General features: G+C 68.1%; 67 protein-coding genes (1 of these 67 running past the window's edge). 42 read left to right on the plus strand and 25 right to left on the minus strand.

Annotated elements, in window-relative coordinates:
* Positions 1-369, minus strand: the 5' portion of a protein-coding gene (locus AC5QAB_RS16120) for a DUF480 domain-containing protein (RefSeq protein WP_197561590.1). 282 nt of this gene lie to the left of the window's left edge; the window shows 369 of its 651 coding nt (coding positions 1-369); the start codon lies at positions 367-369; its stop codon lies beyond the left edge, outside the window.
* A gap of 101 nt (positions 370-470) precedes the next feature.
* Here AC5QAB_RS16120 and AC5QAB_RS16125 point away from each other — a divergent pair, with 101 nt between their 5' ends.
* From AC5QAB_RS16125 to plsB, 5 genes are all read left to right on the plus strand, one after another.
* Entirely contained in the window at positions 471-1394 is a 924-nt protein-coding gene (locus tag AC5QAB_RS16125) for a 5'-nucleotidase, lipoprotein e(P4) family (protein WP_197561591.1), read from the plus strand.
* Complete coding sequence (gene pyrF / locus AC5QAB_RS16130) at positions 1391-2116, plus strand: orotidine-5'-phosphate decarboxylase (protein ID WP_032962374.1); 726 nt, start codon at positions 1391-1393, stop codon at positions 2114-2116. The genes AC5QAB_RS16125 and pyrF overlap by 4 nt, the downstream gene beginning before the upstream one ends.
* A 212-nt stretch (positions 2117-2328) precedes the next feature.
* On the plus strand, positions 2329-3156 hold the full coding sequence (locus tag AC5QAB_RS16135; protein WP_495233494.1) for a S1 family peptidase: 828 nt from the start codon (positions 2329-2331) through the stop codon (positions 3154-3156).
* Between the two features lie 316 nt (positions 3157-3472).
* Positions 3473-4426 carry a hypothetical protein gene (locus AC5QAB_RS16140; protein WP_014645453.1) on the plus strand — a complete coding sequence of 318 codons (954 nt, stop codon included), beginning with the start codon at positions 3473-3475 and terminating at the stop codon, positions 4424-4426.
* Positions 4426-7062: a glycerol-3-phosphate 1-O-acyltransferase PlsB gene (gene plsB / locus AC5QAB_RS16145; RefSeq protein ID WP_032962379.1), complete on the plus strand. Its 2637-nt coding sequence runs from the start codon at positions 4426-4428 to the stop codon at positions 7060-7062. Before AC5QAB_RS16140 ends, plsB begins: the two co-directional genes overlap by 1 nt.
* Before the next feature lie 88 nt (positions 7063-7150).
* Here the strand turns inward: plsB and AC5QAB_RS16150 are convergent, their stop codons facing one another.
* Positions 7151-7354 (minus strand): YdcH family protein, encoded by a 204-nt coding sequence (locus AC5QAB_RS16150; RefSeq protein WP_032962381.1) that lies wholly within the window; start codon positions 7352-7354, stop codon positions 7151-7153.
* A gap of 91 nt (positions 7355-7445) precedes the next feature.
* Here AC5QAB_RS16150 and ttcA point away from each other — a divergent pair, with 91 nt between their 5' ends.
* From ttcA to AC5QAB_RS16165, 3 genes are read left to right on the plus strand one after another with little or no spacing between them, the layout of a single operon-like run.
* Positions 7446-8366, plus strand: coding sequence for a tRNA 2-thiocytidine(32) synthetase TtcA (gene ttcA / locus AC5QAB_RS16155; protein ID WP_197561592.1), 921 nt, complete (start codon positions 7446-7448; stop codon positions 8364-8366).
* Between the two features lie 36 nt (positions 8367-8402).
* Complete coding sequence (locus tag AC5QAB_RS16160; protein WP_005411825.1) at positions 8403-9308, plus strand: recombination-associated protein RdgC; 906 nt, start codon at positions 8403-8405, stop codon at positions 9306-9308.
* 59 nt (positions 9309-9367) lie between these two features.
* Entirely contained in the window at positions 9368-10147 is a 780-nt protein-coding gene (locus AC5QAB_RS16165) for a M48 family metallopeptidase (RefSeq protein ID WP_032962385.1), read from the plus strand.
* 325 nt (positions 10148-10472) lie between these two features.
* Here AC5QAB_RS16165 and AC5QAB_RS16170 read toward each other — a convergent pair whose 3' ends face one another.
* Entirely contained in the window at positions 10473-11339 is an 867-nt protein-coding gene (locus AC5QAB_RS16170; protein ID WP_032962387.1) for a methylglyoxal synthase, read from the minus strand.
* Between the two features lie 166 nt (positions 11340-11505).
* Between AC5QAB_RS16170 and AC5QAB_RS16175 the strand changes: the two genes are divergently transcribed.
* The gene (locus tag AC5QAB_RS16175; RefSeq protein ID WP_197561593.1) at positions 11506-13914 is read left to right on the plus strand and encodes an ATP-binding protein; all 2409 of its coding nucleotides are present in this window, start codon (positions 11506-11508) and stop codon (positions 13912-13914) included.
* Here the strand turns inward: AC5QAB_RS16175 and AC5QAB_RS16180 are convergent.
* From AC5QAB_RS16180 to AC5QAB_RS16190, 3 genes are all read right to left on the minus strand, one after another.
* On the minus strand, positions 13900-15345 hold the full coding sequence (locus AC5QAB_RS16180; RefSeq protein WP_032962391.1) for an FAD-dependent oxidoreductase: 1446 nt from the start codon (positions 15343-15345) through the stop codon (positions 13900-13902). The genes AC5QAB_RS16175 and AC5QAB_RS16180 overlap by 15 nt on opposite strands.
* Positions 15346-15406: 61 nt before the next feature.
* Positions 15407-19861 carry a glutamate synthase large subunit gene (gene gltB, locus AC5QAB_RS16185; protein ID WP_197561594.1) on the minus strand — a complete coding sequence of 1485 codons (4455 nt, stop codon included), beginning with the start codon at positions 19859-19861 and terminating at the stop codon, positions 15407-15409.
* A gap of 174 nt (positions 19862-20035) precedes the next feature.
* On the minus strand, positions 20036-20425 hold the full coding sequence (locus tag AC5QAB_RS16190) for an I78 family peptidase inhibitor (protein ID WP_014035471.1): 390 nt from the start codon (positions 20423-20425) through the stop codon (positions 20036-20038).
* Between the two features lie 111 nt (positions 20426-20536).
* Here AC5QAB_RS16190 and AC5QAB_RS16195 point away from each other — a divergent pair, with 111 nt between their 5' ends.
* Positions 20537-21595, plus strand: a complete 1059-nt coding sequence (locus AC5QAB_RS16195) for a DNA topoisomerase IB (protein WP_014645460.1) — start codon at positions 20537-20539, stop codon at positions 21593-21595.
* Here AC5QAB_RS16195 and AC5QAB_RS16200 read toward each other — a convergent pair.
* On the minus strand, positions 21583-21891 hold the full coding sequence (locus AC5QAB_RS16200) for a hypothetical protein (RefSeq protein WP_014645461.1): 309 nt from the start codon (positions 21889-21891) through the stop codon (positions 21583-21585). The two genes, AC5QAB_RS16195 and AC5QAB_RS16200, sit on opposite strands and share 13 nt — an antisense overlap.
* Before the next feature lie 219 nt (positions 21892-22110).
* Between AC5QAB_RS16200 and AC5QAB_RS16205 the strand changes: the two genes are divergently transcribed.
* The 3 genes from AC5QAB_RS16205 to AC5QAB_RS16215 all read left to right on the plus strand — a co-directional run bounded on the left by AC5QAB_RS16205 (position 22111) and on the right by AC5QAB_RS16215 (position 25563).
* A complete protein-coding gene (locus AC5QAB_RS16205) occupies positions 22111-23217 on the plus strand; it encodes an SDR family oxidoreductase (RefSeq protein WP_197561595.1) in 1107 nt (368 codons plus the stop codon).
* 114 nt (positions 23218-23331) lie between these two features.
* Positions 23332-24747: an XVIPCD domain-containing protein gene (locus AC5QAB_RS16210; RefSeq protein WP_197561596.1), complete on the plus strand. Its 1416-nt coding sequence runs from the start codon at positions 23332-23334 to the stop codon at positions 24745-24747.
* A gap of 3 nt (positions 24748-24750) precedes the next feature.
* Complete coding sequence (locus AC5QAB_RS16215) at positions 24751-25563, plus strand: hypothetical protein (protein WP_197561597.1); 813 nt, start codon at positions 24751-24753, stop codon at positions 25561-25563.
* Here AC5QAB_RS16215 and AC5QAB_RS16220 read toward each other — a convergent pair.
* Positions 25498-26625 carry a serine hydrolase domain-containing protein gene (locus AC5QAB_RS16220; protein WP_100450930.1) on the minus strand — a complete coding sequence of 376 codons (1128 nt, stop codon included), beginning with the start codon at positions 26623-26625 and terminating at the stop codon, positions 25498-25500. The two genes, AC5QAB_RS16215 and AC5QAB_RS16220, sit on opposite strands and share 66 nt — an antisense overlap.
* A gap of 191 nt (positions 26626-26816) precedes the next feature.
* Here AC5QAB_RS16220 and AC5QAB_RS16225 point away from each other — a divergent pair, with 191 nt between their 5' ends.
* Complete coding sequence (locus AC5QAB_RS16225) at positions 26817-27203, plus strand: BlaI/MecI/CopY family transcriptional regulator (RefSeq protein WP_014645465.1); 387 nt, start codon at positions 26817-26819, stop codon at positions 27201-27203.
* A gap of 3 nt (positions 27204-27206) precedes the next feature.
* Positions 27207-29207, plus strand: coding sequence for a M56 family metallopeptidase (locus AC5QAB_RS16230; RefSeq protein ID WP_495233495.1), 2001 nt, complete (start codon positions 27207-27209; stop codon positions 29205-29207).
* Positions 29208-29273: 66 nt separating this feature from the next.
* On the opposite strand, the gene AC5QAB_RS16235 is transcribed toward AC5QAB_RS16230, so the two are convergent.
* From AC5QAB_RS16235 to AC5QAB_RS16245, 3 genes are all read right to left on the minus strand, one after another.
* Positions 29274-29600, minus strand: coding sequence for an I78 family peptidase inhibitor (locus tag AC5QAB_RS16235; RefSeq protein WP_197561635.1), 327 nt, complete (start codon positions 29598-29600; stop codon positions 29274-29276).
* A 78-nt stretch (positions 29601-29678) separates the two neighbouring features.
* Complete coding sequence (locus tag AC5QAB_RS16240) at positions 29679-30701, minus strand: ribonuclease H-like domain-containing protein (RefSeq protein ID WP_049404226.1); 1023 nt, start codon at positions 30699-30701, stop codon at positions 29679-29681.
* Complete coding sequence (locus AC5QAB_RS16245; RefSeq protein WP_197561636.1) at positions 30698-33187, minus strand: DEAD/DEAH box helicase; 2490 nt, start codon at positions 33185-33187, stop codon at positions 30698-30700. Before AC5QAB_RS16245 ends, AC5QAB_RS16240 begins: the two co-directional genes overlap by 4 nt.
* A gap of 212 nt (positions 33188-33399) precedes the next feature.
* On the opposite strand from AC5QAB_RS16245, the gene AC5QAB_RS16250 reads away from it, so the two are divergent.
* Positions 33400-33918 (plus strand): hypothetical protein, encoded by a 519-nt coding sequence (locus AC5QAB_RS16250; RefSeq protein WP_032957598.1) that lies wholly within the window; start codon positions 33400-33402, stop codon positions 33916-33918.
* A gap of 40 nt (positions 33919-33958) precedes the next feature.
* Entirely contained in the window at positions 33959-34633 is a 675-nt protein-coding gene (locus AC5QAB_RS16255; RefSeq protein ID WP_197561637.1) for a hypothetical protein, read from the plus strand.
* A gap of 59 nt (positions 34634-34692) precedes the next feature.
* Here the strand turns inward: AC5QAB_RS16255 and AC5QAB_RS16260 are convergent, their stop codons facing one another.
* The 9 genes from AC5QAB_RS16260 to AC5QAB_RS16300 are packed head-to-tail and all read right to left on the minus strand — an operon-like array spanning position 34693 to position 47044.
* A complete protein-coding gene (locus AC5QAB_RS16260) occupies positions 34693-36501 on the minus strand; it encodes a hypothetical protein (protein WP_197561638.1) in 1809 nt (602 codons plus the stop codon).
* On the minus strand, positions 36498-38666 hold the full coding sequence (locus AC5QAB_RS16265) for a hypothetical protein (protein ID WP_495233496.1): 2169 nt from the start codon (positions 38664-38666) through the stop codon (positions 36498-36500). The genes AC5QAB_RS16260 and AC5QAB_RS16265 overlap by 4 nt, the downstream gene beginning before the upstream one ends.
* Positions 38663-39784 (minus strand): BatA domain-containing protein, encoded by a 1122-nt coding sequence (locus AC5QAB_RS16270; RefSeq protein WP_495233497.1) that lies wholly within the window; start codon positions 39782-39784, stop codon positions 38663-38665. Before AC5QAB_RS16270 ends, AC5QAB_RS16265 begins: the two co-directional genes overlap by 4 nt.
* Positions 39781-40677, minus strand: a complete 897-nt coding sequence (locus AC5QAB_RS16275) for a DUF58 domain-containing protein (protein WP_095378451.1) — start codon at positions 40675-40677, stop codon at positions 39781-39783. Before AC5QAB_RS16275 ends, AC5QAB_RS16270 begins: the two co-directional genes overlap by 4 nt.
* 7 nt (positions 40678-40684) lie before the next feature.
* Entirely contained in the window at positions 40685-41668 is a 984-nt protein-coding gene (locus AC5QAB_RS16280) for an AAA family ATPase (RefSeq protein ID WP_495233498.1), read from the minus strand.
* Between the two features lie 16 nt (positions 41669-41684).
* Positions 41685-42392 carry a DUF4159 domain-containing protein gene (locus AC5QAB_RS16285; RefSeq protein ID WP_032957605.1) on the minus strand — a complete coding sequence of 236 codons (708 nt, stop codon included), beginning with the start codon at positions 42390-42392 and terminating at the stop codon, positions 41685-41687.
* Positions 42392-43726 (minus strand): TldD/PmbA family protein, encoded by a 1335-nt coding sequence (locus AC5QAB_RS16290; RefSeq protein ID WP_014645476.1) that lies wholly within the window; start codon positions 43724-43726, stop codon positions 42392-42394. The genes AC5QAB_RS16285 and AC5QAB_RS16290 overlap by 1 nt, the downstream gene beginning before the upstream one ends.
* Positions 43727-43747: 21 nt before the next feature.
* Entirely contained in the window at positions 43748-45382 is a 1635-nt protein-coding gene (locus AC5QAB_RS16295; RefSeq protein ID WP_014645477.1) for a TldD/PmbA family protein, read from the minus strand.
* Positions 45383-45412: 30 nt separating this feature from the next.
* The gene (locus AC5QAB_RS16300; RefSeq protein ID WP_032957606.1) at positions 45413-47044 is read right to left on the minus strand and encodes a TldD/PmbA family protein; all 1632 of its coding nucleotides are present in this window, start codon (positions 47042-47044) and stop codon (positions 45413-45415) included.
* A 772-nt stretch (positions 47045-47816) separates the two neighbouring features.
* On the opposite strand from AC5QAB_RS16300, the gene AC5QAB_RS16305 reads away from it, so the two are divergent.
* Entirely contained in the window at positions 47817-48431 is a 615-nt protein-coding gene (locus AC5QAB_RS16305) for a DUF938 domain-containing protein (RefSeq protein ID WP_014645479.1), read from the plus strand.
* Between the two features lie 73 nt (positions 48432-48504).
* Here the strand turns inward: AC5QAB_RS16305 and AC5QAB_RS16310 are convergent, their stop codons facing one another.
* Entirely contained in the window at positions 48505-52191 is a 3687-nt protein-coding gene (locus AC5QAB_RS16310) for an indolepyruvate ferredoxin oxidoreductase family protein (RefSeq protein ID WP_197562172.1), read from the minus strand.
* A gap of 169 nt (positions 52192-52360) precedes the next feature.
* On the opposite strand from AC5QAB_RS16310, the gene AC5QAB_RS16315 reads away from it, so the two are divergent.
* The gene (locus tag AC5QAB_RS16315; protein ID WP_080281912.1) at positions 52361-52996 is read left to right on the plus strand and encodes a tetratricopeptide repeat protein; all 636 of its coding nucleotides are present in this window, start codon (positions 52361-52363) and stop codon (positions 52994-52996) included.
* Positions 52997-53468: 472 nt separating this feature from the next.
* On the opposite strand, the gene AC5QAB_RS16320 is transcribed toward AC5QAB_RS16315, so the two are convergent.
* Positions 53469-54953, minus strand: a complete 1485-nt coding sequence (locus AC5QAB_RS16320; protein WP_014645482.1) for an AAA family ATPase — start codon at positions 54951-54953, stop codon at positions 53469-53471.
* A gap of 123 nt (positions 54954-55076) precedes the next feature.
* On the opposite strand from AC5QAB_RS16320, the gene AC5QAB_RS16325 reads away from it, so the two are divergent.
* From AC5QAB_RS16325 to AC5QAB_RS16365, 9 genes are all read left to right on the plus strand, one after another.
* Positions 55077-55706, plus strand: a complete 630-nt coding sequence (locus tag AC5QAB_RS16325) for a nucleotide-binding protein (protein ID WP_010487235.1) — start codon at positions 55077-55079, stop codon at positions 55704-55706.
* 49 nt (positions 55707-55755) lie between these two features.
* Complete coding sequence (locus AC5QAB_RS16330; protein ID WP_014035499.1) at positions 55756-56232, plus strand: SixA phosphatase family protein; 477 nt, start codon at positions 55756-55758, stop codon at positions 56230-56232.
* A 4-nt stretch (positions 56233-56236) separates the two neighbouring features.
* The gene (locus AC5QAB_RS16335) at positions 56237-56854 is read left to right on the plus strand and encodes a YceI family protein (RefSeq protein WP_014645483.1); all 618 of its coding nucleotides are present in this window, start codon (positions 56237-56239) and stop codon (positions 56852-56854) included.
* Positions 56851-58908, plus strand: a complete 2058-nt coding sequence (locus tag AC5QAB_RS16340) for a phospholipase D family protein (protein ID WP_197556768.1) — start codon at positions 56851-56853, stop codon at positions 58906-58908. The genes AC5QAB_RS16335 and AC5QAB_RS16340 overlap by 4 nt, the downstream gene beginning before the upstream one ends.
* A 10-nt stretch (positions 58909-58918) precedes the next feature.
* The gene (locus AC5QAB_RS16345) at positions 58919-59353 is read left to right on the plus strand and encodes a hotdog fold thioesterase (protein WP_014035502.1); all 435 of its coding nucleotides are present in this window, start codon (positions 58919-58921) and stop codon (positions 59351-59353) included.
* A 118-nt stretch (positions 59354-59471) separates the two neighbouring features.
* Positions 59472-60263, plus strand: a complete 792-nt coding sequence (locus AC5QAB_RS16350) for a lysophospholipid acyltransferase family protein (protein ID WP_032961622.1) — start codon at positions 59472-59474, stop codon at positions 60261-60263.
* A 52-nt stretch (positions 60264-60315) separates the two neighbouring features.
* A complete protein-coding gene (locus tag AC5QAB_RS16355; RefSeq protein WP_049408361.1) occupies positions 60316-61305 on the plus strand; it encodes a YheT family hydrolase in 990 nt (329 codons plus the stop codon).
* 56 nt (positions 61306-61361) lie between these two features.
* Complete coding sequence (locus tag AC5QAB_RS16360) at positions 61362-63431, plus strand: tetratricopeptide repeat protein (RefSeq protein WP_032961627.1); 2070 nt, start codon at positions 61362-61364, stop codon at positions 63429-63431.
* 10 nt (positions 63432-63441) lie between these two features.
* Positions 63442-64053, plus strand: coding sequence for a YbhB/YbcL family Raf kinase inhibitor-like protein (locus AC5QAB_RS16365; protein WP_032961630.1), 612 nt, complete (start codon positions 63442-63444; stop codon positions 64051-64053).
* 101 nt (positions 64054-64154) lie between these two features.
* Here the strand turns inward: AC5QAB_RS16365 and AC5QAB_RS16370 are convergent, their stop codons facing one another.
* From AC5QAB_RS16370 to AC5QAB_RS16380, 3 genes are all read right to left on the minus strand, one after another.
* Positions 64155-64688, minus strand: a complete 534-nt coding sequence (locus tag AC5QAB_RS16370) for an NADPH-dependent FMN reductase (RefSeq protein WP_495233499.1) — start codon at positions 64686-64688, stop codon at positions 64155-64157.
* A gap of 79 nt (positions 64689-64767) precedes the next feature.
* Positions 64768-65595: an META and DUF4377 domain-containing protein gene (locus tag AC5QAB_RS16375; protein WP_049420290.1), complete on the minus strand. Its 828-nt coding sequence runs from the start codon at positions 65593-65595 to the stop codon at positions 64768-64770.
* A 73-nt stretch (positions 65596-65668) separates the two neighbouring features.
* A complete protein-coding gene (locus AC5QAB_RS16380) occupies positions 65669-66463 on the minus strand; it encodes an undecaprenyl-diphosphate phosphatase (protein ID WP_014645490.1) in 795 nt (264 codons plus the stop codon).
* Between the two features lie 222 nt (positions 66464-66685).
* On the opposite strand from AC5QAB_RS16380, the gene glnA reads away from it, so the two are divergent.
* From glnA to AC5QAB_RS16450, 14 genes are all read left to right on the plus strand, one after another.
* Positions 66686-68095: a type I glutamate--ammonia ligase gene (gene glnA, locus AC5QAB_RS16385; RefSeq protein ID WP_014645491.1), complete on the plus strand. Its 1410-nt coding sequence runs from the start codon at positions 66686-66688 to the stop codon at positions 68093-68095.
* Between the two features lie 321 nt (positions 68096-68416).
* Positions 68417-68755 carry a P-II family nitrogen regulator gene (locus AC5QAB_RS16390; protein WP_004134334.1) on the plus strand — a complete coding sequence of 113 codons (339 nt, stop codon included), beginning with the start codon at positions 68417-68419 and terminating at the stop codon, positions 68753-68755.
* A 22-nt stretch (positions 68756-68777) separates the two neighbouring features.
* Positions 68778-70208 (plus strand): ammonium transporter, encoded by a 1431-nt coding sequence (amt, locus tag AC5QAB_RS16395; protein WP_053495709.1) that lies wholly within the window; start codon positions 68778-68780, stop codon positions 70206-70208.
* Positions 70209-70470: 262 nt separating this feature from the next.
* The gene (locus AC5QAB_RS16400; RefSeq protein ID WP_146257712.1) at positions 70471-70977 is read left to right on the plus strand and encodes a hypothetical protein; all 507 of its coding nucleotides are present in this window, start codon (positions 70471-70473) and stop codon (positions 70975-70977) included.
* 563 nt (positions 70978-71540) lie between these two features.
* Positions 71541-71918 carry a VENN motif pre-toxin domain-containing protein gene (locus tag AC5QAB_RS16405; protein WP_032959340.1) on the plus strand — a complete coding sequence of 126 codons (378 nt, stop codon included), beginning with the start codon at positions 71541-71543 and terminating at the stop codon, positions 71916-71918.
* Positions 71915-72403, plus strand: coding sequence for a hypothetical protein (locus AC5QAB_RS16410; protein ID WP_197561620.1), 489 nt, complete (start codon positions 71915-71917; stop codon positions 72401-72403). The genes AC5QAB_RS16405 and AC5QAB_RS16410 overlap by 4 nt, the downstream gene beginning before the upstream one ends.
* A gap of 407 nt (positions 72404-72810) precedes the next feature.
* On the plus strand, positions 72811-73557 hold the full coding sequence (locus AC5QAB_RS16415; RefSeq protein ID WP_032959392.1) for an N-acetylmuramoyl-L-alanine amidase: 747 nt from the start codon (positions 72811-72813) through the stop codon (positions 73555-73557).
* A gap of 67 nt (positions 73558-73624) precedes the next feature.
* The gene (mltA, locus tag AC5QAB_RS16420; RefSeq protein WP_164109089.1) at positions 73625-74791 is read left to right on the plus strand and encodes a murein transglycosylase A; all 1167 of its coding nucleotides are present in this window, start codon (positions 73625-73627) and stop codon (positions 74789-74791) included.
* A gap of 108 nt (positions 74792-74899) precedes the next feature.
* The gene (locus AC5QAB_RS16425) at positions 74900-75214 is read left to right on the plus strand and encodes a hypothetical protein (protein ID WP_005411860.1); all 315 of its coding nucleotides are present in this window, start codon (positions 74900-74902) and stop codon (positions 75212-75214) included.
* A gap of 104 nt (positions 75215-75318) precedes the next feature.
* Positions 75319-77364 carry a TonB-dependent receptor gene (locus AC5QAB_RS16430; RefSeq protein WP_495233500.1) on the plus strand — a complete coding sequence of 682 codons (2046 nt, stop codon included), beginning with the start codon at positions 75319-75321 and terminating at the stop codon, positions 77362-77364.
* 115 nt (positions 77365-77479) lie between these two features.
* Positions 77480-78541 (plus strand): two-component system sensor histidine kinase NtrB, encoded by a 1062-nt coding sequence (locus AC5QAB_RS16435; RefSeq protein ID WP_032959394.1) that lies wholly within the window; start codon positions 77480-77482, stop codon positions 78539-78541.
* Positions 78534-79982 carry a nitrogen regulation protein NR(I) gene (ntrC, locus tag AC5QAB_RS16440; RefSeq protein ID WP_197561622.1) on the plus strand — a complete coding sequence of 483 codons (1449 nt, stop codon included), beginning with the start codon at positions 78534-78536 and terminating at the stop codon, positions 79980-79982. The genes AC5QAB_RS16435 and ntrC overlap by 8 nt, the downstream gene beginning before the upstream one ends.
* Before the next feature lie 93 nt (positions 79983-80075).
* Positions 80076-80645: a superoxide dismutase family protein gene (locus AC5QAB_RS16445; protein WP_032959349.1), complete on the plus strand. Its 570-nt coding sequence runs from the start codon at positions 80076-80078 to the stop codon at positions 80643-80645.
* A gap of 32 nt (positions 80646-80677) precedes the next feature.
* On the plus strand, positions 80678-81304 hold the full coding sequence (locus AC5QAB_RS16450) for a superoxide dismutase family protein (RefSeq protein ID WP_032959350.1): 627 nt from the start codon (positions 80678-80680) through the stop codon (positions 81302-81304).
* The last annotated feature ends 420 nt before the right edge of the window (positions 81305-81724 follow it).

The raw sequence follows: 81724 nt of genomic DNA on the forward strand, positions 1-81724 counted from the left end.
GCTGCGCGTGATCAGTTCGCCCAGGGTCTGCGGCCCACGCAGCAGCAGCAGCGCCAGCAGCACGGTCTGCTGCCGGGTCAGGTCCAGCGCGGCCTGCAGGCGGTGTTCGTAGCGATCGGCGCGCGAGGAGAAGTGCTGGCGGGCCAGGCCCAACGCCTCCAGCTGGCGCAGCGCGTGCTGCACGCTGCCAGCGTCCACGTTCATCACCGGCTCGCGCGCGGTCTTCTGGTTGGCCGCCGATTGGGCGGCGTTGACCGTCAGCGGGTAGGTGTCCGGGGTGGTCGCCTCCTTCTCCACCAGGCAGCCCAGCAGGCGGGCCTGCACGGCGTCGAGCAGGGGGACGTCAGGGGTCTGGGCGGAATCGGTCATGGCGGCCTCCGGAAGGGCAACGGGTCAACCGCCAAGCATAGCCGTCCCGGGGCCGGCTTTGCCGGTAAAATGCGCCGGTATATCTGATTGCCGGTGAATCCATGCGTCGTCCCGTTTCCCTGTCCCTGATCCTGCTCGCCACTGCGGCGTGGGGCCTGTCCGCCTGCAAGCGCGTGGAGGCGCCCGCCGCCGAAGCCGCGGCCCCGCAGGCGCCCGCTGCCGCCGCCAAGGCCGACGGCGCGCTCGATGCCACCGCCAACGACAACCTCAACGCAGTGCTGTGGATGCAGCGCGCGCAGGAGTACAGGGCGATCACCGAGCAGACCTACCGCGCCGCCGCCGACCACCTGGATGCGGCGTTGAAGGAAGCCCACTGGGATGCGCTGGTGCCGGAAGAGCGCGGCAACGACGCCAAGGGCCTGAAGCCGGCCGTGGTGCTGGACGTGGACGAGACCGTGCTGGACAACTCGCCCTACCAGGCGCGCCTGGTGCGCGACGGCAAGGAATACGACGAACTGACCTGGGACCAGTGGGTAGCCGAAAAGAAGGCCAAGGCGATCCCGGGCGTGGTCGACTTCGCCAAGGCCGCCAATGCCAAGGGCGTGACCCTGCTCTACATCTCCAACCGCGCCGTGCACCTGAAGGACGCGACCCTGGCCAACCTGCGCGAGCAGGGCCTGCCGGTGGCCGACGACAGCGTGTTCCTTGGCCTGGGCACGGTGGTGCCGGGCTGCGAGCAGGCCGGCAGCGAGAAGAACTGCCGCCGCCGCCTGGCAGGGCAGAAGTACCGCGTGCTGATGCAGTTCGGCGACCAGCTGGGTGACTTCGTCGAAGTGACCGCCAACACCAACGACGGCCGTGACGCGCTGCTGCAGCAGTACCACGACTGGTTCGGCGAGCGCTGGTGGATGCTGCCGAACCCGACCTACGGCGGCTTCGAGCCGGCGCAGTTCAACAACGACTACAGCCAGTCGCGCCAGGCCCGCCACGACGCCAAGCGCGCCGCCCTGGACTACGCCCCGTGAGCCGCGCACCGCTGCCGTTGCGCGCCGATGAGCGCCTGATCTTCGCGCTGGACGTGCCTGATCGCGTGCAGGCACTGGACTGGGTCGATCGCCTTGGTGACAGCGTGGCGTTCTACAAGATCGGCATGGAACTGCTCGCCTCCGGCGAGTACTTCCAGGTGCTGGACGAGCTGGCCCGCCGCGACAAGCGCGTGTTCGTCGACCTGAAGTTCTTCGACATCCCGGCGACCGCTGCAGCGGTGATCAAGCGCCTGTCGCAGTGGCCGGTCAGCTACGCCACCATCCATGGCTGGCACCCGGCGATGATGGAGGCCTGCGCGGCCGCCAACAGCAGCGACATGCGCCTGCTGGCGGTGACCGTGCTGACCTCGATGGGGCGCGCCGATCTGGCGCAGATGGGCGTCGACCGCGAGCCGGTGGACGTGGTGGTCGAACGCGCGTTGGCCGCCCAGGCAGCGGGCGTCGATGGCGTGATCGCCTCGGGCCAGGAGGCTGCACCGATCCGCGCCGCGACCGGTAGCGGGTTCTCGATCGTCTGTCCGGGCATCCGTCCCGGTGGTCCGGTCGGCGATGACCAGAAGCGCACCGTTGGCGTGGCCCAGGCCTTCGCCGATGGCGCCGACGCCATCGTGGTCGGACGCCCGATCCGCCTGGCGGCTGATCCGCAGGCCGCTGCGCGGGCAATCCAGCAGGAAATCGCGTCGGCTCTGGCTGCACGCTGAGCCCACCGCTGACGCCGGTCACGCCGGCACCACGAACGCCATTCCGATCCATGCGGGATGGCGTTCGCAATTGTTGGCCTGCGACTGTCGCAGGCAGCGCATTGCACCGAAACTGTGCGCGCGTTCGCGCTGCAGGCTTCATCCCTGCTCCCCAATCGATGCACCGGCACGGACCGCGGCCGCGCCGGTTCCAACCATTGATAGAGGAGTACATGGATATGTATCGCAGCACCTCTTTGTTCATCGGCCTGTTGTTGGCCGCGTCCGCCGTACCCGCCTTCGCTGCGCCACAGGTGCGCGAAGCACCGCGCATCATCGGCGGTGAAGCAGCGCCGGCTGGGGAGTACCCGTTCATGGTCAGCATCCAGGGCATCTTCGACGGCGATTCGGATCATGACCGCCACTTCTGCGGGGGCACCCTCATCTCGCCCTCGTGGGTGCTGACCGCCGCGCACTGCATGCAGGGGGAAGCGCCGGGCGGCATCGCCATCGTCGGCAACGCGGCGGCCCTGTCCACCGAAGCCTCGCCCCGCGCCTCCAACGTCAAGGCGATCCACGTCCATCCGGCATTCAACAGCGGCAACTCGCTGGAGCACGACGTGGCCCTGATCCAGCTCAACGCCCCCCTGGACGGTGCACAGCCGGTGGCGCTGCGGCTGCGGCCCGACGCCAGTTATCTCAAGCCGGGTCGCGAATTCACCGTGATCGGCTGGGGCGACACCGACATCGGCGATGGCCGGGTCTACCCGACCCAGCTGCAGACCGTGCAGGTGCCGTTCGTGGCATTCGATGAATGCCAGCAGGCTTACGGCGGGGAACTGTCGCGCGGCAAGGTGATCTGCGCCGGCCGCGAGGGCATCGACAGCTGCCAGGGGGACTCCGGCGGGCCGCTGCTGCTGCGCCTGCGAGAGGGCTGGACCCAGTTCGGCATCGTCAGCTGGGGCGAGGGCTGCGCGCTGGCCGGCTATCCGGGGATTTATGCCCGAATCGCCGAAAAACACGCCGTAGATTTCATTGAATCCGTCTGGCAGCACGATTGATTCAATAAAATCAAATGCATACATGGCATTACGTGAAGTGTTGCCTTAACTTGAAGGGCAGCGTAGGATCGCCGCCATCCGGTCCTCGGACCGGACATGTGCCACAACACTGTCCTCCGGCCCCGTGCCGGTTTGAAGAGCCTGTGATCCCCGTTATCCGGGCTCTTTTTTTATCCCGCTGGTGGTTCTGGGGTCAGATCCCTTCTGCCTGCCGGCAGAAGGGATCTGACCCCCTTGGTTGGAAACGTGACCGCACGGCTTGCCGCTGTCACGTCGCAGGCCGCAAGATGCGGGCCGGTCCGGGGAGTCCGAGTGCATGAGCGTGGCGGTGCGAGGAAGGTCTGCGCGTGGATGGGGGTTGGCGGCCATGCTGCTGCTGGCCGTGGCGGCATGCCGCGAGTCTGTGAACGATCCGGCCAGGCCGGCGGCCGAGCCGGTGGCTGCGGTGCAGGCGATGGCGTTGCGCCTGGCCGAAGATGATCTGGTCGGCTACGCAAAGCTGTCGGTACCGCCAGGCCAGTATCAGCGGCTGCAGCAGGCCTGGGCGGAGGGACACAGCCAGTGGCCGCTGACCGAGCTGCCGCTGGGGGACCAGCTGCTGCCGATGCTGGCCGCGCTGCGCAAGCCCGATGCCAGCACCGAACTGCAGCGCAGCTTCGACCGCCAGCTGGCCGGCCAGGCCAGCGCCGTGCGCCAGGCCGCGCAGTCGATGGGCAATTTCGGGGTGCAGTACCTGCGCCATCAGAAGGGCTACACGCCCGGCCAGCAGGCCCATTACATCGCCCTGGTCGAAACCCTTGCTGTCTGGGCGCAGGGCGCGCCGATCAGTGACCGCGCCCGTGCACGCAGCACCATCGCCGCGCTGGTCGGCGCGGCCGGCAAGGTCGGCTTCGATGACGAGGCTGGCCTGCAGGCGGCTGGCATGGAGGGCAGCCTGCAGCAGCTGGCGCCGTTCATCCACACCCTCAAGGCGGTGCTTGGCAGCTACGGGCTGGGCGTGGATGACGCGCTTCGCAGCGTACGGGGCGAGCTGCTCTCGGTGGAAGGCGACAATGCGCTGGTACGCCTGCACTACGACCTGGCCGGCCGCGAGATGAGCCTGCAGCTGCCACTGAGCCGGCGCGAGGGCCACTGGTACCTGACCCGTACCCTGGCCGACACCGACGCGCTGCTGCGCAAGGCCGACGCGGCCCGCGCGGCTGCGTCGCCGGCAGCCGCTGAAGCCCCCGCCGAAGGTGGGGAAGCGGCAACGCCGCCGCCTAAGCCATAATGGCGCCGATGTCGAAACAGAACCCGCTGCCGTTCCCCGGCGAAGAATCCCAGTCGACGCCCGCCGATACGGTGCCGGCGTCCCCCTCGACCGGTACCGGCCCGAACCCGGTACCGCCGCCCGCGCACGCGCGTCCGGCCGGCCGCCGCCCGCTGTGGGCTCGCCTGCTCGGCCGCCTGGTCGAGCCGTGGCTGTCGCTGAAGATCGAACCGGAAGACCCGGGCCAGTACAACGATGGCCGCCCGGTCATGTACGTGCTGGAAGACTACGGCCTGTCCAACGCGCTGATCCTGGACAAGGCCTGCCGCCAGGCCGGCCTGCCGTCGCCGCTGGTGCCGCTGGCCGGTGACCCGACCGGCCGCAAGCGCGCCTACCTGGCGCTGTCGCGGCGCAGCTCCAGCAACTCGCTGATTCCCGAGCAGCGCGGCGCCAAGACCCACTCCGACTCGCTGGCCAAGGTCCTGCAGGCGCACCGCGTGCGCGATGACCTGGACGTGCACCTGGTGCCGGTGTCGATCTTCGTCGGCCGCGCCCCGGACAAGCAGAGCGGTTGGTTCGCGGTGCTGTTCTCGGAAAACTGGGCACTGGTCGGCCGCTTCCGTCGCCTGCTGGCGGTGCTGCTCAACGGCCGCAGCACCATCGTCCGCTTCGCCCCGCCGATCTCCCTGCGCAACACCGTGGATGAAGGCCTGGAGCCGGAGCGCACGGTGCGCAAGCTGCAGCGCGTGCTGCGTACGCACTTCCGACGCATCCGTGAATCGGTGATCGGCCCCGACCTGTCGACCCGGCGCCTGCTGGTGGATCAGGTGCTGGCCGCCGAGCCGGTACGCGAAGCGATCGCCGCACAGGCCAAGCGCGACAACTCAAAGCCGGCCGATGCCTGGAAGAAGGCACACGCCTACGCCTGGGAAATCGCTGCGGACTATTCCAGCCCGGTAGTGCGCTCGGCCAGCTTCATGCTCAGCCACGTGTGGAACCGCATCTATGCGGGCGTGCTGGTGCACCACCTGGACAAGTTCAAGGCCGCCGCGCCGGGGCACGAAGTGGTCTACGTGCCCAGCCACCGCAGCCACATGGACTACCTGCTGCTGTCCTACCTGCTGTACGACCGTGGCATCGTGCCGCCGCACATCGTGGCCGGCATCAACCTGAACCTGCCGGTGGTCGGCACCCTGCTGCGCAAGGGCGGTGCATTCTTCATCCGCCGCTCGATCCGTGGCAACGCGCTGTACTCGGCGGTGCTCAGCGAATACGTCGCGCAGCTGGTGGCCGGCGGCTACTCGCTGGAGTACTTCGTCGAAGGCGGCCGCTCGCGTACCGGCCGGCTGCTGCAGCCCAAGGGCGGCATGATCTCGATGACGCTGCGCGCGTTCCTGCGCCAGCCGCGCAAGCCGGTGCTGTTCCAGCCGATCTACATCGGCTACGAGAAGCTGATGGAAGGCGGCAGCTACCTGGACGAACTGTCCGGCCGGCCGAAGGAAAAGGAATCGATCTGGTCGCTGCTGTGGGGCATCCCCAAGGTGCTCAAGCAGAACTATGGCCAGGTGGTGGTGAACTTCGGCGAGCCGATCGCGCTGAACGACGTGCTGGCCGAGAAGGCGCCGGAGTGGAAGGGCGAGGCGGTGTCCGAGGACGAAAAGCCGGCCTGGCTGTCGACCACGGTGGACACGCTGGCCGAACGCATCCAGGTGCGCATCAATGGCGCCGCCGACGTCAACCCGATCAACCTGCTGGCGCTGGCCCTGCTGTCCACGCCGAAGCACGCGATGGGCGAGGCCGACCTGATCGCGCAGATCGAACTGTGCAAGACCCTGCTGGTCGAGATGCCGTACTCGGACCGGGTGACGGTGACGCCGCACTCGCCGGAGCGGATCATCGCCCACGCCGAGGAAATCAACGTCCTCACCCGCATCAAGCACCCGCTGGGCGATGTGCTCAGCGTCAGCGGCGACACCGCAGTGCTGCTGAGCTACTTCCGCAACAACGTGGTGCACCTGTTCACCGCCTCGTCGTGGGTGGCCTGCTGCTTCCAGAACAACCGCCGCATGAGCCGCACCGGCCTGGTCCAGCTGGGCCGTACGGTGTACCCGTTCCTCCAGGCCGAGCTGTTCCTGCCGTGGAGCGAGGACGAGTTCGCCCAGCGCATCGACCGGACCATCGATGTGTTCGTGCGCGAGGGCCTGCTGCAGAACGTCAACGATGACGACGGCGGCATCCTGGCGCGCAACACCGGGCAGACCGACGAGGTGTTCCGCCTGCGCGCGATCGGCCATTCGCTGCAGCAGGCGTTCGAGCGCTATTACATTGCCATCTCGGTGCTGGTGAAGAACGGCCCCGGCGTGCTCGGCGCTGCCGAGCTGGAAAGCCTGTGCCAGCAGGCCGCGCAGCGGCTGAGCCTGCTCTATGCGCCGGCCGCGCCGGAGTTCTTCGACAAGTCCCTGTTCCGTGGCTTCATCCAGAAGCTGCGCGAACTGCGCCTGGTGTGGCCGGACGAGAACAGCAAGCTGCTGTTCGACGAGCGCCTGGATGCCTGGGCCAAGGATGCCAAGTTCATCCTGGGCCGTGAGCTGCGCCACACCATCGAACGGGTCAGCCCGGAAGCGGCCCGCCCGGACGAGCCTGCGCCGCAGGATTGAAGGCAGCGCCGGGTCCTGCGGTGGGTGTGGACCTTGGTCCACACCTCCCAGCCGTGCCAACCAAGGTTGGCACCCACCAGGACGGTCTTTAGGCCGGCTCGTCGGGAATCTGCAGGCTTTCCAGCCTGGCGATGCAGTCCTTCAGCTGCAGCTTGCGCCGCTTCAGGCGCTTGGACTCCAGCTCGTCCTCGCCGTTGGCGGCCATGCGGGTGATCTGTTCATCCAGCAGGCGGTGCTCGGCGCGCAGGGCGACGAGGCGCTCGACGATCTCGGCGGGGCTGTAGGTGTCCACAGCCTCCGAGCATACACAGCGATGATGACCGCCGGGAGAGGGGAATCCCGATCCCCGGCCGGGGCGGCTCCGAGCCGTTAGAATGGAACCCATGAGTGCCGTGATTTCCCTTCCCGATCCCCCACCGCGCGCCGCCCGCGATCCGCGCGTGGCCGAGCGCGAGCAGCACAAGCTGGCCAAGCGCCTGCGCCGCCAGGTCGGCGAGGCGATTGCCGACTTCGGCATGATCGAGGCCGGCGACAAGGTCATGGTGTGCCTGTCCGGCGGCAAGGACAGCTACACCCTGCTGGACGTGCTGCTGCAGCTGCAGAAGAAGGCGCCAGTGCCGTTCGAGCTGGTGGCGGTGAACCTGGACCAGAAGCAGCCGGACTTCCCCGAGCACGTGCTGCCGGAATACCTGGCAGGCCTGGGCGTGCCGTACCACATCATCGAGCAGGACACCTATTCGGTGGTCAGCCGGGTCATCCCGGAAGGCAAGACCATGTGTTCGCTGTGCTCGCGCCTGCGTCGTGGCGCGCTGTACAACTACGCCGAGATCCACGGCTTCACCAAGATCGCGCTGGGCCACCACCGCGACGACATGGTGGCCACGTTCTTCATGAACCTGTTCCACCACGCCAAGCTGTCGGGCATGCCGCCGAAGCTGCGCAGCGACGACGGCAGGCACGTGGTGATCCGGCCGCTGGCCTACGTGCGCGAGAGTGACATCGTCGAGTACGCGCAGGCACGCCGGTTCCCGATCATTCCCTGCAACCTGTGCGGCAGCCAGGAGAACCTGCAGCGCCGCCAGGTCGGCCTGATGCTGAAGCAATGGGAAAAGGACCACCCGGGCCGCATCGAGCAGATCGCGCGCGCCATGGGTGAAGTCCGGCCCTCGCAGCTGGCCGACACCACCCTGTTCGACTTCATGGCGCTAGGCCGTCGCGACGACGCGCCGCTGCCCGACGCCCATGCCTGGCTGGCCGGCTCCCCGGCCGACGCCGACGCAGATCCCGAGACGCCCACCGTTTAAGGTCGGGCGCCCTTCCTCTTCGCCATCCGGAATTCCATGTTCTTTCGCAACCTGACGTTCTTCCGTTTCCCGACCACCACCGATTTTTCCGAAGTCGACACCCTGCTGCCGCACGCCCTGCTGAAGCCGGTCGGTGCGCTGGAAATGAATTCGCGCGGCTTCATCTCGCCGTTCGGCCGCGAGGAGAAGGAACTGCTCTCCCACCGCATCGCCGAACACCTGTGGCTGACCGTGGGCGGCGAGGACAAGATCCTGCCGGCGGCGGTGGTCAACGACCTGCTCGAGCGCAAGCTGGAGGAGATCGAGGAGAAGGAAGGCCGCCGCCCGGGTGGCCGCGAGCGCAAGCGGATGAAGGACGACCTGCTGCATGAACTGCTGCCGCGCGCCTTCGTGAAGTCCTCGCGCAATGATGCCTTCATCGACCTGCAGCACGGCTACGTGGCGGTGGATACCTCCAGCCGCAAGACCGGCGAGTACTTCATGTCCGACATCCGCGGCCTGCTCGGCAGCTTCCCGGCGATGCCGCTGAACGCCGAAGTCGCACCGCGTTCGATCCTGACCGGCTGGATCGCCGGCGAGCCGCTGCCGACCGGGCTGAGCCTGGGCGAAGAGTGCGAGATGAAGGATCCGGTGGAAGGCGGCGCCGTGGTCAAGTGCCAGCACCAGGAACTGCGCTGCGACGAGATCGACAAGCATCTGGACGCCGGCAAGCAGGTGACCAAGCTGGCGCTGATCTTCGAGGACAACCTGTCCTTCGTGATCGGCGACGACTTGATCGTGCGCAAGCTGAAGTTCCTCGACGGCGCACTGGACCAGCTGGAGCATGCCGACGAAGACGGCCGCCGCGCCGAGTTCGACGCCCGCTTCGCCCTGCAGAGCGCCGAGATCCGCCGCCTGTTCCTGTTGCTGGAAGAAGCGTTCAAGCTCAGCAAGGCTGACTGAACAGGCACCCTGTGGGCCGCCGGTCATCCGGCGGCCCGAAGCAGCGCTATGCTGGGCGCATGAGCCGTCTGCTGCGCCGCCTGATCAGCCCGACCCCGCCCGCTACCGTGCAGCGCGACACCGTTCGCCTGCGCCTGGAGGATGCCGAGATCGAGGTGCTGCGCGTGCGCGATCCGCGCGCGCGCCGGATCAAGCTGAGCGTGGACGAGCGCGGCGCACGGTTGACGCTGCCGCCGCGGGCCAGCCTGGTGATGGGCGAGCGATTCCTGGAACAGCACCGCGACTGGTTGGCGCTGCAGCTGCGCCAGTACCAGAGCCAGGGCCTGCCCGCCCCGTTGCAGCCGGGCGAGGACGGCGTGCTGCCACTGCGCGGCGACCTGTTGCCGCTGCGCTGGCAGGAAGGCCGCTATGCGCGGCTGGAGATCGACGAACACGGCGCCTGCGTGCAGTGGCCGACCCGTGCCGGCGATGCCACCCTGCGCCGCCTGCTGCGCGAGTTCTACGAAGCACAGACCCGCGCCGATGTCGGCCGCTGGCTGCCGAAGTACCTGCCCACCCTGCCACGTGCACCCAGCCGCCTGCGGCTGAAGGTGATGTCTTCGCAGTGGGGCTCGCTGGCGCCGGACGGCAGCATGGCACTGGACCTGGCCCTGGTGCTCGGTCGTCCGGAAGCGTTCGAGTACGTGCTGGTGCATGAACTCTGCCACCTGATCCAGCCGAATCATTCGCCCGCGTTCTGGCATGAAGTCGAACAACGTTTCCCCGCGTGGCGCGAGCAGCGCGACTACTTCCAGCTGGAAGGGCGCAGGCTGAAGGCGATGCTTCGCCAGCTGCTGTAGAGCTGAGCCGATGCTCGGCTGACGCGCGTGGCGCGGATATCCAGCCCTCGCGATCGACAGCAGCCGAGCATGGCTCGGCTCTACAAAAGCGCGCGCAGCGCGCGACCCGCTCCTGCTCTTCCTTCTTTCTTCCGTGATGGGCACACAGGAAACTGTCCGTGGCCGGGCGGGGTGGGTTGCGCAGGGGCGTGAGCCGCATGGATGCGGCGACCGAGCTTACAAGGACGTACTTGCAGCGACCCCTGCGCAATCCACCCCGCCCGGCAGAGCACGGCTTCTGATTTGAACGACCCACCACGAGGGGCTCAGCCGTTGGCCGAAACCCTCACCCCGCCCGCAACGCCGCCGCTGCCGCCCAGCGTGCCGCCACCCGCGGCGCCGTGATGCACACCGCCTGGTCGGTCACCGTCGTCACCGCGCGCTCCAGCAGCTGGATATCGGCCTCGTGCTGGCGTGCCACATGCGGGTCCTCGAAGAAGATCGCGCGCTGGCAGCGCCCCTCCAGCACGCGGTCGGCAATCTGTGCATCGCCGCCCATCGGGCCACTCTGGTAACGCGTCACCCACGGCGTATCGCTGGGCCAACCCCGGCTCCAGGCCAGCTCGTTCAAGCGCTGCCCGGTGGTGCCCGTCGCAACGCGTTGGCCAAACCGGGCCAGCACATCGAAGTACTCGTCAGCGAAGGCCAGCATCGCCGGCTTCATCGCATCATGCGCGATCAGCGCCAGCGTCTGCCCCTGGAAGGCATGCAGGTCGTCGGCACCGGTGTCGGCAGCCAGCCCGGCGTGGATGCGCTCCACCTCGATCCAGTCGCGTGCAGTGGCCACGGTTGAAATGAACGGCTTGCCGTGGATCACGCACTGCCGCTTGAGCGCGGTTGCTTCCGGAAACACCGAGGACGGATCGACCGGGTCGATCAGGTAGATCGCACCGTCCAGTGTCCGCTCCGGCCCCATGCCGACCACTTCGGCCACCAGCTTCATCAGGCCTCCCTCGCGCCCGTAGGGATACCGGTGCAGGCCGCCGTAGCCGGCCAGGAATCCCTGCCGTTCGATCGCATCGTGGGTGCGCCCGACCGCGTGCAGTGACACCCCCAGTTCGCGCAGGCCTGCCTCGCTGGCACGCAGCCAGCGGAACAGCGCCGCGCGCGCATCGTGGTGATGGAGACGGTTGGCAGCCAGGCCGATACGCATCGAGCGCTCCGTAGGACGGGTAGAAGCGGCAGTGTATGTCGGCATTCGCCGATGCGGATGCTTTTCCAATTTTTCTCATTGTCGCGGAAGCCTGCCTCGCTAGCGTGGCTGGCAGCGGTACCGCTGCGCGGCCGTGGTTCCTGCCCGCGAAATGAGGACGTCTACCGTGAATGTCGCCGGCCGCCGCGCCGTCGCCGCCGTCATGGCATCGCTGTTGCTGCCCGGCATCGCCGCTGCATCCGGTTGTACGGGCCCCCTGCAGGTGGCATGGCGCTCCGACCGGCCGCCCCTGTCATACAGCCAGCAGGGCGAGGTTGCGGGACTGGCCGCGGATTACCTGCCGCTGCTGGGCATGCAGGCGGCGCAGCATGCGAAGCCGTTGCCTGCGACGGTACTTACCGAGGGAGCACTGCCGGCCGGCACCCAGGTGCTGCTGGGCTGGCCGCGCGCACAGCTGCCGACAGGCTGGGTGGCCAGCAGGGCCTACCTGGAGGTGCCGCAGGTGATCGTGCGGCGCGAGGGCGCCGCTGCGGTGCTGGGGCTGGAGGGCCTGCGTGGCCGCAGCGTGGCCAGCCCGGACCGGCTGCCGCTGGAGCCATTGCTGGCCGAGCAGGCCCCGGGGGCGCAGCTGCTGGCCCCTGCGCCGCTGGACCACGCGCTGTCACTGCTGCGTGCCGGGCTGGTCGACGCCGTGGTCGCCAATCTCGCTGAACTGGAGGCCGCGCTCCGCGCGGAGCCAGGTGATGCTGTGGTGATCGCGGCACCCGCGGGCTTCGGCGATGCACTGGTACTCGCGGCCGTGCCGGCCTGTGCCGAGGTGGTCGCTGCTTTCGACCAGCGGCTCCTGCAGGAGAGCGATGCACATCGCGCGTCGAGCCGCAGCGCCTGGCTGCCGGACCGGCCACGCGCGCGGCTCACCGGTTCGGCGCTGCGCTGGCTGGTGCCGGCGTCGCTGATCCTGCTCGCGCTCGTGCTGCTGCATGCCTTCGGCTACTGGCGCGTGCATCGCGAGAGCGTGCGTCGCCGCGTGCTGGAGCAGCGGTTGCACGACGTCACCGCGAACCTGCCGGCGGTGGTCTACCAGGCCCGCCGTTCGGCAACCGGCCACTACAGCCTGGCGCAGATCGCCGGTGACGTGCAGGCGTTGTTCGGCGTAAGCGTGGAGACTGCGCGGATCGACCATCTGCAACTGCTGGCCGCGATGCATGCCGACGACCGCAGCCGGGTGATGGCGTGCATCGAAGCGGCCGCGCTGGTGCGCGGTCCCATCGACGTTACGTTCCGCACCCGGTCGGCGCAGGGCTGGCGCTGGGTCCGCTCACAGGGACGACCGCTGCAGTGCGATGACAGCAGCGTGGAGTGGAGCGGCTACTGGTTGGATGTCAGTGAAGCACAGGCGCGTGCAGTAGCGCTGGCCGAGGCGCGCCGCGCGGCCGAGCAGGCGGCGCTGGCCAAGAGCCATTTCCTGGCGACCATGAGCCACCAGATCCGCACGCCGATGAGTACCCTGCTGGGCATGCTGGAGCGATTGGCTGCCAGTGACCTGGATGCGGGCCAGCGGCAGGTGCTGACCACCGTGGGTGATGCCGCGCAGATGCTGCGGCAGATCCTGGACGATGTGCTGCACAGCCAGCGCCTGCAGCCAGCGCCACTGCAGCTGCGGCCGACCGATCTTGCGGCGCTGGTGCGCGCGGTGCAGCAGCTGTTGATGCCCGTCGCGGCCAGCCGCGGCCTGCACCTGCACAGCGAGATCGACCCCATGCTGCAGCAGTGGTCGCTGGCCGATGGGCTGCGCCTGCGCCAGGTCCTGTTCAACCTGGCCGGTAATGCACTCAAGTTCACTCTGCAGGGAAGCGTGGTGCTGCAGGCCCATGTGCTGCAGCAGCGCGATGGCGGGCAGCGGTTGCGCCTGCAGGTGACCGATACGGGCGTGGGCATCAGCATGGAGCGGCAACAGGCGGTATTCGCTGCCTACGAGCAGGCCGAGACCTCGACCACGCGCCGCTTTGGTGGCAGTGGGCTGGGCCTGTCGATCTGCCGCGAGCTGGCGGCATCGATGGGGGGCCAGCTGCACCTGCGCAGCGCGCCGGGCAAGGGAACCACCGTATGGCTGGAACTGGTGCTGGCGGCCTGTGCGGCACCGACGGTGGTACCGGTGCTCACGACGGCCGTGCAACGGCCGCTGCCGCCGGCGCGGGCACTGGTTGTTGAAGACCATCCGACCAACCTGCAGTTGCTGGTACAGCGCCTGCGCGAGCTGGGGCTGCAGGTACACGCCTGCGACGACGGCCAGCAGGCATGGGAGGCCTGGCAGGCGCAGCCCTTTGATCTGGTCATCACCGACTGCCATATGCCGCACATGGACGGCTTCGCGCTGGCACGGGCGATCCGTGGCGATACCTGCACCATCCGTGCGCAGGTGCCGATCGTCGCGCTGACTGCCAGTGTGCTGGAACGCACACGCGAGGCCTGCCGTGATGCGGGCATCGACCATTTCCTGGCCAAGCCGGTGGCGCCGTGCGAACTGCGCGCGCTGCTGGAGGAGCTGCTGTTGCCGGACTCAGTGCGCCAGTAGGCGGACGATGCTGGCAGCGGCGTCGCGGCCTTCGGCCACGGCGGTCACCACCAGGTCTGCACCGCGTACCGCGTCGCCACCGGCGAACAGGCGTGGATGCGCGGTCTGGAACGGCAGGCGGTCCTTGCCCCCGGCGACGATGCGGCCGTTGGGCTGGCCTTCCACCCCCAGGTCCGCCAGCCACGCCGGCACGCTCGGCGAGAAGCCGAAGGCGATGATCACCACGTCCGCTTCCAGCAGGGATTCACTGCCTTCGATCGGCACGGCGTTCTGGCGGCCATTGGCATCGGGTTCGCCCAGCCGGGTTTCGACCACGGTCACGCCGATCACTTCATCGTCGGCGCCGGCTTCGATCGACAGCGGTTGGCGGTTGAACAGGAAGCGCACGCCCTCTTCGCGCGCATTGGCCACTTCGCGAGCGCTGCCGGGCATGTTGGCTTCGTCGCGCCGGTAGGCGCAGGTGACCTTGGCCGCGCCGAGGCGCACCGCGCTGCGCACGCAGTCCATGCCGGTATCGCCACCACCGAGCACCACCACCCGCTTGCCGTTGAGGTCGGGCAGGGCGATGGTGTCTTCCCAGCCGGCAATCGGCCGGCCCTTCGGGTCATCGCCGCCGACGATGCGGCTGTTCTGCACCAGGAACGGCAGCGCCGGCAGCACGCCCTTCAGGTCCTGGCCGTCGAGGCCACCATCGGTGTAGCGGTAGGCGCCGGTACCGATGAACACCGCATCGTGGGTGTCCAGCAGCTGCTGCACGCTGAGGTCGCGGCCGATCTCCACGCCGAGGCGGAACTGCACGCCCATGCCCTCCAGCACGTCGCGGCGCCGGTGGATCACGTCCTTGTCCAGCTTGAAGCTGGGAATGCCGAACTGCAGCAGGCCGCCGATCTGCTCGTAGCGGTCATAGACCACCGCGGCAATGCCGGCGCGGGCCAAGCGGTCGGCGCAGGCCAGGCCCGCGGGACCGGCCCCGATCACCGCCACGCTGCGGCCGGTCGGCTGCACCGCGCCCAGGTCAGGGCGCCAGCCGCTGGCCAGCGCGGTATCGACGATGTACTTCTCCACCGCACCGATGGTGACCGCACCGAACTCTTCCAGCGTGCAGCTGCCCTCGCATAGGCGATCCTGCGGGCAGACCCGGCCGCACACCTCCGGCAGCGGGTTGGTGCTGTGGCACAGCGTGGCGGCTTCGTGGATGCGGTTCTCCTGCACCAGCTGCAGCCACTGCGGAATGGCGTTGTGCACCGGGCACTTCCAGCTGCAGTACGGGTTGCCGCAGTCCAGGCAGCGGCCCGCCTGGTACTGGGCGTCCTCCTTGCCGAATTTTCCGTACAGCTCGCCCCAGTCGCCGGACGTGCGCAGTTCCACCGGGATGCGCTGCGGCATGGTGCGGGGCAGGTCGAGGAACTGGAAGGCGTGCTTGCGGCTCATGGCGGGCTCTGGAATGCGAGGGGGAACGTTGCCGGCCAGCGGCCGGCACTACCGGAAAACATCACGCGGCGCGTCGCAGGGTTTCGGTCAGCGACTCGATGCTGGCGGCCTTGGGTTTGACCAGCCAGAACTTGCCGATGTAATCGCGGAACTCGTCCAGGATCTGCTGTGCCCAGATGCTGCCGGTCAGCTCGCGATGGCGGCCGATCAGGCGGTGCAGGTGCTGGCGGTAGTTCTCGAAGCCTTCGGCGGACACGCGATGGATGTCGATCAGCTCGTGGTTGTAGCGGTCGACGAAATCACGGTCCACGTCCAGTACGTAGGCCAGGCCGCCGGTGAAGCCGGCGCCGAAGTTCAGCCCGACCTTGCCCAGCACCAGCACCACGCCATCGGTCATGTACTCGCAGCAGTGGTCACCGGCACCTTCGACCACGGCCAGTGCGCCGGAATTGCGCACCGCGAAGCGCTCGCCGGCGCGGCCGGCAGCGAACAGCTCACCGCCGGTGGCACCGTACAGGCAGGTGTTGCCGATGATGGCGGTGCTGCGTGCCTCGAAGCGCGCGCCACGCGGCGGCCGCACCACCAGCCGGCCGCCAGCCATGCCCTTGCCGACGTAATCGTTGGCTTCGCCTTCCACCTCCAGGTGCAGGCCACCGACATTGAAGGCGCCGAAGCTCTGCCCGGCGCTGCCACGGAAGCGCAGTTCCAGCGGTGCCTCGGCCATGCCCTGGTTGCCGTGCGCGCGTGCCACCGCACCCGCCAGGCGGGTACCGATGCTGCGGTCGGTGTTGTGGATCAGGAAGCGATGCTCGCCGCCGCGCTTGTGCTGGATCGACGGCGCCAGCAGGCCATCCATCTGCGTGGCCAGGCTGTCCGGCGATTCGTACAGGCGCTGCGCGGCGCAGTGGCTGCCCTCGTAGCGGCTGTCGGCCAGCAGGCGCGACAGGTCCACGCGCACGCCGTCGCGCGGCGCGGATTCGATCTGGCGCAGCAGGTCGGTACGGCCGACGATCTCTTCCAGCGAACGCGCGCCCAGGTAGGACAGCCAGCCGCGCACTTCCTCGGCCAGCAGCCGGAAGAAGTTCTCCACGCGCTCGGGCTGCCCGGTGAAGTGGTTCTCGCGCAGGCGCTCGTCCTGGGTGGCCACGCCGGTGGCACAGTTGTTGAGGTGACAGATGCGCAGGTACTTGCAGCCCAGCACGATCATCGGCGCGGTGCCGAAGCCGAAGCTGTCGGCGCCCAGCAATGCGGCCTTGACCACGTCCAGCCCGGTCTTCAGGCCGCCATCGGTCTGCAGCAGGGTACGGCCGCGCAGGTCGTTGGCGAGCAGCGCCTGGTGCGCCTCGGCCACGCCCAGCTCCCACGGCACGCCGGCATAGCGGATCGAGCTGACCGGCGATGCACCGGTGCCGCCATCATGGCCGGAGATGGTGATCAGATCCGCACCGGCCTTGACCACGCCCGCCGCAATCGTTCCGACGCCGGCATGGCTGACCAGCTTCACCGACACCAGCGCGGTCGGGTTGACCTGCTTGAGGTCGTAGATCAGCTGCGCCAGGTCCTCGATCGAATAGATGTCGTGATGCGGCGGCGGCGAAATCAGACCGATGCCCGGGCGCGCATAGCGCAGCCGCGCGATCAGTTCGTTGACCTTGTGCCCGGGCAGCTGGCCACCCTCGCCGGGCTTGGCACCCTGCGCGACCTTGATCTGCAGCACCTCGGCATTGACCAGGTACTCGGCGGTCACGCCGAAGCGCCCGGAGGCCACCTGCTTGATCTTGCTGCGCCTGGCGGTGCCATAGCGTGCGGGGTCTTCACCGCCTTCGCCGGAATTGCTGCGGCCACCCAGGCGATTCATCGCAATCGCCAGCGCTTCATGCGCTTCCGGTGACAGGGCGCCGAGGCTGATCGCCGCGGTATCGAAGCGCGGGAACAGTTCGCTGGCCGGGGCCACCTCATCGAGCGGTGCGGGCGTGGCGGCAGGGACCAGTTCCAGCAGGTCACGCAGTGCCGAGGGCGGGCGCGCATGCACCGCATCGCAGTACTGCTGCCAGGCACGCGGATCGCCGCTGCGCGCCGCGCGCTGCAGGGTGGTGACCACGTCCGGGTTGTACATGTGGTACTCGCCGCCGTGCACGTACTTCAGCAGGCCGCCGACATCCACGTCCTGCTGCGCGTCCCACGCCTGCGCGCACAGCTCGCGCGCGTCGGCATCCAGGCGCGCGAAACCCGCGCCACCGATGCGCGAGGCGGTATCCGGGAAGCACAGATCGACGACCTCCGGTTCCAGGCCGATGATCTCGAACAGCTGCGCGCCGCGGTAGCTGGCCACGGTACAGATGCCCATCTTCGAGATGATCTTCGACAGCCCCTTGTAGACGCCCTTGCGGTAGCGGCGGCCGATCTGCGACTGCTCACCGCCCTTGCTGAGCTTGAGGATGCCGCGGCGGCCCAGGTCGAACAGGGTCTGGTAGGCCAGGTACGGATACACCGCCGTGGCGCCGAAGCCGAGCAGGCAGGCCATGTGATGCGGATCGCGCGCGGTGCCGGTCTCGACGATGAGATTCACGTCGCAGCGCAGGCCCAGCCGCGAGAGGTGGTGGTGGATGGCGCTGGTGGCCAGCAGCGCATGCACCATCGGCCGCCCGGCCACCGGGTAGCGGTCGGACAGCAGCAGCATCACCATGCCGTCGCGCGCGGCCTGTTCGGCCTCGGCGCAGATGCGCTCGATGCCGGCACGCAGGCCCTCGTCTTCGCTGTAGGACAGGTCGAGCAGGCGGTTGGCCTGCACGTACTGCTCCATCTTCAGCAGCTGGCGCAGCTTGCGCTGGCTGAGCACCGGCGAATTGAGGATGACGTGGTTCACCGTCTCCGGACCGGCATGGAAGATGTTGGTCTCCTTGCCGAGCTGGGTGGACAGGGACATCGCGCAGTCTTCGCGCAGCGGATCGATCGGCGGGTTGGTGACCTGCGCGAAGGCCTGGCGGAAATAGTCGTACAGCGGGCGGCTGCGCTGGCTCAGCACCGCCATCGGCGTGTCGTCGCCCATCGAGCCGGTGGCTTCCTGCTCGGTCTCGGCCAGCGGCCGCAGTACCTGCTCCACTTCCTCGCTGCTGAGCTGGTACAGCTTGTGGTAGCTGCGCAGGGTGGCTTCGTCGAACGGCTCTTCCACCAGCGACGGGTCGATCAGTTCGGTCTGCAGGTAGGTCACGCCCTGCTGCAGCCACTGCTTGTAGGGCGCGCGGCCGCGGTTGATGCGGTCGACCGCATCGGAGTCGAGCAGGTCGCCGCGCTTGAGGTCGATCGCGATCATTTCGCCGGGGCCGAGCTTGCCCTTGCGCACCACCCGCTCGGTGGGCACTTCCCACACGCCCGCTTCAGAGGCAACCAGGAAGTGGCGGTCGGCGGTCAGCATCCAGCGTGCCGGGCGCAGGCCGTTGCGGTCGAGGGTGCAGACGGCGTAGCGGCTGTCGCAGGCAACGATGCCGGCCGGGCCATCCCACGGCTCGCTGTTCAGGCCGTGGAACTCGTAGAACGCGGCCAGGTCCGGGTCCTTGAACTCCAGCGACTGGGTGGCCGGCGGCACCAGGATGCGCAGCGCCTGGATCAGCTCCATGCCACCGGCGACCATCAGTTCCAGCATGTTGTCCAGGCTCTGCGAGTCCGAGCCGTGCATGGAGATCACCGGGTCGAATTCGGCGATGTCGAAGCGCGGCGTCTTCCACACCTTGCTGCGCGCCTGGGCCCAGCGGCGGTTGCCTTCGATGGTGTTGATCTCGCCATTGTGGGCGAGCATCCGGAACGGGTGGGCAAGCGGCCAGCGCGGCAGCGTGTTGGTCGAGAAGCGCTGGTGGAACACGATCGCGCTGGAGGCCAGTTCGCGCCGCTGCAGGTCGGGATAGAAGCGGCTGAGCTTGTCCGGCAGCACCATGCCCTTGTAGCTGATCGCATCGGGGGTGAGGGTGGTGACGTAGAAATCAGCGTGATCGCGCAGCTGCTGCTCGCTGCGGCGACGGGCCAGGAACAGCGCCAGCGCGAAGCCGGCATCGTCCTGGCCGACACCGGCATCGACGAACACCTGTTCGATGCGCGGCAGGGTATCGCGCGCCAGCTGGCCGCAGACGCTGTCATCGGTGGGTACCTCGCGCCAGCCGGCGACCTTGCAGCCGACCGCTTCCACCTGCGCCTGCAGCTGGGTACGGCAGGCGTCGGCGGCCTCGCTGTCGTGCGGCAGGAACACCAGGCCGGCAGCGAAGCGCGCGGCGGTGGTGATGCCGGCTTCGCTGGCCAGCAGTTTCAGGAATGCATTGGGGCGGCGCAGCAGCAGGCCACAGCCATCGCCGGTCAGGCCATCGGCGGCGACGCCGCCACGGTGGGTCATGCGCGAAAGCGCGGCGATGGCGGTATCAACCAACAGGCGCGAAGGTTGATCGTCGAGCTGGGCGACCATGCCAAATCCACAGGCATCGCGCTCGGAGCGCGGGTCGTAAAGCCCTTGGCGGTTGCGGGGGGCCATCTCTACCTCGATGCGTATAGGGTTGGCGGCGACACTCGTCCCCGCTCATTCCCTGGAGCGCATCGTGAGGCCACCGGATGCCTCGACTAGATCACAGGTTGCTGCAGCGCCGCAATACACGGTTGCAGGTGCAACAGAACGCGCCGGCAACCCCGTGCCGGCGCGGGGTCGCCCTCAGCCGCAGCGCACGCCGCTGACCAGGCCCTTGTCGTCCACTTCGATGTTCAGGCGGTCGCCGAGGAATTCCATCGTGGCCACGTCGTTGGGCTTCATGACGCGCAGCTGGTGGGCACCGGCATCTTCCTGCGCCTGCTTGCCCAGCGCGTCGGCGTAGGCCTGGCCGACCAGGCTCTGCACCTGGCTGGCATCGCAGGTGCCGACCGGCGGTGCCTCGGTGGCCTTGCCGGCTTCGTCGGCCGGTGCCTTGGCGGCTTCGGCAGCCTGCTGGGCATGGGCCGTGGCCGAATCCTGTTCATCCAGCGCCGGTGCCTGGCAGGCGGTCAGGGCCAGCACGGCCGGCAGCAGCAGGGCGGAGAGCGAACGGGCGCGAATCGGGAACGACATCATGACTCCGGAAGGGATTGTGAAAGCCCGAGCATAGCGGCGAACCGATCCTCACGTGTTTGTCTTGTGTTATCGACAGGATCGCGGCAGCGCGGCAGCGACACTGCACGCATGCCGACACCCTCTACCCCCGAACGACAGGCCGCGCGCGCTGCGGGCCTGCGCTATGTCGATGACACCCAGCCGGGCATCAGCCGGCGCCGCGCCGGCAAGGGCTTCAGCTACCGCGATGCCGATGGCCATGCGGTGCGCGATGCCGCCACCCTGCAGCGCATCCGCGCGCTGGCGATTCCACCGGCCTATACCGCCGTATGGATCTGCGCCCACGCCAATGGCCATCTGCAGGCCACCGGCCGCGATGCCCGCGGGCGCAAGCAGTACCGCTACCACGCTGATTGGGCCGCAGTGCGCGACGCCGGCAAGTTCGACCGGGTGATCGCCTTTGGTGAAGCACTACCCGCGCTGCGGCGCCGGCTCAGCCGCGATCTCAAGCACAGCGGCTTCCCCCGCGAGAAGGTGCTGGCGGTCGTGGTCGCGCTGCTGGCCGACACCCTGGTGCGGGTAGGCAATGAGTCCTATGCCAAGGAAAACAGATCCTTTGGCCTGACCACGCTGCGCAACCGGCACCTCGACCTGCTGCGCGGCGGGCGCGTACGGATGCGCTTCCGCGGCAAATCCGGGCAGCTGCACGAAGTGACGGTAGGTGACCGCCGGCTGGGCACGCTGGTGCGCGGCGTGCAGCAGTTGCCGGGCCAGGCGTTGTTCCAGTATCGCGACGACGACGGTGCCATCCAGCCGGTCGACTCCGGTGCGGTCAACGATTACCTGCGCGAGGTGATGGGCGAGGAATTCACCGCCAAGGATTTCCGCACCTGGGGCGGCACCCTGGCCGCGGTGCAAGCGTTCGCGGCCACCGAGTTGCCCGAACCGGCCAGCCAGCGTGCGCTGGCCAAGGTACAGCGTGAGGTGGTGTGCAAGGTGGCGACCCAGTTGGGCAATACGCCTGCGGTGTGCCGCAAGGCCTACATCGACCCCTGCGTGTTCGCCGGCTGGGAGCGCGGTGAACTGGCGGAACTGGCCGGCCTGCGTGGGCCGCGCCAGTGGGAGCAGGCCACCCTGCGCGTGCTGCGCAGGGCGCGCCGGCTCAGCCGCAGACGTCAGCCGCAATAGATCGCGGTGATGTTGTTGGTGCGGCCCTTCTCGATGGTCAGGCGGTCACCGCCTTCGTGTGCCGGCGGCACGCGCGGGCCGTCATGGCGCAGCACCTGCACGTGCAGGCTGTCGCTGTCCACGCGCGCGCGCTCGACGGTTGCGGCGGAGGCGGCCAAGCCGAGCGCACCACGCACCCTGTCGCTGTGGCACTGGCCGGAAATCACGCCGTCGATCGGCTGCACCTGGGCCACCGGCGTGCTGCTGCAGGCGGCGAGGGCGAGACAGACGGCGGCGGTGGCGATGGCATGCTTCATGGAAGGGTTCCTTGGTGTGGTTGCGTGCAGCGTGCGACGGCGCACGTGGTGGCGGAATGAACACCGTGCACATCGTGGATACGGTGCGCTCACCCCCGCCAACAGCCTGGGTGGAGACACTGCAGTCGCGGCGGATGCCGCCCCCGGTACTGCGGCGCATGCGCCCGGTAGTGCCGGCCGCTGGCCGGCAATCCCATTCCCGCCCCCGAGGAGACCTGCATGGCCACCACCCGAAAGACCCCCGCCCGCCGCAAAGCCTCACCCAAGGTGCGCAAGGGCAGCACCGCGACCCAGACCGCTGCCGACTCCGCTCGCCCGCGGGTGGTGAAGACCGCAACCCGCAAGGCGGCGGCCGGTGATCCCCGCGCCGCCCGCGTTGCCGCCCGGCAGCGGCGCCTGCAGGACCAGGAAAAGGCCAAGGACGCCCGCGCAGCCAAGAAGGCCACGAAAAAGACCGCGACCCAGGCCGGCGCACGCCGCCAGCCGGAGGCCATGCCGGCCCAGCAGCTGGCAAAGCCGGGGCACGAACACGAACTGGAGCTGGCACCGCGCTTCCTCGCGCCGGACTACACCGGCAGCGGCAAGCTGCAGGGCATGCGCGCGATCGTCACTGGCGGTGATTCCGGCATCGGCCGTGCTGTGGCCGTGCTGTTCGCACGCGAAGGCGCCGATGTGGCGGTCCTGCACCTGGACGAGGCCGAAGATGCCGACATCACCCGCCAGCACGTGGAGCGCGAAGGTGGCCGCTGTGTGGTGATCGCCGGTGACGTGCGCGACCCGCGCTTCTGCAACAAGGCGGTCAAGCAGGTGGCCAAGGCCTTCGGTGGCATCGACATCCTGGTCAACAACGCCGCGTTCCAGCTGCACTGCGAGCGGCTGGAGGATCTGGAAGACGCGCACCTGCAGGAGACGCTGCAGACCAACATCGGCGGCTACATCCAGATGGCGCGTGCGGTACTGCCGCATCTGGGCGAGGGGGCCAGCATCATCAACACCGGCTCGGAAACCGGACTCTTCGGCAGCAAGGCGCTGATCGACTACTCGGCCACCAAGGGCGCGATCCATGCGTTCACCAAGGCCCTGGCCAGCCAGCTGCTGCCGCGCGGCATCCGGGTCAACTGCGTGGCGCCGGGGCCGGTATGGACGCCGCTGAACCCGGCCGACAAGCAGGCCGGGGATGTCGCCGAGTTCGGAAAGGACAGCGACATGGGCCGGCCTGCACAGCCTGAAGAGCTGTCACCGGCGTATGTGTTCCTGGCCTCGCCGGTCTGTGCAAGCTACATCAGCGGGGCGATCCTGCCGGTGATGGGTGGGCCGCGCGGCTGAGTCGTGTCGGTTCCCGCCTGGATCCGGCGGCAGCGAAGGTGTGCGGCCTGTCAAAGGCCCCACACCGTGCGATTGGTAGGCTGATCCTGTACCGACCATGTTCAAGGACCGACCATGCCCGAAATGGATATCAATGCCGCAGCCAACGAGGTCGTCGCCCTGCTGCGGCGGAACGATGCGCGTGCTGCCGCCACCCGCCTCCAGGCCCTGCACGACGGACAGAGCGCAGTGGTGCAGGAATCGCTGGATCGCTATATCTCGGCGCGTGCGGCCGCCGAGCTTGAGGGCTTGCGCCGGAACGGGGGCGTGGCCGCAGCGGATGCAGCTACGGTGAATCCGATGCTGGATCGCTTGGGCGAGGCGACGCGCCCGCCGCGGATGCCCGATGCTGCCGAGACAGCGGGATTGAGCCAGGCCCAGCAGTACGACGTTTATGGCAGCATCGTGGCCCAGCGCGGCAACATCGCAGCGAACGATGCAATGGCAACCCAGGACCGCGTGGTGCTGGGGTTGCGCGATGAGAACCGCACCACCGAGGCGCGCGGACGTGGGGTCTACGATGACCGCATCGTGGTGCTGTGGAAGGATGCGCAGGGCCGCGGCCACGTGCGCGAGTTCAACCAGGCCACGACCGAGCCGACCGCCCAGTACGACGGACATGCCAAGACCGCGCCGCGCAGCCCGGGCTTTGGCAATGTGGCGCCGCGTACCAAGACCGAGGGTGAGGACGTCAACGGCGACCGGGTCAAGGATCTGGGGCGCCTGGGCGAGGGCACCATCGAGATGCGCGCCACCACCCGTCCGCGCAATGGCCATCCCGATGAGTTCGCACTGCGTCCTTCGCAGGACGCGATCACTGCGGGCGCCGGACGGGTGGAGCGCGACAGCAATGGCGATGGCTGGTTCGATGCGCGTGATACCCAGGGCGTGCAGGACCTCAACGACACCTTCAAGATCCATCGTGGCAGCCATTCCAACACCGATTCGGCCGGTTGCCAGACCATCGGTGGCGGCGAGTATGACGACTTCGTGTCGACGGTGCGCGGCACGCCTGGGCAGAACCGCTGGCAGTACGTGCTGACCTCGGTTGCACCCGGCCAGACGCGCGAATTGGGGCAGGACGTGCCGCTCGCGGCCAACGATGACCCCCGTCAACCGCAGCATCGCGATCATGCCCTGCAGCAGCAGATCAGTACGCGCCTGCAGGCCCTGGGCGGACGCTACGCCGAGCATGCCGAGGACTACAGCCTGGTGATGCTGCGCGAAGCGAAGGCCGCGGGCATCACCCGGGTCGACCAGATCTTGGCCAGCAATCCCAGCGCCGGCCGTGCGGCTGGCGAGACACTGTTCCTGGTGCAGGGCAGCCCGGGCGATCCTGCGGCGCTGCGCGCAGGGGTCAATGCGGCGGAGGTGCGCGAGACCGCGGTGGAATCCAGCCTGCGCCAGCTGCAGCAGCAATCGCGCGAACAGGCTGCACCTGCGCCCGCGCCGGCACAGCAGCAGGACGCGCCGGCGATGGGAGGGCGTTGATCGATGATCCGATCGCAGTTGACGCCGAGCGTTCCATTGATGCTGCTGCTGGCCTGCAGTGCCTGCGCGCCCGCTGGAGAGCGCGTCGCGCCGGTGGCGCCCACTGCCAGCTCGGCCGCGAAACCGGAGGCCCTGCCTGCGCAGACCCTTCCCACGGATCGTGGACTGCCCGCATTGCCGAAGGCTTCCGGCAGCGGCCATCCCGGCGGCCGCTACGCTACGCTGCCCGAACCTGCCAGGCAGGTGCTGGCGCAGTTGAAGTGCAACGTGGAGAGCGCCAGCAAGGTGCAGGTGCTCTCCATTCCCGCGCAGGATGGCCAGCAGGATTTGATGGTTACTGATCGCAGCGGGCCGCGTTTCCGCTATTGGATGCGGTCGTTCTCCGGCAGTGGCGGTACCACCGCCTATCTGGTGCAGCTGCAGGGCTGCCCGGCAACCACCACGGGCATGCGCGCCTACATCGCACAGGGAGCCGCACCGCTGCAGGATGTCACCGCATCCATCCTGGCGCAGGCCGGATTGCCCGATGCGGCGACCATGACGGCCTACCAGGAAAAGGGCGCGGGCGATCTGTTCGCCTTCATCGGCGTGCTGGACAAAGTGCCAGTGCTGCGCTGGGTGGCCGAAGCCGACCCCGAACAGCCACTGGCCGCCGATGCACGCAGCTTCGACCATGGCAATGCCATCCACGGCGGTTTCCTGCACTGGAACCAGGATCACTTCGAAGTGGCCAGGGCCGTTCCCGCCGCGCTATGGCCCTGCGATGACAGCCCGTTGCTGCCGTGCAAGGCCGACCCGTTCGTGACGGGGCGTTGAGGCATCGCGCACATAGAAGTCGGCAATGCGCGGAATGAACTGCTGCGGATTGGCACCGACAAGATTGGTCAGCACCACGACCGCCACGCCGCGCTCGGGATAGACCACGAAGGCCGAGCGCGCACCGCCGATACCGGCCACCTGAAGGTCGGGCGATGCGCGCAGTACCGCCCAGCCACCCGCCCACGGGCCGGCGCGGCCATCAGCGAGGCGCTCTGCGCTCCACATCCGCCGCAGTGCCGTCTCCGGCAGCAAACGGCCTTCGGTCAGTGCGACCAGCCAGCGCGCGGTGTCGTCGGCGGTGGTGAGGATGCCGCCACCGGCCCAGAGCGAAGGCGGTATGTCGTAGAACCAGTGCGACAGGCGGGACGGTGCATCCACAGCATCGGTGGCACGCGGGGCCAGGCTGTACATCGTCGCCGCATCCGGAATCAGGTCGTAGCTGTCGCCGAAGGTGGTGCGGGCCATGCGCGCGCTGCTGAACTGGCGTGTGGCCAGGAAACGTTCGTAGGACATACCGGATTGCTGCGCGATGATCCGTGCCAGCAGGACATAGTTGGTCTGGTTGTAGGCGAAGCGCTGCCCGGGCGCCGCTTCCAGCGGCCGAGCTGTCACCGCCGTCCACGCCTGTGCTTCGGAGCCACCGCCCAGCAGTCCGTTCGCATCAAGGATGTCCGGAAGGCCTGAGGCATGCGCCAGCAACTGGTGTACGCGCACGTCTCTCCACGCTGGCGGAAGATCATCCAGGTAACGCGAGGCCGGCGCGTCCAGATCCAGTCGTCCCTCCTGCGCCAGCTGCGCAGCCGCCACGCCGGTGAATGCCTTGGTGGCCGAGTTGAGCGGGAAGCGGGTGTCGCGCGAGGCACGCACACCGTTCTCGACATTGGCCAGACCGTAGGCCTCGGACAGCACGATCTGCCCGTCCTTGACCACCGCGACCTGCAATCCGGGGATGCGCTGCTCCAGCATGATCTGGCGGATCAGGCGGCGGGTCTGGTCGTTGGCCTGGTCCTGGTCCTGGCTGGCAGCAACGGCGGCGAAGGGCAATGCACTGATGAGCATGAGCAGGGCACGGAGCATTGGGCGGGACATGTGGAATTCCAGCGGGGCGTTGCGGATCGGATGCAGCGGGCGGGTCAAAGGTTTAGGCGCTCGGTGGTGCCTACCGTTCGTCGGCCCATGACTTCCGGGGGGTTGACTACAGTTGTCGTCACGCAGACAGTGGCGACACGTGTAGTTAAGGGAGTGGTGTCATGCGTGGCAAGACGATCGGGGACCAGGAGCTGGCCCTGCTGCAGTACATCGATGAACATGCGCCGGCCACCGTCGGCGAGGTCGCCAGTGGCTACGGGGAGGCCCGTGGGCTGGCCCGCTCCACCGTGCTGACGATGATGGAGCGACTGCGGGCGAAGGGGTATCTTCAGCGCCAGCAGCAGGACGGTGTCTACCGCTACCAGGCCACGCGTGGCCCGCAGAGCGTGCTGCAGGGCGCGGTGGCGCAGTTCGTCGACAATACCCTGCAGGGCTCGGTGTCGCCGTTCGTGGCCTACCTGTCGCAGCGCCAGCAGGTCAGCGACAACGAGCTGGCCGAACTGGAAGCGCTGGTTGCCCAACTCCAATCGCGCCGCCACGAGGGCTGAGCCATGGACACCACGATGCTGATCCCGATGTTGGAACGGCTGGGCTGGACCAGCCTGCAGACCGTGCTGCTGGTGGCCCTGGTGTATGGCGTATGCCGCGCGCTGCCGTCGCTGTCGGCGGCGACCCGCTGCCGCCTGTGGTGGCTGGTCTCGCTGCAGGCTGTGCTCGGCCTGTTCTGGAGCCAGCCGTTGCAGCTGGCCTGGTTGCCGGCGCCGCAGGCGGTGGCGATGAGCGCGACCGATGTGGCCGCCGACATGGTCTACCCGCTGGCCCCGGAGGCCTCGGCACAGCTGTTGGCCGCAATGCCGATGCCCGCCGCGGATGTGCCGGCGGTGGCATGGTGGGCCGTCGCACTGGCCACGCTGTGGATGTCCGGCGTGCTGCTGATGGCCCTGCGTACCTTCGGTGAGTGGCGTCGCTGTCGCGCGCTGCTGGCAGCGGCCTATCCCTGCGAGGACGAGGCGCTGGTGCAGGCCCTGCAGCTGGCCTCCGATGCGCACGGCGTGCGTCCTGCGCCGCGGTTGTGGATGAGCACGCAGGTGGACGCACCGCAGCTGGTCGGACCGTTCCGCCCGGTGCTGCTGCTGCCGGCGGGCGACAACGCCCTGCAGGGCGACGCGCTGGACCTGGCTCTGACCCACGAACTGCAGCACCTGCAGCGGCGTGACCTGCAATGGGGCCTGCTGCCTGCACTGGCCCAGCACCTGTTCTTCTTCCACCCGCTGCTGCGCCTGTCGGTGCGTGAATATGCACAGGCGCGCGAGGAAGCGGTGGATGCAGCGGTGGTTGGCCAGCACGGTGCCAGCCGCCAGGCCTATGGCCGTCTGCTGCTGCAGCTGGGCGTGGCACCGCAGCCGCATCTGGGCGTGGCCAGTGCCGCACCGGATACCACCAGCCTCAAGCGCCGCCTGCTCTCGCTGCAGTCGCGCCGGTCCTGCCCGCGCATCCTGGCGATGGCGTTGACTGCGGTGGTGCTGGTGGTGGGCGTGGCGCCGATGCGGCTGGTCGCAGCGCCGGTGCCGCCGGCACCGCCCGCGCCTCCTGCGGCGCCGAAGGTCGTGCCGCCGCCGCCGCCGAAGGCTCCGAAAGCGCCGCCCGCACCGCCTTCGTCCGCGCGCGTTCCGGCCGTGCCGGTGGCGCCCGCGCCGCCCGCCGAGCCGGCTGATGTCGAGGCGTTGTCAGGTCCGGACGATGCGGATGTGGCGGTCGACGTGGATCCGGATGTCGATGTCGATACCGGCATGCACAGTGAACACACGACCTCCCGCACCACTTCCATCACCACCTACGGCCGCCTGGACCTGGGCAAATCGCCGCCGGAGGCCTTCGTGCTGGTAGATGGCGATTCGACCTTCGCCAACGGCGGCATGGACGACGTGACGGTGGCCCGCAGACAGCTCGGCAAGGGCCCGGCGCTGTGGTTCCGCAAGGGCGACAAGCGCTACGTGGTGCGAGACCCGATGATGATCCAGAGCCTGCAGCGTGCCTACAGCGGCGCGGCGGATCTGGGCCGCCAGCAGAGCGAGCTGGGCCGCCAACAGAGTGCGCTGGGTCGCCAGCAGGGCGAACTCGGCAGGCAGATGGGCGAGATGGGCCGCCTGCAGGGCGAGGAGGCGCGCCGCATGGCACTGGCCGCTGCCGAGGCTGCGCGCAGCGCGATGGCCGCGCATGACATCAACCGCGAAGCGGCGGCAGAAGCGGCAAAGGCGGCGCGGGGCGCGACCAACGATGCGGCCATTGCACGTGAGGCTGCACGTGAGGCTGCTGCAGAGACACGTCGTGCGATGCAGGAAGTGGACAACGAAACCGCGCGGGCCACCCACACCCGCGGCATGCAGCGACTGGCCAGCCAGCAGTCTGAACTGGCCAGCCGCCAGGCGGCGCTGGGCAGCCGGCAGGCTGCGTTGGGTGAGCGTCAGGCACGCGTGCATGAGCAGGCGTCGCGGCAGGCGCAGCAGGTGATCGCGCGCGCACTGGCCAGCGGCAAGGCCGAGCGACTCTGACTGGTAGTGCCGGCCGCTGGCCGGCAATGTGGGGTGCCGGCCAGTGGCCGGCACCCACTGGGTTGATCAACCGCAGCTGGCGCGCTCGATCCGGTTCTGCGCGTCCACCTGCACCGTCACGCGGTCCTGGCGGAAGTCCATGGTGACCGCCATGCCCGGCTTGACCACGCGCGCGTTGCGGGCGCCGCTGTCGGCGACCAGTTTCTTGATGGTGGCCTCGTCGGCGGTCTTGCCGGTGAAGGCTTCCAGCGCTTCCGGCCTGCATTCGTGGGCGGCATCGGCCACCGGTGCCGGTGCCGGTGCCGGTGCGGCATCGTGGGTGGTGCTGCTGCCGGCGTGGCTGCAGGCGGCCAGCGGCAGGATGGCGAGCAGGGCAAGCGGATTGAGGCGCATCGTCGGGCTCCAGGCGTGGATGGTGGCGGCAGTGTCACCGCTGCCACCGTCAGGGCATGTCAACGCGGCCCTGGGCCATTACTGCCCGACCAGCGCCAGTGTTTCGCGCTCGCGCTGCTCCTCGCGCACCAGTCGCTGCAGCAGCAGGGCCAGGGTGACCACGTCCTGATGGTTGTGGTCGGCCACCCGACGCAGGTTCACCGCATCGCCGCCGCGCAGGAAACGCAGCCATGCGCCCGGGGCTTCGGAGCCAGGCAGGTCATCCTCGCGCACCACGCGCAGCAGCTGGCGCTCAATGGTGGACAGCTTGCAGTTCTCCCACGTGCCGCGATAGCGGCGGCGGGTCGGGTAGAGCAGGTCGACGTGATCCAGCGCGCTGATCGGGCAACGCTGGCGGGCCAGCCGGTAGCGCGTCTTCAGCAGCGGCGCATCGTAGCTGCGCCCGTTGTAGCTGCAGAACACGGTGGACGGCTGCAGCCAGCGGGCGAAGGTGGCCAGCATCGCGTCCTCGGCGGCCATCGTCGACATCAGCAACTGGCGGATGCGCAGGCCTTCGCCACGCTGCGGGCACACGTGCCAGTCGGCGGCGCCGATCATGAAGGCGCGGGTGCCAGTGCCGCCGGCCAGGCCGGTGGTCTCGGTATCGAAGAACAGCAGGTCGCGCGCGGCGACGTGCTCGTGCTCGCGCCTGGCGAAAGCCAGGGAAAGCGGTTCTGCGGGAATCGGTTGCGGCTGCAGCGACTCGATCAGGAACAGTCCCGGCGCGATTTCCTCGCCGGGGAGCTGGCGATCCTGGGCACTGGCGCGTGCCGGTGCGGCTCCACCACGCGAGCGCAGGCCGAGCAGGCGGTGCAGGCTGCCCACTTCCGGTCGACGCAACGGTGCGGCGGCCGTCACAGGCGCGGCAGCGCCGGTCGGCTTGTGGCGGATTTCCTGTTCGACCCAGGCGAACACCGAGCGCTCTGCCGGTGGCTGCTGTGCATCGTTGGCGGCTACCGGGGCCGGCGCCGGGGGGGGCGGCTCGGGTGCCACCGGCGTGACTGCTTTCGGGTCGCCGGCCTGCTTCCGCAGCAGGCGCAGCTTGTCCAGGCTCAGGCTCACGGTGCCAGCAGCTCCATCGGCTCGCGCGTGGTCACCACCATGTCGCGCACGTGCTGGCAGGCTTCTGCGTCGAACAGGTCGAGCACGCGCAGCGCCAGCGCGCGCGGCGAGGTTTCATCTTCCTCCTGTGCAGCCAGCACCGGGCCGACACAGGCCGGGCAACCGGCCTTGCAGTCGCAACGCTGCACCAGTTCGCGCGCGCGCTGCACCAGCTCGGCCTGGCGCTGCCACAGCGGCTCGCTCAGGCCAACGCCGCCAGGAAAGTTGTCGTACAGATAAACGGTCGGCACGAACTCCTGCAGCAGCTCCACCGCGCCAGGGTCGCCTTCGCTGCCGCGCAGCTGGCCACGGCCGCTCTGGTCGGCGATCGCGAACCAGGCACCATCGCCGTTGCCGACTGACTTCTGCAGATCGCGCGCATCGGCCATCACCGCCACGGTGGCGACGATGTGCAGGGCATACGCGGCGCCAAGGAAGCCATCCAGCGCATCCTGCTTGCTGGCGAACGCGCGCAGCAGCAGCGCCTGCGGCAGCTGCCACCACACCGCAGTGGTGTGCAGTTCCTGGTCGGGCAGGTTCACCGGCCCATAGCCGATGTTCTCGTGGGTGTAATAGCGGATCTTCTTGTAGCCGGCCACGCGACGCACCACGTGCACTTCGCCATGGTGCGAATCGCCACGGCCGGCCACGCCACCGTCGAAACGGTCCAGCACCTTGAGCTTGGTGAAGTCGATGCTGTCGGTGTAGTAATCCACATGCGTGCGGGTGACATAGGCCTTGCGGCCGTCCCAGTCCAGCGTCTCCACCTGGTAGGGCGTGGACTGCACCATGTGGATGGCGCCTTCGTACAGGGTGAGTGCGGCGGCGGAATAATCGACCTCGGCGATGATCTGCTGGCGGCCGTCGCTGCGGTCGACCACCACGAAGTTGCCGTCGGCCACCGCGCGCAGGCTCACCGCGTTGGCCGGATAGCTGTCGGCGATCCATTCCCAGCGCTCGCCTTCGCGGTGGATGACTTCGGTTTCGGCCAGCGCTTCCAGGAACACTTCCGGATCGATCGGGCCGAAGCCATCGCCAACCCGGAACGGCAGTTCGAAGGCTGCGCAGCGGATGTGGTCGAACAGGATCAGCGGCTGGTCAGGTGCAATGCGTGCATGTTCGGGCGAGGCCTCGGCGAAGAAGTCCGGATGCCGCACCACGTACTGGTCCAGCGGCTGCGAGCTGGCCACCATCACCCCCAGCGCGGGCTGCTGGCGGCGACCGGCGCGGCCGAAGCGCTGCCAGGTGGCGGCCACGCTGCCGGGATAGCCATTGAGAATGACCACGTCCAGGCTGCCGATATCCACGCCCAGTTCCAGCGCCGACGTGCTGACGATGCCGTCGATGTTGCCAGCGCGCATCGCACGCTCGGTCTCGCGACGCTCGGTGGGCAGGTAGCCGCCACGGTAGGCGCGGATGCGCGGCGGCTTGCGCGGGTCGTGGTCGAAGATGTCCTTCAGGTACTTGGTCAGCACTTCGACCATCAACCGGGTCTGCGCGAACACCAGGGTCTTCAGCCCGGACTTGATCGCGATGCGCGCGATGCGGTTGCTCTGCGAGCGTGCCGAGGCGCGCAGGCCCAGGTCCGGATTGATCACCGGCGGGTTCCACAGCAGTACCTGTTTCGGTCCGCTGGGCGCACCGGATTCGGTGATCGCGGTGACCGGTGCCTCGATCAACGCCTCGGCATGCGCCTGCGGATTGCCGATGGTGGCCGAGCACAGGATGAACTGCGGTTGCACGCCGTAGAACGCGCAGATGCGCTTGAGCCGGCGCAGCACGTTGGTGACGTGGCTGCCGAACACGCCGCGGTAGGTGTGTACTTCGTCGATGACGATGTAGCGCAGGTTCTCGAAGAACTGCGCCCACTTGGTGTGATGCGGCAGGATCGCCTGGTGCAGCATGTCCGGGTTGGACACCACGATGTCGCCATGCAGGCGGATCGCCTGGCGCGCATCACCCGGGGTATCGCCATCGAAGGTGAAGGCCTTGACGCCCAGATCGCCGGCACGGTTGAGTTCCAGCAGCTCGGCCACCTGGTCCTGTGCCAGCGCCTTGGTCGGGAACAGGTACAGCGCCTTGGCCTTGTCCTGCATCGCCGCGCTGACCACGGGCAGGGTGTAGCACAGCGACTTGCCGCTGGCGGTGGGGGTGACGATGGCCACGTGCTCACCACGCTGGCTGGCCTCCCAGGCCTCGGCCTGGTGGCTGTAGAGCTGCTCGATGCCGCGTGCCTTCAGGGCCGCGGCCAGGGCCGACGGTACCGCATCGGGAATGGGGGCATAGCGGCCCTCGCGGCCGGGAATGGCAAAGCTGCCGGTGATGCGGTCCTGGTAGCGGCGCTGCAGGCGCGCGCTGAGCAGGGCGCCGTCACGGGCGGGCAGGCCATCGCGGGTGGCGAGCTTCTGCTCGGCATCGGCGGTGCGCTTGGCGAGTTCGTAAGCCATGGAAAGTGGAGCCGGGACGGATTGCGAGGGGTCACATGGCACCACATCCACGTCTCAGGATGTGAGACATCGCACACGGAGGGCGTGAACCGTTCAGTGCTCGCGTCCCGTGGCGCCGCCGCATCTCCCCTTGCTGAACAGCTGCCAGTGCAGCAACGAAATCTGAAGCCGGCATCCGTATCCTTGGGCGCTGGACGCAACCAACAGGGCGGATGGCTGTGGCACGACGTGGAACGCAGGGAGCACTCCTGGCCGGCATGCTGCTGGCCGGCATCGCGCAGGCGCAGCAGGCCGCGCCGGTATCGGTGCCCGATCCTGCACCCGTTCCCCCTGCTGATGCCCCGGCAGCAGCCACCGCGCCGATCTCCACCGCCCTGCCGCAGGACAACGTCACCACCCTCGGCGAGGTGCGTGCACTCAAGCCCGACGACGAGCCGCTGGACCTGTACCGCTTCAAGAACCCGGTGAAGTTCGGCGACAACCGCTTCAGCCGCGACTGGAGCGAGCCACCGTCACCGGAGCAGGTCAGCATGGGCGGCGGCTACATCATGATGGGCGTGGTCAAGGGCGTGCTGGCGGCGGGCCGGGGCCTGAACAAGCTCACCGGTGGCCCCGACCAGATCCAGTCCGCCATCGCCCGGCCACCGCCTGAGCTCAGTGCCGAACAGCGGCAGCGTGCGCTGCGGTTCTCCCAGCAGCAGGATGCCGGTGATGCACCGCCGGTGAAGTAGGCCGGTATATCCTGCCGGTTCCTCAACCGATAGCGCTGCCATGTTCCTGCGTTCGTTCTGCCTGCTGGCTGCATTGCTGCCCGCGTCCGCCTTTGCTGCCGGCATCGCCGGTGATGGCGCGTGCCGCAATGGCGCGTTCCCCTCCGAACAGAGCCGGTTCGCGCTGGCGCGGGTGGTCGACGCACCGCGCCTGTATCTGCTCGGCGACATGGACGGGTGCCCCGCCAAGGGCGAACCGGCCTGCCGCCAGCGCAGCTATGTGGTCAACGGCGATACGGTGGTGACCGGTCGCGACCTTGGCCGCTACCGCTGTGCGTTCTTCCCGAACAAGGTGGGCGGCAGCGCCGGCTGGGTGGACCGCAGCAAGCTGCAGCCGTTGCCGGTGGCCGTGCCAACGCTGCAGGACTGGGTGGGCCACTGGAAAGACGGCGACAACGGCCTGCGCATCACCGTGCAGGGTGGACAACTGCATGTGGATGGCGACGCCTACTGGCCTTCTGCCAACCCCACGGCGGAACAGCGCCCGTATGGCCCGAACATGGGCCAGGTGGAAGCGCGCGCGACGCCGCGTGGTGCTGATGTCGAGTTCGTCGAGGACACGTGCCGGGTGCGCGTGCACTCGCTGGGCGAGGTGCTGATCGTGGCCGACAACAGCGAATGCGGTGGCATGAACGTGCGCTTCAACGGCGTGTACCGGCGCGCGGGGAAACGCTGAAGGACGCATGACGGAGGGGGTCAGAGCCCTGTCGTGGGCGAAAGGGATCCGACCCCGGGTCAGCGCCGCCGCTCCAGCCACCACAGCAGCGAAGCGCACACCGTGAACGCCAGCCACCAGGGCCAGCGCGAGCCCGGCACGGGCTGCATCACCGACGCGTTCGCCGACGTGCTGGAGGCCAACGCCTGCGTGGTCGCATCGATCATCGCCTGCCGATGCAGTGCAGGTGCATCCTTCGGGTCGAACACATAGCGCCAGACCGTCGTGTCGCCGTGCTGCAGGCGCTGCCAACCCGCCTCGCGCGGCCACCAGCCGGCGCAGCGCAGGGTCGATGTTGCGCCGTCAACGATCAGGGGCACGCTGTCTCCGCGTGCGTTGAAGACCTGCAGTGGCGCCTGCACGCCGCACAGCGCCTGCCGTTCGCCCGCCCAGCCGAGCGTCTGCGGCGACCACAGCGCATCACTGCTGTCCTGCGCGCGCGCCAGCGTGGCGACTACGCTGCTCCAGAGTTCACCGTGGCGATCATCGCGCCCGGCCAGCACCCAGCGCCAGCTGTCGGTGATCGGCAGCAGGCCGATGCGACCCTTGCCGACCGCGCGCCAGCCGCCGACGGCCTTGCCCGTCCCATCCCGCAGCAGGGCGTTGCTGCCTGGCGCCTGCAGTGCGAGTGCTTCCAGCGCGGGCAGGGGCGCATTGTGCGAGCTGCGGTCAGCGTCCTCGCCGTAGCCGGTTGGCAGCGTTCCGGCGGCGAGCGGGCCGCGTCGTGCGGCGAGGACCGCGCTGTCGCCATCGCCGGGAAGTTCGAGGGCGTGGCTGCCGCCATCGCCCTGCACCGGCAGGCCCAGATCCTGCAGGCGCTGGCGCGCGCCGGCTGCAGGTGCGCCTGCACTGCGCAACAGAACGCCAAGGCCGTCGCGCAACGCCTGCCGCACGGCAGCCAGCTGGCCGGCACTCAATGCGGCCAGGCTGCGCTCGTCCAGCAGCAACAGATCGCTGCGCGCGAGTGACGCTGCATCCAGCGCGACCGCGCCATCCCCCACGCTGACACCTGCCCCGGTATCGGCCTGTACCTGCACGCGGATGCCGGTATCGGCGGCCCAGCGGCGCAGGTACTTCAGCTCCGGGCCCGGCGCACTGGCACGCACCAGCATGCGCAGCGGTGCCGCCGGCAGGGTCTGCTGCGGTACCGGCGTGCTGTCCACCACATGACCGCCGGCATCGAGCAGGCGCAGCTGGAACACGCTGCGGCCCTCGGCGCGGGCGATGCCGCTGAGCTGCACGTGACCGTCCTCGGCAACGTCCACGCGATCGACCACGCTGTCGGCGGGATCAAGCAGTTCCGCCTTGGCCTTGGCGACGCCGCGCGCCTGTGCATGCACGTCGAAGCGTGCGCCGGGCGCGGCGTCGGCGGGTGGCTGCAGCGCGATCCACCCGCGCATCGGAGCTACCGGCTGCCAGCGCACGTCGCGTGGCAGTACCGCGTCGCGGTCACGCGCGACCAGGCCGGCACCGACCAGCGTCAGCGTGGAAGCCGGATGCTGGCGCAGCGCCGTGGCCAGGTCCGGCACGCGCTGGCCCCCGGGCACATCGGCAGCCTCCGGCAACAGCAGCCGCGGGCCTGCGCTGGCCGGCAGCGCGCCGGCCTTGTCGGCATCGATTCCCAGCACGACCAGGCCGACCGCGGGTTGCTGGCCGGTGGGCGGGACCAGGCAGAAGTACAGCAGCGTGGCAGCGATCAGCTGCAGCGCAATCACGATCCACTGGCGGCCACGACGCGCGGCATTGCCACGCAGCTGGCGCACGCTGGCGATGACCACGATCAGGGCGAGTGCCAGCGCAATCCACAGGTTCACAGCGGAGGCGTTCATGGCTGTGCCTCGAGCGCATCAAGGTACCGCTGCCCCATCGCATCGGCGGCACTGCGCCGCATCGCCTGCGGCAATGGACGCTGCAGCGCCCGCCACAGCTGCGCGCGCAGGCGCTGGCGGCAGTCGCGGCAACCGGGTTCGATGCGCAGCTGCTCGATGGCGGCAGCCAGATCGAGTGCGTCGGGCAGGTAGGCGGCATTGCGCTGCTGCCAGCTGGCGAGTGCGTCGAGGTCGGGCACGCTGGTGTCATCGCCGAGGCGCTGCCACGCTTCGACGATGGCCGGGTCGGGCGGCGTGCGTGCGGCCAGCGGCAGTTCACGGCTGGCCAGCCCAGCGCGATCGCCGCCCAGCCGACGGCCTTCATCGATCGGCGGCAGCTCCGGCCCCACCCGCGCCAGATAGATGCGTTCGGCCTGCTGCACCTGCTTGATGAACCCCAGTGCCTTGTAGGCGAACGGCAGTGCCTGCTCCGGACGGCCCTGGCGCAGCTCGCCTTCGGCCGACCACATCTGGTCCAGCGCGGCCTTCAGCGTGGCGCGGGTCTGTGGGTCGAGCAGGGTCGCGGCCTCGGCATGGTCGTGGGTGTGGCCGTACTCCGACAGCACATCGGTGGCGCTGCCGAACACCGGTGGCGCATCGGCATTGGACGCCTTGTCGCCGTGGTCGTGGCCATGCGCGTCGTGCGCACCGGCCTCGGCGCCATGGTCGTGATCGTGTTCGTCGTCGTGGCTGTCTGCGGTCGGCGCATCGCTGGTGGGCAGGTCGCTGGTCGGCGGTGGCTTCGGTGCACCTTCGCTTTCTTCGCCCAGGAACTGGCCATAGCGCAGGCGCAGGATGCGCTGGTCGACACCGATCGCATCGCTGCGTTTCACGAAGTCCTCGGCGGCGAGGCTGCGTCGCTGCCGGATCAGCGCTTCGGCATCGATGATGATCTGCCGCTGGCTGCGGAAATAGGCCGGCAGGGTCTTCTTGATGCGGCCTTCCAGTTCGGCACCGAGTGCAACCTCGGCGCTGGGCAGGCGCAGGATCACGCTGCTGCTGCGCCCGGTCTGCGGTGTTGGCGCGTGGTTGTCGCGCACTTCCAGCTGGGCGATGACATCGTTGCCCGGTTGCGCGCCCAGCGCAGCCAGATCCAGCGTGTGGGCGAAACGCCGCGCGGTGGCTTCGCCGCTGCCGGCAAGCGTGACGCTGCGTTTCACGAAGGTGATGTTCTCACCGCTGCCCTGGGTGACGGTGACCGACAGCGTTGCCTGCGCGGCTACGCCGTAGTCGTCGGTGGCCTCGAAGCGCAACGACCACTGGCGTTGCCCGGGCGTGCCCAGCACCAGGCTGGCGGCCGGCTCCAGCACGCGTACGCCGGGCGCGCGGTCGGCGACCACGTCCAGACGATGCAGGTCGGTTCCGGCCAACGCCGGCTCGCTCACCACGCGGTACAGCACCGGCGTGCGCGCCACATCCTGTGCCTGCCACTGGCCATCGTGTTCGTTCAGCGGCAACCGGCGACCATCGTGGAACTGCAGCCATGCCTTGTCCGGTGCGCGATCAAAGCGCAACGACCACGACAGCCGGCTGTCGGCGGCGACCTTGGCATCCAGTGCGTTCTGGGTGAGCGTGGCCTGGCCGGTATAGGCCGGCGCGTCGATGCGCATGCGGGTGGACTGCAGGTGCAGTGGGCCCGCGGCAGCCGTGCTGCCAGGCGCCGACGCACGGGCCGGCGCGGAGCCGGGGCTGGAACGTGGCCAGCCGAATGCCAGCGCAACGATGGCCAGGCCTGCGATCCAGCACAGCGCCAATGCTCCACGCGGCCAGCGCGGACGCAGTTCCGGCATCGCGCGTTCCAGCGTGGCCAGCACATGCGCGCGCTGGCGCTGCTGCAGCGGATTGAGGGTAAGCGCATCGGCAAACAGCAGGTCGGCACTGTCCTCACTGGCGCCGCTGCCATCGAGCTGGCGCTGCAACCACTGCTGGTCCAGCTGGCGGGAGCGTGCCGTGGCGAGCGCTGCGCAGGCAAGCAGGCCGATGGTGCCGACCACGCAGGCGATATCGAAGCCCGCTAGGCGCAGCGCCAGCACCATTGAGGCCAGCGCCCACGGCAGGCCCAGCAGCAGGGTGACGAACGCACGGCGGCGGCGCGCGTGCTGCCAGGCGAGCTGCAGGGTGTTCATGCGGGCCCCCTGCGTCGATGACTGCTGGCCATCCAGCGTTCCAGCGCGAACAGCAGCACGATGGCCAGCAGCAACCACGGGGTGAGCTTGCGCAGCGGCGGCGTTGCCGCAGGCAGTGCTGCCTGGCGGGGGGCCTGGTCCTGGGCATCGCCGAGGCGTGGCAGCGGAGGCGGCTGCAGAGCCAGCAGCAGCGCGCGTGGCAACTGTGGATCGCGCAGCGCAGCGTTGCCTGAGGCATCCCAGTCGCCGGGCAGAGACAGCAGGACACCGTGGCCGATGCGTTGCTGCCACAGCAGCGGGGAGCCCTCGGTGTTGCGCAGCAGGATGCTGGCCTCGGCGGCAGGCTTGCCGGCAGTCACTACACGTCCGCCGTCCTGCAGCCACGCCTGCCAGTTCGCCGGCAGTGCGCCAGTGCGGCTCCACACGCCGATCTCGCCGCGTTCGGGCAGCGCATCCGCCACCAGAGGCGCGAGCGGCGCCTGCCTGCCCCACGCGCGCTGCAGTGCATTCAACCAGTGCTGGACGGCGGCCGAAGCATCGCTGTGCACGCGCAGGCGCGGCAACGTTGCGGCACTCGGTCGCTCACTCACCGGTATCGGCTGCGGGCGCCACTGCACCTCGCGCGACAGCTGCAGGCGTGCGCCGTCCACGCCGGGCAGGGGATCGGGAACGTGCACGGTCAATGCGGTGCCCGCAGGCAGCTGTGCGTCCAGTTCGCGCAGCAGGCTGGGCAGGGAAGCCGTGGACGCGGGTGGCACTTGATCAATGGCCGGGAAGCCGGGCGCCAGCCAATGCCGGTTGCCCGCTTCGGCGGTGCCGCGTAGTGCGGTCGCGTCCAGCCCTGGGGCTACGACCGTCCACGCAGTGGGGGCTGGCGCAGGCCCGGTCAATGCAGGTCGTGCCAGCAGCAAGGCCAACGCGGCCAGCAACAGCAGGCGCACCAGCAGCAACGGCCAGTCATCGAAGCGGATGCGCTGGCGCGGCCGGATCTGTGCACGCAGCCAGCGCAGCGCGGCGAAATCCAGCGGTGTGTACGGATGGCGGCGGGCGAGGTGGATCAGCAGCGGCAGCAACCCTGCAGCGAGCGCGGCCAGGCCCAACGGGAACAGCAGGGTCATGCGCCGCCCCTGCGGCCAAACAGTGACTGCAGTGGTTGGTCCAGCGGCTGGTCGAGCCAGCCAGCGGCACTGGCGATGCCGCTGGCCTGCAGGCGCGACTGCAATGCGTTGCGTGCGTCAGCGAAGCGTTGCAGGTAGTCGGTGCGGATCGCCGCGCCATCGCCCAGCAGTTCCTCGCCGGTCTCCGGATCGCGGAAGCGATGGCCTGCGTCGAACGGGAAGTCCCGCTCGTCGGCGGTGAGGATCTGCAGCAGTGCCACTTCGCGGCGTGCGCTGGCCAGTTGTTCCAGCAGCACAATGCCGGCCTCGTCAAAACCGTCGCCGATCGCCAGCAGCAGGTCGCCCGGGCGCACGCGCTCCCACAGCGGGCGCAGGCGATCGGCCACAGGCCAGCCGCCACGCGCCTGCAGCGCATGCAGTTGCAGGTGCACGCGATCACGCTGGCGTGCGCCGTTCGCTGCGGGCACCAACTGCAGTCCATCGCCATTGATCGCCAGCAGGCCGAAACGGTCGCCCTGCTGCAGGGCCAGTTCCACCACGCAGGCGGCCACACCGCGCATGTGGTCCAGGCGGGTGCGCTGCGGTGCCGCGCGATCGGTCTGGCCGGCCGAGGCGGTGGCATCAAGCAGCAGCCAGACCGTGATCGGGCTTTCGCGTTCGGATTCGCGCACGAAGAAGCGGTCCGAGCGTGCATACAGCTTCCAGTCGATCTGGCGCAGCTCATCGCCTGGTTCGTAGGCACGGTACTGGGCGAATTCGAGGCCGGCACCGCGGCTGCGGCTGGCGTGCTGGCCGATGCCACTGGCGCCGCTGGCCAGGCGTGGCCGCACGCGGAGCGTGCGCAGGCGCGCACGCAGTTCCGGTGGCAAGGTCAGCGGGGTACCGGCGTTCACGGGTGGCTCAACCCGGGAACGGCACGGCCTGCAGCAGGGCGGCGACCACTTCGTCGGCACGCTTCTGCTCGGCCTCGGCGGCGAACGACAGCAGCAGGCGATGGCGCATCACCGGCGCGGCCAGTGCCTGCACATCCTCGCGGGTGGCGGCAAAGCGGCCCTGCAGCAATGCGCGCGCTTTTGCCGCCAGCACCAGCGACTGTCCGGCGCGCGGGCCCGCGCCCCACTTCACCCACTGGTTGATCGCGGCGGGTGCGCCTTCGCCTGGGCGGCTGGCGCGCACCAGGCGGGTGATCCAGGCCAGCACATCCGGGCTGACATGCACCTGGCGTACGGCGGCCTGCAGCGCGATCACCGCCTCTGCATCCATCACCTTCGGCACCGCGTCGGTGGCGCCGCCGGTGGTCTGTTCCAGGATCTGCCGCTCCTCGTCCTCGCTGGGGTAATCCACCAGAACGTGCAGCAGGAAGCGGTCCAGCTGCGCTTCCGGCAGTGGGTAAGTGCCCGCCTGCTCGATCGGGTTCTGTGTGGCCAGCACGAAGAACGGCGCCGGCAGTGCGTAGGTGGTGCCGGCGTAGCTGACCGTGCGTTCCTGCATCGCTTCCAGCAGTGCGGCCTGGGTCTTGGGCGGGGTGCGGTTGAGTTCGTCTGCCAACAGCAGGTGGGTGAAGATCGGGCCCTGCTGGAAACGGAAATGGCGATGGCCGGTGCCGTGGTCTTCCTCCAGCAGCTCGGTGCCGAGGATGTCGCTGGGCATCAGGTCGGGGGTGAACTGCACGCGCCGGAACTGCAGTTCCAGCGCCTGCCCGAGCGAGCGCACCAGCAGGGTCTTGCCGAGCCCGGGCGCGCCTTCCAGCAGGCAGTGGCCGCCGGCCAGCAGGCCGATCAGCAGCTGCTCGACCACGGTGTGCTGGCCCACCACGGCGCGTGCAAGCGCGGCGCGCAGCGCATCCAGGCGTGGCAACAGGGAATCGAGGTCGGGGGAAGTCATGGGCGTGCCGGTCCTATCAATTGTTCAACGCGTACATCACGATGTTGACGCCGAAGCGGGTGTTGTCTTCGGCCAGGAAACGCTTGTTGCGCCAGTCGTAGTCCCACTCGCAGCCGTAGTCCTTGTTGCTGTAGAGCAGCCCCAGGCGGCCATCGATCTCGATGCCCTTCAGGTAGTCGTGCACCAGGTCGTCGCCCCAGCCGTTGAGTTCGAAGCTGGTGGCCGGCGGGCCATCGGGGAAACGGAAGAAGCTGCGGTACAGCGGGTGGCTGTTGGGCAGCTTCTGCAGTGCCCTGGGACCAAACAGGCGGCCCATCTGTGCCTCGAACGAGGTGGCGAACAGCCCATCGATATCGTGGTTGCAGTCGTCGACGAAGACGAAGCCACCATTGCGCACATAGCGCACGAAGTTCTGCCGCTCGGCGGCATTGAACTCCACCAGCGTGTGGCCGGCCAGGTAGCAGAACGGCGCTTCCAGCATGCGCGGGTCGGCCAGTGCCACCACGTGCTCCTGCGGGTCCACGCGCAGCGAGGTGTAGTCGATCAGCGAGGTGATCAGGTTGGACGGCATGCGCGCGTCCACGTCCCAGTCACCGGAGTCGTACTGCAGGCGGGTGAACCAGAAGTCGTAGCGCGAACTGCGCGGGCCTGCCTGTGCCCAGGCCGGCAGCGCCGCCGCCGAAGCGGCAGCGGCCAACCAGCGCAGGCAGGCCCGGCGATCCATCAGACGGCGTCGGACAGCGAGGTGAAGGTGAAATCGCGCAGCTTCATCGGCGGGATCATCATCACGTAGCTGGACTCATCACCGGCCACACGCACCGGCTTGCCCAGCTCTTCGATGTTGTTGAGCATGATCACCGGCGACTCGTTGAAGCGGAAGTTCTTCACCGGGTGCTTGATCTGGCCGTTCTCGATGTAGAAGGTGCCGTCGCGGGTGAGGCCGGTCAGCAGCACCGTCTGCGGATCGACCATGCGGATGTACCAGGTACGCGTGACCAGGATGCCCTTCTGGGTGCCACGCACCAGCTCGGCGGTGCTTTTGTCGCCACCGCTCATCAGCAGGTTGCCCGGCGAGGCCTTGGCGGTCTTGCCCTGCTTCTGCGCCCAGAAGCGCGAGTAGTCCAGGTTGGCGATCTTGCCGTTCTCGATGATGGCCATGCGCTCGCGCGGCAGGCCTTCGTTGTCCCACGGCAGCACCGGTGCGTCCGGATGCCACGGATCGGCGATCATGGTCACGCGCGGGTCGTAGACCTGCTCGCCCAGCTTGTTGCCACCACCCTTCTTCGACAGGAAGCTGCGGCCTTCATCGGCCGAGCGCGCACTGAAGAAGTTCATCATGAAGCTGATCAGGCCTGCCGCTGCGGCCGGCTCCAGGATCACCGTGTACTTGCCCGGTTCCAGCGCCTTGGCTTCGGCCGACTCGGTGGCCTTGCGCATGGCGATGCGGATGTCCTGGTCGGCCTTGAAGTCGGCCGCATCCTTCAGGTTGCGGCCGACCCAGCCAGAGCCGCGGCCATCTTCAGTGCGCACAGTGCAGGTGTAATCGAAGTTGGTGGTGCGCTGGTAGGCGAAGTTGCCGTTGCTGTTGGCGGTGGCCTGGAAGCCCTGGCCATCCTCGAGGAAGCCGGCGGCGATCAGGCCGTGACCACGGCACGGGGCGATCGAATCGGCGGCGACCTTGGCACGGAACGCCGGATCGATGGCAGCAGTGGATTCGCTGAAGGTGGGGCTGGCGCGGTAGCTCTGCTTGCCGATGGCCGGCATGAACTCCGGATTCTCCGGGGCCAGGCGGGCCAGGTCTTCGGCACGGCGCACCACGCGTTCCAGCGCGGCATCGTCGAACTCGTTGATCGAGGCGGTGCCGACGCGCTTGCCGAAGGCGACGGTGACTGCCAGTTCGGTGTTGTCGACGATGCCACTGGTGGAGACATTGTTCAGCGCGAAGCGGATGTTGCCGCTGATCGCGCCGGCCAGCACGGCGGTGCACTCGTCGGCCTTGGACAGGGCGATGACCTTGTCGAGGATGGCCTTGGCCTGGGCTTCGGTGAAGATACTCATGGTGTAAGGGCTCCTGACCGGTCAGCCGAGGCTGCGTGCGGTGTTGATGACGTTGATGCCGTTGAAGCGCGCGGTGGACGAGCCGTGCGAGACCGCCGAGACCTGTCCCGGCTGGCCCTTGCCGTCGAAGAACGAACCGCCCAGGCGGTAGTCGCGTTCGTCGGCCACGGCGGTGCAGGCGTTCCAGAACTCCGGCGTGCGGATCTGGTAAGCCACGTCTTCCAGCATGCGGGTGATCTGGCCGTTCTTGATCTCGTAGAACAGCTGGCCGCCGAACTGCGCGTTGTAGCGCTGCTGGTCGATCGAGAACGAGCCATCACCGATGATGTAGATGCCGTTCTCCACGTCCTTGATCAGGTCCGGCACGCTCAGCGGCGTCTTGCCCGGTGCCATCGACACGTTGGCCATGCGCTGGAACTGCACGCTGGACCACGAGTCGGCATAGCAGCAGCCGTCGGACTCGGTCTTGCCGAGGATGTGGGCCTGGTCGCGGATGGTCTGGTAGTCCACCAGCTTGCCGTTGCTGATCAGGTCCCAGCGCTTGCACTTCACGCCTTCATCGTCGTATGCCACCGCGCCGAGGCTGCCGGGCTGGGTCTTGTCGGCGAAGATGTTGACCAGCTCGCTGCCGTACTGGAAATGCTGTTCGCGCTTGTCCAGGGTGGCGAAGCTGGTGCCGGCGTAGTTGGCTTCGTAGCCGAGCACGCGGTCCAGTTCCAGCGGGTGGCCGATCGACTCGTGGATGGTCAGCCAGGTATGCGACGGATCGAGCACCAGATCGTACTTGCCCGGCTTCACCGACGGGGCCTTCAGCTTTTCCTGCGCCTGCCGGGCGGCGGCGATGGCGTCTTCCTTCATGTCGTAGGAAGAACTGTAGTTGACCACGCCATTCGGACTGACCACCTTGCCGGCGGCGGCGCCGTCCAGGTACTCGTAGCCCAGGCCCATCGGCGAGGACAGGCCCGAACGGGTGCGGAACTTGCCGCTGCTCTTGTCGATGGCGGTGACCGTCATCGGCGCCCAGATGCGGTGCACGTCCTGGTCGATATAGGAACCATCGGTGGAAGCAAAGTACTTCTGCTCGTTGACCAGGAACAGCATCGAGTTGACGAAGCTGGCACCAGCGCCCATTGCGGCAGCGTTGACGTCCAGCAGCAGGCCGACCTTGTCCTTGATCGGCACCTCCATCGCATTCTTGCGGATCGGCGTGCGCCAGCTCACTTCACCCACGCCCGGCGCCTTGGCCAGCTGCACCGGTGCGGTCTGCACGCCGGCATTGGCCTTGGCGATGGCCGCCGCCTGCTGCGCGGCCCTGGCCACGTCGGCGGTACCCAGTGCGTTGGTGGCGGCGAAGCCCCAGGCGCCGTTGACGATCACGCGGATGCCCACGCCGGTGGACTCGGTGTTCACCACGTTCTGCACCTTGTCCTCGCGGGTGATCACGAACTGCCGCAGGTAGCGGCCGATGCGCACGTCGCAGTAGGTGGCACCGGCGCTGCGCGCCGCCTGCAGCGCCGCGTCGGCCAGGCGCTTCTTCAATGCCGGGTCGAGGCTGGACTGCAGCTGCTCGGCGGCGATCACCTTGCCGAAGAAGGAGGGCACGATCAGCCCGCCCGCGGTAAGCCCGGTCAGGGCCAGGAAGTCACGTCTTTGCAAGGCTGCTCTCCATGTCGAAGGATGGGTGGCTCAAGCGCCGAGACTGCGCGCGGTGTTGATGATGTTGATGCCGTTGAAGCGGGTGGTGGACGAACCGTGCGAGACCGCCGAGACCTGGCCGGGCTGGCCCTTGCCGTCGAAGAACGAACCGCCCAGGCGGAAATCGCGTTCATCGCAGATGGCCGTGCAGGCATTCCAGAATTCCGGCGTGCGGATCTGGTAGGCCGCATCCTCGACCATGCCGGCGATCTTTCCGTCCTTGATCTGGTAGTACAGCTGGCCACCGAACTGCGCGTTGTAGCGCTGCTGGTCGATCGAGTACGACCCCCGGCCGTGGATGTAGATACCGTTCTCCACGTCCTTGATCATGTCCTCGACGCTGAGCGGCTGCTTGCCCGGCGCCAGCGAGACATTGGCCATGCGCTGGAACTGCACGCTGGACCAGGAATCGGCGTAGCTGCAGCCATGCGATGCATCGCGGCCGAGGATATGGGCTTCATCGCGGGTGGCCTGGTAATCGACCAGGATGCCGTCGCGCACCAGGTCCCAGCGCTGGGTCTTGACGCCCTCGTCGTCGTAGCCGACCGCACCGAGGCTGCCCGGCTGGGTCTTGTCGGCGAAGAAGGTGACGATGTCGCTGCCCCAGCGGAAACCCGCATCGCGCTTGTCCAGCGTGGCGAAGCTGGTGCCGGCGTAGTTGGCTTCGTAGCCGAGCACGCGGTCCAGCTCCAGCGGGTGGCCGACGTTTTCGTGGATGGTCAGGAACAGGTTGGACGGGTCCAGCACCAGGTCGTACTTGCCGGGCTTCACCGACGGCGCCTTCAGTTTCTCGCGCGCGTGGCGGGCGGCCGCAATGGCGTCCTCGACCGGGTCGTAGGAATCGCGGTAAGCGGTGATGCCACCGGGCAGGTGCACCTTGCCGCGCGCATCGCCATCGAGGAACTCATAGCCCATGCCCATCGGCGAGGACAGGCCGGCGCGGGTGCGGAACCTGCCGCTGGCCTTGTCGATGGCGGTGGCGGTGAACGGCAGCCAGATGCGATGGATGTCCTGGTCGATGAACGAGCCATCGCTGGAGGCGAAGTACTTCTGTTCGTTGACCAGGAACAGGGTGGAATTGATGTAGTCGGCGCCCGCATCCAGCGCGGCGGCATTGAGGGCCAGCAGCAGTTCGACCTTGTCCTGGATCGGCACCGCCATCGCGTTCCTGCGGACCGGGGTCTGCCAGCGCACCTCCCCGACCGGCGGCGTCGGCGCCAGCTGCACCGGCCGGGTCTGGATGCTGGCGTTGGCGCGGGCGATCGCGGCGGCCTGCTCCACCGCCGCGCGGACCGCGGCCTCGGTCTGCTGGTGGGTGGCGGCGAAGCCCCAGGCCCCGTTGACGATCACCCGCACGCCCACGCCGGACGATTCGCGGTTGGTCACATTGCCGACCTGATGCTCGCGGGTGATGACCGACTGGTTGAGGTAGCGGCCGATGCGCACATCGCAGTAGCTGGCCTTGGCCGTGCGTGCGGTGGCCAGCGCCACGTCCGCCAGGCGCCTGCGCTGGAGGGTGTCGACCGGGGCGAGCAGTTGCTCGGCGGCGATGGCACGGGAATGCGGCAGCAGCAGGCCCGCCAGGCCCAGACCGGAAAAAGCCAGGAACTCACGTCGTTGCACAGCGTTTCTCTCTCTCGATTGCGTGCGGCCGGCAACGGGCCGAGCCGATCACGTCAACCACTCGACTTTCGCCAGCGCGGGGCATCCGGGCAAGTGACTGCAGTCATGGTTGGGGGTGTTACGGCAGGGCTTGCAGCCCTGCACCTGCTCAGAGCCACAGCAACAGCCACAGCAACAGCGGGCTTGCTGAGGGATGGCGGGGCGGTGTGGGTGGGCAGGACACGCCGTAAACCCCCCTCCGGGGTCCGGCCCAGCCGCTGGCGGCTGTGCGTTCGGGCGCTTGCGAAGCAGTGCTTCGCAAGCAAAGCGCCCTCACCCATGGGGGCTCGATGGCGCCATCCATGGCGCCAACGGTCCTGCCCACCCACACCGCCCCGCCTTCGACAGATTCCGGCGGCTGTTGGTAGGTGTCGACCTTGGTCGACACATCTGTCAGATATCGAATGAAATTCGGGGTCAGATCCGTTTTCCTGCGGAAAACGGATCTGACCCCAAGAGTGTTTCCGACAGATCGCGGCCAACTGTCGAAGGCGGGGCGGGTCCGGTGGCAGGGGCGTGAGCGCCATGGATGGCGCGACCGAGCCTCCATGGACGGATTTACGGCGTCCCCTGCCACCGGATCCCCCCCGCCATCCCTCAGGAAGCCCGCTGTTGCTGTTGCTTTGGCTTTGGCTGTTGCCGTTGCTGTGGCTTGAAGCAGGTGCAGGGCGCAGCCCTGCTCGGAACACCCCCCTCGTGCACAATGGGCCGACCCCGCCTGGACACCGTCCTGATGTCGAGCAAGCCGTATTCAGAAGCCTGCGAGCGCAACCGCGAACCGATCGCCGCCGCACTCGACCCGTGGATGGGCGACCGCCATCGGGTGCTGGAAATCGGCAGCGGCACCGGCCAGCACGCGGCCTTCTTCGCCGAGCGTTGGCCCTGGCTGCGCTGGCAGCCCAGCGACCATCCGGACCATCTGCCCGGCATCGAGGCCTGGCGCGCGGAAGCGGCGCTTCTGAACCTGCTGCCGCCGGTGGCGCTGCAGGTGGAACTGCCACCGGCGCCTGGGCTCAGCCTGCCACAGAGCAGCACGTTCGACGCCGCGTTCAGCGCCAACACGCTGCACATCATGAGTTGGGCGCACGTGCAGGCGTTGTTCGCCGCGCTGCCATCGGTGCTGCGTCGCGGCGCGCTGCTGGCGGCGTACGGCCCGTTCAACTACGGCGGCCGCTACAGCAGCGACAGCAACGCGCAGTTCGATGCCTGGCTGAAGGCGCGCGACCCTCGCAGCGGCATCCGCGATAGCGAAGCGGTGCAGGCGCTGGCCGCCGACCACGGATTCACCCGCCTGGGGGATGTGGCGATGCCGGCCAACAACCGCCTGCTGCTGTGGCGGTTGGGGTAAACCATCGGTAGTGCCGGCCGCTGGCCGGCAACCGATTGCCGGGATGAATGCCGGCCAGCGGCCGGCACTCCCTTCAGGCCACCTGCACGATATGCAGCGCCTTCGGATTGCGCCACTGCGCCAGCAGGGCCGCTTCGCGCGCCTTGGCCTGCTCGAAATGCGCTTCCTTGACGTGGCCGAAGCCGCGGATGTGCTCGGGGATGCTGGCAATCTCCACCGCCAGGGCCAGGCGGTCGTCATCCAGGCCGTCCAGCAATACCTGCACGGTGGCCTCGTAATCGCCGATCAGCTTGCGCTCCATGCGGCGTTCCGCGGTGCGCCCGAATACGTCGAAGCGGCCGCCACGCAGGAACTTCAGCCTGGCCAGCAGGCCGAAGGCCTTGAACATCCACGGGCCGTATTCCTTCTTCAGCAACCGGCCCTGCTCATCCTTCCTGGCGAACAGCGGCGGCGCCAGGTGGAAGCGCAGCTGGTAATCGCCCTCGAACTGCTGCTGCAGGCGGCGCTGGAAGTCGCCACTGGTGTACAGGCGGGCCACTTCGTACTCGTCCTTGTAGGCCATCAGCTTGAACAGGTAGCGGGCCACGGTCTCGGTCAGCGCAGTGGAGCCGCCGATGCGGTCGGCTTCGGCGGTGCGCACGCGCTCGACCAGGCGGCGGTAGCGGTTGGCGTAGGCAGTGTCCTGGTACTCGACCAGGAACGCGGCGCGGCGCTCGATCATTTCATCCAGCGAGCGCGACAGGCGGGCGTCATCCAGCGGCAGGAACGCCACGTCGCCACCGTGCGAGGGCAGGCCGCGCAGTTCGCGTTCGTCGCCGGTGTTGCGCGGTGCCGCAGTGGCACCCCATTCATTGCCCTCCCACTCGCCTGGCGGCAGCGGATGCAGCGGGCCCGGGGTGGATTCGGCATCGGTGTGGCGGTTGCGCACCAGGCCGGCCGCCTGCTGCACGGCCTGCGGATCGACCACGGCCAGGCGGCCCCAGGCGAACGCCTGCTGGTTCATCGCCACGGCCGCGCCATTGAGCTCGATGGCGCGCATCAGTGAGTCGAACGACAGCGGCACCAGGCCCTGCTGCCAGGCGTAGCCGAGGATGAACAGGTTGGCGGCGATGGCATCGCCCAGCAGCGCGGTGGCCAGCTGGGTGGCATCGAGCAGCAGTGGTTCCTGGCCGCCCAGTGCCACGCGCACGCCGGCAATGATGTCGGCGGCGGGGAACTGCATGTCCGGGCGCGTGGTGAAGGTGCCCGGCATCGCTTCGTAGGTGTTCAGCACCACCTGCGAACGGCCGGCACGCACCTTCGAAAGCGCCCAGTAATCGTTGACCACCACCATGTCGCAGCCCAGCACCAGGTCGGCCTCACCGGCGGCGATACGCACGGCGTGGATGTCTTCAGGGCGACGGGCAATGCGGATATGCGTGGTCACCGCGCCGCCCTTCTGCGCCAGGCCGGTCTGGTCGAGCACGGTCGCGCCCTTGCCTTCCAGGTGGCCGGCCATGCCCAGCAGCGCGCCGATGGTCACCACGCCGGTACCGCCGACGCCGGTGATCAGGATGTTCCAGGGCTGTTCCAGGCTGTCGCGAAGGGTCGGTGCCGGCAGGTTGTCCAGCAGCGTGGACGCATCGCGCTTGCTGCCCTTGCGCGGCTGGCCACCGTGCACGGTGACGAAGCTCGGGCAGAAGCCGTTCACGCAGGAATAGTCCTTGTTGCAGTTGGACTGGTCGATCTCGCGCTTGCGCCCGAACTCGGTTTCCTTAGGCAGCACCGACACGCAGAAGCTCTTCTTGCCGCAGTCGCCGCAGCCTTCGCAGACCAGCGAATTGATCAGCACCCGCTTCTGCGGGTCTTCCAGCTTGCCGCGCTTGCGGCGGCGGCGCTTCTCGGTGGCGCAGGTCTGTTCGTAGATCAGGATCGAAACACCCTTCACTTCGCGCAGGCGCTTCTGCACTTCGTCCAGCTCGCTGCGGTCATGGAACTCGACGTCGCTGGGGAAGTGCTCGCGCTGGCCGGTCCACTTGCCGATGTTGTCCGACAGCACCACGATGGTGTGGATGCCTTCGGCGCGCATCTGCTTTGCGATGTCCGGCACGCTCAGCGGACCGTCCACCGGCTGGCCGCCGGTCATCGCCACCGCATCGTTGTAGAGGATCTTGTAGGTGATGTTGACGCCGGCAGCGACCGCCTGGCGGATCGCCAGCGAACCGCTGTGGAAGTAGGTGCCGTCGCCGAGGTTCTGGAACACGTGCGGGGTATCGGTGAACGGCGCCTGCCCGGCCCAGGTCACGCCTTCGCCGCCCATGTGGGTGAAGGTGTCGGTGCTGCGGTCCATCCAGGTCACCATGTAATGGCAACCGATGCCGGCCAGCGCACGCGAGCCTTCCGGCACGTTGGTGGACGTGTTGTGCGGGCAGCCGGAGCAGTAGTGCGGCACGCGCGGAAAACTGGCGCGCGGCAACGCAAGTTCGGCTTCCTTCTCCTGCATCCACTGCAGGCGCTGCTCGATCGATGCGTTGTTGAAGAACTTCTGGATGCGGCGACCGATCACGCCGGCGATGGTGGCCGGGGTCAGTTCACCGGTGGACGGCAGGATCCACTCACCGCTCTCGTCGTACTTGCCGACGATGGACGGGCGCTGGCCCCAGCTGGCCGGCCAGTTGAAGAACTGTTCCTTCATCTGGCGCTCGATGAAGGCACGCTTCTCCTCCACCACGATGATGTCTTCCAGGCCCTGCGCGAAGCGCGCGATGCCCTGCGGCTCCAGCGGCCAGGTCATGCCGACCTTGTACACGCGGATGCCGATGTCGGCGCAGGCGGCTTCGTCCAGGCCCAGGTATTCCAGCGCCTGCAGCACGTCCAGGTAGCTCTTGCCGGTGGTGACGATGCCCAGCCGCGCCCGCGGCGCATCCATCACCACCTTGTCGATGCCATTGGCGCGGGCGAACGCCTGTGCAGCCTTCACCGCATAGCGGTGCAGGCGCATTTCCTGGTCCAGCGGCGGGTCCGGCCAGCGGATGTTGAGGCCGCCGGTCGGCATCTCGAAGTCTTCCGGCAGCACGATGCGGCGCGCCATCGGATCGACCTCGACCGAGGCCGACGATTCCACCGTCTCGGCGATCGTCTTGAAGCCGACCCAGCGGCCGGTGTAGCGGCTCATCGCCCAGCCCAGCAGGCCCATGTCCAGGATGTCCTGCACGCCGGCCGGATTCAGCACCGGCATCATCGCGCTGACGAACTCGTCCTCGCTGCCATGCGGCAGGGTTGAACTGCGGCAGGCGTGATCATCGGCGGCCAGCGCCAGCACGCCGCCATGGCGCGAGGTGCCGGCGGCATTGGCGTGCTTGAACACGTCGCCGCAGCGGTCCACGCCTGGGCCCTTGCCGTACCACATGCCGAACACGCCCTGCACGTTGGCGCCGGGGAACAGGTTGGTCTGCTGGGTGCCCCACACCATGGTGGCGCCCAGGTCCTCGTTCAGGCCGGGGGTGAACTTCACCTTGGCCGCGTCCAGGTGCTTGCGCGCGCGCCACAGCTCCAGGTCAAAGCCGCCCAGCGGGCTGCCACGGTAGCCACTGACGAAACCGGCGCTGTCGATGCCTTCGTGCGCGTCGCGCAGCCGCTGCATCAACGGCAGTTTCACCAGCGCCTGCACGCCACTCAGGTAGATCCGCCCCTCGTTGCGGGTGTACTTGTGGTCGAGCGTGTAGTCACGGTCGATCAGGTCGGCGGAAGAGGGCGAAGTGAGTTGCGCGGTACTGGTCATGGCTGGCCCGGTCAGGATCGGCTGGCACCGGCCGCGTGCAGGCACGCGGCGGGAAAGGCGCGAATTGTAGCAGCGAGGCCCGACCGGCCCGGCACTCGCGCCGGCGGCCATGCTGGGGTTAGGATCGGGGAGAGAGAGGGAGGCTGCGGTTGCGGCCTGGGGAGAAGGGATGTCAGTTGCAGCAAAGATCCTGGGCAGCATGTTGCTGGTCTCGGGAACGGCCCCCGTGTGGGCCGCGCCGGCGGTGCCGGCACCACAGGAGTTCTACTTCGACAGCGATGCGGCCGCCGTGCCGATGGTCGTGGTCCAGTCCGACGGGGATGCGCTGGTGGCGCAGCTGCTCAAACAGCGCGAGCGCGGCCGGCGTACCGTGGAGGCCACCGTGCAGCTGGCGTCGGTGGCCATTGCGCAGGGCCGCACCGAGCTGGGTGAACAGCTGTATCGCGAAGCACTGAAGGATGCGCCGGTGCAGGGCAGCCTGGGCCGTAGCGTGCGCTGGAATTACGGCTGGGACCTGCTGCGTCAGGGCCAGCCCGAAGCCGCCCTGGAGCAATGGCAGGCTGCTGCCGGTGGTTCGCTGAGCAAGCCGGGCTGGCTGCCACCCACCTATGCGCTGGCGCTGTGGCGGGCCGGGCGGAAGCAGGAGGCGGTGCAGTGGTATGCCGCAGCGGTGCGTACCGAGCCGACGCAATGGAGCGACAGCAGCCGCTTTGCGCAGTTGTTGCCGTTGTGGCGTGACGACGAGCGCGCCTCGCTGGCGGAAGTGCAGCAGGCCTGGGCGGCCGCGCCGCCGGCCTGGCCCTGAGGGAAGGGGGGGCCGGGTTGCACCCGGCACCCGCAGAGGCAACGGCTGGAGCAACTGCAGCAGCCGAAGCAACAGCGGGCTTCCTGCGGGATGGCGGGGCACTGTGGGTTTGCGGGGCCGCCGTAAACCCATCCATGGGGGCTTGGTCGCCGCATCCATGCGGCTCACACCCCGCAAACCCACAGTGCCCCGCCTTCGACAGGTTCCGGCGGCTGTTGGTAGGTGTCGACCTTGGTCGACACGGTAGGTCCACGCCATGCGTGGATGAGATCTGCCAGGGATAGAAATCGAACTGGGGTCAGATCCGTTTTCCTCTGGAAAACGGATCTGACCCCAGGGCCTCAAGAGCAGCCAGCCAACCGCTTTTGCTTTTGCTTCTGCTCTTTTTCTTTCTTCCACGTGGCTGATCGCCAACCGCAGCTGTTGCTTTCAGCAACCAGCCACGAGGGGCTGCGCCGTTCGCCGGAACCCCTCAATCGTCCGCGGAAACCGTCCGCCCCGACGCCCATGCCCGCAATGCCTCTACCTGCTCGGCCATCAGCACCGACAGCGGCCGCGTCGCACGGATCTCGTTCATCAGCAGCTCGGTATCCAACGGCCGGCCTTCGGCGTGCGCCGCATACAGCCCGGCCACGATCGCCTGCTCGATCTCGGCGCCGGAGAAGCCATTGGCCGCGGCCGCCAGTGCCGGCAGCGCGAAGTCGTCGCCGTTGAGCTGGCGTCGCCCCAGGTGCAGCCGCAGCAGCTCCACACGCACCTCAGGCGTGGGCAGGTCGACGAAGAAGATCTCGTCAAAGCGGCCCTTGCGCAGCAGTTCGGCCGGCAACTCGTGTACCTGGTTGGCGGTGGCGACGATGAAGACCGGCGCCTTGCGTTCGGCCATCCAGGTCAGCAGGTAGCCGAGCACGCGGCGCGATACGCCACCGTCCTCGCCACCGCTGGCCAGGCCCTTCTCGATCTCGTCCATCCACAACACGCAGGGCGCCAGCTGCTCGGCCGAGGCCAGCGCCTGGCGCAGGTTGGCCTCGGTCTCGCCGTGGTACTTGTTGTACAGCGCGCCCACGTCCAGGCGCAGCAGCGGTACGCCGAAGCCGGCGGCGGTGGCCTTGGCCAGCATCGATTTGCCGCAGCCCTGCACGCCCAGCAGCAACATGCCGCGCGGCGGATCCAGGCCGGCCGGTGCCGAGCCGGCGATGAAGGCCACCCGGCGCTGGCTGATCCAGCGCTTGAGCCGGTTGGCACCGGCCACGTCGCCGAAGCGCGCGCTGTCATGCTCGAAGAACAGGTGGCCGCTGCGGTTGAGCAGCTCGAACTTCAGCCGTGCCAGCTGCGGCAGGTCGTCGTCGCGCAGCGCGCCATCGGCGTAGATCAGCTGGCGGGCGATGCGGCGGGCATCGACCAGGCTCAGGCCCTGCAGGTTCTTCAGGATCTTCTTCACCGCCTCGCTGTCGACCTCGACACGGCGGCCGCCGTGTTCGCGCGCATAGGCGTCGGCCTCCTCGCGCAGCATCTTCAGCAGGGCGTTGGCATCGGGCAGGCGCGGGTTGAAGCGCACCGCCAGGGCCTCCAGCTCGGCCGGCAGCTCGACCTTGGCGCCAATCAGCACCAGCACATGCGGCTCGCTATGGCGGCGCTGGATCAGGTCGCGCAGCGCGCGCTGGTGGCTGGCATACCCCAGGTAGGGGTGGAAATCGAGCAGCAGGTAGACACCCCGCTGATCGGCCTGGCGGATCATCTGCAGGGCGGCGCTGGCATCGGGCGGGCCGACCGGCGGGTCCTCGCGGTCCAGGTCGATGCGACGCAGGCCCTCGGTGATGGACCAGCGGTGCAGGGCCCGCCACACGTGCATCAGCGTCTGCCGGAACAGCTCGACGATGCGGGCCTCATCCTGGGTCTCGATCACGATCAGGGGGGTATTGGCGCGGATCAGTGCGCTCAGGTCCTGCAGTTCGCTCATGCCGGTTCGATCCTTCGGGGGCGCCACGATAGCAAAGGCGATGGCCACTGGTTCAGCACGGTGCTACCTCCCGTCACCACCGCCGGTGTACGCTCGGGGCACGTACCCGGAAGCGAGGCTGGCATGAAGACGATCCTGGTGGCCGGTTCCAAGGGCGGGGTGGGCAAGACCACCGTCGCCACCCACCTGGCCGCGTACGCGGCATTGCAGGGCAAGGCCACGGTGATCGCCGATGCCGACCCGCAGGGCTCCAGCACCCGCTGGGCACAACGGCGTGCAGGGCTGGAAAGCGCGGTGCTCCCCATCGATGTGTATCGGAAGAAGCAGTGGGCGCAGAAGCTGCCCGACGGTACCGATACCGTCATCATCGATGCACCGGCCGGTGCGCTGGCCGACGATATCCCCCATTTCCTGGACGCGGCCGACGCCGTGGTGGTGCCGGTGCTGCCCTCGGCGCTGGATATCGAAGCCATCGTCGGCTTCCTCAACAGCTTGGCCCAGAACCCGCGCGTGCACAGCCGCAAGCTGCCGGTGGGGCTGGTCCTCAACCGCACCAAGCCCTGGACCCAGACCTCGCAGCAGGCGCTGCAGATGCTGGGCGAGTGGCCGTACCCGGTGGTCGCGCAGCTGCGTGACAGCCAGAGTTATGTGGTCATGACCGGCCTGGGCCGCAGCCTGTTCGACTATCGCTCCGCCCAGGTGCGCGAACACCAGGCCGACTGGGAACCGCTGCTGTCCTGGCTCAAGCTTTGATGCCTGCCTCACTTCTCCTGCTGCATCCTCTTCTCCATGGAAACCTGCGATGCGTGAACTGATCCTGCTGCGCCATGCCCATGCCGAACCCGCCGTTTCCGGCCAGGCCGACCTCGACCGGCCGCTGTCGCCGGTGGGGCTCGCCGAGGCCGAAGCCGCCGGCAAGTGGTTGAAGGAAAACAACCTGCTGCCCGACTGCGTGCTGTGCTCGCCGTCGCGACGTACCCGCGAGACCCTGGAAGCGGTGATGACGGCCATCGGCTATGTCGAAAAGCGCCTGGAAGACCGGATCTACGAAGCCACCCCGGGCACCCTGGCGGCGCTGGTGGACGAGCGTCGTGACCTGGACCGGGTGCTGATCGTCGGCCACAACCCGGGCCTGGAGCAGCTGGTGGCCCTGATGACCGACGGCACCAGCAGTGACTATCGCGGCATGCCGCCGGGCGGCGTGGCCGTGCTTGGCTTCCCGCGCGAGGCCTCGATCGAACCCGGCGTGGCCAGCCTGAACGCGTTCTGGTGGCCGTGATCCGATGAGCCTGGCGCGGCGCAGCCGCTTCCTGCTGCCCGCGTTGCTGGCGCTCGGCCCGGCCTGGGCCGCGGCGCCCCCACCGACCCCGTTGCCGCCCGTGTCCGCCGAGGCGCCACGGGTATTGCGCCTGGATACCCAGCGCTCGCGGATCGGCTTCGAGGTGCGCACCCGCTTCGGCCAGCGCATCGAAGGCGTGTTCCCGCACTTCGAGGGGCGTATCGAGATCCTGTCCGACGGCCGTCACCAGGTGCACCTGAAGATGTTCACCCGCTCGGTGGAGATCCCCGGCAAGGCGCGCTATACCGGCTGGATGCGCGGCGAGGAGTTCTTCGATGCCGGGCGCCATCCGGTGGTCGAGTTCGACTCGCTGCCCTACTGGCCGGAGACCGTGGAGCAGGGCGGCGCCATCAACGGCCGGCTGACCCTGCGCGGCATCAGCCACCCCGAGTCATTGCAGGTCGAGAAGGCGGAGTGCGCCCGACCCGGCTATGATTGCGACGTCGTCAGCCGCGGTACCGTGCAGCGAGGCCGGTACGGAATGGACAGCTGGCAGCTAGCCTTGAGTGACCGAGTGACCTTCGTATTGCGTGCGCGCCTGAGCGAGGCGCCGAAACCGTGAACCTCCTGCTGCGCGTCCTGGCGCTGGCAACCGTGTTGCTGGGCAGCGGTTGTGCATCGCTCTCGCATGCCGAGCGTGACCGTGCCGAAGCGATTGCCGTGCAGGCGCGCTCGACCGACGTCGACTGCCAGCGCGCCGACCGCTGCGCGCAGGACTCGCCGTTGCGTGCGCTGGCGGGCCGGGCGTTCACCGAATCCACCCCGGAACAGCCACGCCACTACGCCACCCTGCTCGACGAGGGCGAGGGCGCCCTGGTCGCGCGCCTGAACCTGCTGCGCAGCGCCACCCGCAGCATCGACCTGCAGACCTACATCTTCGACAAGGACGACAGTGCCCGGCTGGTCATCGACGAGCTGCTGGCCGCGTCGCGGCGCGGGGTGAAGGTGCGGGTGCTGATCGACCAGCTCTCGGCGATCTCCGACCTGCAGATCCTCGGCGCCCTGTCCGGCGCGCACCAGAACTTCCAGCTGCGGGTCTACAACCCTACCTTCGGCAAGGCCCGGCTGAACTACTTCGACTATGCCGGCAGCGTGCTGTGCTGCTTCCGCCGCTTCAACCAGCGTATGCACAACAAGCTGCTGGTGATCGACGATGCGATCGGCGTGGTTGGCGGCCGCAACTATCAGGACGACTATTACGACTGGGACCGCGAGTACAACTTCCGCGACCGCGACGTGCTGATCGCCGGCCCGGAGGCGCGGGCGATGGCGGCCAACTTCGATGCCTTCTGGCGCGCCAGGCGCAGCGTGCCGGCCGAGCGCCTGAACGATGTCGGCCGCACCCTGCTGCGCGAGGGCGTGCCGACCCTGCCGCCGGCCAGCTTCCGCCGCCCCGAGCGGGTGGAGCGGGTCAGTGCCGAAGCCAATGACATGGACTTCGTCAGCCGTTCCTTCGTCGATACCGCGTTGCCGGTGGCCTCGGTGCGCTATGTCGCCGACCTGCCGCGCAAGCACCGGCGCGAGAAGGCCGATGCGCCGCTGGCCGGGCAGCACGTGACCGAGCCGCAGCTGGATGCGCTGATCGCCGGCGCGCAGAAGGAAGTGATCCTGCAGACACCGTACCTGGTGCTGTCCAAACCGGCGCAGAAGCTGTTCCGCGAGCTGCGCAAGCGACCGCAGCCGCCGCGCGTGGTGGTGTCCAGCAACAGCCTGGCGGCGACCGACAACCCGATCGTCTATGCGCTGTCGTACAAGTACAAGCGGCGCAACATGCGCGAACTGGGCTTCAACATCTTCGAATACAAGCCGTTCCCGCTGGATGCACCGGTCGATTACCGCAACCTGCTGCCCGACCCGATCGCCGCGCCGGAAGGCGACGACGACGGCGGGCGCAACCCGCTGATCGGCGGCAGTGCTGCCGGCAGCAATGCCGGCGACCGTCGCGATCGCGATGAGCACCCGGCACCCGCCGGCAAGCAGGGGCCGGTGAACCATCCGCGCACCGGCAGTGCCTACCAGAACGCGCGCGAGCGCCGCCGTGCGGCCGGCAGCGAGGTCGAGACCCGCCTGCTGCGCACCGAGACCCGGCCCTCGTTCCTGGGCAGCAAGGCGGTCAACAAGCCGTTGCCGGTCACCCGCAAGGGCGCGCGCATGGGCCTGCATGCCAAGTCGCTGGTGGTCGATCGCCGCATCGGCGTGGTCGGCACCCACAACTTCGATCCGCGCAGCGAGAACTACAACACCGAAGGCGCGGTGATCATTGACGACCCGGCCTTCGCCGAGCAGCTGGCCGAGAGCATCCTGCGCGACACCCACCCGCAGAACTCGTGGACGGTGGCGCCGCGGGCCAAGCCGCCGGTGCTGTCCGGGCTCAACTACAGCGTCGGCAAGGCCTCCGAAGCACTGCCGATCCTCGACTTCTGGCCGTGGCGCTATGCCACCGACTACGAGTTCAAGCCCGGCCCGGACTGCCCGCAGCCGTTGCCCCGGCAGGACCCGGGCTTCCACCGCTGCTATGTCGCCGTGGGTGATTTCCCCGAGGTCAATGTCGGCCCGAAGTGGCTGCTGGTACGCATGCTGACCGCATTCGGCGCCGGCCTCGTTCCCATCCTCTGAAGGTGCCCGCATGACCCAGGTGTTCCGCGAAGCCGTTTCCCTCGAGCAGCTCAACACGCTCAGCCGCAACACCGCGATCGCGTCGCTGGGCATCGTCTTCAGCGCGGCCGGTGACGACTGGCTGCAGGCCACCATGCCGGTGGACGAGCGCACCCGCCAGCCCTACGGCATCCTGCATGGCGGCGCGTCGGTGGTGCTGGCCGAGACCCTGGGCAGCAGCGCCGGCAACCTGTGCGTGGATACGGCCAAGCAGATCTGCGTGGGGCTGGAAATCAACGCCAACCACGTGCGTGCGGTGCGTTCGGGCACGGTCACCGGCACCGCCCGCGCGCTGCACGTGGGCCGCAGCACCCAGCTGTGGGAGATCCGCATCGAGGACGAGCAGGGCCGGTTGGTGTGCATCTCGCGGCTGACCCTGGCGGTGGTGGCGGCCGGCCACGGCTGAGCCCCGGACGGGCGGTGACGGCAGCGGAACCCAGCGTTCCCTGCCGATTGCCCCGGTCGATGGGTGTTATGGCCTAAATCGGCTGGCAGCGATGACGGCCCTCCGGTATCGTGCGCGGATGACTTCCCCCACTCCGGCCCCCCGCGGCGGCGTGGCGCGTGTGTGCCGTTACCTGTACCGCGTACCGCTGCTGTTGGTCCACATCATCGTGTTCCTGCCGCTCATCCTGATCGGCATGCTTCGGCCGTGGGGCGAACTGCGCGTGGGCGAGGCGACCCTGGGGGCCAAAGTGGTCAACTGGTGGCAGGGGGGGCTGATGTGGATCTTCGGCTTCCGCCTGGTGCAGATCGGCAGGCCGCTGCCCGGCGCCGTGCTGTTCGTCGCCAACCACGTCAGCTGGGTCGACATCTGCATCCTGCACAGCCAGCGCATGATGGGCTTCGTCGCCAAGCGCGAGATCGCCAGCTGGCCGCTGGTCGGGTGGCTGGCCGCGCGCGGGCAGACCATCTTCCACCAGCGCGGCAACACCGAATCGCTCGGTGGCGTGATGCAGGTGATGGCCGATCGCCTGCGCGAAGGCAAGGCAGTGGGCGTGTTCCCCGAAGGGCGTACCCGCGGTGGCCACGAAGTGGGCCCGTTCCATGCCCGCATCTTCCAGGCGGCGGTTGAGACCGGCGTGCCGGTGCAGCCGGTGGCTCTGGTGTACGGGCTCAAGGGCGACGCGCAGACCATTGTCGCGTTCGGCCCCGGCGAGAGTTTCTTCGCCAATTTCCTGCGCCTGCTCGGTGAGCCGGCGCGGCGTGCGGAAGTGCATTTCCTGGCACCGATCGGTGCGCAGGACCTGGAAGGCCGTCGGCGCATCGCGGAGACGTCGCGCGCGCGCATCGTGGCGGCCATGAGCACGCAGTGAGGGTGCGGTGGCCCTGATCCCGCCACCCGTCCTGGACGCCGGCACGCCGACGCTGCACGCGGCTGACTACCAGCCACCGCGCTGGCTGCGCAATCCGCACCTGCAGTCGATGCTCAGCTCCAGCCGCATGCGCCTGCAGCGCGGCCTGCTGCTGCTGGCCGCGACCGGCGCGATCAGCGAAGAACTGATCCTCGACGGCGGCGACGGCGTGCGCCTGCAGGGCTGGCACAGCCATGTCGAAGGTCGCGAACCCAAGGGCATGGCCCTGCTGCTGCACGGCTGGGAAGGCAGTGCCGAATCCAGCTACATGCGCATGGCGGCCGCGCGCATGCTCGAACAGGGCTTCGACGTGGTGCGGCTGAATTTCCGCGACCACGGCAATACCCATCACCTCAACCCCGGCATCTTCCACTCCAACCTGATCGACGAAGTGGTGCATGCCGCAGGCGATATCGCCCAGCGCTGGCCGCAGCTGCCGCTGGTGGCCGCCGGCTACTCGCTGGGCGGCAACTTCGTGCTGCGCCTGGCCCTGCGTGCGCCGGCGGCCGGCGTGCCGCTGCTGCGCGTCGCCTCGGTATGCCCGGTGCTGGACCCGGCGCTGACCATGGAGAGCATCGAGAACGGCCCGGCAATGTACGACTGGTACTTCCGCCGCAAGTGGGCCGGTTCGTTGCGGCGCAAGCGCGACCTGTTCCCCGAACTGAGCGACTGCGACGACCGCGTGCTGAAGCTGGACATCCGCGCGTTGACCGCCTGGCTGGTCGAGCGCCACACCAGTTTCGGCTCGTTGCAGGCCTATTTCGACGGCTACTCGATTGCCGGCGACCGCCTGTCCTCGCTGCAGGTGCCGGCCGACATCCTGATGGCGCAGGATGACCCGGTGATCCCGTACGCGACCTTCAGCGACTGGCAGCTGCCGCGCCAGGCGCACCTGGAAACCGCCTGCTGGGGCGGCCACTGTGGCTTCCTGGAAAACTGGCGCGGTGACGGCTTCTCCGAGCGCTGGGTGGCGCAGCGCCTGCAGCGCGTGCTGCAAGGCTGAACCGGCACGGGCGCGCAGGCCGCTACAATGCGGGTTTGCCCTTGAACCGGACCGCCATGCAAGACCAGATCATCCAAGCGTTGCGCCAGAACGAGGCCGACCAGGCCGTGCAGCTGGCCCAGGCGTGGACCCGTGATGAACCCGGCCAGGCCGAGGCCCACCGCTGGCTGGCGCTTGCGCTGCAGCAGCAGGGCAAGGCCGAGGACGCGATGGAGGCCCTGCAGCAGGCGCTGCAGCTGGCCCCGGACAATGCCCAGCTGCACCTGCAGCACGCCGGCCTGCTGCTGGCCCTGCGCCAGTTCGACGGCGCTGGCGAAGCACTGACGCGCACCACCGGGCTGGACCCGAACGCCTTCGCTGCCTACCTGATGCAGGCCCACCTGGCGATCGGCCGCAACGATTTCGATGAAGCGCAGCGCCTGTCCACCCTGGCCTCGCGTGTCGAACCGGACCACCCGGAACTGCTGACCATCGACGGCATGATCGCGCTGCGCCGCGATGATGCCGATCGGGCGCTGACGCTGCTGTCGGCTGCCAACCAGGCCCAGCCCAACGACATTCGCGTGCTCTACGCACTGGGCTTCGCCTACCTGGGCAAGAACATGCTGGCCTTCGCCGAGCAGGCGTTCCGCCGCGTGCTGGAACTGAACCCGACCATCGCCTCGCTGCATGGCCTGGTGGTGCAGCTGGCCATGCGCCAGGGCAACCTGGACGCTGCCGCCGAAGCGATGCAGATCGCGCTGCAGCAGCAGGGCCTGGATACGCCCTCGATGCGCCGCCTGGCCGGCGAACTGGCACTGCGCAGCGGCCAGCCGCTGCAGGCGCTGGAGCACCTGCTGCCGTTGCTGGAATCGCTGCCTGACGACCGCGACGTACTGCAGTTGCTGCTGATGTCCTGGCAGCGCCTGGGCCGCGAAGACGAGGCCCGCGCACGCCTGGATGCCGCCCTGGAGCAGCACCCGCAGCTGCACGACCTGTGGCTGGCACGCCTGGCGGTGGAAGAGGTCGGCAGTGCCACCGCCGCCGCCACGGTCGAGCGCTGGATGGACGCGATGCCGGGCCACCTGCCGGCGCTGGAAGCGCGCCTGCGCCTGCACGACATGGTGGGCGAACACGCCCAGGCCGAAGCGATCGCCGAGCGCATCGTCAACCTCGAACCGGGCCGCGTCAGCGGCGAAACCCGCCTGGTCGAAGGCCTGCTGCAGCGCGATCCGGCCGCCGCGGTCGCCCGCGTGCAGGCGCTGATCGACATGGCACCGGAAGGCCACCGCGCCGACCTGCGCACCTGGCTGGGTGAGATCCAGGATCGCGCCGGGCAGCACGAAGACGCGCTGCAGACCTGGCTGGCACTGCAGGCCGACCAGGCACCGCAGCGCCTGCCGCTGCCGCCGCAGGCCAAGGCGCCGCCGAGCTGGCCGGACAAGGGCGAGATCGACGGTGATGCCACTTCCGCGCCGATCTTCCTGTGGGGCGCGCCGGGTTCGGGCGTGGAGCGCGTGGCGACCGGCCTGGCCGCCGCCAGCCCGGTGCTGCGCAGCGACCGCTATACCTCCAACGCACCCGACGACGCGTTCCAGAACTACCACACGCTGCAGGACCTTGCCTCGGGCGTGCTGACCCCGGAGCGGCTGGTGCAGCGCTGGCGCGAACAGCTGCCGTCGCGCGGCGTGCAGGACGACGCGATCATCGACTGGCTGCTGTGGTGGGACAACGCGCTGCTGTGGGCGCTGCGCCCGCAGCTGCCGCAGGGCCGCCTGCTGGTGGTGCTGCGCGATCCGCGCGACATGCTGCTGGACTGGGTGGCCTACGGTGCCGCCGCACCGCTGGCAATGACCTCGCTGGCCGAAGCCAGCGAATGGCTGGCGCGCGCGCTGGCCCAGGTCGCCGCCCTGCACGAGGACGATCTGTACCCGCAGGTGCTGCTGCGCATCGACCAGATCGGCAACGATCCGCAGGCGATGGCCGAACTGCTGGGCCGCCTGTTCGAGCGGCCGATGCCGCCAGCCGCGCAACTGGGTGCGCCGCGCTTCCCGCCGGGCCACTGGCGCAACTACCGCGACGTGATGAGCGCCGCCTTCGCCAAGCTCACCCCGATCGCGGTGCGCCTGGGTTATCCGGAAGAGTGAGGACACGCCGATGCAACTGAGCAGCCACAGCCTGACCAACGGTGCACCGATCGACCGCGAATTCGCCGCCGGCGATGCCGCGGGCTTCGCACCGGACCGCAATCCGCACCTGGCCTGGAGCGATGTGCCGGAGGGCACCCGTTCGTTCCTGCTGGTGTGTGTCGATCCGGACGTGCCGACCGTGCCGGAGACGGTCGGCCGCACCGACATGAGCGTGCCGCGCGACCAGCCGCGCTGTGATTTCGTGCATTGGGTAATGGCCGACATTCCGGCCTCGGTGCGCGAGATCGCCGCAGGCAGCTGCAGCGACGGCTTCGTGGTGAAGGGCAAGTCCAAACCGGCCGGCCCGGCCGGCAGCCGCCAGGGCCTGAACGACTTCACCGGCTGGTTCGCAGGCAATCCGGACATGGCCGGTGACTACCTGGGCTATGACGGCCCATACCCGCCGTTCAACGACGAACGCCTGCACCATTACTTCTTCCGCGTGTTCGCGCTGGACGTGGCATCGCTGCAGCTGCCGGCACGCTTCACCGCCGCCGACGCCTACCGCGCCATGCACGGCCACGTGCTCGCCGAAGCGGCACTGCACGGCACCTACACGTTGAACCCGGCGCTGGGCTGAGAGCCCTTGTAGGGCCGGGGCATGCCCGGCTTTGCTTGCTGCAGAGTCGAGCCATGCTCGACTTTGCCTTGTAGAGCCGAGCCCATGCTCGGCTGCTTCTGCTACGCAATGGACCTGCAGTAAACAGCAAACCCTGCCAGGAACGCATCCGCTTCGGCGCGATGCACTTCCGACTGAAGCACCTCGAAGATCTCCTCCGGTTCCAGGCCCAGCACCGGTACACGCAGGAACAGCGTTGTACTGAACGCGGCACTGACCGTGGACAGCACCGCGCGAAGTGCCTGCAGCATGTACTCGCCACGATGGGACGCATGCACTAACGCAATGGGCCGACCGACGATCTGGTCGCCGGATACGAGCCAGTCGATCGCATTCTTCAATCCGCCGGGAATGCCACGCACGTATTCAGGGCTGCACACCAGCACACCGTCGCTGCGGGCGATGGCCGCCTTGAAGCGCGTCACGCTGCAGGGTTCATCGGTGCCTTCCAGATCGGGGGAGAACACCGGAAGTTCGCCGACCCCGGCGTAGACCTCGATCTCCATGCCGGGCGGCGCGATGGCTTTCAGGGCCACCAGCAGAGCGGTGTTGGTCGACTGCCGACGCGCGCTGCCGGATATGGCGAGAATCTTCATCGTGGCAAGGCTGGCACGTGGGGCTGCGTCGACGCTACAGAACGTAGAAGGGCGACCTCGTGGCCGCCCTTCTGTTTATTTACTTCTTCTCGATGGCCGACTCGACCACCATGTCCAGCACGTACGCCTGCGACGGCGCATCGGCCGGCGGGTTCTTCACTTCGTAGCGCTTCACGCGCACCACGTTGCGCACGCCGTCTTCGTGGGTGTAGCCCTCGATGGTGCCGTAGAAGTTCTCGAACTTGCCCGGCTCACCCTGCTTCAGGCCCTTGTCGTCGAACTTCACTTCGCGCACCTGCAGGCACTGGTAGTCCGGGATCAGCGGGTGCGAGCACTTCTGCGTCTTGGCGGCCACTTCCAGGAACACGGTTTCGCCGGCGCCGCCGTAGCGGGTTTCAGCGGTCGGCTCCGGGTTGAACACCAGCACGTCGCCCTTGGCGTTGGTCAGCGTCAGCTTGCCATCGGCATCCTGCTCGGCCTTCAGCTCGCCCTGCAGGCGGCTCGACACGGCTTCGTCCAGCGCCATCAGCGCCTTGTCGGTGCAGGCCATCATGGTCGAGGCCATCGCGCTGACCGTCAGCTTGCCGTCGGCCAAGGTGTAGCCGCCGCCCATGCGGTTGCAGGTGTTGCTGACCGACAGTCGGCCATCTGCGAAGTCCAGGGTGACCGGCTTGTCTTCGCGGGCGAACAGCGCGTCGATGCGCTTGCCGTCGGCGCCGGTGGCCTGCTGCAGCAGCCAGTGCTGGCTCTGCAGGCGCTGCGCATCCAGGTGCGCCAGCGTCTGCTGGTCTGCTGCCTTGGCCGCGGCCGGGGCCACGTCGTCGCCGCCGGTGCCGGCCGGGGCCGGGGTCTGGCTGCAGGCGGCCATCAGGGCCAGCGGGAGGAGCAGGGTGAGCTTGCGGTTCATGGTGATTCTCCTTGGGGAACCGTGGGGGAAACGGGGTGGGGCCGGCAACGGGGTTACCGTACCCCGGCGCTGTTCAGCTGCCGGAGGGCAACCACAGCAGCAGCGCCGCGCCCAGTGCGATGCGGTAGATCGCGAAGGCGGTGAACCTGTGCGACTTGATGTAGCCCATCAGCCACTTCACTACGACGAAGCCGGTGATGGCCGCGGCAAGGAAGGCCACGCCCACGTCGGCCCAGTCCTCGCTGCCCAGCTGCCCGGCCTTGGCCATTTCCAGGAAGGTGTAGGCGCTGGCGGCGAACATGGTGGGAATGCCGACCAGGAACACGAACTCGGCGGCGGCGGCGCGGCGGCTCAGGCCCAGCAGCATGGCCAGGAAGATCGCCGAGGCCGAGCGCGAGGTGCCGGGGAACACGCCGGCCACGACCTGTGCCAGGCCCACGCCGATCGCCACCGTCCAGGTCACCTGGTCGCGGTCGGGCAGGCGCGCGGTGTAGGCCTCCACCAGCAGCATCCAGACACCACCGATGATCAATGCCCAGGCCACCGGGCTGACCGTCTCCGGCAGCGACCAGCCGGCCTTGCGCACCACCAGGCCGACCACGGCGGTGACCAGGAAGGCGGCGCCCAGCTTGAACACGTACTCACGGTTCTCGCGCTGGTTGAAGCCGGTGGCCAGCTGCAGCAGGCGCTGGCGGAACACCAGCACCACGGCCACGATCGCGCCGGCCTGGATGACGATGTTGAAGAAGTCCGAGCGGGCACCCAGCCAGTGCTGGGCGATGAGCAGGTGGCCGGTGCTGGAGATCGGCAGGAATTCGGTCAAGCCTTCGAGGATGCCCAGCAGCAGGGCGGAGAGCAGGTCGGACATGGACGGTGCGTGACGCGCGGCGGAAGGAAGAAGGTCGAGAGGATAGACGATCCCTGCCGCACCAAACGGGTGCGTCTGGTGGCAGGTGCACCCGTTTGGTGCGCACCGTTCTGCACCGCCACGGAGCGCCCTTTTTGAAATCAATGACTTGCGGCCAGCGAAAAGTTGGCACGGTCGTTGCTGTACCTCAGCAGGCATTCATCCCCATCCGAGGTCGTACCGATGTCCGTGGAAAACGTTGAGAAGCTGATCAAGGACAACCAGATCGAGTTCGTCGATCTGCGTTTCGTGGATATGCGTGGCGTCGAGCAGCACGTCACCTTCCCGGTCAGCATTGTCGAACCGTCGCTGTTCGAAGAAGGCAAGATGTTCGACGGCAGCTCGATCGCCGGCTGGAAGGGCATCAACGAATCGGACATGGTCCTGCTGCCCGACACCACCAGCGCCTACGTCGACCCGTTCTACGCAGATCCGACCATCGTGATCAGCTGCGACATCCTCGATCCGGCCACCATGCAGCCGTACGGCCGCTGCCCGCGCGGCATCGCCAAGCGCGCCGAGGCCTACCTGAAGTCCTCCGGCATCGCCGAAACCGCGTTCTTCGGCCCGGAGCCGGAGTTCTTCATCTTCGACTCGGTCCGTTTCGCCAATGAAATGGGCAACACCTTCTTCAAGGTCGATTCCGAAGAAGCCGCCTGGAACAGCGGCGCCAAGTACGACGGCGCCAACAGCGGCTACCGCCCGGGCGTGAAGGGCGGCTACTTCCCCGTGCCGCCGACCGACACCCTGCACGACCTGCGCGCCGAGATGTGCAAGACCCTGGAACAGGTCGGCATCGAAGTGGAAGTGCAGCACCACGAAGTGGCCACCGCCGGCCAGTGCGAGATCGGCACCAAGTTCAGCACCCTGGTGCAGAAGGCCGATGAACTGCTGCGCATGAAGTACGTGATCAAGAACGTCGCGCACCGCAACGGCAAGACCGTTACCTTCATGCCCAAGCCGATCGTGGGCGACAACGGCAGCGGCATGCACGTGCACCAGTCGCTGTCCAAGGGCGGCACCAACCTGTTCTCCGGTGACGGCTACGGTGGCCTGAGCCAGCTGGCGCTGTGGTACATCGGCGGCATCTTCAAGCACGCCAAGGCCATCAATGCCTTCGCCAACTCGGGCACCAACAGCTACAAGCGCCTGGTGCCGGGCTTCGAGGCGCCGGTGATGCTGGCCTACTCGGCCCGCAACCGTTCGGCGTCGTGCCGCATTCCGTGGGTGTCCAACCCGAAGGCGCGCCGCATCGAAATGCGCTTCCCGGACCCGATCCAGTCCGGCTACCTGACCTTCACCGCACTGATGATGGCCGGCCTGGACGGCATCAAGAACCAGATCGACCCGGGTGCACCGAGCGACAAGGACCTGTACGACCTGCCGCCGGAGGAAGAGAAGCTGATCCCGCAGGTCTGCTCCTCGCTGGACCAGGCGCTGGAAGCGCTGGACAAGGACCGCGAGTTCCTGAAGGCCGGCGGCGTGATGAGCGATGACTTCATCGACGGCTACATCGCGCTGAAGATGCAGGAAGTGACCAAGTTCCGCGCGGCCACCCACCCGCTGGAATACCAGCTGTACTACGCCAGCTGACCGGATGCGATGGCGGTGGGTTCCCCCTCCCACCCGCCGCCATCGCTTCCGTTTTCGCGGCTGGGGAGCCGCGGTCAGATCGGGGTCGGATCCCGTTCGTTTACGAATGGGCGCTGATCCCTATCCAGGGGCAAGAGAGAGACCGGATACGCGACCAGGGCCGCCCTCCCTCCCGCGTCGGTCGTGCAAGGAGAGAGGCACGGCCGTCCCGGCCCTGTACGTGTCCGGTGCAACAGCCACGGTCATCATCCTGATGACCCGTGGTTGCCTGATGCCAACGCGCGCTGGCGCGCTGGCCCCATCCACCCTCGGGACATGCGCATGAAACTGATCTCCGCCATCATCCGACCGTTCAAGCTCGACGAGGTCCGCGAGGCCCTGTCCGATGCAGGCGTGTCGGGCATCACCGTGACCGAAGTGAAAGGTTTCGGTCGCCAGAAGGGCCACACCGAGCTGTATCGCGGCGCCGAGTACGTCGTCGATTTCCTGCCCAAGATCAAGATCGAAACGGTGGTCACCGACGAGCGTGCCGACGCGGTGATCGAAGCGATCCAGTCGTCGGCAGGCACCGGCAAGATCGGTGACGGCAAGATTTTCGTCACCGCCGTCGAACAGGTCATCCGCATCCGCACCGGCGAAATCGGTGCCGACGCGCTGTAACCCCCTTCCGGAGATTCCCCCCATGAAGATGCGCCTTCTCACCGGGTGGCAAGCCCGGTTCCATCTGGTGTGCCTGTTGATGCTGCTCAGCGCACTGGCCGCCGGTGCCTGGCCGGGCAGCGCCCATGCCCAGGCCCAGGTATCGCCGTTGCCGAGCGAAAGCGTGGCGGTCGAGCCGCTGCACGATGCGGCCGCCACCGCCGCGGCGCCGGCCGTGGCCGAAGCGGCCGCCGCCTATGATCGTGGCGACGTCGCCTGGATGCTCACCTCGACCCTGCTGGTGCTGTTGATGGTGGTACCGGGCCTGGCCCTGTTCTACGGCGGCCTGGTGCGTTCGAAGAATGTGCTGTCGGTGCTCAGCCAGATCCTGGTGGTGTTCTCGCTGGTGCTGCTGCTGTGGGTGGCCTATGGCTACAGCGCGGTGTTCAGCGCCGGCAATCCGTTCTTCGGCTCGTTCACCGAATTCGCCTTCCTCAAGGGCTTCACCCCGGAGTCGGTGGGCAACACGCCGATCAAGGGCCTGCCGGACTATCTGTTCGTCGCGTTCCAGTCGACCTTTGCCGGCATCACCACCGCGCTGATCGTCGGTGCCTTCGCCGAGCGCATCAAGTTCCGCGCGGTGCTGCTGTTCTCGGCGCTGTGGTTCACCCTCAGCTACATCCCGATGGCACATATCGTCTGGGGTGGCGGCTACCTGGGTGAGCTGGGTGCCATCGACTTCGCCGGCGGTACCGTGGTCCACATCAACGCGGGCGTCGCCGGCCTGGTCGGCGCGTGGTTCGTCGGCAAGCGCCTGGGCTATGGCCAGACCGCGCTGAAGCCACACAATGTGCCGTTTACCTACATCGGCGCGATGCTGCTGTGGGTGGGCTGGTTCGGCTTCAACGCTGGCTCGGCAGCAGCGGCCGACACCGTGGCCTCGCTGGCCTTCCTCAACACCGTGCTGGCCACCGCTGCCGCCGTGCTTGGCTGGACGCTGGTGGAAGCGATCGGCAAGGGCAAGCCGTCGGCACTGGGCGCTGCGTCGGGTGCGGTGGCCGGGCTGGTCGGCATCACCCCGGCCTGTGGCACCGTCGGGCCGCTTGGCGCGATCGTGATCGGCTTCGTCGCTGGCGTGGTCTGCGTGTGGGGCGTGACCGGCCTGAAGCGCCTGCTGAAGGTGGACGACACCGCCGACGTGTTCGGTGTGCATGGTGTCGGCGGCATCGTCGGCGCGATCCTCACCGGCGTGTTCAGTGCGCAGTCGCTGGGCGGCACAAAGGCCGATCTGGATATCGCCCATCAGGTCTGGGTGCAGGTGGTCAGCGTCGGCCTGACCGTGGTGTGGTCGGCGGTGGTGACCGCGGTCATCCTGCTGGTGGTCAAGGTCGTGGTCGGCCTGCGCGTGACCGAAGAAGCAGAGCGCACCGGCCTGGATGTGACTTCGCACGGCGAGTCCGCCTACGAGGCCTGACGTGGCGGCGCACTGACGTGGTGGGTGCCGACCGTTGGTCGGCACTTCTACAGCTCTGGTGGGTGCCGAGCTTGCTCGGCACTGTTCCTGCTCTGGTGGGTGCCGACCGTTGGTCGGCACAGCGGGTAGCCCATCCACGCATGGCGTGGCTCTACCGTTCCTGCTCCAATGGCTGTCTGCAGGTGGGCGTGTACACGCCTCCAACGACCTCGATGGACTACAGAACGGAGTAGGCGTGATCCAGGCGACTTCCGCAGCAGTGATGGAAGACATCGAATGGTATGTCTACCTGCTGACCCTGGACGACTACAGTCCGCATGCGCTGGTGCGTAGTGTGGCCGGCGCAGGAGATCGAGAACACTGGAGCTTCGCTGTGGAGCTCACCTGTCGCTGCCTTTCCTCCGGTCTGTGGCGACTCTCCTACGGCCTGCCTCCGGAGCTGGGGCTTTCCAGCATCGATCGTCGATCCGAGCACCAGCAGTCTGATCAACATCACGGTGCCTGGAGCACATGCATTGGATCCGGGCTTTGTGATCCGACAGGTGCTTCCGGATGGATTCGGTGGATTCTCAGTCTCAACCAGAGGCTGGGGTACGGGTTCGCGTCCAATGTTCAACTCGAATTGGTGGGCCAAGTGTGGAGTTCCAATACGCGCGATACTGGTGGCGAAGTTGGCAAGTTGCGGTGGCCTTGGAGTACTTTTCCCTCAAGGCAGAAATGCATGAGCTACCGGGGCTCTGATGGAAAGATGGTGGAGATCTGCCAGTGAGTGAGCGTGAGTTGGGGGCAAAGATTGTGTCTGTGATTGCCAGCTCCGTGCTTGGAGCGGCTCTATTCATAGGCATTCCGCTGAGTTCTCGGATAGGCAGCTTTTCGCATGCTGCAATTTTCACATCGCTGGTTTGCGCCATAGCCGCTGTGTCGGGCCTCATCTTCGGTGTGCCCGGGGTTATGCTTGTGGACAAGTTTCTTCCGCGGTTCAAAGCTCGTTATGTTGTAGCTGCACCAATCTGTGCCTTGTTGGCGTGGCTCGCGTTCGAGGGTGCCTTCTCTCCTGGCGCTTGGATAAAGGTCTGGACCAGTCCTTCCTTTTGGTTTGGGTGGGCTCCCAGGCGCGCTGGCATCATGCTTTTCATCGGGTTGGCCGTGGGTGCCTTCTACATGTTGATCTGGCCGCGGATTGGACGAATGATGAAGGTCAACACGGCCTTGTGACTGAGGGCGATGGAATCGGGTGCCTGTGCGCAGCAAGGTGGCGGCGGCAAATAGCCAGGCATACAGCGGCGCGGGGAAGTAGGGGGCATCGATGAGTACAACCGTGCACTGAACGCAGTGACGACGGCGCTGGTGGGCGGTGTGGCGGGACAGGGCGCTGGCCAGGCCGCGTCCAATGCACTGGCGCCCTATGCCGCTCACTTCATCGGCAGCACGCTTGACCCGAACCACGGCAGCGACCCCAATGCGACTCTGCAACTGCTGTCGCATGCGGTGTTGGGTGCGCTGCTGGCGGAAGCCGATGGTGGCAGTGCGGGAACCGGAGCGGTGTCCGCGGCCGGCGGCGAGTTGGCAGCGAAGGTACTGACTAATACATTGACCGGCGGAGACCCCTCCAAGCTGAGCCCGGAGCAGAAAGAGATGGTGCTGGCGTTGTCGCAGGCAGTTGGCGCACTGGCGGGCGGGCTGTCGGAGCAAAAGAAGGTCACGAAATGAGTGCTAGTGATGTGAAAGATGCTGGAAGAATTTCCGTTCAGGCTGCATATGTATTGATGTGCGTGTTCCTTCAGAAGTATATGGAGAGGGGGGAGGGGCAGGACACTCTTGTTGATCTGTTATCTTCGGGAGGGTCATTTCTATGGGCGAATGGCTTGCCCAACGATCCGGCAATGTGGGATGACTGGTGTGATGCATTTGCAGAGGTTGTCACCGTGGGGAGTGCTCTTAATTCTGAATTTTGTAGCGCACAAATTAATTCGTCGGGCGAGTACTTGGCGTTGCTGGATGCGTTCTCGGTAATGATGGTATTCCTTGAGTCGATTTTTGACCGATCTGGTGAGGATCTTCCGCTGTTCGAAGTTGTTGTTCGCCTTATGTCGCCTCTAGGTGATTCCGGTTGTCTTGATGATTCCTCTGTCTGGGCTGGGTTCTGGGCGGTTGCTTGTTCAATGGAAGTTGGGGTTAAACGGCCGCCTCGATGAAGTTGCTCGGCTTGACGGTGTTGCCAGTCTGTATGTCACCGGTCGAAGCAGTGGTGACGCGCCAAGGTAGATTTCTTCGCAATGCGGGCGCGGAGGGATTGACCAGATCGGCCACTGGCGGGATCTGAGGGGCCGTTGATGAATCATTTTGTTCAAGTTGTTATGACGGTTGTTCCCTGGGTTCACGTGTCCACGGTGTTGGAATCGATTCGGCGGCATGGCTGGGTCCGTTTCGAGGATTGAAGGTAGGTGATGAGGAACTTGGGCGTTTGGCTATTCGAATTGGAGTTTGAGATTTGGGCATGAGGTGGGGGCGTTATTGAGTTTTTTGCATGACAGCTCCCCAGTTCTCCAGCGATCCGGACGAAGCGAAGAACCACGGCTGCAGTCATGGTTACAATCCGTCCATGATCAGCCCCCGCCTTCTGGCTTCCACACTGCTGGCCCTGGCCCTTTCGGCCTGCACCGCCACCGCGCCTGTGCAGCACAACCCGCTCGCCACCTGGGTCCCATCACCCAACCAGAACGCGCGCACCCCGGTCATCATCGTCATCCACCACACCGAGCAGAAATCGGTGCAGCAGAGCCTGCATACGTTGCGCACGGCCAACAGCGGTGGGCCGGTCAGTGCGCACTACCTGATCGGCGCCGATGGCCATCGTTACCAGCTGGTGGCTGATGAGCGCCGTGCCTGGCACGCCGGCGCCGGGCGCTGGGGCACCATCACCGATCTCAATTCGGCTTCGATCGGTATCGAGCTCGACAACGATGGCCGCAGCCCGTTCAGTGCGGCACAGATCGAATCGCTGATCGTGCTGCTGCGCGATCTCACCACGCGCCTGAACATCCCGCCGCGCCAGGTGATCGGCCATGCCGACCTGGCGCCGACGCGCAAGCAGGATCCGAGCCGCTTCTTCCCATGGCAGCAGTTGGCCGAGGCCGGCTTCGGCGTGTGGCCGCGCGCCGCCGACGGCGCGGCACCGGAAGGATTCGACGCGTGGAATGCGCTGGCCCGCTTCGGCTATCCGCTCGACAACCGCGACGCCACCGTCGCTGCGTTCCACCGCCGCTTCCGTGGCCGCGACGACCTGCCGAAGACGCTGGATGCCGAAGACGCGCGCATCCTGCACTCGCTGCTGCTGCAGACGCCGTGACCCCGCGCATGAACGCTCGGCCTCGCGCTGGGTTGCCGCCCAGCGGCCGGCCCGCCACCATGGCGGCATGATCGATTCCGCCACCTTCTTCAAGCGCAAGCACTGGACCCTGTTGGCAGCGGCGGTGCTCGCCGGTTGCGCCACCACGGCTCCGCGCACGGGTTCCGAAGCGCCCACGCCGACCTCGCCGCCGGCGGCCACCTACGCCAAGGTCGGCTGGAAAGCCCTGCCAGCGGTCTCGGACAGCGATCTGCAGGCCGGCTTCGTGGCTTGGCGCAGCAGCTGCGCCCGCCTGAAAAACGACGCTGTCTGGGCCAAGCCCTGCGCCACCGCCGCAGCGGTGTCAGACAAGGACCCGGCCGCGATCCGCCAGTTCCTGCAGCGCGACCTCGATGCCTATGCGCTGCGTGCCGGTGGCCATCAGGCCGACGGATTGATCACCGGCTACTACGAGCCGATCTACCCCGGCAGCCTGACCCGCACCGACAAGGCGACGGTGCCGGTGTACGGTACGCCGGATGATCTGGTGGTGGTGCAGCTGGACAGCCTCTACCCGGAACTGAAGGGCAAGCGCCTGCGTGGGCGCGTCGAAGGCAAGGTGCTCAAGCCCTATGACGACGCCGGTACCATCGCGGCCAAGGGCGCCAAGGCGCCGGTGCTGGCCTGGCTGACCGATCCGATGGACCTGCAGTTGCTGCAGATCCAGGGGTCCGGCCGCGTGCGCCTGGCCGATGGCAAGCAGGTACGGCTGGCCTATGCGGAACAGAACGGCCACCCCTACCGTGCCATCGGTCGTTGGCTGGTGGACCAGGGCCAGCTGAAGAAGGAAGACGTCACCATGGACGCGATCCGCGCCTGGGCCCGGGCCAATCCCGCGCGCGTGCCGGAACTGCTGCGCAGCAATCCCAGCTACGTGTTCTTCGTGCGCAATCCGGACAGCCCGGAAGGCCCCCGCGGTTCACTGAACGTGCCGCTCACCGCGGGCTACAGCGTGGCGGTGGACCGTACCGTGGTGCCGCTGGGCAGCCTGCTGTGGCTGTCGACCACGCGCCCCGATGGCACGCCCGTGGTACGCCCGGTGGCTGCGCAGGACACCGGCGGCGCCATCGCCGGCGAGGTGCGCGCCGACCTGTACTGGGGCAGTGGCGATGCCGCCGGCAAGCTGGCCGGCGACATGAAGCAGAAGGGCAACATCTGGATGCTGTGGCCGAAGGGCGTGCCCCTGCCGAACTGAACCAGCAGGGGGCGGATCCCTTTCCAAAGGAAAGGGCTCTGGCCCCGGATGCCTGATAATGGCGCCATTCCGAACTTTCCGGCCGCGCCTGCGGCCAGGACCCCTGCAATGACCTACGCAAAGCACAACGCAAAACCCGGCGCGAAATCCGCCGCAAAGAAGTACTACAAGCACTGGGCCGAATCGGGCCTGGGCAAGGGCAACGTGCTGATGGAAGCGCGCGGCGACAAGATCGTGCGGCAGGTGGAAATCTACGGCACCAAGATGGTCTGGGCCGACGAGCACGCCCACAGCGATGACCGTTTCCTGCTGGCCGACCAGCCGGTGTCGTTCCTGGATTTCGACGAGGACGACGAAATCTCCGCGCGTGAATTCGAAGCCGCCTGGAAGAAGGCACGGGAAGCCACCGGCTACCCGGTGTAATCCCCCCGGCTCCCGCCCTTGTAGCGCCGAGCCTTGCTCGACGCTGCAAAAAGCGGGCATGTGAAATGTTATATGATTACATTTCACCGTAACCGCCCCTTCCCATGAAGACTCCCACCCTTGTGGCCGCCCTGGCGGCCGCACCGTTCGCCCCTGAAGCTTTCGCACAGTCCGCCGATGCCGCGCTCACCCTCGGCAAGGTGCAGGTGCACCAGCACGGTGAAGGCCAGCTCAGTGCGCACCAGGTGCTGACTTCGGTGGACGTGCTGGGTGCAGACCAGATCGAAAACCGCAACGTTTCGCACAGCTGGGAACTGCTCGGGCAGATGCCCGGCATCCAGCTCACCGAAACCCGGCAGGGCGCCGAATCGGGCAAGATCAGCTTCCGCGCCTTCAACGGCGAGGGTTACCTCAATGCCATCAAGACGCTGATCGACGGCATCCCCAGCAACGTCAACAGCGGCAACCAGCGCTTCATCGACATGCTGTTCCCGCTGGACATCAGCTACATCGAAGTGGTGCGTGGTACCAACGATCCGCGCTATGGCCTGCACAACATCGGCGGCAACGTGAACTTCGGTACGCGCCAGGGCGGCAGCTACACCGATGCGCGCCTGGCCTACGGCAGCTACAACACCCGTGATGCGCAGCTGGCGATTGGCCGCGAAGCCAATGGCTTCGCGCAGAACTACTTTGTCGGCACCCAGGCCAGCGATGGTTATCGCGACCACGACACCTCCAGGAAGTACTCGCTGGGCGGCAAGTGGTTCTTCGGCACGCTGGACGAAGGGCTGCGCGTGGGCCTGACCGCGCGCACCTACCACCATGAAGCCGACGAACCCGGCTTCATGACCGCCGAGGAACTGCGCACGCACCGCCGTGGCAGCGAGCTGCGCAACGGCAACGATGGCGATGACCGCGACATGCGCCAGATCGCCGCGCACGTCGACCTGAAGCTGTCCGACGCACTCACCTTCGGCACGCGGCTCTACTACAACCGCTATGAAGACGACCGCCGCGTGACCTTCAGCGACCTGCCCACCGGCAACCTGCCGCGTCAGCGCCGCGTGTGGGATGAACGCCAGACTGGCCTGCTCAGCACGCTGACCTGGCAGGCCAGCCCCGCGCTTACCGTCGAAGGCGGCTTGAACTACGAGCAGCAGGACAACGGCTATATCCGCGAGCGCTATGCCTACGCCGAACCGACCGACTACAGCCAGCCGCCGGCGCGCGTGCAGAACGACGACCGCCACAGCTTCGACAACTGGGGCGCCTACGTGCAGGCCATCTACCAGCCCGTCGAGGCCTGGAAGATCGTGCCGGCCTATCGTATCGATCGCTTCAGTGGCAGCACGCACCTGATGAACGGCATCACCGCCCGGCTGCAGGATTACGGCAGCATCGGCCAGCCCAAGCTGAGCATCATCCACAGCCTGGGCCAGACCACCCACGTCTACGCCAACTGGGGCCGCACTTTCCAGGTGCTGACCGGGTCCACCGCACCGGCCTACCTCACCCCGGGGCAGGCGCCGATGCAGCCGTCCACCAATACGGGCATGGAGCTGGGCCTGAAGTTCCAGCCGTTCCAGGGCGCCCAGGCGCGCCTGGCGGTGTGGCAGCAGGACGCGGAAAACGAGGTATCCAACATGCCGGCCACCGGCACGACGGTCACCCTGGGCAAGACCCGCCGGCGCGGCGTGGATGCGCAGCTGAGCCTGCAGCTGGGCGACGACTGGACGGTATGGGCGTCGCACGCCTACCAGGAAGCGAAGATCACCCGCGACGACCGCGATGCCGGCATTTCCCTGCAGGGCCGGGAAGTGGCCGCCACCCCGCGCCACATCAGCAATCTGGGTGTGGACTACCGCGCCAGCGACGCGCTGCGCCTCGGCCTGCAGGCACGCGCGCAGGGCGACTACTACCTTGAGGAGCGCAACGTGGCCGGCAAGTTCGGTGGCTTCGCCGTGCTCGACCTCAGTGCTGCCTATCAGCTCACCCCGCATTTCAGCGTGGACCTGCAACTGAAGAACGTCACCGGCCGCCAGTACGCCTACGCCTGGTACGACAGCTTCTTCTGGGACAGCTCCCGCCCGATGTTCTCGCCGGCGCCGGGCCGCAGCGTATTCGTCGGCCTCAACATGAAGCTGTAGCCGGCCACGCATCGGGTAGTGGTCGAGCTTGCTCGACCTGCAGCAGGGGTCAGATCCCTTTCCGCCAGGAAAGGGCTCTGACCCCGAACCCCGCGTTTTGCACTACATTGGTGCAATGTCCGACCCCGCACCCCCGCCGTCCCTTGATGCCCTGGGCACGCCGCTGGCCTGGGCCGGGGCCGATGGCTGCATTGCCGGCTGCAATCCGGCCTTCGCCCGCTGGCTGGGCGTCAGCGTCCGGCGCCTGCTGGGTCGGCCATTGGCCGCACTGGAAGTGCAGGGCGAGGCACTGGCCCATTTCCTGGCCCGCGATGAGCGCGACAGCCTGCGCCTGAACCGGTTGGCGCTGGCGGTGCCCGGCGAGGCGCCGCGCTTCGCCGAGGGCTGGATGAGCCGCCGCGACGATGGTGGCTGGCTGCTGGAGGCGCATCCGGTCGATGAATTCCCCGGGCTCGACCCGACCCAGGCGTTGCCCAGCGCGCTCAGCGCGGCGCTGAAGGGGCTGGCCCACGAGCTGCGCAACCCGCTGGCCGGGCTGAAGGGCGCGGCCCAGCTGCTGGCCCGCCGCGCGGCCCAGCGCGATGCCAGCGAACGCGAACTGATCGAACTGATCGGCTCGGAGATCGAGCGCCTCAACGGCCTTCTCGACCAGCTGCTGTCGCCGGCCCCGGCTGCGCCGCATGCGGAACTGAACATCCATGCCGCGCTCGAGCGCGTGCTGCGCCTGGCCGAGAACGAGGCCGGCTGGGCGGTGCGCCTGCAGCGCGACTACGACCCCAGCATTCCCGAATTCCACGGCGACGCCGACCGCCTCACGCAGGCGGTGTGGAACCTGGTGCGCAACGCGATCCAGGCCGGCGCCGGCAGCATCACCCTGCGTACCCGCGTGGAGCATGGCGTGCGCATCGCCGAGCAGTTGCACACGTTGGCCTTGCGCCTGGAAATCGCCGACGACGGCCGTGGCGTGCCCGAGGAGCTGGCCGAACACCTGTTCCTGCCGCTGGTCAGTGGCCGTGCCGAAGGCACCGGGCTGGGCCTGGCACTGGCCCAGCAGGTCGCGCGCGAGCATCGCGGCACGCTCACCTACCGCTCGCGTCCGGGCCATACCGTGTTCACCCTGCTGTTGCCGATCGGCAACGGCGCCGCTCCTGCCGAGGAGGCCCCGCGCGATGTCTGAGTCCCCCACCACCGCACAGCGCATCTGGGTGGTCGACGATGATCGTGCGGTGCGCTTCGTACTGTGCACCGCGCTGCGCGAGGCGGGGTACCAGGTCGTCGATTTCGACAGTGCCGCTCCCGCCCTGCAGGCGTTGAGCGCGGGCCCGCCACCGGCGCTGCTGTTCACCGATGTGCGCATGCCTGGCGACGATGGCCTGGTGCTGCTGGACAAGCTCAAGGCCGCGTTGCCGCAGCTGCCGGTGGTGGTCATGTCGGCCTACACCGATGTCGCCAGCACCGCCGGTGCGTTCCGCGGGGGCGCGCATGAATTCCTGTCCAAGCCGTTCGACCTGGACGATGCCGTGGCGCTGGCGCAGCGTGTGCTGCCGGCCGTGGCGCCCGCGCTGGCCGCCCCCAGCCCCGCCGCCGAAACGCCCAGCGACCAGCCGCCGCAACTGGTGGGCGATACCCCGCCGATGCGTGCGCTGTTCCGCGCCATCGGTCGCCTGGCGCAGGCACCGCTGGCGGTGCTGATCACCGGCGAGACCGGCACCGGCAAGGAGCTGGTGGCCAATGCGCTGCACCGCGAATCGCCGCGTGCGCAGGGCCCGTTCGTCGCGCTCAATACCGCCGCGATCCCTGCCGAACTGCTGGAGAGCGAGTTGTTCGGCCACGAAGCTGGCGCCTTCACCGGTGCGCAACGCCGCCATGTCGGCCGCTTCGAGCAGGCCAACGGCGGCACGCTGTTCCTGGATGAGATCGGCGACATGCCGTTGCCGCTGCAGACCCGCCTGCTGCGTGTGCTGGCGCAGGGTGAGTTCTTCCGCGTCGGTGGCCGCGAGCTGATCCGCGTCGATGTGCGCGTGGTGGCCGCCACCCACCAGGATCTGGAAGGCCTGGTCGCGCAGGGCAAGTTCCGCGCCGATCTGCTGCATCGCCTGGACGTGGTGCGCCTGCAGTTGCCGCCGCTGCGTGAGCGCCGCGAAGACATCGCGCAACTGGCCAGCACGTTCCTGGCCGCCGCCGCACGCAGGCTGGATACGCCGCCGAAGCGCCTCACCGCCGCGGCCCTGCAGGCGCTGCGCGAACACGACTGGCCGGGCAACGTGCGCGAACTGGAGAACGTGTGCTGGCGGATGGCCGCGCTGGCCGCCGCCGACACCATCGGCGTGGCCGATGTCGATACCGCGCTGAACCGCGCGCGCGGCCGCCGCAACAGCGCCAGCGCAGCCGATCCGGGCCAATGGGAAGCGCTGCTGGCCGAATGGGCGCGCCGTCAGCTGGCCGAAGGCGTGGAAGGGCTGCACGCGCAGGTGCGCGAGCGGGTCGACCATGCCCTGCTGGAGGCAGCGCTGCAGATCACCCACGGTCGCCGCGCCGAAGCCGCTGCCCGCCTCGGCCTCGGCCGCAATACCCTTACCCGCAAGCTGGGCGCCGGGCGCCGTCGCGGGGGCCATTGAACGGTCCCTGCACGCGATCCTCGCGCCCGCTTGCCGAACCGTTGATCGTTCATGGACGATGCAATGCTTAGTGTCACCTGCAAGGAGTCTTCGATGCGTCTGTCCTTTGCCATCCTGCCGTTGTCCGCCGCCGTGCTGCTGTCTGCCTGTGGCAGCGCGCCGAAGAAGGCCGAGCCCACCCCGCCGCCGCCCACCGTGGTCAGCGCAGCGAAGCAGGGCGAGGCCAATCTGTCGCCGGCCTCGGCCAGCATCGTCAGTGGCCGCATCGCACTGATGGTGGAGCCCGGCGGTATCCACATCACCGGCCTGATCGGTGGCCTGCAGCCGTTGCAGCAGGCCGGTTTCCACATCCACGAGCGTGGCGACTGCAGCGCGGTGGATGCCAGCAGCGCCGGCAACCACTTCAATCCCGGTGGCGCCGCGCATGGCCGCGCCGGCACCGGCAAGCACCACCTGGGCGACATGGACAACCTGCGTGCCGATGCCCAGGGCCGCGCCAACGTCGATATCCACCTCAAGGGCGTTACCCTTGGCGGAGGCGCCGCCACCGATATCGCCGGACGTGCACTGGTCGTGCATGCCAACGCCGACGACTATCGCAGCCAGCCCGCCGGCAATGCCGGCGTCCGCATCGCCTGTGGCGTGATCCGGGTCGTCCGCTGATCACTGCAGGCAACATCCAGGGAGAGATTCCAATGCGTCTGATCCACACTTCGCTGTTTGCGGCCATCGCCGCGCTGGGCCTGGCGGCCTGCGGCCAGCAGCCGGCCGCTCCGCAGACGGAAACCCCGCCGGCCGCCCCGGCCGAGGGCGCCACCAGCGAACCGGCCGCAACGCCAGCCCCGGCGGCTGCACCGGCTGCCGATGCCTCGGCCACCGCCGAACTGGCACCGACCCAGGGCAACGAAACCAAGGGCAGCGTCACCTTCAAGGTGGTCGACGGCAAGGTCCACGTGACCGGCCAGATCACTGGCCTGAAGCCGGGCAGCGAGCACGGCTTCCACATCCACGAGAAGGGCGACTGCAGCGCGCCGGACGGCATGAGCGCCGGCGGCCACTTCAACCCGGGCAAGCAGGATCACGGCAACGTCGCCACCGATCCGCACCACGGCGGTGACATGCCCAACATCAAGGCCGACGACAAGGGCGTGGCCACCATCGACGGCCCGGTGTCGAGCAATGTCAACATCGGCAAGGGTGATGACTTCGACATCATCGGCCGCGGCCTGATCGTCCACGCCGATGCAGACGACTACAAGACCCAGCCGACCGGCAACGCCGGCGCACGCCTGGCGTGTGCGGTGATCCAGAAGGCCCCGTAAGTATCAAGGAACGCCGGCGCAAGCCGGCGTTCTTCATTATCGGTAGTGCCGGCCGCTGGCCGGCAATCGCAGATCCGGACGTTGCCGGCCAGCGGCCGGCACTACCCGTCTTCAGCGCGCCAGCAGCTCGCGCGCGTCCTGCCCGGCCTCGCAGTGCACGAACAGCACTGCGCCACTTCTGCTGAAAACGGGAAACACCGGCGCAAGCCGGCGTTCTTCTTTATCGGTAGTGCCGGCCGCTGGCCGGCAATCGCAGATCCGGACGTTGCCGGCCAGCGCCCGGCACTACCCGTCTTCAGCGCGCCAGCAGCTCGCGCGCGTCCTGGCCGGCCTCGCAGTGCACGAACAGCACCGGCACGCCGTGCGCTTCCAGCACCGCGGCCATCTGCCGCTGGCGCATCAGGAACTGCTCGTAGATGC

This window comes from Stenotrophomonas sp. YJH_SMC_127 (assembly GCF_059372445.1).

Bases quoted from the DNA above. Each gene is read 5' to 3' on its own strand.
- AC5QAB_RS16125 (WP_197561591.1), top strand. From the start codon at position 471: ATGCGTCGTCCCGTTTCCCTGTCCCTGATCCTGCTCGCCACTGCGGCG.
- AC5QAB_RS16135 (WP_495233494.1), top strand. From the start codon at position 2,329: ATGGATATGTATCGCAGCACCTCTTTGTTCATCGGCCTGTTGTTGGCC.
- AC5QAB_RS16140 (WP_014645453.1), top strand. From the start codon at position 3,473: ATGAGCGTGGCGGTGCGAGGAAGGTCTGCGCGTGGATGGGGGTTGGCG.
- plsB (WP_032962379.1), top strand. From the start codon at position 4,426: ATGGCGCCGATGTCGAAACAGAACCCGCTGCCGTTCCCCGGCGAAGAA.
- ttcA (WP_197561592.1), top strand. From the start codon at position 7,446: ATGAGTGCCGTGATTTCCCTTCCCGATCCCCCACCGCGCGCCGCCCGC.
- AC5QAB_RS16160 (WP_005411825.1), top strand. From the start codon at position 8,403: ATGTTCTTTCGCAACCTGACGTTCTTCCGTTTCCCGACCACCACCGAT.
- AC5QAB_RS16165 (WP_032962385.1), top strand. From the start codon at position 9,368: ATGAGCCGTCTGCTGCGCCGCCTGATCAGCCCGACCCCGCCCGCTACC.
- AC5QAB_RS16170 (WP_032962387.1), bottom strand. From the start codon at position 11,339: ATGCGTATCGGCCTGGCTGCCAACCGTCTCCATCACCACGATGCGCGC.
- AC5QAB_RS16180 (WP_032962391.1), bottom strand. From the start codon at position 15,345: ATGAGCCGCAAGCACGCCTTCCAGTTCCTCGACCTGCCCCGCACCATG.
- gltB (WP_197561594.1), bottom strand. From the start codon at position 19,861: ATGGCCCCCCGCAACCGCCAAGGGCTTTACGACCCGCGCTCCGAGCGC.
- AC5QAB_RS16190 (WP_014035471.1), bottom strand. From the start codon at position 20,425: ATGTCGTTCCCGATTCGCGCCCGTTCGCTCTCCGCCCTGCTGCTGCCG.
- AC5QAB_RS16195 (WP_014645460.1), top strand. From the start codon at position 20,537: ATGCCGACACCCTCTACCCCCGAACGACAGGCCGCGCGCGCTGCGGGC.
- AC5QAB_RS16200 (WP_014645461.1), bottom strand. From the start codon at position 21,891: ATGAAGCATGCCATCGCCACCGCCGCCGTCTGTCTCGCCCTCGCCGCC.
- AC5QAB_RS16205 (WP_197561595.1), top strand. From the start codon at position 22,111: ATGGCCACCACCCGAAAGACCCCCGCCCGCCGCAAAGCCTCACCCAAG.
- AC5QAB_RS16210 (WP_197561596.1), top strand. From the start codon at position 23,332: ATGCCCGAAATGGATATCAATGCCGCAGCCAACGAGGTCGTCGCCCTG.
- AC5QAB_RS16215 (WP_197561597.1), top strand. From the start codon at position 24,751: ATGATCCGATCGCAGTTGACGCCGAGCGTTCCATTGATGCTGCTGCTG.
- AC5QAB_RS16220 (WP_100450930.1), bottom strand. From the start codon at position 26,625: ATGCTCATCAGTGCATTGCCCTTCGCCGCCGTTGCTGCCAGCCAGGAC.
- AC5QAB_RS16225 (WP_014645465.1), top strand. From the start codon at position 26,817: ATGCGTGGCAAGACGATCGGGGACCAGGAGCTGGCCCTGCTGCAGTAC.
- AC5QAB_RS16230 (WP_495233495.1), top strand. From the start codon at position 27,207: ATGGACACCACGATGCTGATCCCGATGTTGGAACGGCTGGGCTGGACC.
- AC5QAB_RS16235 (WP_197561635.1), bottom strand. From the start codon at position 29,600: ATGCGCCTCAATCCGCTTGCCCTGCTCGCCATCCTGCCGCTGGCCGCC.
- AC5QAB_RS16245 (WP_197561636.1), bottom strand. From the start codon at position 33,187: ATGGCTTACGAACTCGCCAAGCGCACCGCCGATGCCGAGCAGAAGCTC.
- AC5QAB_RS16250 (WP_032957598.1), top strand. From the start codon at position 33,400: ATGGCTGTGGCACGACGTGGAACGCAGGGAGCACTCCTGGCCGGCATG.
- AC5QAB_RS16255 (WP_197561637.1), top strand. From the start codon at position 33,959: ATGTTCCTGCGTTCGTTCTGCCTGCTGGCTGCATTGCTGCCCGCGTCC.
- AC5QAB_RS16260 (WP_197561638.1), bottom strand. From the start codon at position 36,501: ATGAACGCCTCCGCTGTGAACCTGTGGATTGCGCTGGCACTCGCCCTG.
- AC5QAB_RS16265 (WP_495233496.1), bottom strand. From the start codon at position 38,666: ATGAACACCCTGCAGCTCGCCTGGCAGCACGCGCGCCGCCGCCGTGCG.
- AC5QAB_RS16270 (WP_495233497.1), bottom strand. From the start codon at position 39,784: ATGACCCTGCTGTTCCCGTTGGGCCTGGCCGCGCTCGCTGCAGGGTTG.
- AC5QAB_RS16280 (WP_495233498.1), bottom strand. From the start codon at position 41,668: ATGACTTCCCCCGACCTCGATTCCCTGTTGCCACGCCTGGATGCGCTG.
- AC5QAB_RS16285 (WP_032957605.1), bottom strand. From the start codon at position 42,392: ATGGATCGCCGGGCCTGCCTGCGCTGGTTGGCCGCTGCCGCTTCGGCG.
- AC5QAB_RS16290 (WP_014645476.1), bottom strand. From the start codon at position 43,726: ATGAGTATCTTCACCGAAGCCCAGGCCAAGGCCATCCTCGACAAGGTC.
- AC5QAB_RS16305 (WP_014645479.1), top strand. From the start codon at position 47,817: ATGTCGAGCAAGCCGTATTCAGAAGCCTGCGAGCGCAACCGCGAACCG.
- AC5QAB_RS16310 (WP_197562172.1), bottom strand. From the start codon at position 52,191: ATGACCAGTACCGCGCAACTCACTTCGCCCTCTTCCGCCGACCTGATC.
- AC5QAB_RS16315 (WP_080281912.1), top strand. From the start codon at position 52,361: ATGTCAGTTGCAGCAAAGATCCTGGGCAGCATGTTGCTGGTCTCGGGA.
- AC5QAB_RS16320 (WP_014645482.1), bottom strand. From the start codon at position 54,953: ATGAGCGAACTGCAGGACCTGAGCGCACTGATCCGCGCCAATACCCCC.
- AC5QAB_RS16325 (WP_010487235.1), top strand. From the start codon at position 55,077: ATGAAGACGATCCTGGTGGCCGGTTCCAAGGGCGGGGTGGGCAAGACC.
- AC5QAB_RS16330 (WP_014035499.1), top strand. From the start codon at position 55,756: ATGCGTGAACTGATCCTGCTGCGCCATGCCCATGCCGAACCCGCCGTT.
- AC5QAB_RS16335 (WP_014645483.1), top strand. From the start codon at position 56,237: ATGAGCCTGGCGCGGCGCAGCCGCTTCCTGCTGCCCGCGTTGCTGGCG.
- AC5QAB_RS16345 (WP_014035502.1), top strand. From the start codon at position 58,919: ATGACCCAGGTGTTCCGCGAAGCCGTTTCCCTCGAGCAGCTCAACACG.
- AC5QAB_RS16350 (WP_032961622.1), top strand. From the start codon at position 59,472: ATGACTTCCCCCACTCCGGCCCCCCGCGGCGGCGTGGCGCGTGTGTGC.
- AC5QAB_RS16360 (WP_032961627.1), top strand. From the start codon at position 61,362: ATGCAAGACCAGATCATCCAAGCGTTGCGCCAGAACGAGGCCGACCAG.
- AC5QAB_RS16365 (WP_032961630.1), top strand. From the start codon at position 63,442: ATGCAACTGAGCAGCCACAGCCTGACCAACGGTGCACCGATCGACCGC.
- AC5QAB_RS16370 (WP_495233499.1), bottom strand. From the start codon at position 64,688: ATGAAGATTCTCGCCATATCCGGCAGCGCGCGTCGGCAGTCGACCAAC.
- AC5QAB_RS16375 (WP_049420290.1), bottom strand. From the start codon at position 65,595: ATGAACCGCAAGCTCACCCTGCTCCTCCCGCTGGCCCTGATGGCCGCC.
- AC5QAB_RS16380 (WP_014645490.1), bottom strand. From the start codon at position 66,463: ATGTCCGACCTGCTCTCCGCCCTGCTGCTGGGCATCCTCGAAGGCTTG.
- glnA (WP_014645491.1), top strand. From the start codon at position 66,686: ATGTCCGTGGAAAACGTTGAGAAGCTGATCAAGGACAACCAGATCGAG.
- AC5QAB_RS16390 (WP_004134334.1), top strand. From the start codon at position 68,417: ATGAAACTGATCTCCGCCATCATCCGACCGTTCAAGCTCGACGAGGTC.
- amt (WP_053495709.1), top strand. From the start codon at position 68,778: ATGAAGATGCGCCTTCTCACCGGGTGGCAAGCCCGGTTCCATCTGGTG.
- AC5QAB_RS16400 (WP_146257712.1), top strand. From the start codon at position 70,471: ATGGAAGACATCGAATGGTATGTCTACCTGCTGACCCTGGACGACTAC.
- AC5QAB_RS16410 (WP_197561620.1), top strand. From the start codon at position 71,915: ATGAGTGCTAGTGATGTGAAAGATGCTGGAAGAATTTCCGTTCAGGCT.
- AC5QAB_RS16415 (WP_032959392.1), top strand. From the start codon at position 72,811: ATGATCAGCCCCCGCCTTCTGGCTTCCACACTGCTGGCCCTGGCCCTT.
- mltA (WP_164109089.1), top strand. From the start codon at position 73,625: ATGATCGATTCCGCCACCTTCTTCAAGCGCAAGCACTGGACCCTGTTG.
- AC5QAB_RS16425 (WP_005411860.1), top strand. From the start codon at position 74,900: ATGACCTACGCAAAGCACAACGCAAAACCCGGCGCGAAATCCGCCGCA.
- AC5QAB_RS16430 (WP_495233500.1), top strand. From the start codon at position 75,319: ATGAAGACTCCCACCCTTGTGGCCGCCCTGGCGGCCGCACCGTTCGCC.
- AC5QAB_RS16435 (WP_032959394.1), top strand. From the start codon at position 77,480: ATGTCCGACCCCGCACCCCCGCCGTCCCTTGATGCCCTGGGCACGCCG.
- ntrC (WP_197561622.1), top strand. From the start codon at position 78,534: ATGTCTGAGTCCCCCACCACCGCACAGCGCATCTGGGTGGTCGACGAT.
- AC5QAB_RS16445 (WP_032959349.1), top strand. From the start codon at position 80,076: ATGCGTCTGTCCTTTGCCATCCTGCCGTTGTCCGCCGCCGTGCTGCTG.
- AC5QAB_RS16450 (WP_032959350.1), top strand. From the start codon at position 80,678: ATGCGTCTGATCCACACTTCGCTGTTTGCGGCCATCGCCGCGCTGGGC.